Below are 115,343 nucleotides of genomic sequence, written 5' to 3' on the forward strand. Positions count from 1 at the left end.
TGAAGCCTGCACTGAATTTCCTACGTTCTTTTTTCATTTTTACAACTGCTAAGTTAAACATTTAAGCAGCTGTCCAATATTTGGGGAGTACTATAATGTTTGACTACAGACCGTGTTGATATGGTGTGTGGTACATCAACAGGGGGATTAATAGCATTAGCTATAAGCCTCGGGATACCTGCGACAAAAATTTGTGATTTTTACATCGAAAAAGGAAAAGAAATCTTTCCTCCCCACAGATTAAAAATTCCATTACTTGGGTATATAGATTTGTTTTCTCTAAAGCAAGCTTTATTTTGGGGGAAATATTCCGGACGAGGCCTAAGGAAATCTTTGAGTGATATATTTGAAGATAAACGAATTGGAGATTCGAGAAATCTTTTATGTATCCCAAGCTATTCTGTGACTAAAGCGCGTCCCCGAGTCTTTAAGTACGACCATAGAGAGGGTAGGCTGAGTACGGACAATTCTTTGCTAATGAGAGATGTCGCCTTGGCAACATCTGCGGCACCAACCTATTTACCGTTGGCCGAGATAGCTGATCTATCAAAGGAACAGTTTGTAGATGGCGGTGTTTGGGCCAATAACCCAACGTTAGTTGGTTTGCTCGAAGCACTAACGTGCTTTGTTGGAAAGGGTAAAGAATACGGTTCGGTTCAGATGTTATCCATTAGTAGCCTTTCTATGACCGAAGGTCGAGAAACAGGGTTGAGGAAGAGAAGGTCTTTTATGGGGTGGAAGTCTGCTTTGTTTAATACAACGTTAAGTGGTCAAGCTTTTTTCACTGAGTTTTTCATGAACAAAATAGGAGAAATAGGAGATGTAAATATTGATTACTTAAGAATACCTAGTGATAGTCTGTCGAGAGAACACGAAAGCCTAATTGATCTAGATGTTGCGAATGAAAAGGCGTATAACCTTATGCAAATTAAGGCAGCATATCAAGCTGCCATCTTTGAGAAACAGGAAAAAGTTATAGATTTTTTTACTACACCAAAAACTTATATTATTTAATTATGGCAGATTTACATTCAACATTTTTGGAGTTTGATGATATTATCAAACTTAGTTCAGACAAGAAAAAATCACTAAGAACTTCTCGAAATTCTATTCGGGAGGATATTCGAGATTATTTTGATGAAAATCGAGATAAACACACGGTTAGCTTTAAGGGGCAAGGCTCTTTTCTAATGAACACTACAATTGAACCACTGTCAGGCGAATACGATGTGGATGATGGCGTGTACATATTTGGTAAAGAGGAAGACAAGCCGACCGTGCAAACTGCTCACAATTGGATTTACAATGCGGTGAAAGATAGGACAAGCTCTGAGCCATTAGATAAAAACACCTGTGTTCGGGTCATCTATAAAAAAGATTACCACGTCGACCTACCTATTTATTACAAGACGGATAAATCCGATGACCAGTTTATCTTAGATGATGAGGTTCCATTATTGGCTCACAAAAGTAAAGGGTGGGTAGAGAGTGATCCTTACGCTTTCAAAAAGTGGTTTGATGATCAAGCCAAAAGCAGGCCCCAATTAAAACGTATTGTGAGGTATTTAAAGGCGTGGTCGAATAAAAAGCAAGAAGATAATAGTTTATTGCGGTTTCCTAGCGGTATGGTATTTACAATCCTTGCCTCGGAAAACTACGTTTCAAACGGACGGGATGATAAGGCGCTGCTTGGAACTTTAAAAGCTATACAGCAGAGTATTGATGATATAAAGTTTTTATCTGCGAACTATTCATGCTATCGTCCGACGGTCGATATGTATGAAAATTTGCTAGACAAATATTCTTCCCAAGGTACTAAATCAAGTTTTCTAAATGCACTTGATAGCTTTATAAAGTCGGGAGAGCAGGCCGTTGAATTGGAATCAAAAAAAGATGCTTGTGCCAAATGGCAAAAGCATTTGGGAGATAGATTTCCGTGTTCTAATGTCAAGGATAACAATGCTGAATCGTCGGCAAAAGTTTTTGCATCACCTGACATCATAAAACGCGATAATAAATCTGCTTAATGGTAGACAAGATATTTGAGGTAATAGCGAAGACTGAAAATTGCGAAGTTGTAGACGATGTTAACTCCTTGAGGAATAAATGCCTTAAGGAGTTTGATCATGTGATTATTGTTGATACTGAGGTAACTCTTGGTGGTAAGCTTAGAGAAATAAAACTATATATTGCTTTACCATTTAATCTGCAAGTAAATTTACCAAAGATTTTTATTGACGAAGAATCATATGCGCCTATCAAATATATCCCGCATGTAAATAGTGATCTTAGTATCTGCATACAGGATGAGTCCGAAAACTATTACTATTCCCTTTCTGATCTTCCTACTATTGTATTGGACTTTGTTAGGCGAGCAAAGGAAATAATCAGAATTAAGGATGATGCCGAGGAAATGCGAGTTGAGTTTGAAAGAGAGTTTCAGGCTTATTGGTCCGTCAAATATTCAACGAAGGACGAGATCCTTTTGACGGGATTCTCTTTGATAGATGAAGATTCTAACGAAGAAGTTAAAGCTATTAGGCTGAAATCAAAAATTGGTGTTTATGAGTACGTAATATTCGATAATGATAAACGGTTTGAACCTTTTAAGCGTTATCTGGAAAATCATCAAATTCGTTACACAGATATACCAGTTTTTGAAGTCAATTATGAACAGATTGAACCTCCTTTTGATTTAAGCTATTTCAATTCGGCAAGATACTTAGCAGAAATTGATGCAGTTAAATTGCTTAAAAGTTCTTTGAATCAATCCAAGGGAAACGATTGTCTGTTCATTTTTCGAAATGCTCACAATGAATTTTTTGGGTGGATGTATCCGAAATTTAATATCCTTCCTGCCGGATATAGAAAAAAGAGCAATTGGGAAAGGCTAAATTTAAATCCTGCTAAGAACTTTTCTGTGAAAAGGATTGCATTCTCAAATTTAACTCAGGAGAGACTATATAGGAGAACTGCTGGAGAACTACCAGAAATAGTTCGTTCCGTTAACGTGATTGGTTTGGGGAGCGTTGGTTCAAACTTGTTACATTTCCTGTCAAAAGCCCAAATAGGAGAATATCATTTGGTAGATAATGATGTTTTTAAGGTCGAAAATGTTTTAAGACACAATTTTAGCTTTAGTTGTATTTCACACTATAAGACCGCCGTGGCAAAGAGATATTTACTCGACGCTAATCCCTTTATTGCAGTGTCTACACACGAGAAAGACATCACCAAATTGTTGATCGAAGACCCTGCGTTTTTTGAAAGATCAGACTACTCGTTTGTGATTATTGGTGTGAGAAGGACAGAAGAGTATGTCTTAGATTATTTGATTGAACATAGTTCACAAAAGCCGATTTTTATAATTTGGGTTGAACCGTATTTGGCTAGTGGTCAAATGATGTATATCACACCAGATAAATTTACGGAAGCAAAAGTTTTATTGAACAAATATCCATTCCGTGTAATAGAAAATGGTGATGATTTGTTTTTGAAAGAAGGTTCTTGTCAGTCAGGTTACTATCCTTATTCAGAAACCTACCTGACCATGTTTTTAAGCCGAATCTTTCCTGAAATTTATAATATTATTGTCAAAGGTGAGAATGCTGACTCAAAAATGTTCAGTTGGATAGGAGATATTGATTTTATTTTATCTAAAGGAGTGAATATATCGCATGGATTTTGTGGCGATCCTTATTCTTTAAAAATTACGCCCTTTTAGCATATGCTTCAAGCAATTGAATTAGATTATGTTGGTTGCAAAATAGTTATTACTGAAGAAGTTTTGATGAAAATGATCCGTTATATTCAGATTGGGTTCAAAGATCCGGAATCTGGAGGTGTTTTGACGGGGATCATATATGATGGCGAAATACGAGTTACAGGTTGTTCGGTACCGACAAGATATGATAAGCGAAACAGGTATAATTTTATTAGGTCTGCAAAAAGCGCTCAGACGTTCATTAATACGAGATTTGCTATTAGTGAGGGGATAGAGGTATATTTGGGCGAGTGGCATACGCATCCGGAGGATCACCCTACGCCATCTGGAATTGACATTGCTGATTTTAAGAAGACGATCCAAGTCAGCAGAATTAACTCCGAAACAACTTTAATGATGATAGTAGGGAGGAAGGGATTTTACATCGGAGTTTACAAGTATACAATTCTTATTCAACAGTATTCTCGACCAATTCTGAATATTACGAAATGAAACAGCCAAAAAGTGAAATTATCGTAAATGTTTTTCTCTTGGCTTTGGTCCTATTTATCATTGCCTTTTTTCTTTTTTACGACAAGTACAATTTATTCCGATTCCCCTTCGATGCAAATGTATGGGGTACAGCATCCGATTGGGTAATGATATTTGTGACAGCAATAACAGCTTATTACTTGTATCAGTCGTTGAAATCTCAACGTGAGATCCAGTTAATGCAGCAGAAAGTCACGAAGATTGAAGAATACGACTATTTAATGAAGATTAAGCCCAACTTTAAGATTTCAATTGATAGAAGTACAATAAAACCAAAAAATTTGAGCGGGCCTCAAATTGTTAATTGTTTGGCAATTTTGGAAGCTGAAAATCATACGGCTATCAACGTGAAAGTTCTTATCAGAACATATATAAACAATGAATTGCAAGCGGAATATGACGAATCATTTGACCGTTATGAACCAAAATATGGAAATGTCTTAAAGATTGACCAATTTGAAGTCAAGCGAGACGGTAGTGACAAGTTTCACATAACATACAACATCACATATGATGACATCGAAGGAAACTCCTATAAGAAAAGGATAAAGGTTAAAAATAAAGCTCTTAGTCTATCGCTTGTCGATTATCCCGCGGAACGGTTATAGTCATTTCACACTAAAGAGTTTAGGAGCGTGTTATTTCCATGATTTTTGCTAACTTTGAAGTACATAATAATAGCGTTATGGCCACAGTGATTGAAAATGAAATGCTTAACTACTTCACTCAGCTTGATGAGTCGGAGAAGAAGTCTGTCGTTCCAGATGCTCAAAACGTTCATCAATAATAGGAAACAGGATAAGTCGGTCAGCATCGAAGAATATAGCCAGGAGCTATTGGATGCCGAGGCCGAGTTTGAGCGTGGCGAGTACACATGAACAATTCTGAAATCCATCAAGGCATGGTAGCAGGGCAGTTCCGCATTGTTTGGTCTGGCAAGCTCGTAGTATTAAAAGGGAAAGAAAAAGGTCGAAAAGAATGTTTCGAACGTCCATTAACAAAACAAACATGAAATAGCCATTGCATTAACTTTGTACCAATTAACTAACGATATCAACGCCTAACAAACCCATCTTCTTAATGAGCAAAACCTTTAACTTATACTGTGACGAAAGTTGCCATTTGGAAAACGACGGTATGCCATATATGCTGATTGCATACGTAAGTTCGGCGTACAATCAAGTCAAACTGCACCAAGCCAATATCAGAGCGCTTCGCGAAAAGCATAAGTGCTTTGGCGAGATTAAGTGGACAAAGGTATCTAAGTCGCAGGCGCAATTTTATCTGGAGGTGGTAGAATACTTCTTTTCAAGTGACCTGCAATTCAGAGCCATCGTCGTGGCTAAGGAAAAAGTCAGCACTGATAACTTTGATGACTTCTATTACAAGATGTACTATCAGTTGCTGCATCACAAAATAAACATGGATTATAATTACAATGTATATTTGGACATCAAAGATACATTGAGCGCATGGAAGGTAAAGCGGCTCAAAGAAATTTTAAATCTCAAATACAGCAGTATTTGTACAGTGCAAAATATCCGATCTCATGAGAGTGTACTCATGCAGTTGACGGATTTATTGATGGGAGCTATCGGTTACTATTTACGTGGGGATGATAAGGTCATAGCAAAAAATAATATTATCGAAAAAATCTCCGCGCATGCGAAATTCCCTTTGGATAGGAGTACACCAAAAAGTTCCGATAAGTTCAATCTATTTTTCATCGACCTTCAATAAGCCATGCCTTCAAATCTGCTAAAAATATACAATCAATTATTAGAGCTGCTATATACTTCCCATCGGGATAACATCCAATCTATCCGAAAGGTGTTTGATAGGGATTTTGCCGTTTTCCCTTTCCATTTTCGCCAGTATCCGATTCATCCTACGCCTGCTGATGATGAGGATACGATGGATCGGGTGTTCAGGCATCTCACCACTGTTATTGTAGACCAAGCGATAAAGAAACGTGAATTTGAAACCGCTCGTTCCATCCGGATTCACTGGGTGAGACATCATTTGGAAGAGCGCAGGCAGGATGTAATCCGGGTGTTCACCGTGCTCAATGAAAATAGGGTATATGTATTGGATGTGTCAGAACGATACGTGGTGGTGTTAGAACCATTGCGGAAGTTCCAAGCCTTTTTTCTACTTACCGCATACCATTTGGAAGATAGCCGCTACCGCAGCCTAATGAATAAATGCAAAAAAAGAGGGGAAGAAGGAGTTGTGGTATGGTAAAGCAGAAAACGCCAGTCATCTGGGACAGGCGTTTTCCGAATTCCTTCTTCCGAGTGGAAAGATGAATCTCGCTGCAAAGGTAGGAATAATTTGTTTGTAATACAAACAAATGACCAGCAATAAATTAGAGGAAACTAATCAAAAACAATGTAAGTATCACCGAAACTCAGTGAATAATGGAAATCTTGGAAGAAGACATCGACTTTAAATTAATAGACTGGAAGCAGTTTGAAGAACTATGCTTTGACCTGTTGATGAAATGCCAATTCCATTCATTGGTTTGGAGGCAAGGAGGGGCTGATAGTGGTCGGGATATAGAGTGCGTTCACCCAACGTCAAATCCGCTAATCGGTCCTTATGATGAAAAATGGTTTGTGGAATGTAAGCATCATACTGCAGGCGTATCCGTAAATGACATAGCCGATAAAGTTGCTTGGGCAGAGGCAGAAAAGGGAGTTGAACATTTTATGTTGATCACATCCTCTTATGTTACTGTCCCGGCAAGAGAATGGTTGTATAAGAAGCAGGAGTCAACTTCCAGACTGAAGATTCATTGGATAGAAGGAAAGCAATTGACAAAACAGCTTTTGTCGTTTCCTGATGTTGTTCTTAGGTATTTCGTAGACGACTATACCAAACTTGTAAAAGAGCTGTATAGACAATGGGTTTTTCATGATATTTTGCCAGAACCAAAAGCTTTGTATAAATTATATAAGGACTTTGACGCGAGAAAGCTCAACTATCATGAATTAGCATTTTTATGGCATGCCGTATCAAGTTCGGAAGAGGGAATTGTGGCATATTGCGAAGATGGGCAGCTAGAGGTTTTCTCTTGTGAATTCCTGATATCTGCCATGAAGGAAGCCGTGAACTTTGACTATCCGGTGATTTCAGAAGAAGAACAGATTTCTTCCAGACTATACACCGATTTAGGTAGCTATGTTTCGCACTCGACAAGAAATGATTTTTTAGAAGCATTTTATCACGAGGAAATAGGTGAAGATAGGAAAATTCAGATTTATATAAAGCGTGAGTTTCGAAGTATAGCCGTTAGAATAGGTATAAGTGATTAATATTTGATATGAACATTTCGCTAATAGTTTTTATTTCAGTTTTATTGGTTGTGGCGGTAATATTGTCCATTGGTGTTCTAATTGACAATCGAACCGGCAGAGCCCCAAAAGAAAAAGGTACTCGAAAGTATAGTAGTTTTGATACACAGGTTTTATTGCTGCTTTCGACGGCAGTTGTCTTGCTCATTTTTGCTTTCTTATCACCTTTAATCTTCTCAGAAACTTGGGGCTGGCAACCAATCGATTACGATTCTTCTGGGGTAATTGGAGATACGATTGGAGGATTAATGAATCCATTCATAGCGATTGCTGCGGTAATTGTGACAGGACTTGCGTTTTACATGCAATACCAAGCAAATCAACAAATCCGTGAGCAGTTTAAGATTCAACAATTCGAATCTCAGTTTTATGAGATGCTGAGGCTACATAAACAAAATGTCGATGAGATTGAGTTAATAGTGTATGATGAAGGGGTGAAAAAAACGGAGAAGCCATCAACAGCAAGGACAGGGGGTCCAGAAATAGACAGCCCTTATGTTCGAAGTTTTATAGATCCGCGGATCGTTAAAGGAAGAAAAGTCTTTATCTATTATGTCCAAGAGTTTCATGTCCTACTTGATTGCGTAGGTAAATCAGAACTTCAGCGCATAAACAAGGAAAGCTTTTCAGAGGCTTATCATGTTTTTTTTGGAGGCTTGGATAAATTTCCTCACCAAAATGACTTGTTTTCAGAAACACTAAGGAATTCCGTTGAAAAAGAGGTTCGTATGATTAAAGAAGATGACCTAAAAAATCATAAATACTTGCATACCTATTTTGATTTGTTTAGGGGCCATATTGAATATTTGGGTCATTACTACAGGCATCTATATATGACAGTGAAATATGTGGTAGAAAGTTTTGAAAAAAATGATGTATTGAAATCTCGAAAAGAATGCTTAAAATATCTAAAAATATTAAGGGCTCAATTATCCAATGCGGAGCAGATCATGCTTTTTTACAATTGGGTGGCAGGAGGAGGAAGCGGTTACGGCGCTAAATGGGAAAAGGGAGATAAAAGGAAGTATTTTTCGAAATATTTGATGCTTCATAATCTCCATTTCGGGATGCTATTCGGGGGGCCCAATCATTTCATAAAACAGGAAGTTAATGAAATATATAGAAGAGCTGAGAATAAGGATAAGCTATTCGAATTAGATGTTGATGGGTATTTAGAGGGCTTTGAAGAACAAAATGCGTAAAGCAATTTATCATTTTATGGAATTACAAAAGTTATTAGAGTTAGGATGTGGTATATATTCTAAACCAATTTACCCAAAGCGTCAAAACCTTATTTGCGCTCATAAAACGGCATTTGATAATATTTTGAAGCAAGAAAACACAATCAGTGAGATACGTAGATTGGGTATCAATGAATGTGAGTTGTTTGCATATCTATTTTTAATAGGCTTTGGTAGTCATGAAATACAAAACCCCTTACGTTGTCAAACAAAACCGAACAAATTTATTGAAAACATTATACTACATTTAGATAATTTTTTGTTGAAATGCGAAAGAACGAATTCGGAGGTGCTTTACAGACAAGATGATTATTCAGATGTAGCTCATTACAAGGAAGAACAATTAGTTTCGTTTAATAATTATTTTGTTGCTTCGCTAGATGATTTTGATAATTCTTTAAATATTATTTGGGTGGTCACACCAAGATTGGAAAATACTAAAGGTCGAGTGGGATACAAAATATATGATCATGGTGATGAGAAGCAAATAACATTTGAGAGAGGAGCAAGATTTGTGATAAATCGAATGGAAAAGCCTGATAATATGACTTATATCTACTGCAATGAGATCGAATAGAAGATTTGAATCTTGTCCCAAACCCCAAATTTTCCCATCTTTATCCTATGAATACTAAATTACCCGTATCATTACCAGAACACAAACTCCGAGAAATCGAAGCCATCAAACAGGTCATCGTTGATTTTGTTGACCCCGATAAGATTATTTTATACGGCAGCTATGCAAAGGGTAAGTATGTAGAACATGTATATATCAAGGACGGGATTAGACATTTTTATATAAGTGACTACGATTTAGTAATTATCGCCGAAAACTTTACTGTCAAACCGTACGAGTTAGCTGATGAGTTGGAAAAGCGTATAGGTTCCCGCCCAGACGTCAATTTCTTCATGTATAAGTCTGCTCATTTCAACGAGAAGTTAAAAAATGGGCATCACTTTTACGTGCCTGTTTATAATGAAGGGGTTTTACTGTATGATGCCAAGCAGACAGAATTGGTGACGCCTGGGCCGATTGATATTAATCAAATCAGAGCCAATTCGTTAGAGTATTTCGATTTTTGGATCGATCATGCCGAACGCTTCTATAAACACGCCTTGATTGAATTTGACGATGTTATAGCCAATAAATCAAGGTCAAATTTAGCCGTATGGTTTTCGTTTCAATCTATAGAATCGATTTATAGTGCGTTACTTTTAATATTTATGGGCGAAAAGCCGAAACATCACAACTTAATCAGGTATAGGCGTTCCGTGCAAAGTATATCGACGGATTTGAATAAGATATTCCCTGATGTTAAGGACAGTTACGAGCGAAATCTGTTTGATTTGCTTAATCGGGCTTATATCGGTGCAAAATATAAAATAGACTACGAAGCCCCAGAGAGGGATGTTCAAGAACTCTTAAAACGCGTGGAGAAAATGATCGCTGTGGCTAAACAGGTTTGTATGGAAAGGATAGAAAGTTACAAATAAGATAGCGAATTAAAAATTTTAATCATAATCGAAAGTAACCAGATCAACCAAAGATACCCCCAACGCATCAGCCAGAGCCTTTAACGTTACAATCGACGGTGCAGACTCACCTTTCTCAATCCGGTGGATTTGACTATGGTCAACCTCGGACAATTGATCAAGCCGCCGCAAACTGATCTTTTCACCAGTTCTGACTTTTTTTCCCTCACGAATAGCTTTGAAATGAGCTCCAAAAGCCTTTAAGAATTTATTGTCCCCAATGGCCATTCGCAAAAAGAGTATTAAAATCAAAAAATATTGTAGGATTATTTCCGTGCATTGATAAGTTTTACTATATTTGGCCCATTACAATTATTGCTTGAATACTTACCTCATTCTTGAGCCTGAAAAACACCGAAAATGAGGAAATATGAAAGCAACAGCTTCGATAAGATACATAAGTGCAGGCTCCCTTTTATCATTATGGGACGGTTTTTCAGTGCTCAGAAATGAGAGAAAGGGACCTGCATCTTATTCTTATAACAACGGTGCATCGCGCATTTGCCGTGGCCTCACCGCTTCTGAAATGCTGTACCCCCTAAAGCCTAAAAATCCCATTTAATATGTTGATATTGGTTCTTTTTTTAATTTTTAGATAAATCACCTAATAATATCAACAATTAATGAAGCAAATTTTACGCTTAAGGGATAGCTATGCCCTTATCAACCCAAAACTAAAAAAAATTGGAATACAATACATCAGCCTCTTAGCTGTAATGATTACTATGTGTGCAGAAGCCCGCGCACAGCGCCCGGAGCCCTCCGGGCCTGTGCTGTCGGGCATTGTAGCCGATACCGCTGGCCAACCGATACCAGGGGCCACCATTGCGGTCAAAAATAGCGCTGCAAAAGCCATCAGCGGCCGCGATGGCGGCTTCGCCTTTCGGGCGCCCCAGCAAAGTGGTACACTCATTGTCTCCTACCTCGGCCACCAAACCATCGAAGAAAAATTTGGCGATGGCAACACTGGCCCGTACCGCTTTACGCTCGTTCCGGGCGAAAACCAGTTGGAAGAGGTGGAGGTGAGCACGGGATACCAGACCATCCCGAAAGAACGGGCCACGGGGAGTTTTGTGCAGGTAGACAATAAATTATTGAATAGAAGCGTGGGCGCAAACATCCTGGATAGGCTTGAGGGGGTGAGCAGCGGCGTGCTGTTTGATAGGCGTGCCGGCTTGTCCGACATCAGGGTACGGGGAATCAGCACCATCTTCTCGGAGGCCCAACCACTGGTCGTCCTTGATAATTTCCCTTATGAGGGCGACCTCTCCACCATTAACCCAAACGATGTGGAAAGCATATCCATCCTGCGTGACGCCGCAGCTGCGTCCATCTGGGGTATAAGGGCAGGCAATGGTGTCATCGTGATTACCAGTAAATCTGCCGCGAAGCAAAAGCAGCAAAAGATAGAGGTTTCGGCAAACGCCACGATAGGTGAGAAGCCGGATCTACTGTACACAAAGCAGATTGCGGCTGCCGATTATATCGAAATAGAACGCTTTCTGTATGAACGTGGTTATTACCGCGGCACACTCTCAAACCCTTATGCCAATGTTTCGCCCGTAGTGGAAGCATTGTGGTTGAATGAGGCCGGTACAGTTTCGGATAGTCAATTATCGGCGCTATTGGCCGAGTTCTCCGAATACGACGTAAGAGACGATATGCGCCGATACCTATATAGGCCGAGTATCAATCAGCAGTACAATCTAAACGTATCCGGCGACAACGGGAAAAGCGCCTATATCTGGTCGGCTGGCTTCGACAACAGGCAGCATAGCGTCAATACGTCGTCCGACCGCCGCTTTACCTTGAGGGCGGCCCATGATTTCCATTTCTTTGATCGCAAGCTTACGCTGCGGTCGAACACTTCTTTCGCCAAACTGCTTTCGGAGGGCAACGCCAATGGCTTCATGCCGGTAACACCTTACCAGATGCTGGCGGACGAAACGGGCAATCCGCTCAGTGTGCAGAACAGCTCTACACTCCGGGCATCGTACGTCGATACTGCCGGAAACGGGAGGCTGTTGGACTGGAGGTACTATCCGCTCAAGGAGAACAGACCCCGCGAAGGCAATGATCTCAATTTTACACAACAGGTGACTGCGCTATTCAGGCCGGTGGAAGCATTGCAGGTCCACTTGCATTACCTCTATCAGCAAGGGGTAGGGGAAACGCAGATACTGAATGATACCTCATCATTCTTTACGCGCGATCTGATTAACCGATATACCCAAATTCAGGGTGACGGCACCGTGGTTTATCCAGTTCCGCTCGGTGACATACGCGATAACCAAACAAGTAGGTACAGCGCACACAGCGGTAGGCTACAGGTGTCATACGGCAAGCGATTGGGGCTTAAGCACCGCGTGGATGCGTTGGCGGGTATGGAGGTAAATACCCACGATGCGGAAAATGCCAGCCATCGGCTGTACGGATACAATCCCGAGACGAGAGTCAACGCAAATGCGCTGATGGATTTCGTGACGCAGTTTCCGCAGTATTTCAACCAGGCCTCGACGGTGCGAATCCCTGCATCGGCATCGGGAAGGTCCAACAGCGACCGGGCAAGGTCATACTTTGCCAATGCCTCCTACAACTATGCTGGCCGTTATACATTGAGCGGCAGCGTAAGGCGTGATGAATCCAATATATTCGGTGTGAAAACAAACCTCAAAGGGGTACCGCTCTGGTCCGTTGGCACCGCATGGATGGTACATGAGGAATCATTTTTCCGGATCGGCTGGGTGGATTTGCTGAAATTGCGCGCAACCTATGGATACAACGGTAATGTAAACAAATCGACGACGGCTTTCCTCACGGCCCGCGCAGCGCTCACGCCGTATAATCCGTGGGGGCTGTATAATACCCGCGTCATGAACCCGCCCAACCCGTCACTGTCGTGGGAACGCGTGGGTAATCTGAATTTTGGAATTGACTATGGCCTGTTTGATAACCGGATAACGGGAAGTCTGGAATACTTCGTGAAACGCGCGGCCTCGCTGATAGGCGACAGCCCGATCGCTCCCCAAACGGGCGTGAGCGAATTCAGGGGGAATTCCGCAAACATGGAGACAACAGGATGGGATCTATCGATTACGTCCCTCAACATTAGGGGGGCCTTTTCTTGGACAAGCAATGTGCTGGTGAGCACGGCTCGCGATAAAGTGACCCGTTATCTCGGTAAGCAGTCCTCCAACCGCAATATCGTAGCTTCGAATTACATGAGCCCGCTGGAAGGCTATCCATTGAACGCGGCGTTTAGCTTCCCTTTCTACGGATTGGATGCATCCGGCAATCCCAAGGCAATGCCAGATGGTGAAGACGTGCTCGGCTACAATGCCATGCTGAATGCCAACGATCCCGGATTAATCCGCTACCATGGATCTTTTTCGCCCAGGATGTACGGCGCTTTCCGCAATGATTTGAGTTGGAAACGGTTTGGTTTGTCGTTCAATATCTTGTTCAAGCTGAATTATTTCATGCGTAACACGGCTCTGTTTGACGGTTCTTCCAGTTACCTTTCCATGTCGGCGGTGGATTATCAGAACCGATGGAAGCAACCCGGCGATGAAAACCATACGAATGTGCCTTCGTTGGTCTACCCCTCCAACGGTTCAAGGGCCGTGTTCTATACCAATTCGGATATCCACATCTACCGGGCCGACCATATTCGGCTGCAGGATATCCGTGCTCACTATGAACTGAAATCCTTCACCGTATTCTGCATGGTCAACAACGTCGGCATACTTTGGCGGGCAAACCCGTTAGGTATCGACCCGGATGTGGGCAATGCAACGTATCCGGCCATAAGGAGCGTGGCTTTCGGATTGAATGTCAGACTATAAATTGTGCAGCAATGAAAAGAAAAACGAATATGAACTATGCTTTGGTTGTCCTCTCGGCGTCCATCATGTTAATAGCTGCGTCTTGCGAAAAGGGGTTTCTTGAAAAGAAGCCGGACTCTTCCATCGTGCTGCTGTCGTCTATTGAAGACTTATGGAATCTATTGGACAACTACCAAGTAATGAATTATACGTCTTCGCTTCCGCAGTTATCTGCTGATGAGTACTTTATCATCAACGATGATGTTTTTGATGGGTTGATCCGGGAAACCCAGCGAAACGCCTACATATGGGCGGATAACCCCTATGGTTCTGAAACGACGGTAGCAAGTTGGAATTATCCGTACACGGGAATATTTTATGCCAACAGTGTACTGGATGCGTTGGAAAGTACAAGGTTTTCCTATTTCCCCGTTGCTGAAAAAAATCCGGTAAAGGGCAGTGCACTGTTTATGCGCGCATACCTGTTTTTTGATCTGTTACGTACCTTCGCACCGATCTATGACCCGGCCACAGCCAATACCGATTCCGGCATTCCCATCCGGCTGCAATCGGGCATTGACTATACGGCAAAAAGGTCGTCGGTTGCAGCGTCATATGACCAGATATTCAACGATCTGGAATCAGCTAAAGGGCTTCTTCCAAATGCTACATCACCCAGCTACTTAAACCGGCCATCCGTATGTGCGGTCTACGCGCTAATGGCCAGAATTCATCTGGAGAGGGCAGAGTACGAATTGGCCTCGCGGTATGCGGACAGCGCGTTGACGCTCAAAAATACATTGATTGATTTCAATAGCCTGGATTCCCTAAGCGAACGGCCTTTTGCGAATGCGCCTGATGAAGTGATTTATTATACCCAGCAGATTGGCGAATTCAACACGACCCAGTATTCGATCAACACCCAGGGTTATATCGGTATCGATCCCGAACTACTTCGATTGTACAGTTCGGAAGATTTACGCACAGCTATTTATTTCCAGCGGAACAGCTTGGGAAATTTCAACGTGAAAAGGGGATATGCAACCGGCATATATCCATTTACGGGGCTTGCCGTTGACGAACTATACCTAATCAGAGCGGAAGCCTTGGCGCGGATAGGAAATAGCCAATCGGCAAGCGAGGTGTTGGACGAATTGCTGGTAAAACGCTACTTGCCGGGTGCATATCCCGGAACGGCAGACCTTGCACCGGAAGATTTACTTGACCGGATATTGGAAGAAAGGCGTAAGGAATTGGTTTGGAGGGGAACGCGATGGCATGATTTAAGGCGGCTCAATAAAGAAGGGCGTGAGATTCACCTGTATCGCACTGTCCATGGTCAGCAACATCACCTTTTGCCGAACGATCCGAGGTATACATTCCCGATTCCGCCAGAGGAAATACAGCTAAGCGATATCGAACAAAACAGACATTAAATATTAAGATAATGAATAAATATAGGCAACATGCGTTTTTGGCCATTATTTCAATTTGGTTTATGGCTCCGATGGCTATGGCTACGGAAATATCCGGCTATATTCCCTCCGAATTGCGCCATCGCTATCCAGATGACAGCTTTATTATCAAAGTAAATGATTTTGCAAAAGAAGGAATGGGGTTTTCAAATCGGTTTTTCCATGATAGCAGGCAAGTCAAAATCGATGATCAGGGATATTTTAAGATTGAGCTGCACGTACCATCAACCTATTTCTATATCGCTTTCGAGGGCCTGTATGGAAATGGGTCTGAAAGACAGCTGCTCACAGAGGCATACTTAGTGAAACGTGAAGGCCATCTGCATATGGATTTATCTGCGTCGCCGCTTTCTTTCTCCGGCAACTTAGGGCCATTGATCGAATTGCAAGTAGCTATCAATAGTGAGATCAGGTCAAAAAAAGGAAAGCCTTACGGTGAATGGGAAAGCTATTTCGATTACCTTGTGAAATGGCATGGCAGGGTGTTGAAATCAATCGATAGGTTGGTTAATGAATATATCGAATCCGTCGATGCCATGGGACGTGAAATAGTCGCCGTTAATGCGCTAAGCCGGCTCAGTTCTTCGATATTTGGGCTTGTTCCTGATTGGCTTGACCGTGCCAAGAAGCAAAACTTAGATTCCGTGCCGCTTTATGCGGTTTACGATACAATTAAAAAAGGGTTTCTACATTCGTCACCTAGCAATGAGGTGCTTTTAAATGCCAGCGGGTATGCCGGCGCATGGCTGAATATGAACTACGTAAGCTTGGTTATGAATGGCCACAAAGCGAAAAGTGATACGCTGATGATAACGCTCTTTGAGGCCATTGAGGGTGTTTCGGACCCTTTGCTGAGAGATCAATTATTGATGGTGTATTATTTTCTGCCTAGTTACAAAAATGCCGATTTCTCCAAACTGAATGAGGCGATAGATTTGGCAACCAATACTACCGTTAAAAACCACATGAGTAGGCTAAAAGTCGAACAGTTGGAAATGCCAAAGGTTAAAAATTTTGCTTTTTTAGATGAAGCTGGTCGTGAAGTAAGTATTGCAGACTTCGAGGGCAAGGTTTCAGTCGTGCATTTCTGGTTTAACGGATGTGTAGGTTGTCGGTTTTTAGCGGATTTTATGGATGATGTAATTGCTGTTTATCGCGATTATGACGATGTGCAGTTTATTGATGTAAACGTTGATAAAGAATTTGAAAGATGGAAAGATGGTGTGGCAAGCGGAAAATATACGAATCCTCATGAAATCAACCTATGGACGGGATCAGTGGGGAACCGGCATCCGTTGCTGGAAACGTATAATTTTGTAGGATTTCCGCAGCTGATGGTGGTTAATAAAGAGGGGAGGTTAGTCACCGCAAAAGCCTCATCCTTACGAACCAACAAAGTTGAGTTCAAGGATAAACTTTCCGTATTAATCGAAGAACACCGCTGATGCAGAAAAAAAAGCCGAATAGCCCGGCCGGGTTATTCGGCTTTATGATTTCGACAGGATGACCTAAAGATACGGCCCATTTTCGGTACTGATGTTGTCGAAATCATAGTTGGAAAGTTCCGCTGCAGGAAATTCCTCGGGAATATCCGATTCCGTCAGTTTTTCCGCGTGGCAAGGATTAGGTAACGTCTCCTCGCAATCACCGGCAGGGGGCAGTTCTTCCCGGTACACATAGTTGCCTTCCGAGTTAAGGATCCATACTCCCGGAGGCGTTGTCAACCGTTCTTCCTTTTTCACCACCGGTTCTTCCTCAACCTTGGCATTGTTTACGTAGTAATTTACACCCAGTGCAATCACTACGGCGGCTATAACGCCTGATGTTAATTCAAATACTTTCATCGTAAAAGATGCTTAATGTGTTTGGCTTGTTTTTTTAGATGGCCCACCACGGCCATGTGTCGTTTCCTGCGGTCTTCCCGTCCTTGACGGTCCAGGCCGCGCCGATTGGTCAAGGGCTCACGGCGCGCCTCCTTCCGTTAGGTGTTTCGATGTGTCTATGAATCGGGCTGAACCGGGTTTCAACAGCCATGGGGCCGTAGGCGGTAGCCAGGGCTTCCCACTCTTGCGGGGCCAAGGGCATCAGGATGCCGTCTTTGCCAAGCTTCTTGTCCCGGAAGCGGCGCAGCTCGTAGTCGGGCTGCAGGATGCTGTTGGCGATGCCGGCCAGGTAGCGGAGCGGCTTCGGCTGCCCGGCGGGGAAGGCCATCGCCTCGCGCTTGCCGTACCGCAGGAAATAAAACGTGTTGTCTTTGTCTCCTTCGCAACAGGCAGTGTAGCGGAAGTGCTTCCCGTCTTTATCCAGCCCTTTGGAGATCCAGGAAAGAAATTGTTCCAGTGGTTCCGTGCCGCTGAGGTCATATACCCACAGGTCTATTTCCTCCGTGAGCGTTTCCCCGGAGCGGCCGCCCTCAAACAGGTTGGTGCGTACCCAGCGTACGCGGTCCCACGGGCCGAGCATTTCAAGGGCATCATTCAGCGAAGCGGGGAGGTCTGCCTCCAGGTAAAAGGCCGCAAACAGTCCATCCAGCCATTGCATCAGCACCGGGTCATGTACAATCGGGCAACGCGCATAGCGTATCCATGGGCTTGCGTACCGCCATTCAACGGCTCCGTCGCGCAGGGTGAGGTAGGCCACAGCGCCCGTAGGCCGTAGTGGATTGGAAAACTGGATGATGAACGGGTCGGCATGTGGGTCGGCAGTAAGATGCGGGCCAAGGATGGCAAACCCGGGCATGGCCAGTAGGTCCGTCTCCGCATGATTCAGCCGGAGGTGCCGCCGGTAGTGCGCCATCATCGCTGGCGTAGTAGCCGGTGCCGCGTCGGCCGCCCCGGCCCGTGCGATGTCGGCCGCTGCTACTTCAAGGGACGTGTCTTTTGTTTTCCTCATGGAAACAAAAGTAGGGCGCATTTCATCCTCGGTAAGTCCCGCCTTAGGGAGACTAATTGCGTGAGCGGTCTTATGAAAAATGATTAAAGATTATGAAAAATAATTATCATGTTGTTTGGTTTATGATTTATGATTATGATCGGTCTCGGAGGTAGCGGCTTTTCATCCGGTAGTAGGTGCTCCGGCCCATCCGCAGCAACTGCCATTGGGGTGCATCGGGCAAGTGGGGCGCTTGGCGGCCGAAACGGTCCATGTATGCGCAATACCGGGCATAGTAGTACGGCTCGCTTCCAAGCGTAATCAGCAACTCGAAAAAGTTGATTTTGCGCTGTTTCATCACATGCAGGAGCTCGGCAAATGCGGGGAAGTGCCGTTGGGCCTCGCGCGCTTCCGCTATCGGAACCAATAGCAGCGTGGTATTTTCGATGGCCATGTATTCCGCTTCGCGAAGCCGCGGGGTGAAGGGATGCTGCGTGCCGGTAAAATAGTCCATCGGCTGCATGAGTTCGCACAGCAGGGGGGTGCCAGCACTATTTTTACGGTAGCCGGCCACCAGGCCCGAGAGCACGATGCAAAAGAAGGGGAAGCGCTGGCCTTCCAGCTTGATGACCTGCATGCTGCGATACCGCTTTAATTTCGATCGGCCACGGACGAACGATTGGCTGTCCGCCCCTAAGGCAGGGCAATGCTTGCTCCAATAGGTGAATAGCCGTTCCATCGAAAGGTTCGTTAACGGGTGTAAATTACGGCTTCGTGAACGGCCCGTCAATGGAACAGGTGGAACCAAGCGCACACCTGCGTAAACGCAATGTCCTTAAAAAAGATTGAACCCGATAATTTGATGGAAATCCGGTACTGAAAAAATAAAAAAGACGCCCCGCCCCGGCGGTCGGTGCCGTATCGTTTTTGGTGATGGCGGTCTCGGGGCCGGGACACGGGGGTAATAGCAGGGTTTCATGCAAAAATAGGGCTTGAAATTTAACCGGCACGCCAAGCGGACTGCGCCCGTGGCCAACCCCGGAACTCGATGGAACCACTTGGCTAATTGCCGGGGCGCACAGCCCGCCAATCAGGGGTTTGATGGAACCCGAAGGGCCACCGCCGGATTTTCATTCCCGGATTTGGGGGTTTCATTCCGCTATATCCCATTTGGTTCTTTTGTCTTTGACGGGTGGAACCGGTATTGCATGTTTGCAGGGTGATCACCATAGTGAATGCCCTGAATCAAGCTTGTAAGGGGCAATCTGTTGAACTTAAAAAATCAAGAAAATGGAAATTACAGATTTATTAGAAATGGTCAATAATACGGATGTATTGCAGGCACTGGTGGGAAAGCTATCCAGCGCGATACCGGTAAATGACTTGATGGTGGGCGGTAGCAATCCGTTTATACCGGATTACTCCAGTTGCGAAACGCCGATTATCGGGATATTCAGTTAGCTTATCAGGGGCATGCCTCGCATGCGCATGCCCCTTTTTCAGGATAGACCATGGAAAAAAGATACAACGCACATTGCGAATCGATTTTTAGGGAAATCGATCAGCTGGATATGACGGCTTCAGCGCCACTGCATAACCAGTTTACCTTCTTCAGTGCCAATATGGAGCACTTTATGCCGATGGTGCCGCCCAGTGAACACGAAGTATACTTTCGCGGAACGATGTACCACAGACGGTTGAGCCGGCTGGATCTGTCGTATGCCGCAGCGGGCTACCTGCCCACAATCGTCGGGTGGGATGCCGCATGGGTGGATAGCCTGAGGCAAGAGCCCGCCATCATCGCGTGCGCCCATATGGGGGCGCACATGCTCATCGGCATGTTGCTGGCCAAAGCGGGGGCGCCGCTGGCGGTGTTGGTGGCGGAGCACCTGGTGCCCGCGCTGACCGAAATCTGGAAAACCGCCGCCAGGACAGACCCATCCCTGCGGCTACCCCTTATCGTAGACACGGGCCCCAAAACCTCCTTGCGCCGGCTGATGAACCTGGCGAAGTCTGGCGTAAGCTTGCTCGTCTATTGGGATGGTGAGGAACATGGCGGCAAGGACGATCGGCAGCAGGCCGTCTGTGTACCACTGCTGGGGCAACATATCGTCCTCCGGCGCGGCATACCGTTTTTGGCAAGGGCAACCGGATTGCCCATCTATCCGCTGACGGCGTTTCGCCAGCAGGATGGATCGGTAGGGGTACACCATGGTCGCTGCATCCGGGTGGAAGACTACCGCGGTCCGGATTTCTTCCGCTACACCATGCAAGCCGTGGTGGATGGCTTCTCATCGTCGCTAATCCATTTTCCGGCCCAGTGGAACAAATGGACCCACCTGCACCGCATGGTATTCCCCGAGCACTTCTTTGTCGAATCCGGGAAGAAACTGAGCAATCGCTATGGGATCTTACAGGGAGACGACGCCTACTTTTTATTTGCACGACGGGATTACCAGGCTGTTGCGCTACCCCAAAAAGAGGTGGATAGGCTTTGCGATGATGCTAAAAAAAGGACAGGCAATTGCATGTTGTGACAACATTTTGTACTTTCCGCTGTCTAAACACACTATCTATGCTCAAACATTATCTTCCGAAACCGTGGAATCATTGGCTACCTATGCACCGGTTTGCGTATTACCAAATCGTGTATTGGATTTGCTACGTAGGGCTCACCTTTGCAAACAACAGTTTGATGCCCAATCCGTTTCGCTGGTGGGAGGTGCTGATTACCATTGCCTTTATCATGGCGATCGTATATTCCATCGTCTACGTGTTCCTGCGGGGCCTCAAGCCAGCGGCAAAGACCGCAGCGGTATTGATCGGGATGTTCATCGGCTATGCCTTGCTGTATTACCTCGTTGCTTTCGTTTGGGGCAGATCTTTTGGAGAACGGATCGTCAAGGTGGGGGATCGGCTTACCATCGGGGGCTACCTGTTTACGATGCTTATCCATTGGTATCATTCCATGTTGGATGCCGGATTGCTGGCGGCGATATACCGTGTGCGGAAGGTGGAAGGGCAGAAGCGCGAGCTCTTGGAAAAAAACCACCAAACGCACGTGCAATTTCTGACCGCACAGATTGATCCGCACGAGCAGGCCAACCTGCTGAATATCCCGTATCAATTGGCCGTTTCGACCGGCAATATGGATATGGCGGAGGTGTTGTTGCATGTGAAACAACGGTTGCTCTACGTGCCGGAAAAAGCGAAGGATATCAGCAGTGAAGTGCCTTTGGGCGCAGAAATGGAGCAATGCGACCGGATTATCTGGTTGAACAGCAAGCGTTTCCCGAAGTGCTTTGTGACCATTGATGTGCCTGAAGTACTGCATCATTGGGTCGTGCCCGTATTTTCGGTATCGGCATTCCTGCAGAATGCATTTAAATACGGCGTATCGTGGGATGAGCACGTGCCCATCAGTTTGCGGGCCCGGCAGGAGGACAACCGCTTGACCATCCGTTTACGGAATAAAATCAATCCCCATAAAGCCGATGAAACATCCTCAGGCATAGGCAACGACAACATCCGCCAACGGCTGGCATTATTGTATGATGGCAGGGCAGGGCTGGAGACCTGCCACACACCGGATGGATGGTACGAAGCCATACTAACATTTACCAAATCATAACTCATGGAAAAACGGAAAGTGCTCATTGTTGACGATGAATTGCCGGCGCTGAATGTGCTGGTAACGATGCTGGCCAAACGGCCCGACCTCGAAATCGTGCTGGCCACCACGGAGTACCAGGTGGCGTATGACTACCTGGACGAAAACGATGTGGATTTGCTGATCGTTGATCTCGATCTGCGGGTAGACAGCGGATACAACCTCATGGCAGCCGTGGAACCACCGACACAGATTATCGTGTGTACGGCCTCGGAGCGTGAAGGCTCAGAGGCTATCTACCATGGCGCTATTGATTTCGTGGTGAAAATGGTGCAGGAAGACCGGCTGATTTTTGCGGTAGACCGGGCGTTGCGGCAGTTGGAATTGCTGGAGCATGAACAGGCGAACCGGGTTTATCCTTCAACGGTTGCCGTACAGTTGGAGACTTCGGACGCTTTTGTGAATGTGCGCGTGGGTGAATTGGTCTATGCCCGCTCCGAGGGTAAGTCTACCTACCTGTGTCTCGCAAACGGGCACGAGCTGCTGGCCAAGAAGCTGTTGCGCAACTTGCAGCTGCTATTGAATCCGGCGGAGTTTATCCGCATTCAAAAGGGGTTTATTGTGAGCCGGGAGGCGATCGATCATTACCTGCCAGGGGCGCTATTCAAAACGAAGAATTGGTGGGTGGAGCTGCGCGACGAGGTGGCCTCCAGGGAGGAAAATAGTCGGGAACCACGGCGATTGCCGGTAGGGGAACGGTATCGGCACAGGGTGGAAAAAGCATTGGGAATCCGGTAAATCGCGGCTTATGGTGAGCAAACACTTGGATCGGATCAACCGCGAGGTGGAACGGATATGGAAGTCGAACGGTGGGGCTGAATGCTGGGATGTTCATGCGCTGGACAGCTTGAACGCCGGCTTTCATGGCCTCATTGCGGAGACAGCCGGTCAGTTGGAGGAATGGAACGTGGAATTGGGTGCCCGTGAGGAATTGCAGCAGCGTATCCTATCGGCACTACCCGAGTCAGACCGTATAAAGGAGCTGTGGTGGAACGAGCAACGGGCATTCTATACGGACCTGCTGGAGCGGATGGATACGTACTTCAACTACGACGACACCGCGGTGGTGACGTTTTCCATCAACGCCCTGGAAATACTTTTCCTGGTGCGCCTGCTGATCGAAGAAGGTGTGCTCCAAACCGAAACCCTCCAACCCGTTTTTCGCTACTTGAGCCGTTATGGGCATACCGAACGGTATAGTAAACTGTCTTTCGATAGTCTCAAAAAACGTTACAGCTTGCGCCATGACGGATCACGCAAAAAAGTAAAACAAATCCTGACGAACATGATCAAACGTATTGATCAGGGGCCTCCCCGCGGCTGAAAGCTTGCTGCCTACCTGCTGGTAGACCCGCGCACCGTGACCCGCTACCGCTACTTTTTCGAATACTCCAGTTCCTTCAGCGAATTGCTGTGTTTTAACACGTATCGCATGCGCTCCCGCTGGTCATAGGTGAAATTCATTGCTGCTTGCCCGGTTTCATTCGAATACCCCATAAAATTATCCAAGATGGTCCATCCCAGGTTGTCGTCACAAGGTTCAATAGGATCGCTTTCGTAAACGTAGGAGTACGTATCAGGGCAATAGTCGTTCGTCAGGCAATCGTCTTCAGAAAATGTATGCAGTAAACCGAGATAGTGGCCCATCTCATGTCCCAAGGTGGTACCCATGTGATTAGCGACATCCACATATCTCAATATGATTCGGTTTGTTGCATTAGTACCTGTACTTAGTCCTGATAGTTCGTTTGAGCGACCGGTCAATGGCAAATCCGCCCAACTGGCATTCCGTATCCCGCGCCAATTGGTATTGCCGACCACATGGATGTTTATGTATTCGCTAAGGTCCCAATTAACCGCGGCAGCCATGTTATCAGCTTCGCTTGTGCCGATCACCCCGTCATTGGCCCTGTCAAACGTCCCTCCGTCGTCAAACTGGCTTCCGTCCAGTCGATGGATGCCAGCTTCTGCCAATGGCTTGTTACCCGGCCCAACTGTAGCCAAACGAAAACGGATGCGTGTATCTACCGCATTCGGATTGGCCGTAGACCGCTGTCCGAAATAGGCGTTGAGCGTATCTACCCATTGTTTAAAAAATTCGGGCGACAGATCGTATGGTCTGGTATTGCCCGACCATTGTTTGGCAACCAAATCTTCATACACATGAAACACCACCGGAATCGTAATGACCGAATAGTTTTTTGGCTCACGGGCATTGATCAACAGCACTTCACTACTTACCGTGCCGATCTTAACCTGTACGTTGTATTGGCCGGGACTAACGGTTGAAAAACTGGCTGTTTCCAAGACCTGCTCCTGTTCGTTGATGTATACGTCGTAGCGAATATCCAGCTCTTTGTCTTGTTTATCATATATAGCTACTGCCAGACGTGCCCGTGACTTTCCATCGGCGATTATTGCCCGTGTATCACTCACGAGTCCGATTCGCCCGATTGCTTCACGGGCTTCCACCGCACGGATGGTCACTGGGTCGCTTACCACGTCCATCACCCTTGCCGTGATGGTATAATTGCCGGGCTGATCTGCCTCGAAAATCGTTGAATCAAGCAGGGTGTCTCCGGCGTACAGGTTGATGGGAATATCCTCGGTTAGTTCACGGCCAGCACTGTCCAATAGCGTGACGTTAAACACCGCGTGGTTATATCCCCCCGCGATGACTACCGCAACGTCTGTGGCGACGCTGATATGGGCCACTTTATGGCTAATGTCCAGGGCATTCAGCTCCACGGCGTCGCTGGTCATATTGCCCGATTTGGCCGTAAACGTATATCGGCCAGCTTGCGCAGTGCTGAAATTGCGCCCATTGAAAACGGTTCCATCAATAAAGACAGTCACGGAAGCCCCGCGCACAGGTTCGTCGGCACGATTGAATGCCTCGACATTGATGGTGGTGGTATCCTTTCCATCGGCAAATAACGTGGTTTTACTCAGCTGTAGCACCACCTTTGTGACCGTAGTATCTTGACCAGGCAATCCCGTATCTTTTTTACAGGAGATTGCTAGTAGTAGGAATATATAAACAAGTCTTGAAAAACCCGATAGAAAGTGGCCATGCATTGGAGATAACGTGTTGATATTATTCAATTGTCCTTTAGATATTATCGAATCATAAAAACATAAGCTAAGACGTATTCATCTTCTGAGGTTCCGGGAATCCCTACAACCAAGCTTGTGGGCAAAGCGGTAAATACATAGAGCGGTACACTGCTGACCGTTATTTCGGGATTAGAAAAACCATACAATGTAATGGTTGACGGATCCGTTAACATCCACAATCCGCTTGTTTCCAACAAAGCCCAATTACCCACGAAGCGGGAATCTGAAGTGACGGAAAAAAATTCACCGGGAAGCGATTGTTGGATATATTGCCCCGACCGCATCTGAAAGGTGGTACTGGTGATGCGCCAGGATCCATAAATGTTTTCGATGGTTATTGGATCATTGGTCATGCCCTCCTCAACTTCATCCTCCTTTTCCTCCGGCACATAGGTCAACCGGATATCAGTGGAAATTGTATTATCCAACGCTTCCTGGTCATATTCAATTGTGACATTCAGCGTGGTGACCTGATCGATATTTCCCGATGGATTGCTGGCCGAAAACACCAAACCTGCCGCCGTGTTTTCTAGCTTGATTTGGATATTGGGATTATCCACATTGGTGATTTTCAGCGTTTCCGTGCCCTCGAATACTGTTTCCTTGACGGATGGCGCTTTGTTGTACGTAGAGACATAAGGGGTGTAAATACCCTTTAAGTCGAATATCCCGTCAAAAACCGAAACAAGTTTATCCAGGCTTCCTTTTAGCTTAAGGCTTAGACGCTCCAACGTGCCATCACCGGCCACCACATTTCGGATTGCTACGGGAAATTCCGAAACATTTTCCCTTGCAACCGTCACCTGATTACGGATGAATTGCCGGATCGATGGTTTGTTCTCATATACATAAAACGGATCGTCGCCGTATTGTTCGATTTCTTTTGCCCGTAGGGGGTATTCAGCGATATAGTGATTATAGATGGCTGCCTTACGCTCACATTCCTTTTCAATGACTAAACCACCCACGATTATCGCGGCAGCCGTGCCACCGGTCATCCCAAGGGCTACCCAACCTGTCGATGCTGCTACGATGGCTGCAAACTTCGCGGTAGCAGCAGCTTCATTGTAGGTAGTGGCTTTCCAGATGTATTCCACCAAATCATTTGGAAGCCCATCCGTTCCTGTGACGTTTGCGGCAAATGGGATAGCAGACCTGTCGGGCGATACGTGGTTGGCTGCCGAACGTACTTGCATCGAAAGCGGCACCGCTTGCTTGTAGTCGACAAGGGGATGCACAGATGCCATCGACGCATACCTGTCCGTTTGTCTTTGCAAAAAACGGAAATGATAGGCTACCAGTTGCAGTTCTTCATCAGCAAGCCTATCCACCAATAGCGACAAGCTGTTTATCAATGCCAGATCGTTTGCATACCTGCTTTCCGGAATGATCTGCTCGAAATCCTCGGCTTCGACTTCAGCAAGTGCCCGGGTGCAGTTGGTCAGGTACTCATCCACGACCATTGCGGGATTTTGGATCGGTTGATAATCACCCACTGTAAGTTCAGGTGATGTTTCCGCACCCCATTCACGGAGGCTCAACCGATAGCTGCCCGGTTCCATGATAGGCATCAAAAAGGCATAAAGAGACGTGTCCACGTTAATCAGCTGAACAGCTGTGCCATTGATGTTGGTTTGAATAGCATCGTGCTTTGCCTCCCCGCTCACCGATACAAAAACGATTTCGCCCGGCGTTACTACATGCTGATAAACGGAGAAAACCAAAGGAGGCTTCGTGATGTCATCTTTGCACGCAGCCGGTGCAAAGACCACGATCAAAATCAAGGCAAAAGCTTTCGTAAATTTAAACATATTGGTCTCTTACTTCTTCAAAAACTAAGACTCAGCATGACGGCCGTGGAACGTATGGGAAACCCGTCCATGCCATTTCCTTCATCCGATTCATAGCGCATCCGGATTTTACCGGGCAGGTGGCTGAATGCCAATCCCCATCCCTTCCTACGGAACGTAAGGCCAAAACTGGGCACGATACCTCTCCCTAAATAGTTCATGAAATGAGAAAAACGGGAGTCATCACCTTCCTCGTCATAGACCGGTGAATAGTTTAAATAGCGGTATGCCGCCGTACCTTCACCTTCTACGTAGTCCAGATCGTATAAACTGATCATCCCCATTACCCGGACGTGAATATCCACGATGAACAATTCCCATGGGTTTATGGATAGGACTGGCCCCACACCCATCCCAGTCAGCATGATCAATCCGTCGTACTCGGGATCTGTCGAACCATCGGGATTACGTGTCCGGTAATATCCATTCCAGTCGTATTTGTTTAGCCCTTCGAAAAAATTCCACTCCAATCCCACTTTCATAGGCACAAAGCTGGTCAGACTTTCTTGATGCAGGTAAAACTGTCTCCCTGCTTCAAGGGTAAAACCCAAACCAGCGCCGAAGTTTCCATTCCGGGCATTTTCGAGTGGCGTCAGGTCGGGCGAAAGCGTCCTGCCGATCCAGCCAATACCCAAACGGCCATAACCATATTTTTTGATATTATCGATATCCTGGGCATGGATGACTGCCGATGACAATACCCATACTATAATTACGAAATATGCTGCCTTATTTTTCATCTTTATATCGGGCAATCTTCTCAAATGGCGCCTGCAACCAATATATCCATGGCACGATTTGGTAATATCCGGATGCCTGTTGCAAAAAAAGACGAATAGCACGATTCACGCTATAGCAATTTCTTGTCATTTTTTTTGCAGTGCTGGTTGGAAACATCTATTTTTATGGAAATAAATACCAGAACGTCAGTTGTCATGGCAAAAAAACGGAAACAGCCAACTTGGTTGGAATATACCGGATCCATCGGCAAACGGAATTATCACTTATCCGGTGATACCCTGGCTGAGGCCACACGCATCCTCAAGCCTATCGGCGCATTCGCATCCCATTTCATGCCGGCAATTTACCTGCTGGACTATACCACTGGCACTTACCTGAGCGTTACCCAAAACAGTGAAGTCATCTTTGGTATTCATCCAGACGAATTTTTGGAAGGCGGTTTAGCATGCACCATTCCCCGGTACCGGCCGGATCACCTGATGCTGTTGAATGAGGAGATTTTCCCGGACCGTGTGTCTTTTATCAGGAATATTCCCCCGGCGCAACACGCCAACTACATTTTTACTTACAGCCTCCAGTTTAAAACCAGCGAAGGTTTCACACCGTTGGTACAACGGAGTTGTTTCCTCCAATCCGATGAAAACGGTACGCCGTTGTTGAGCTTGGGTATGATCATCCGAATGTCTGGGATAAACAATGACGAGCGGGTGGTTCAGACTGTCGAATACGTAGACCCATCAATTCTTAAGGCACCGGAATTGATCAGCACCAAGAACTACTATACCCGTCCGTTGCCTGAGCTTTTCTCCAGAAGGGAAAGGGAGGTATTGCTTTGGATGGCCGAAGGGTTGACCAGTAAGGAAATCGCAGACAAGCTGTTCGTAAGCGAGCACACGATCATCAACCATCGCCGTCATATGCAGGAAAAATGCAATGTCAGTAATTCCACCGCCTTGGTCAGTTTCGCACTGCGCAAGGGGATTATCACCTAATTGGTTGGTTATATATCAAAAACTTCAGCCGAAAATTCTACAATCCGTGCGTTTAACAGGTCAGGTTGATCGACGTTTATCAAGTGGCCGGCATCGGGCAACAGGATGATCTCATTTCGCCATAGCCGGGAAATTTTGCCATCAAGATAATTCGTATTGACCACACGCTCTTCCTTACCCATGCATATCAATATTGGTATGCCTACTGCATTGACAAAACCGATCTCATCGTTATATCGCTGTTCGGCCACCGACTGGCCTATTATCGAGCGAAAAGGAGCTATCACTTGGTTATAGGACTGCAGGTAGGTTTCCAGATCTTCCGGGCGTTCCGTGTAGTGCATTTCCCGGATGTACTGGCGGAGGTCGTTTTCGTCTGGCGTATCCGTGAAGATCACATGCGCATGACTGTCAGGCTGCAAAATGTCAGATACAGGAACCTCCGGCCCTATTAGGCAAGGCCCAAGAAAAATCAGCCCTTTGGGCCGCAATCCATCGATCAACGCCTCGGCAACAAAATTGGTTCCCAGTGAAATACTCACGATCAGGTATGGATACCCGTTTGCCAGTTTTTGTATAAAGCGGTCTACATATTTTCCCAATCCAATGGCATTGTAATCTGTGGCAGGGTGTGGCGAAGGTGACGAATGGCCATGGGCAGGTAAATCTAAGGCCACGAGCCGATAAGTATTTAAACGCGGATCATCAAACTGCTTTTTCCAGGTCTGTGCATTCGCCGAATTGCCATGCACAAAGAAAATGGTCTGGTCAGCATCGTCATTTTTAGTATAATAGGCCAGCTTGATGTTAGCTATCGTGATAAATTTGGGATTCATACGTTAAAGGTAGGAAAAATCCCACAGCAGCTTATAAACTGCCGCCAACTTTTGCGTCCCATTTTTTCCTTGCGTCCCTAAGCCTGTGCACCCGCTGCCTGACCGCTCCAAGACTGCTGCGCGTGGTTAGCTTTTTTACTGTAAATCCAAAACCGCTTCACGGCCATTGACTGGGCTAATGGAGATCGATAACGGCGAATCCATAAGCGGTCGGTTGAGTTAAACAAGCAAATTGTGTATGTTTGCTGAAACAAACCATTATTAAAAAAATATAACGCCAAACGCTACCTTGACAACTCATCTTAAATTTATCGCTGTAGGCCTATTGTTTTTCTTAGCAAACAATTTAGCGGCAAACAGTCCAATGGATGGTAATGTTGGCTTTTTTTCGCTGAGCGATACAAGTGCAATAAATCAATTAAACCGCACTGCTGCAACGCTTGCCGATAGGCAGCAGTTTGATAGTGCCCATCGCTTGATTCAGCAGGCAATTGTGTTGTCCCAAGATGCAAATTATGCCTTGGGACGTACACAGGCGGAGAGCAATCTTGCACGAATCTATTACATGAAGGGCGACTATGTCCGGTCGCTGAAATTTGGGCTCAGTAGCCTGCATCTTGCCGAACAGCTGAATGATAAGGCCGAGATTGCCCATTGCAAGAACCTGGTGGGATTGGTGCATCTCGTCAGGGGAGCGCAGCAACTCGCCCTGCAAGAGTTCCTGTATGCAGCGGAATTGAACAAGACCGTAGGAAATGACCGGAGGCTGGCAGCAAATTATTTCAATGCGGGTTTGGCCTATTCCGAACTGGGACAGACCGAACGGGCGAAGGAAGAATTTGTAAAGTCAAAGGACTTCTGTGAAGCAAGGGGCATATTGCATATCGCAGCCATGTCTACCAACAGGCTGGCTGAGGTCTACTTCAAGCAGGAGCAACTGGATTCGGCACTATTCTTCTACCGGTCCGTGCTGGAAAACAGGCGCTACCAGAGTGATTGGGAAAACAGCTTTGCCCATACCGGTATTGCGGCATGCTTATATGGCAAAGGTCAGTACGGCGAATCCCTGCAACATGCGGAAAAAGGACTTGAACTGGCCGAAAAATTGCACACCAAATGGGATGCCAGGCAGGCGTTGACCATAGGCTATCGTTCGTCAGAAGCATTGGGCGACTATAAACGGGCATTTTCCTATCTGCTCAGGCAGAAAGCGTATAGTGACAGCCTGCTGAATGAAGACAAGAACTTGGCCCTGGACTCCCTGCACCTGGCCTACGAGCGTACCGTAAACGAATCCCTGAAAAAGGAAAACGAAATAGCTTTGCAGGAATTGAAGATCAGCAAATTGCTGGCAGGGATAGCCGGACTCTTCCTGCTTTTCTTCGTATCCGTTTCCATCCTTATCTACCGGAACGCGCGTCGCACAAAAACGCTGAATACGGAACTTGCGGTGCAATCGGCATCCCTTGCTCACCAAAAACAACAGCTCAAGGAGCAGAACCAGGTCATCATGGAGCAAAACCAACGGCTGAACGAACTGAACGAGACCAAGGACTACCTGCTGTCCATTATCAGCCATGACGTAAGGGCCCCCTTCGCTTCCATCATCGGGATACTGGACATCTTGAGCAATTTGGAACTTCCGGTTTCGGAAATCCGGAGGCTCCAGGAGGAGCTTTATGGACAGAGCTTTACCGCCTTGGCGATGGTAAACAACCTCCTTTATTGGGCACAGAGCCAGCAGAAGGGATTTTCCACCGATCTGGTTGAAATCAATCTTTCCCAAAAAGTTGAGGAGATCCTCGGCGTATTGGGCCGCCTTGCTGAAGACAAGCAAATCGCCATCCTGCATGCCTCCCGTAAGAACGCTTTCATCCTGGCCGACGGTGACCAGGTGAATATCATCCTACAGAATATCCTCGGGAATGCCATCAAGTTTACGCGGCCGGGCGGAACCATAAGGATTGGCTACCAGACGGACGAGCAGTCCGTATCCATCCGGATAATGGACGATGGTATCGGTATGTCCGAGGAAACGGTGCAGCAACTGCTTTCCGATGAGGAATCGCAGGTATCCACGGCGGGTACCGCCAATGAAAGCGGGGTAGGATTAGGCATGATGCTCGTCAAGCGTTTCATCGACAAAAACGGCGCAACCCTGCATATCGAGAGCGGAAAAGAGCAGGGGTCAACCTTTACCGTCACCTTCAAGCGGGCATCAAATACCTATTTTTAGGTATTGCATGTCAACGGATATCTATGCATATTTACGTCGTAAGACCTACAACCATGGGCTGGAAAGCTAAACGCTATACCACCTAAGGGCTGTTTCCGGACGAAAATATCATCTACGATTTATGAAAGTATCAATCTACAACGGAACCAAAAGGAAGCAACTATCGGATGCAAAGGGTGTCTACGACGGCAAATCCTATGAGATACGCACCCCGTTGCTGCATGTCAAAATAGACTGGTCTGATGACTATGAAAACTTTATCGCAGGCATACGGATCATCATCGAAAACCTGGATTCGAACAACTATAAATTTGTACCAGCGGACGGATCAGGGGAATTCCACTATGCCGATCAGTCGATTACGACGGAATGTGTAAAAAGCGAGAAGATAAAATTTGTGCCCTTCATCTTGGAAAAGCTGGCCAACACTCCAGCTGAGACCGGCGCCACGATTCGAATACGGGTGCATGAGGTAGGTGGAGACATGCTGTCGCCGGAGAAGCTGAGGCTTTTGTGATGTCGGGCACAAGCTTAAATCCTTTCCATCAGAAGTGTATTTGGAACGCTTCGCCTATCCTCCATTTCTTGGGCAGCCCAAAGGGAGCCGTTCAGGCGTTTGTCGGCCCGTAATAGTTCTTTCGTCTTCAGCCGGATAAAATATTCGTAGATGGCCTGCAGCGTAGCATAGGTGAGGCCCGCCCTGCCATCCAAAATTGCCAGCCGGAAAAACACGATATACAACCACTTGATTAAGGGCCTGGCAGGGAGCTTGTAAAACAGCCCCTTTTGATGATACCGTTTTTCGGAGAAATCTTTGCTGAACAAGGCTTTTTTGATGGAAAACTTAATATTGCCATCGTGCTCTTCTATCCACCGCATCGCCTCCATGGTGGAATACCGATTGTGCTTTTTAAGCCAATGCCGCATCCCTTTCGAGAAGGGATAATGGTTAAAATAGGCCGGTAGCTCCCCCACTTCCCCGGCGATCTGGAGCACCTCATTCACCTCCCGGTAGTAGTGCGCTTTATCTTTCCTCACCAGCCGGATGTAGTACGGTGTAATCTGCGCATGTTTCAGCCACCTTCTATTGTAAAAATCCCGCCGCCTAAGCCGGAATCCCGCAATGCGGTCATCAGCAGCTAAAACCGCTTCCCGCAAAATGGGGAACAGGCATTGGGGAGCCCTTTCATCCGCATCCAAGATAAAAACCCATTCGTGTTTAAAAGGTAGTGCCAAACCTGCATTCCGCTGCGAAGCATAGCCATCGAATGCCCGTTGGGATACCCGGGCACCAGCTGCTCTGGCGATGTCGACGGTGTCGTCCGAACTGAATGAATCCAATACATGCACATCATCGCACCAGCTTACAGAAGATAGACAACCAGCGATGTCTTGCTCCTCGTTTTTCGTAAGTATCAATACTGATATCATGGTTGAGGTCTATTGAATTCGAGGTTCCGGGTTTTTTAAACGTACTTCATGCAGCTGATTTTGGACATTCGTCCAACCTGTTGGTTTGTAAAATTTTTTCATGTCTTTGGTAGATGTGGTAGAAAAATAAATAATAAAAATCACTGCGCTTAAACCATAAAATATATAGTTGTTTAAACACCTTAATATAAGGTGCATACGTTTCGCAAATACCTTCAATCGGCAGTTGCTATGATCTTCGATACCGTTGATTTAAACGGCTTAGTTATGTTTTTCTGGTAGCAGAAATGTTAATTCTTGGGTAAATGTAAGGTCTTTTTGGAAAAAAAGAAATGATGGGGGAGAAAAAATGGAAATAAATAAAATACCTAAAAATAATATAATACCCCAAAAATTGGACAGCTCCTTAAATCACAAACTGTTTTGAATATTACTTTGTCGATAGCGATACCTAGAAGCTGGATTACCCTTACGATCTTTGTAAGTGCTCACCATATCAAACCCAATATTTTGTAGGCCAAGTTTTTCAAGAATTTTTTGGCTTGGGATGTTCGCTATCGCCACAGTAGTATAAACAGATTCAACCTTTAGCTCATAAACCCCATAATTGTACATGGCCAGGGCTGCTTCCGTAGCGTAACCCTTGCGCTGATGCAGAATATCGATAAAATATCCGACTTCTATCTGTCGGCCGTGTACTGGATGTAGTTCCAAGTCAACTAATACGACAGCACCAATGTAACTGTACGTTAGGCTTTCTCGGATAGACATAAACCAACTACGCCGCGGCTGCTCGGTGCGGCTTTCTTCGGCCCAACCTGCATAACGTTTGGCAGCTGCCTCAAGAGCGATATTGTCTTGTAAGGCTGCTGCATAGAAAAAGTCTGGGTGCGAAAATATTCCGAGCAAAGCAGTTTCATCTGCTGCCGTCATTTCGTCCAGTATTAAACGTTGCGTTTCAATTATCATCTTTGGTACATGTTTTTTTCGGCTGCGTCATTTAATGCCGTTTCACTTAATTCCCATAAACAGGCAATATCCTCGCCACTGTAAGTATTGGGCTTACAGCCCAATAGGGTGACTAATTGCTGGTGGAGTAAGTTGGACGGAGCGATTACAACATCCACAAAATTTAGTTGCTGTTTTGCTTCAAGTTCACAGAACTTTCGGACGAGTTGACACTTAGCAGCAATTGGATCAGTAAAATCCAAATCATCCACTTGTGCACCTTGCCATGATTCTGTAGGATCGATATCCCCACCAGAATTATGGAAAGACATTGCCCTAAAAACTGAAAAACGTTGTGAAATCCGAAAGGTTACGCGGCTTTTATTCGCTAACGCGAGATCCGCTTTCATTATTTCTACGAGCATCTCGCGATTAAGCCTGTAGGGAAAGATATCTTCTCTCATTTTCGCGTTATATTCCAGGTATAATTTTTTCGCTGGGTTGTTTCGCTCACACTCCCAAGCTACGAATGACAACCCTCGATTGACGGCTAGCGTAGCAGCTTGGCATAATAGATAACCGCCCAGTCCGTGCCCGCGAAGGTCTTCAAGTACGATTATGTCCTCAATTTGTAGGCCTTCTTTGCCATTGCGTCGAATGGTCGATAGAAAAATTGCTCCACTGCCTTCTGGCAGTGTTAAGGCATGGATTTCAACATCTTTTTTTTCTAAGGCATTTTTAAAATTCGTTGCAGCCTGTTTTTTCGCTTCGGCGGTGGCAGGTAGCTTTACATTATGCGCCGAACCTTGGGCAATTGCTAATTGTGGAATTTCGTTTTTAAGATAGGCATGTCCAGGTGTTATTAGCCGGATAGAAACCTCCTCAGGTCGGAATTTTCGTTTGATCATAGGATGAATTCGTTCAGGTGACTTAGGTTTGTTTCTGCGGTATAGCCAGAGGCGATACATTCGCAGCCCCCATTTTGGTCGGTACCAGCCGGTGACTATTAGCGTAGACAATAAAGGAAGGCGCCGCTCGCTTCGGTATAAACAGCTGTCGCGGATGGTCGTGTGTAAAAGTACACTCAACCCGGCCATTCCCCCTGCGATTAAATGACACCATTTCTCGCCAAAATGAATGCCTGTTTCAATATAGAGAAATGCATTGCAAAGCCAAAAGGAATTGATAATGGACTGAATGAAATTTACCCAAAAATCTGCGCTAAATGGCGAGGTTAATGCTCCGTTGATTTGTAGGGATTGATGACGCTTGGTGAAGGCGGCGTCAAACGCCTCGATGAGTTGTACGAACTCATTTAGCTCATCGCCCAATGTAATATTGTTGATTCGCTGGCGGATATATAGGCTATAGAAGCAGACACCAATTGCAAAAAGCATTGCACATAGATAACCTATAAGCTGTTCGCTAAGACTATGTTCGGAACGCCCAACTACTGCTGCAAATGCAACAATAGGCGTTGTGATCAACAATAAGTAATAATTGAAATACCGATCTGTGGTTTCGCGTTGCAACTTGATTTTGTCCCAGATGAATCGAATGTAATTCAGATAGAATTCATTAATTTTTACACGATCAGCACCATCATTAACCGGTGGGAGTGGGGGTGGAACTGCCGAAGAAAAATTTTTGAACGAGCGCATAAATTAATAGACAATGAAAAACTGACCCAGAACATAGCAATCTTTACATTTATTTATACTTACTGACTTATTCAAGTATCGACTTTCGATACTCAATATTCTGAGGCATTTTTATTGCCACCAAATTATCGGAAGATAAACTTAGTTTTCGTCGGTAAAGATTCAAGATCTGTAAAAGTGAAGATACTAATTGAGCGGGGATTCTAACAACGCAATTAAACTATTTAAGTGCAACAATTATGTTATTCTACGTAAGTGCTTCGTCATGAGGTCTTATAATGCCGTGGTGCAGCAGTAACAAGTCCCAAGCTCTCATTATCATCCCACGACTTCCGCTGTTCTTTTCCGTCTAAGAAGACTAAACACCAGTTTGTTCACTTTAGGATAGATTACTCGCTCGACCACCCACGAAAAGGCCAAGCAGATAGCGAAATACAAGACATATTCCACGAAAACACTATCGATGAAGGATAAATAACTGGCGTCCCTTATCATAAACCAATGACTAATGTACAAGACATATGAAATCTTGGCCAAAGGAATAAACGGTGCAAGCGTATACCTAAAACCCAACCACTTCAACTTGTACCATAGGATGCCAACGATAACAGCGACAAGTGCAAAGGCAAAATGACGTAATTCCAATAACGGGCTGACGCCTATTCCCGTTCCAGAGAAATTAATAGCTTGATGAACCACGTCCTTATTAATCATGTAATTTATTAGGAGCAAGCCAATACCTACAGTCAACGCGGAGATTGGTAGAGCCATATTTTTAAATGTAATGGCTCTATTATTTATGTATAGTCTGGCTAAATCAGCGCCGACGTTCCAAATAATTAAATAGAGCAGAATACGATTACCTACGAAAGGGAAGAAAAAGTAAGTAATTCCCGACGCGATACCAATCAGGTAAATCGCTTTTGATGTACGTTTTCCGAATGTAACATATATTACAAAGAAGGTCATGTAGAACCACCATTCATAGGATAGCGACCAAAGCGGAGAATTCCCCAAAAGCGGGCCACAGACTACATTGGGCTTCAATGAGCCAATGTCCTGTAGCATAAATAGGTTTCCCAAAAATGTATTCAAATCAATTGAAACCACTATTCCGCTGAATTTAAACAACAAGTAGTTCGTGATGAATACAATAAAAAGCGGAATGTATATCCGATTGAACCGCTTAAAGAAATAAGTCGTAAAAGTCTTATCTTTTGACAATGAAAATGAATACTCGATAACAAAACCGGAGAGTAAGAAGAACAAAATCACAGCTTCCTGCCCAAATCGGAATAGAAATGACAGTCCGGAGGATTTAAAAAAATCCATATCCAGCAGTGTGTGATGAAAGACTACATAAAGAGCAGCAAATCCTCGAATTGCTTCTAATTGGTAAATTTCTTTTTTCATTTTATTGGCAAGCTGATTTGATAAGGTCGATAAGTTGTTGGTTGTTGCCCCACAATTCATTCGAAGAATAGGGGAATGCGGTATATACGATGACTAAGTTTTTTGAAGGAACGATATGGACCGTCTGCCCCCCGTTTCCACGCATGGAATAGGAACCATCATTTTCATTGATATAGAAGAAATATCCGTAAGCAGCCGAAATGGATTGTTTTGAAGTTGCAGTGACCAACCAGTTCTGGCTGATCACCGTTTGCCCATTCCATTGCCCATTCTGCAAACATAATTGGCCAATTTTCGCAAGACTGCGCGGGGAAAGGGACAGCGAAAATCCACCAATGTTTAGCCCGTCATTAGAAGTCTCCCAATAGTAATCCTGAATACCCAACTCACTAAATACTCTTTCCTCCGCATATTGTGCCAGTTTCTCGCCTGTAAGCTGACTAATTAAACCACTAATGAGGTGTGGCGGGTATTCCGAGTATTTGAATGCAGGTGTTGTTGTCGTCCGAGGTGTTTCCAAGATGTGCTCTATGCTGTTTTTCTTGGTATATACCAGTGCTCTGGCGTCATCAAGGCCATTGTAAGAAATGCCGTCTTGCATCGTCAGGCAATCTTTTATGGTTAGGGAAGCTTTATCGGCGTACCGGGTTTGATAATCCGGAGGAAAGAATTGGAGTAGCGGCACATCGGTATTTAGATCACCAGACTCATTCAGTGCAATTCCCAATAAAATAGACGTAATACTTTTTGTGCATGATTGTACATTGGCTATTGTTTGTGCAGCTTCATGCCTATTTTGGTCTTTATAAGCCTCTGCCACAATTTTCCCATTCCTTATGACAAGTAGTGATTTAGCCAACGGGAGGGTAGTTCCGTCAAAGAAAAGCTTGAACGCGTTACGAATAGTTGTCTCGTCTATATGTTCATTTATTAACGTTGAAGATTCCCATCCGTCATTTAGTTGAAGCGGTTGAAGATCGTTGTCGATAGACAATTGAGTTTCTTTTAGGCAGGACGTGCTTAAAGCCGTCAACATAATCCCGATTATCCACTTCAATATTTTCATAAATTTATGGTTATTGCCAGTGAATGTGTTAAATCTCGATACCTATTAGCCTTTGGATGGTCATATTGAAGATAATCGAATTGATATGAAATGTTATGTAGAAAACCCTTTTCATTCGAACGCAGACCTATGACGAAAGCAGGATTGATATAGTTGTTGATCGCCGAAAAGCGGGCGTTTGTATGGTTTGATTTTAGAATACCCGACACAGAGGTGTCGTCAAACGAATAAAGTCGATTGGCACTCGGTCTGAAGCCCACGCCGATAAGGGGTAATTTTAGTGATCCTTGAATAGACCAGATAGCATTTAATGGTATTTCCATTTTGGATTTGATACCTATGCCAGCAAAGTTAGCCCAATAAATATGTGTATTGTCAAAGTTGCGATATGTCGCATTGCGGTAGTCTATCATCGCAAATGGGCCTATGGCAACACTTGGGCTGGACAATTTTAAATCTTTTAAATAAGCGTACTCCAAATTAATTTGTGCGATATATGAGCGGTAGCTTTGCTCAATTGCTGTTTTTGCAAGGTTTAGATTGGCGTAAAGACCAAATTGTTGTGTAAAATATTCAGATTTCAGCTGTTTCGTTAGGCTGAAACCAACCCCGTAGGCGTCAAAAATGCGCGAGCTGATATTTGCTTCTGAGATTTGTTTGCTTGTAGCGGATAGACCCAATGTCCACGCGTTGTTATTTTGCCCTGATACCCAATATGGGAAGGATATAAGCAAATAAACGAGAGGCTGTTTAAGGTATTTATGGTACATTAGGTTGGAATTAGGCTTTGACAAATTTATAACATATTATTGAGGCGTAAGCTTAAGCCGAATATTGATTTTTGTTGAATTTATTTTGTGTAATTAGAAATGTTAACAATAAATTATTTTATTTTTCCCAATTGTCAAATATAATTCAAAATTTTGGTAACGAGTTATTTTCTGATAATTTATACTGAAGACACTCGGTAGCCTGCATTTACTTTCAACAAAAGCTGGTTATTTTTGACTATTTATTTCATACCGAATACCGAACAATCCACCCACATTCTCATAAAATCCACCTGTATCAAAAGCAACACCTGCCGAAACCCGTAATCCGGGAACACCTTTTAAATCAGCAGCAACCTCATGCAAGGTATATACCTGATTTTTTGGGGACGCTGTGATAAAATTGCCATGCGTTCGGAAGTTACGCGTATAGGTCAGCATGGTTCGGCCCGTGATGCCTGATGTGTAACGATGTAACATACCGATGTGACCGCCAGCAATACGGTTATTAATAAAGTTTTGATTCCCCCATATATAGTCATCATCATGTCGCCAATACACGGGCGAGATGGGCAAGAAATTCGCTCCACGATAGCGATTTAAGAATAGCGGTGTGCCGACACTACGGAAATCGTATTCCCAACCATTAGCGTACACACCGTTGTTATAATAACTTTGTAATTCAGCATCTTGGAAACTTTCCATCTGCTTGGTGTAAATAAATTCAAATAACAGACGATCTATCCAACGATGGCTTTTTAAAGTCACATTTAGGCCACCCAATCGGTCTATATTACGGATATCGATACCCATGCCACTCTCAAAAGGGACTTGAAAATACATGTGGAATACTGCATTGTTGGTTTCCAAATCACCTCCAAATTCGATTAAACCCCGGTGGTCTCCAGCACGATTGGGTAAAATTCCATCTGGGACACTGCCATCATTGGCCTCTTTTACGAAAAGCACGTCAAAGAAACCGCCCAATGAACGATCTAGCTTGAAATGTGCACGTTGTCCTCCCCATACGGCAAAGTGCTGTACCCCACCATACACCTTAAAAGGCCCTTTACCCAACCGCAAGTATAACGTCTTTTCATGCAACCATGCCTGTTTCATGGATTGGTTGTTGCCCATCCATCCATGGCTGATAAGTCCTTTTGCGTATAACCAACCATTTGTGAAAGGTACTGGCGTGTATTCAGGAAGCGCAAAACCCACTTTGGGTATAGGCAAGGCATTGCCACTAATTCCTAATGAACCGGTAGATAGCAAAGGGTCTACTTCACCCAATATTTCCTCATATCGGCCACCCCGGAATTCCAATGCCCCATATCGGGCTTTTATGTAGCCCTGTTGAATGACCAAGTGATCAAAATGGTGATTATTGACTAAATTCGCACCGTATTCCAGCCGGAAGATATGCTTGCCACCGGAAAATGTGTGGGTATTCCATGCGCCGATATAAGTGGCAATATCTTGACCTTTTTCGCTGAGCAGCCCGAAACGATTGGATTCAATCCAAAGCGGTTGAAAACCTTCAGAAGCAATGGAAGCTGTGGTACCCACCCGAAATTTCAAGGAGTCAGTTTGTTGCGATAACGCAACTGCCGGTAGGAGTAGGAGGAAGAGACTAAGTTTGTTTTTCATGGGAGGTCAACCTAACTAAGTTTCGTTCGAATTCTTGTAACACCTGTTCCTTACTCAAAAAGCGTTCCGCATATTGCCGAGCTCGTTCGCGATATGGCGATAAGTCGGTATCCAACGCTTGCTGTAAGCCATTGGTTAATGCTTCGACAGACTCGGGCTCGATGAGAATGCCCAAATGATGGATATCTACTATTTCATACAGCGAAGTACCCGGTAGCGCCGAAACGATGGAACAGCCGCCAGCGGCAAGTATTCCCGTGAGTTTGCTGGGCATCACCAAGTCGGATGCCGACTTTTTTTGTAACACCAAGTGTACATCTGCTGTGGCCAAAAGAGCGGACAGTTTCTCGTAAGGTTGTAAGGGATAAAATCGTATTTGCTTTAACCCGGCCTGCTCAGCCATGGCTTTCAGTCGGCCACGCGCACCACCGGAGCCACAGATGATGAAATGCACGTCAGGCCTATCGCTAAATTGCTTGGCCGCGTCGATAATGATCTCGAGTCCCTGTTTCTCGCCCAGATTGCCTGAGTAAAGAACTACCGTATCTGTCAACGGTATTCCCCATTCGTCCCTAAGCGATTGCATTTTGGTTAAAGGTTTGATAGTTTGTTCATCCACCCAATTGGGAAACATTATATACTTTTGGTCTAGTACCCCTTTCGCCAAAATCTTTTTCTTCATGCCCAAACTGATGGATGACACCACATCACTACTGGTTAGTAGGTGTTTTTCAGCTTTAAACATAAGGTTGAGTAATCGCTCGTTGCTAATCATGCCTAGTTCCTTGGCGGCATCAACTTGCAAGTCCTGGATGTGTGTAACCAGCTTGGCATCCTTCATTTTCGCGTAAAGCCATGCGTAAAAACCTAAGTGGAAGGGAGGCGTAATGTTAATGACTACATCGTATTTTTTTTTCAACAGCAGGCCGAACCATTTTGGAAGTATCCCACCTAAGAAGGAAAATTCGTGTAGGATACGCTTCTTCGAAGTGACTTCTTTTGGTACGTACAAGGGTACCCGGTGTACCGTTACCCCATCGATGCGCTCGGTCATCCACCCGGTTCCTTTATAAGCAAGGTGTACGTCCCATTCCGGATAGTAGGGTTTGGCAGTGACTACAGCTACATCATGCCCTCGTGCTGCCAGCCATGCACCCATCTCGCCGGTATACTTGCCGATACCGGTAAGTTCCGGAGAATAATTAATGCCGAAGATGAGAATACGCATACGTTCGAAAGACCTTATTATTTAATAATGCTTGCAATAAATTGGCACCGATAAAACCGCCCAAAGTATTCAATATCAAATCGTCAATGTCGGTCACACCAATACCCCAGTAGTATTGGTTGATTTCAATAAATAGACTTGTTATTATTGTAAGAACCAACTGTGTTCTAAACGACAATACCTGAAAGATGAAAAATAGAAAAAATGGAAATGGAATAAACAGGACAATATTACCCACAAGGTCTAAGTAAAACTCAGTGGAATGCTTAGAAAATGGATCCCAGGGCGGCCAGACCTCTATCTTATTGTAAAGAGGAACCACATTCAACACTTTGCGTATTTCTATGATGTCGTACTTCCATCGCCATTCTGCGCCAAGTACAATGTACGTAAGCAAAGCGATGTAGAGTAAGCTTAGTCCCTTAAATATGCTATTTGGATATTTTTTCAAAACGTTTTTGTAATATTTCCCTCATTTTTATCTGTATCAGAAACTCATAATATGCCATATTTGTACAGTAGATAAAACCTGGTTTCCCCTCAAGAAAACCAAACTTTAAAACATAAGCGTGAAAAAACCGTAAAAAAGGCCAACCCGGTATCCGGCTAAGCCATGATTTTAATGCAGGATTTCGTGCACTTTGATTGCCGGAAAAAATATGCTTAAATGGTGGCTGATCTTGAATTCTCGCTACAGCCTCCTGTGAAGAATATCGGTTATGTCTATCTATCCATTGAGACCATCCTTTGGAAAAGCCGTAGTGCAAGTATGGTTCTTTAATGTATGCTATTTTGCCATCTACATCCCCTTCTTTTTGCCCATGTCCAAAGTCGGTAAATCGAGCCCTGTCTTTTCGAAGGACTCTAAACTGCCATTTCGGGAAATTATCGCAGCGTTTTAACCAAACACCATCTAATATCATTTTCCAACAACAATAGAATCCGGCAACTTCTTGGGGCGCGTGACTAATGGCATTAAACAGCGCTTCTTTGAATGACGGGGTAACTACTTCGTCAGCATCCAAAAAAATTACCCATTCATATTTGATAGGAAGATTGTCTAATGCATAATTCCGCTGCTTCCCAAAGGATTCAAAGGGATGGATATGTGCTTGAGCGTCGAATGCCTCTGCGATAGCGACAGTTTTATCAGTACTTCCGGAATCCAATACATGGACGTCATCACACCAAGTCAGTGATTCAAGGCATTTAGGCAGGTCCGCTTCTTCGTTTTTGGTCAGAATGATTGCCGAAAGCATGCTATATGATTTTTAATCAACAATGATACGTTCTTTAATGGGCTTACAAGGGAAGCCAGCGCAGACCATCCAAGGCTCGGTATCCTTGGTTACCACCGAGCGTGCTCCCACCACCGATCCTTCGCCGATGGCCACGCCAGGGTGGACAAATACTTCAGTAGCTATCCAAGCGTAATCCTCAATGATAATAGGCAATGCACGTAACGGGAATCCCCGCTTCATGTAATCATGAGTGCCCGTACAGATATACGAACCTTGTGAAATCACGACTCGTTTTCCGATGGTGATCGGAGCTTGACTATACAGATTGACGTCGTCGCTAATGCCACTTTCATCACCAATTTTTATTGTCCATGGCGCCCAGATTTTAGCTCGCGGATATACATGTACACCCTTACCGATTTCGGCACCAAACAAGCGTAATAAAAACGCACGCCAAGCATGTAGAGGTCGTGGCGAATACCGGAAAAACAATAAGTAAACGATGCCCCACGTTACTCTACCTATCCTGTTGCGTAGGGAAAACGAGGGGCCAATGTAAGTGTCGATGTTATAAGACATAGTTATACCGATTTTAACGCTTCAATCATTTGGATAGCGGCTTTTTCCATGGTGAAGAAAGCTTCGTATGTGCGTTTTGCGGAGGCTGCCATTGTTTTTTTCTCTGCTTGGGTTAAATGAAACCAATGAGTAAGCATTGCATATACGCCCCCTTCTGTGTCGGTGTCAACCAATCCACCTCCACCCGTTTTAATTTCCCGCCAGATGTTTACTTTATCGCTGATGAGCACAGGTTTCTCGCAAGCCATTGCTTCTGCAATGGCAATGCCAAAGTTTTCCTGATGGCTGGGTAATATAAATGCTTCGCACCCATAAATGCCGCCCCATTTTGCGTCACCGGTGAGCATACCGGTAAATAAAATTTGGTTAGTTGATTGGGCAAGTGCTACGATTTCCTTTCCATAAGTCGTATCCAATCCCGGGCCGGCAATTACCAAGGCGGGTAAATTACTCGTTTCCTTAGACAGTTTAAGGTAAGCTTTGATGAGCAGGTCTACACCTTTTTTTTCGTGGATACGGCTTAGAAACAACCAGTATGGCTGGTTAAACAGCAGGGTACAAATTTCATGAAATGCGTGCGTCAGTTTGACGGAATAGCGTGGCGCGGACTGAATACCATAGCTTATGTTTAGTTCCCTTTTTGGATGGTAGGAGTCGAAGGTTTCACGCGCTAAAAGTAGTTCCTGCTCACAAGTAAATAATAAACCATCTGCGTAATTTACTACATGACGTTCGATGAGTTTCCAGAATAGCCAATTCCGGATAGCTTTCAATCTTCGGCCCGCCGCTTTCTGAAAATAGGGGTCAAGCATCCCATGTGGCATAACAAATAGTTTTGGCACCGTTCCGTTTTGTATTTTATAGCTTTTCAAAGCGAGGTATGTACCGTAGCTGTTGTATAGCCATAGGCCGTGAATAATGATCGCGTCAAAGCGATGCAAATTGTGCTGTAACCAAACTTTTAGGTTCTTGCAATATGCATAGGGACCTTTGGCTGGACCTATCGTGTGAATGGCAAACCCATCATCTTTAACGAACGAAGCATCAGGTGCATCAAAGCACAGCACTTCGTTGTGCACACCGAGCTGCTCTAAAGCCGGAATGCTATTCCGTATGCCTTGGGCTGGTCCCCCATGAGCAGGATTCATACTGGCTATGACACGAAGGATATTCATGAATTTAGAATATGTAACCTGTTTGTCGCGTGAAATACTTAGCGTCTTTATTTAGCGGTTTAACGAAGGCGGCAGGAACCCCAGCGTATAACGCGAATTGCTGCTCAAAAGCTTTGTTAAGTAATGATTTTGCGCCGAGCACAGAATAGGACGGTAATTTGGCTCCTCCAAGAACAACCGAGTTAGTTCCTACAAAACAGTAATCTCCAATATGAATCGGATAACTGTCTTGTCTGCCTTCCTCGATATTAATTGAATGTGTGAGGAATTGTGACCGATAGCCAGCTATCGTTACAAACTTGCCTAGTATAATACTATTCGTACAGTCGATATGGTGATTTTTGGTGATGGCTGAATGGTCGCCTATTATCAACTCCGATTTTCGTTTCCCTTGTTGATGCGTAAAGTGTCGTGACGCACTTGAGGTTGGAAAACCGGTTATCCAATTACTTCTTCCGATAGACGCATAAGTTCCCAGTTTGACATGGTCCAAATGAATGGCTATTGAAAAATGTGCAATTTTTGATCGCTCTTGCATAACCAGTTTTTTGGGAAATATCCAAGCAAAGCCGATTCTGGCACTCGGATGAATTTCGTATCCGAACCAAGTATTGAGTATTCTCCGTTTAAGTGCCCACGGCATAAAAAAGGCGAACAGTTTTTTAATCATTTGTTTCCAAGTCGTAAAGTGCCAAAAATTGATTGATGAGTAAGCTTTGTTCGAATCGTCTGCAATTCTGAAATCCCTTTCGAATATACTCCTTCTTTGCTTGCGGATCTTGTAAGAACATGAGCAGTGCTGCCGTGAACTCCGCAGGATTTTCCGGGTCAACGTGGAGAGCTGCTCCTCCAGCAACCTCTGGCATGGGTTCGATAACACTGGCTACTACTGGCGCACCACAGGCTTGGGCTTCGATGACAGGCCATCCGAATCCTTCGCTGAATGATGGGAAAATGAAAGCTGTACAACCACTGTACAAGGCCACTAAAACCTCGTGAGATGGTTTTACCACAGGAACCACGCGATCAGCTATTCCAAGTTTGTCAATATGGATCTGTAAGGCTATGTCGATAGGTTGGCCGGCATAGCAGATTTTCCCTTTCCATTTTTCACCCAGATGTACTATCATATCGGCAAGTATCTTTCTGTTTTTGCGAGGCAATGATGAACCAACATGCAAAATGTAGTTGGAATCTTCTAAGCCGTACTGCTGAAATATGGATGTTCGTTGCGCGGCAGTCATTGGATGAAAGTGGGCATTGAAAGAATTGTATACAACCTTCCATTTTTTATAAGAATCAATGCCGTCATCTGCTAGTTCAGTTAACTGGTTTAAGGTAAGTTGTGACACACAGGCTATTCTCTTAGCTTTAATGAGGTTGTTTAGAATCCATTTTTGTAAATAGATACCGGTTTTACTGGCTGGGCAATAAGCGTCTTCATAGCCTAAAGCTCCTCGAATAGCTAATACATCATGGCAGGTAATTCCGCTCCTTTTTTGAGGCAAAACGGCAAGATATGGTGAGTTTGAATGGTCACAAACATGGAAGTAAGTATGTTTCCTATATTTGCTTTTTAGTAATCTTAACCTTAAAATCAATGGGAACAGTATCCACTTGTCTATATAGCCTAACCATTTGCCCAATCCATGATTGGTGGTATGTTGTCCTTTAGCAAAAAATATAATAGGTTTCCATAATGTTACCTTGAAACCTTTTCTCAAAAGCCCGTCCTTTAAACTTAGGAAGTACCTATTCATACTTTCCTGACGGTCTAATGAATAATTTCCAATTAGTATAAAGTGCGTTAATTTCACTGCTTGTCAAATATTCTTTTCTCTGATTCGGTTTCTAGTTTATTTGTTCTAAAGGAAGCAATGATTAGTCCGCCACCAAATACAACAAAGCCAAGGCTTGTAGGTTGCGACCATTGACCTTGTAAAACAAGTAATAGTGCGAAGCTAAAGAGTAACCATGGTAATATGTCATTGTTTGCTAAACGTTGGTAGCTTTTTGAACCTAGCTTGATGACCAATAAAATACGTGCAATTATGATAATCATTCCTAAAAAAAAACCCATTTCGCCGATTAGGCGTCCCCATTCTCCCTCAGAAATTACAAAAGTTAAGCCTCCGGTCGATATTTGCGAGCCTACGTTCGTACCTAAGCCCAATCCGTATCCAAACAAGGGGGTTTGATTTTCTCCCAAAATAGCGCCAAACATACCGCCCAAAAAACGATCAACAAATACCCCTTCCACTCCTCCTTCAGCTCTATTTGCGCTTTCAAAGCGTACTGTAAAGGCTTCAAGGGAGGTTTGGAAAAGAGGAAGGTTACGTAATAACACTACAAGCGCCATTAAACAAATGAATGCAATGAAGATTGATTTTGCTGCTTGAGGCCTCTTAATTAAAATAAACAAACTAAATGACAAAGACAACATAAATTGAAATAATAAAGTGCGGCTAATGGATAACGGAATGGCAGCAAGTAAACAGGCACTTACTATAAGTAAAAGCCACAATGAAATCTTTTGTTTCTGTTGCAACCAAAAAAATAGCACAAATGGGGTTAACATTCCATAAAATAGCGAGTTCCCATTAGTAAACGAAAATGTACCTGGTGGACGAAAATACCCAAGAGCACCACTAAATCCAGCACCTCCAACGTCTCCTCCTACACCGCGATTTACCCAAGCAGATTGTGGGCTGTAGAATTGAAGAGTGATTAAAACAGTCATTGGAATCGCAATCCATAACATAATATCACCAATTTTTATGACGTCAGATTGGTCGAATATTTTCCCTATTAAAAACATAAAAGGCAGGTGGATAATAAAGATCCGTAACCCATAAATCGCAATAAGTAAATTGCCATGTCCAAGAATAATTGCAGTAAAGAAGGAAATGAAACCAACTAACATAAAAACTGAGAGATAAGCATTTCGAGGGAAATAACCTTTATGGTAAGCAAACGCTAGCGCTAACACAGCTATTGGATCACGAACGATTAATAGGGGCGTAGATAAGGAAGGGAAAAACCATTTTCGTAGAGCACCCTCAAAAATCAATAAAAAGAAATAGAGCCAGATTACTTTTTTCAAGATTTTTCTATCCCTTATGGACAAAGACGTGTTCAGCTTCATTAGCTTATTTGTGAGCTTAACTCATTTGAAATCGCATTTATAATAATGTTGGAGTAGTTTTCCCACGTGTATTTGGACGCATGCTCATGAGCAAGATGACTCATTTCGCCAATTATTTGCCTATTTGATAAAAACCAGTCAATTTTTTCGGCAATTTTTTCGGGAGATCTAATAGGAACTAGAAATCCAGTTTTATTTTCAACTATCAAATCCTCAGCACCGGTATTTGGTGTAATGATAATAGGTAGACCTCTGCTCATAGCTTCTTGAATTACCAATGCCCTGCCTTCCACAACTGATGGTAGGCAAAAAATATCGCATGAGGCCATTAACCTTAAAACTTCATCATGTGATCCTGGAGGAATATATATGAAATCTTTTAATTCAGATTTATAGAATGATATCTCATCTGCCAGACTACCCATTACAACCAATTCCACATTTTTTGTCTTAAGCATTTTAACAGCTTCAAATAGATCGCTTAATCCTTTACGTTGAGTCAATGAACCAACAAAAAGAATTTTCAGTGGTTTATTGGACTTTTTTTCCCCCTTTGTTAAGGGATCGGACAATGTTGGGCTTCCAAATGGTGAAAGTACTATTTTCTTTTCAGATAAGTTCGTGGGGAGCGAATCATAAACGAATTTACTGGGGACGATTACTATATCCGCTAGTTCAAGCTCATTCGTCTTTCTTTGCAATTTGCTTTCACTATCTTTAATGCCTCCTTTAAGGGTATGTGCCCATTTGGGATTTCTATAAGCTTCGTCTTCCATTATTTTGCGCCCTGTCTTCCAATATGCGATAGGAAGATCATAAACACATTTTAGCCCCAGTTTTTTAGCAGTTTTAAATGTTTGTAAAGCACCGTCTTCATATGCATAAGCGGCTCTCAATCCGTATTTTAATTCGTGAGATAAATGTGAGGAAACGTAGTTATCCAGCGAATGATATACCTTATCAATACTAAATATACCCTTTTCGTGCTTTGTTAGATGCTTCGTGTTAAAATGTTGGGCAAGCAAACGACCCACCTCCCGATAGGGATGTGTACGTGTTAGTGATTCAAGTTCATTATCAAAACTACGTTTTTTCAAAGCAGAAAATCCTGGTAGACGGCTAAGTTGATGCCAAATATCTCCTTTATAAACCGCAATAGAGGTATAAAATTTATGCAAAAAATCTTCAGCAGCGAGAGCAATTGCTAATGCTCGGACATTTGCATTACCGGTTGGATGTGCGAGAAGTATTTTCGGATTCGTTTTCATTTTTTTGCATAAAGCTATTGTGACATCCAATCTGTTAAATTTTCACCGATTGCCTTCCAGGTTCTTCTCTTATGATACCATTCCAACATTTTTTTTGTTCGGTCATTACTTTTCTTCATTACGATATCATAGCCATTTAAAAGTTCTTTAGGTCTGAATAAACCGTCCGACGGCGGATCTTGGAGCGCTTTATCGACGTCACAAATAACGGGTACACCATGGGCAACGATCGATAAGAATGTGCCAGATTTTGTAATGCTATCATAAGTTTGACCAACAAATGCACCCTCAACTTTCAAAAGTTCATAAGAAATATGTGAGTCTGATAACACTCCAAGTTGAATATAAGTTTCCTTACCCAAGTTTTCATTTGCAAATTTAATCTCTTCATTGCTATATTGACCGCTCTTTGGTCCGATCGCTTTTATTTGGATGATGTTTCCCCTTCCAACTAGCTCCCTTATTAATGTAATGTTTTTTTTCAATGTCCATAGCCGAGTATGTGGAAGGCCAAATATCACCCAAACACCATGTTGCCTATTTGTTTTTAATACATTGATATCCGGAGGTGCGCTGATATTTGCTCCGATTGGTTGAATTGAAATGGTAATGTTTCTCCTCTCGTTCTTAAGTTTTTCCTTTTGATGGTAGGTGACGGTAGCCACACCGTTAGCAATATCTACCAAGCGAAGACATGACTTTTTTGATAATCTATCAATCATTTTTAGATGAAGTCTCAATTTGGGATTACCGTTCCATATTTCATGAAACATGATGAAGAACTTAGCGCTGTAGAATTTGTTTTTTGTTTTTTGCAGTTCATTTAAAAACTTACTTGGATAACCAAATCTAGAAAAACCCAATGGGGTGTAGTTTATAAAAATACAAGTATCTGCCTCGATTTCTTTTAACGCTGCTTTCCAATGTTTGACGACGAAAGATAGTTTGGCTTTACGTTTTGGAACCCTGTCTACGCCAAATGCAATTTTTGTGAAAACTCCAGTTTGGAACAACTGCTCTCCGACTCTATAAGCATAATCGCTTACACCACATATAGCTGGGGTAATTGTAGGCGATATTATTATTAAATGGTTCAATTTCATTGCATTCATAACAAATATATGGTTATTTTGACCAACGATTGCGAAGATATCTTTGAATCGGTTTTTCGTAATAATGAAAAGAATGATAATGCGATCAGAACAATATAAAATGTTATTAATGTTCTGGGTAGATAAAAAATTTTTTGATTAAGGCTGAATGATTCAATAACCAACACGAAAATTAATTGCAAGGGGAAATGAATCAAGTAACTAGAATAACTTATATCTCCTATAAAAGCAAATTTTCTTCCGAGTCCTGATCCTAAGAGTGACTCTATCAATGAAATACAAATCACAATAACAGGAAACATATATAATTCAAAAAAATAAAATGGCAATTGTTGTTTAGCCAAATACCTGATATAGATAATGTATACTAACGAAATAGTTAGCATACATACGATAAGTATCCAATTCGTTCGGAAGCTGTATCTTTTATATAGAAAACTGTAAATGAAAAAAGCTATACCGCCAGCAAAAAACGACAGCATCCCAGTGCCAATAGAGTAAAATTGGGTAAATCGTAAACAATAACCTAAAAACATTAATCCAATGCAGATCATCCAATGGTTTAGCTTCAAGGTACAGATTCCAAAGAACAAGATATATAAAAACATTTCAACAGAAACCGACCAAGAGGGTCCATTGAACGAAAAGTATGAAACGAACCAGTTGAAGGTTAGTGTCAAATATCCTATAAATGTTAAAGTTCGATAGTCATGGTAGACAAAATAGAAACCATGGTTGTTAAAATAAAGCATTTGTAGCAATATAACCCCTACAAGTGTTAATAGATGGAGGGGGTAAAGCCTTGATATCCTCAATTTCATATAACTGAGAAAAGAAATTTCCCGTTGCGAGATTTTTTTCGAATAAAGCCAGAAGAAAATAAAGCCAGATAATGTGAAAAAAAATTCTACTGCTCTCCAGCCCTGTCCATAAAATGGACGTAATAAGTTATAGAAAGGAAATAATGTTTTGTCTATGTTTTGTCCAAATTCGCTCTTTATTTGATTATCAAAGAAGAAATGTTGCCAGTGCCATAACACAATACTTAGTGCCGCAAGTCCCCGAAGAATATCTAACCAATAAAATCGAATCGGTGCTTTTGTGTTCATAATATATGGTTTATAATAGTCTTTTGTTGGCTTTTAGAAACTTCTCTCTATAGAATTTTATCGGCTTCAAAAAAGATTTGAGTGATTCCCTGGCAAGCTGAGCATGATGCTTGTATGTCTCTTCATGCATGTTTATCGCCGATTCCATTTTTCTACATAGGTCATCGACATCACCGGGATTTACGATCATTGCTGCTGGTCCGCCGGCTTCCGGTAAACCACCGTCATTAGAGACAATTGCCGGCACCCCAACGCTTCTTGCCTCAATAGGAGTTAGGCCGAGATCTTCCTTGGTGTTTGCCGGAGCCAAAAGCCATTTAGAAGAAGCGAGCAGTATATTTTTATCATCTTCATTCATAAATCCGGGTAGATTTATTTTGTTTAAAAGATTGTGTTTTTTGATTAATGTAATTATTTTTTGCCTGATGGGGCCGTCACCGACTATTGTTAATGGCCATGTGTTATCATTAGTATTCAGTCGAGCATATGCTTCAACAATTTCTTCTATACCTTTATTTTTAATCCATCTTCCTATAAATACAAATCCCTTTCGTTTTTCTGGGATAACATATTGAATTGGCAACTTACAAACCGTTGGTACGCATTGGCTATTTTTTCTTTTTCTTTTTGATTCCCAGGTGTTCCACACATAGTTTGAATTATACCATCGTTCATTGGCCAAACGTATCGTCATATTCCAAATGATCTGACGCAGGCTAAATTTACTCTTGAATCTTCGATTGTGTATCGTTAAATAAATACGTTTTTTTAATGCATAAGCTGGCAAGATAATATCTGGTGACGCATTTTGACCATGTATTACATCTGCCCATTTTATTAAGGGCAAAAGATTTTTAGAACCTTTGTTGATAAAATGTAACTCGCGACACGCTTGATCGGCCATTGATATTAACTGTTCACTTGGTTCTACGTTTGATACTAGTTTGTAGCATAATTTTACATTAAATTCATTCCATGTGGAAGCTGCATCAGCAATCGCAATCATAAATGCCTCGATCCCGCCGTAAACGCCTTGAGATGAGCCTATTATTAGTAAATTTATTTTTTTACTTACTTTCATTTAAAATTGTTAATTTATCGACATAGAATTTAGCAACATAGGGCAACCTGCTTTCAGGCTCTCTAGATCTCCGCGATTCCATGGCTCTCTCTATATCATCTTGTGATAGTACTTGAAATAGCCCCTTTTTCTCTAATTCATTCGATTTGTAACTGGTGTCGCTACTAGATATAAGGATGGGTATAGAACGTTCTAACCAAGCGGCTGCGGAACCACTTTTATCAATGCCTTCTGCAGGTGTAGTAGAAACAGCAATTTTGATATGAGTAAATAATCTATTCAAGATATCTTCATCCTGCTCTCCTATTTCAATCAGGTTTGCTTTAATAGTTTTGGAAGCTCTTTTTAGAATATCTATGTTTTTTGAAACACCTGCTTGGATGATATTTATATTTAGTCCTTTTTTTCTTGCAAAACCAGAAATGTGTAGAAAAAGATCTTCTAATTCACAGTTGGAATAAATGGAACCAAAAAAACCAATATTGATTGTGTCGGATGATTTTAACATATATGTAGCTTGTTGATCTATTTTAGCTTTCCATTTTTCATCGGAGGCGAGAGCGTTATGCGATATGTTGCCAAAAATTGGGATAACGTTTATGTTTTTTATTTTTATAGATTCTAATCTTTCTTTATAAGACACTGTGCTTGTGAAAATTTTCTTGGGTTTTAATACCGTAACAGTATTTTTTAGCACAATTTTTTGACCAAATCCTAATACTTTTTCTTTTAATGTCGACTTCTTCGCCATTCCACACCATAATTCGTGAAACATTATTTGCCATTGGACATCTTTTATCGATGATTTTAATCGATAGCTCAAGCCAAAACAGAGGCCTTTAGTATGGAAAGAAAAAGGGACGTATTGGAGACTAACCCAATCTGGGCGTTGATATCGTACGAATTTGACAATTTCTTCTTTTTTCTGAGACCATGAAAGGTCTTTTGGCAGTCTTAATGTTGGTACAGCAATGTGTTTTTGCAGTGTCTCATTGATAATGTCGTTGATGTGTTTATCATTTATCGCTATGATGGAGACCGAATTGCCAAATTGAATCAGCTGTTTCGCAAGATGTCGAGTGTAGTCACCTACACCATCTTTACCAAGCTCAAGTGAACCACAAATGAAAAGAATATTAGTATACATTGACAGTTTGATGGTGAATTTTTTTCATTCTCTGGATCTGGAAAATAATAATAACAGAAGCCTTCTAATTCCTCCAAGAGTGAGAATTTTTCCTTTGTGCCACTGCTCAAAATATATTTTAAAAGCATCTCGTCTTTTTCCTATTCTTATAGCTTGTACAATTGCGATGGGTGCTTTTATTTTTAATACATGATTTCGGTAGTCGAAATCTTTGGCTGGTAAATCAAGCGCTTTAATGAGTTTGTAAGATTGATATGCTGAATCAGTACCATTCCTGGCAACTGAATTTTTACTGATTCGATATTTAGCAATGTAGTGATCAATATAATAGAATTTATAATTGCTTAAACCCAATTGAAGACCAAAGTTGAAATCACCGGCATTACCTACTTTCTCTTTACTACTATACTTGGTTTTTTTTGCTATATATGTGTCTATCAAATAGCCATTATTGGGGAATTGTTGTACTATTGCTGCTTCAATAGGGGATAGAACAGTTCCTTCATAATCTTTGGTGCGGAAAAAGCGCTCGTTAAAACCATCAATGTTTAGGTCTTCACCTGCGTCATTTATGAGCATTTGTTTTCCGTAACTAACTTGTATTGAAGGATCGGATTCATTTAAATTAACCAATGTTTCTAATGCATCTGGAAACAACAAATCATCGTCATGTAATAACATGAATTTATTGCCTTCTGTCTTTTCAATCAGCGAGTTAACATTAGCTAGCTGACCTAATGATGGTTGATTTTGAAAATATCTGATTATTACATTTTGTGATTTATTACGATTAATATTTTCGACAATTAATTTGGATTTGTTGCCTTGTGAATCATCACCTATGATTATTTCGTAAGGCAAAAACGTTTGATTAAGACATGATTCTATTGCCTCTTTTAAAAAATGTGGCCTGTTGTATGTCGGGATGCATATCGATATTTTCATACTTATTGAAATAGTCGTCTATAGGACGCGTTGTAAGTAAGCCCTTTGATTCTAGTTCCAATTGGCCTTGCAGGATTTCCAGCGACAACTGTATAAGGCGAAACGTCTTTTGTGACGATTGACCCTGCTCCGACTACTCCGCCCTCATTGATGATAACCCCAGGTAAAATAATAGCCCTTGTACCTATAAATACATAGTCCATTATTTTTACGGGATTTTTCTTTCCTTTAAAGATCTTTGTGTTATTTAAATCGTGACTTGCCGTAAGAATAAGAACATCCTGCGAGATTGATACATTTGAACCTATATATATATGACCTCTGTTGTCGAGCCGACATTTAGGGTTTATTACGGAATGGTCTCCCATTGTAAAGTTATTGGAACAATCGAAAATGCAACTCATATGAATACTTGCGTCTTTACCAATCTTAAACCTCATTAGCTTTCGATAGTACCATAATCTATATGTATGGCTGGGTATCTTGTTAGTAATATTATTGCAGATATACATTTTTAATTCAGACGCAAACATTTTGAGTTTCATGAATTCATCAATTAATTCCAGAATTTATCCAAAATTTCATTCATATTAAATTGGTCACGTGCAAGCTCTTTTGCATTAGATGAATGTTGATTAATGTCTCTTAGACATAGCAGTAAATCATCCTTTACTTCGGTCACATTCAATGATTCACATATGGTAGCAGCATCCCACTTATGCAATAGATTAGCGGCGGCACTATTTTCCGGACCATGATAGAAGATTGATCCTTTTGCAGTTAAGTAACTGATCATCTTGGTGGACATGCTATATAGGTAAAATTCGGGGACTGTGAACTTCATTGGCAGATATAAAATAGTCGCAGCATCAATTTCCTTTTTGATTTCTTCATCGCTCACAAAGTCACTATTATAAACGACGCGAAATTTAACATCATTTAAGAAGTTAAGTTTTTGTGTCCCACGCAAAATTAATTTAATAGAAACGCCTTCTTCCGCTATCATATTAAGCGCTTTGGCCAACGCCTTAAAATTTGGGTAGTAATCGATATGCAGTAACCCTGCGAAATAAACTACAAACTGTTTATCATCTATGTGTCTTAATGGTTGTGAACGTTCCATCATGTAGATTCCATCTGTTATAACTTCAAATGGTAATGACCCAAATAATCGCTGATATTCATTTCCCAATTCTTGAGATATACAAAATCTTTTCTTTGCGCTATTCCAAAGAAATTTGGTGTCTTCAAACGTACTACATAATGAATAATGATCGTGGAAAGAAACCCAAATTGATTTGTTATGAAGTAGATCTCCTCGTGACTTGCTTAAAAACGCGCAAAATTTCCCATGGTTAATAATGTGTATGACGTCAAATTCTAAATCTTTAATGATGGCCAAAAGACGCTTTTCAACCAGTCTTTTGCCAAGTGTCATTCTTAAATAAGAGAAGATATTTCGAAATTTCCACCTAACCCATTTTCTGTGTAATGGGTGCCAATTAATTCTTATTTCTGTTATCAAACCCTCTTTGGGTTTCGATATAGAAGGAGAAACATATATAGCTGTAATTTTTTTTTCTTTTCCATGAAAGAGCCTTCTTAACACGCGGCCAGATCCACCATTCTCATATATAGAACTCGGCTGTATGGATAATAATTTCATAAGCAAGACTTTGTATCTATTGTTTTGTTCTACAAACTCATTAAAAAATTTGCTGCGTATCGCTCAATAGTAAATTTGTCTACTACAAGTTTCTGAGCGGTTGAACTAATCGACTGATAACGGATAGAGTCTTTCATTAAGAGTAATATGCCATGAACTAAATTTTCAGCACCCCCAGTATAAAGATAACCGGTTTTTAAATGTTGTATTAGCTCACTAGTGCCACCACTATCATATGCTAAAACAGGTACTTTGAATGCCATACTCTCTATTGTCACTCGTCCCATTCCTTCATTTTTTGAGCATACTAATGTTAAATCCGCATTTGCATATAAATCTTTTAAGTTGTTCTTAAAACCGATAAAACGGACAACTTTTTCAAGATTGTTTTGTTCTATATATTTAGTTAAATTCTCGTAATACTCCCCCTTTGTATCCCCTGCAATGGTTAAATTGCAAGAATAACCTCTATTAATAAGTATATTTATAGCATCGATTGCATCTAATTGATTTTTTGCTTTAGAAATGGTTCCTACGATTAAAAACTGCCATCGATTTTTATTGAACGATTTGAGGCCCTCAATTGGTATTGCTGTACTGGAAATTACGCCGTTATAAACAATAACAGAAGGACAAGTTATCCCTCTTTTGATTACACAATAGTCATTGATTGCGTTGGATATGGATATAATTTTCCATGCTTTGTCTGCCCAAAATTTCAGGTATTTAAAACCTAATGAGTAATATAAGTCATAGTCCTTATCTATGAATTCTCTAAAATGCCAGATATGTTTGATTCTAGTTATCGCTGAAACATAGGCACCAAAACAAAAAACAGATGAATTTGAATGGATATAATTTATTTTGTTTTTTTTACAGAGACGTGCGACAACTAATGTATACCACATATTAACGGTAAATTCCTTTAATGTATAAAAGAAAGTTGCCTTGTAACCTTTTTGGCCTATCGATCGGATGTCTTGGGCAAATGGTATGCAGTAGTATTTTACTCCGATTTCTTCTAATACTAATGAAATGGGGCTTGTGTGGTTTTTTTTGTCAGTACGCAATATAACCGTCCAGTTGATACTTCTTTTTGTACCTTCTATAAGATTAAGTAAAGAGCGATTGGCTCCGTATAGCGCAGTATAGTGCGTTATTGACAACATGTTTATTTTGACTGCAGCCACAATTAATTGTTCTTTATGACTTCAAATACTTGTTCCCACATCTCTTCCGACAGTTGTTTTTGCCTCTTACTAGCCAAGGCCAATTTTTCGGATACCTTATTGGCTGTTTTATCCTCTATGACCATTTTCAGTTTTTTGTTTAACTCTTCAGAGTGGAAATCGCTGTTTGTAATCAAACCTTCTTCGAAATCATAATCTGCCATGAGGGCTTGATATTTATGGCTCCAGCCAATACATAAACTAGGTATATTTTGAGAAAGTGCACTGACTAATCCATGGAATCTAGATGTAATGACTGCTTTGGACTTTCCAATAATGCCCTTTATAATCAGTGGATTATTATTCTGAACGATCGAGATTCTTAAATGGTAATATTCATTGACATCATGAGCCAATTGTAAATCTTTTACTCCTTCATGTATTAGGAAAAAAGGTTTTTTGTCAGCATTTTGAATATATCTCACAATTTTGTTTAATATTTCAAGGTAAGCTTGTCTTTCATGAAAGACATTGGATTCCAGTAATTTATAATTTGGAATTACTGCTACCTCATGTTCAGTCGAGTCAAAACTAGTAGGGACAACTCCTTTTACGAGATTAGTAAAATCCGGCTTTAAGAAAATGTTTTCTTTGAAAGATTTTAGTGGTTCCAAATACTTAAAAGAAAACGGATCTCTGGCAAAAACTAGGTCAGCTTCACGGAGTATGATTCCCATCTTGGACACCAGATTAGGATCTGAAAAGGGCCCAAAAGCTTGTGGAAGCAAGATGATTTTTTTTCCTTCTTGCTTCCAAGCTTGGATATGGTCGGCTAGTCTGCTTCCTGCGGCAGACGCACCCCAAAAATCACCAAATGCAAACCCAGATCCGTCTAGAACTACATTAACTTCCGAAGGTAAGACAATTTTGAAAGATCGTCTTATTGATTTTGGAATTAACTTACTCCATTTTTGACTGAAAATCCCATGCCGGATCGGGCCCACTTTTGTATAAATTCCTAACGCACGTTGCTTTGAAACAGGTGCATTGCCTGACTTTTCCATAGCAAAAATCGCCTGGGGCCATTTCTGCCTAATCTTTTGAATAATGGCGTGTAACATTAGTTCGGCACCTTTGTTATAAAATTCTACGCCTCTTAGTTCAATAATCATAATATTGTTTGACTAGCTGTTATATTTGCGAAGATCATTAAGGGTTCTTTTTTCAGAAAACGCAACCATACCTTCTGGATCTGCATACCCCACTCCCATGCACATTATGGGTCTTTGATGACTATTAAGATTCAGAAATTTTGCCATTTTTATTTCCAAAACTTCGATATCAGGCCAATTAATCGCACAACTTCCCAATCCTAAAGTTTCTAAGGCGAGCATAAATGACATAGCAGCAAGTGAAGCATCAATGTATATGATATGCCTATCGCGCTCATCGAAATACGCATCTAAGTTGCCTACTAATACAGCGAAAATAGGAATATTTTGAGCATATCCGATTGTTCCGTTAGGCAGAGAGGCCCCTTCGTTTACCAGCTCTTTTTGGTCAAATATTCTAAATTCAAAAGGTTGTCTATTGCACGCACTTGGCGATTGATTAGCTGCTAATATTGCCCGATCAATTAATTCTCTATGTACAGGTTTGTCTAAGAACCATCTTACCGATCTTCGCTGCTTGCATAGTTTATAGAATTCATCGTAGGAAATGTTGCTGTTATTCTCTTTAAGTCGGAAATAAGGAATGAATTTGTCCGTTGACGCATATTTTAATATAGATGAGGGCTTTGATTGAATAATATTAACAAATCGCTCACTCAATTTTATTAATAGAGCGTCGTGAGTGGCATCTGTGACTAGAAAGTATTCGCTTAAAACATCATGAAACCATTTAAGTTGCTGATTATCAATTTTATTTGTTAAAGCGGTTTTCCAAATTTCTTCAAAACTGTCGACAGTTTCTTCTATATAGTCTTTTCCAAAGATAGGCCTCCGTGGACGCATTAACAATCCTTTTTCAATCCTATGTGTATTGCGAACCAATAAAAAATAGTTTGCCTTAATTACTTCTGTTTCATGTAGGTGTTTTAATTTTCCATTTAAGACTGAATGCAGTTCTCTATGAAATGCTTTATTAAAAAGCAGGTAATATAACGCCGCTCTTTTTGGTGACTTAGCACAATAAATGGCGGCTTTCTTATTTATGAAAGCTTTCGCCTTGTTTTTGATTCTTCTGATGGATTGCCTGAGCATAATAAACGCTAACTATAGTTTTTGAAGCTGAACGAATCGACTGAACTCGGAAGAAGATTCAGCAAGCGAGTCATAGTCACCGATATCAACGACTTTTCCTCTACTCATTAAGACAATTTTATCGGCATGTTTGACAGTGGCGAGTCTATGCGCGACTATTAAAATCGTGTACTTTCCTTTTAGTTGTTCAATGTTTTGTTGGATAACTTTTTCAGTGTACGAGTCTAGTGCGGATGTGGCTTCATCTAGTACCAAAACATCCACTTCCTTGAATAATTCTCGAGCAATCGAAATACGCTGCTTTTGCCCTCCACTTAGATTGACCCCATTATTGCCCAACATTGTCTCTCCTTTGAGTGATAACTCTTCAACGAAATCCAGTATCGATGCCATTTTTAAGGCAGTTTCGTATTTAGCCATCACCTCATCGCTTTTTTCGGACCAGAAAGTTACATTATTGAAAATGGTATCATTAAAAATAACAGGCTCTTGTGTTATGTATCCGATTTTTTTTTGATAAGAAGTAATGTCGATTTGATTGCGATTTATCCCATTGATAAACATACTTCCGCTTTCAGGGGCTAATAAGCCAGTCAATAAGTTGATTATTGTCGATTTGCCACCACCACTTTCGCCTACGAAAGCAACGGTTTCATTCTTATTAATGCCAAGACTAACATTATCAATTACCGGATTTTCTTTGTAACTAAAAGATACTGAATCCAATTCAATGGAATCAATGCAATCATGGAGCTTTTCTGGGCCAATTGTTTGCTTGTGATTCGATAATTCCTTTATGAAACCTGTTATATTTTCCATAGACCCGGATACTGCCAAAAAGTTATTGTGAGCTGCCTGCATACTCATCAATGCAGTCAATGCCCTGTAGAAGAAAAGTAAACTAACAAGAATCGTAGCCAACGTTCCTCCCAAGAATTGAACTTGGGTCAGAATGACTGCGGATACGACAATTATCAAAATGGGCTCCCGGCCTCCTAATATAATAGCGCCGTATGTGCCCAATTGTTTGTTATGCCGTTCGATAAACTCAATGGTGTTTAACATCATTTTGTTGAAAACTTCTATGTTGCCGGATACCTTTAGGTATTTAAAGTGAGCAACATACTGAATTATCAAACCTTGATAAATATTGGTGCCTTTGGTGAGTTTAATTGAGGCTTTTTTGGTTTTACCAAAAAGTACTTTGAACAATATATTCGTCAATAAACCGCCGATTGTAATGAGAATGGCGAATTTTGAATCTAAGAGAAACGCAAAAGACATATAAACGATAACCAATACGAGGTGCTGGATGATAGCAAAATATTGTTCATAGGCTTGCGTTATTTTTACAACCTCTCCAGACAAGACATTTTGTATTCGGCCAGCGTCCATTTGGATAAAGGACTTATACGGGATTGCACTCAGATTGAAAGTAAGTTTCTTACGGATACTTTTAATAAAAAACTGTTTCAAAGACACGTCATACCGACTATTTACGTATAAAGCAAATCCCTTAAGAATGAAAAATAAGCAAATTAACAATAGCACAGCACCAAGTGTGAGTTCGATACCAAGATGGTTCATTCCCCGCAATATAAAATCGAGATTCCCTAACGCGTTTGGATCTGCTTTCGTGCTATCATCAACCATTTGCAGAAGTGGAAGAAACATCGCTAAGCCAAAGCCATCAAGTAGTCCTACTGTAATGCTTAAGGCTACTTTATAAAAAATCCGATTTCTTAAGTAGGAATAAAAGAAATGAAAATTTTGAAAGTATTTTTTTATGAGATTCTTTAACATATTCTAAAAGTTAGAATAGTGGAGTTAATTATCCTGCCAAATGCTCCCATTGTGTTTTGTCGTCTTTCCGGAAGATTTCTAAATCGGAGGCGACCATCTCCTTACATAAGGAAGGTAAGTTATATTCCGGTTCCCAACCTAGTTTTGTCTTGGCTTTAGTTGGGTCACCGATTAATAACTCCACTTCTGTTGGACGGAAATAAGCTGGGTCCACAAGGACGACCTCTTGACCAACCTTTAAAGAAAAGCCGGAATTGGTAATAGACTTAATAAAACCTTTTTCATCCACACCTTCGCCTGTAAACTCGATTTCTGCTCCCACCTCAGCAAATGCCATCTTAACAAATTCTCGTACAGGTGTGGTTATGCCCGTGGCGATAACATAGTCTTCTGGTGTCTCCTGCTGCAAAATGAGCCACATCGCTTTAACGTAGTCTTTGGCATGTCCCCAATCTCGGCGTGCATCCAAGTTGCCCAAATACATCTTTTGCTGCAGCCCCAAGGCAATAGCCGCGACGGCACGCGTGATCTTGCGGGTTACGAACGTCTCTCCCCGAAGTGGGCTTTCGTGATTAAAGAGAATGCCGTTGCATGCATATAAGTTGTATGCTTCACGATAATTAACCGTAATCCAATAGGCATATAGCTTGGCGACAGCATACGGACTGCGAGGATAAAAGGGAGTTTTTTCACTTTGTGGCACTTCCTGTACCAAACCATAAAGTTCAGATGTCGAAGCTTGATAGATGCGCGTTTTCTTTTCCAAACCCAATATCCGAATTGCTTCTAACAACCTGAGCGTACCAATGCCATCGGCATTGGCGGTGTATTCAGGGGTGTCGAAGCTGACCTTTACATGGCTCATCGCCGCGAGGTTGTAAATTTCGTCTGGTTGCGTCTCCTGAATAATGCGAATGAGATTTGTGCTATCCGTCATGTCGCCATAATGCAACTTGAAACGTACGTTTGCATCATGAGGGTCTTGGTACAAGTGATCAATGCGATCGGTATTAATGAGTGAAGATCGGCGTTTGACACCGTGTACCATGTAGCCTTTTTCAAGTAACAACTCTGCCAAGTAGGCACCGTCTTGTCCATTGATTCCTGTGATAAGAGCTATTTTCATTTGTAAACGATTATTATAATGTTATTGTATCTGTACTTGAATATCTTTCTTTCTTGGAAATGTAATTTTGCGAGCAAGCTTATGGGAAGGCTTTTCAACAAATAAATAATACAACCAAGAAACTAATAATGATAATACAATTGCTAGTAGACATAAAAACGGGCTGTTTGTTAAGTCCAATCCGCTATGAAAGTTTAATTCAACAACGGTTAAGCAATAGGCATGCATAAGGTACAATGAGTAACTCATTTGGCCACCGTAAGCCAGAAGTTTGTTTTCATTGCGATTCGTATAATAAAAAATCTCCGTTTTAAGCCAATAGAAAACCAAGATGGAAAATATTGGAAGTGTGTAGACGTAAGCAATTCCTACATGGAATCTGAGTATTGAGCAAATTGATGCTGCACACCAAGATATCAATCTGTACGCCCATACCTTTTGGTATGAGGGTAAGTAGGTGTAGTTTTTCTTCGTAAAGACATCTGCCAAAGCTACACCGATTAGCCACGTTGGAAGACCTACTATCCAGGTTATCGTGAATCCGTTTCTATGGAAATCTCCGTTGTATTCAATTGAGTTTGAGGAGTAGTTTATCGATACAATATAGCTTAGTATGAATGATGCGATTAGAATCTGATTGAAATAATTTTTTTTGTATTTTAAGAAAATAGGATAGAGGAAATAGTAAATGAGTTCACAAATTAGACTCCAGACTACGCCCATAAACAGATTTAATGTGTAATGATAAATAGCCATGGCTATTATAGCTGGTATTGCTATTCGGGTAACTCGTTTAGCATAAAATTCTATGATATTAATGCGTTTGCCGGTCGCGTAAGGGTAATGAATAACAAACCCTGAAATAACAAAAAAGGCAATCACTGCTGCGATACCGACGAACGCGTTGCCAATTATTGCATTCACGTACGCTAATTGGGGATATTTTTCAATGTAAGTTTGGTCAATAAGTGGAAACGCACCGTGTCCTAAAAGAACGATGCCTGCTAAAATAAATCGCAATGAATCTAATCCAATTACTCTTTTCATTATACCTACAGTTTTGTTTTTAAACACAACTTTTGACGCGATACAACACCTTAATTATCGGATTGCGAATTTCTTTTTCAGAAAATCCCGATAAGCTAATTCAATACCATCATTTAGGTCGGTTTTATGTCTCCAACCAATGTTGTGTAATTTGCTTACATCCATGAGTTTGCGGGGAGTGCCGTCAGGTTTGGTGGTGTCAAATTCCAATGCGCCTTGGTATCCGACTGTTTTTTTGATGAGTAGAGCCAAATCTTTAATGGACAGATCTTCGCCTGTACCGATATTGACCAGTTCCCGCTCACTGTAATGATTCATTAGGTAGACGCATGCTTCGGCTAAATCCTCAGAGTACAAAAACTCCCGCATGGGTGTACCGGTACCCCAAATCGTTACAATGGGTTTATTTTTTTCTTTGGCCTCATGAAAGCGGCGAATGAGTGCAGGTAATACATGGGAATTGTTCGGATGGTAGTTGTCACCGATACCATAGAGGTTGGTGGGCATTGCGCTAATGAAATCGCAACCGTATTGGTCACGGTAGGTTTCACATAATTTGATGCCCGCAATCTTTGCAATGGCATATGGCTCGTTGGTCTGCTCTAATGGGCCTGTAAGCAAATATTCCTCTTTTAGCGGTTGAGGAGCAAACTTAGGATATATACAACTGCTGCCGAGAAATAAAAGCTTTGTGACCTCATATTTGTAAGCCGCATGGATGACATTGGTCTCCATAATAAGGTTTTCGTACAGAAAGTCTGCCCGATAAGTATTGTTAGCCATGATACCACCGACTTTGGCCGCAGCAAAGAAGACGTATTCAGGTTTTTCAGTGGCGAAGAAATCTTCTACCGCTTGCTGATTGCGGAGGTCAAGCTCATCGGAAGTTCGGCAAATCAAGTTTGTATACCCCTGTTGTTCCAAATGACGCTTGATGGCGCCACCCACCATGCCCCGATGACCTGCGATGTAGATGCTGCTGGTTGTTTCCATATGTTATGATAGCAATTGCTATTCTTCTTGCTTTGCGATAGTGTGCCTATCGTTAATTCAAGTTTTGACATACCGCCCAGCCTGTTGGTTTAGGCGACTTTTGGGTATGATCAAAACCGATAAGTGAAGCCTACTTCGACGAGATGCAGGCTTTTATTGTCCCGCTGAAGTGCCAAAACACCCTGATAACCCAATGTAAACTCCAGCCCAAACTCTGCTGAAAAACCAACAACGGGATTGATAGCTGGACCGACGGACATGTCATACCCGATATACGATACGCCGGCATTGCCCTCAACGAAAAATTGATCACCACCAGTGACCGGGCCGATATACTGATAGGTATCGTAGAAATAATACCGATAACCACCCATAAGATGGGCTACGGTAATATTGGCGTATTTGCCTTGATCAAATACCGTGAAAAAGCCGCCTGTGGAATCCGGCGTGTGTGTGATTTTGCCTGTGATGAGGAACCGCCCAGATGTCCTATATCTGGGAGGAAATAGCCACTTCGCATGTCCACTAATGCCGAAACGTGCTTCGCCAGTGTTGTAGTTTGCCGCCAAGCCGATGGCCAGCCGATCTTCCAATACACCGCCTTGCCGCCACGATTGGGCTGTCACTTTTCCTTGGTATAGTAAACTACTCAACAACACGAGATAAATCACTTTTTTCATATCCGATACGATTTGGAAACTAATGTTTCCAAATGTACGGCATATTTTGCTTTGTTATTTAATTTTTTACCCAAAATTTCCACCATGGTTTGTCTTTTTTTCCATTGTCGTAATAACCATAACCATATCCATACCCGTATCCATATCCATAACCATAACCACCACCTCGTGGTTTAATGTCATTGATTAAAATCGCCAATTGCTTGATTTTGCCACTCCGGTATAAGTCTTCCGCGATTTGCAATTGACTTTTGTACGTGCGTCGCTGGCGAACCACATAGATGGAAAGGTCGGCATGCTGGCTAAGCAGCTGCGCATCGGTAACGAGCCCAACTGGTGGCGTGTCAATGATGATATAATCAAACGACGCGCGTAAATTTGTCATCAATTCATTAAGCCGGTTACTAAGTAATGTTTCTGCCGGATTTGGTGGGATGGGACCGGAACCAATTAGAAATAAGTTGTCGTGCACACCGGAAGGAGCAATGACGTCCGACGGAGCAAGTGACGGGTCGATGACAAAGTTCGTGAAGCCGACTTTGTTTGCAAAGTCTAGTTTAACGGAAAGGTTCGGCTTGCGCAAATCCATTTCCATGACAACCACGCGTTTGCCCGATAGGGCAAAGACCATAGCCATATTGAGCGCCACGAAAGATTTGCCCTCGCCGCTCATGCTGGAGGTAAGCAGCATCACTTTGGCCTGGGGATCCTTGAGGTAGAAGGTGAGGTTGGTACGCAAAGCACGGAATTGCTCCGCGATAGCGGTACGCGATCCGGGTGTAACCACTAGAGTCTCCCGGATACCGCTGTGTGCAATTTCACCAACAATGGATACCTGCGTACGCTTGGTAATATCTTCTCGGCTTTCAATACGGGTGTTCGTGAGGTCGCGTAGGTAAATGATCGAGAATGGAATGGCCAAGCCAACCAACAAACCGGTGAGTAAAATACTACTACGCTTAGGACTTAGCGGTGCACTGGCGGACTTGGGTGGATCAATCACCCGGCTATTGGAAATGGTCGCCGTTTTGCTGATGGCTGTTTCCTCGCGGCGCTGCAAAAGGAAGAGATACAATTCTTGTTTAATTTGCTGTTGTCGCGCAAGATCGAGGTACGTCCGTTCGACGGCAGGTACGTCCCTCACCTTGCGATCCAATTGTCCAGTTTTTTGACGTAAACTGTTGCGGGTAATCGTGAGCCTTCGGCGAGTATTATCCAAGTTGGCGAGCATATCCTGTCGCAACGTATTGAGTTGCTGATTAAGCGTTTTAATGGCAGGGTTGTCCAGAGTGGCGCTTAAAAGCCGTCTATCCCGTTCCAATACCAATGCATTGTATTGAGTCACCTGCCCATTGAATACGGCATCCTCCGGGATGACGGCATTGGGTAGGACCCGCTCGTTGGCCTGACCGGATAAAAGCGTAGTAACGGTGTCCAGAATGTCCAATTGCAATTCCACTTCAGCTAATTGCTTGACGTACTCGTTGGAACTTTGCAGTAGCATTTGCGATTGTGCGGACATGTCAGCGAGTTGCCTATCTTGCCGGAATTCTTGGATATCGCCCTCCACGTCGCCCAGCTCCCGACCGACATAAAGTAGACGATTTTCAATGAATGCAATCGTGCTGTCGGCAATGGCATTCCGGTCGCGCAGGTTGTTTTCCATGTATTGCTGAATGACAGCATGGAGAATTTCCTCGCCTTTGCGTTGTAAGGGATAGCTAAACCCGAGATTAAGGATGGATACCTGCTTATTAATGGTTATCGATAACCGCCCCATATACTCACCTACTCGACCATCCAATGATGCAATGCTGAGCTTGTAAGGCCCTTCAATACTTCCAAATTGCGGCTGGGGAGAGATAAACACTTCACCGACACCCGGCAATCTTACCGAATTTCCGTACGTAACATCGATGGAAAAACCACCTTCTTGACGAATCTTTGCATGCTGAGCATCAAGAGCTTCAAGAACAAATGTGCCGCCACGTACAGAATCAGGATCTAACAGCATAATCTCGAACGGTGGGCGATGGATTTCAATATCCCGAACCCGGCCGGGGTGGTAATACTTGATCTGGGCATTGAGTTTACTAACCACTTGCTTCATTAAGTAACGCGTCTTGAACACTTCCGCTTCATTATCCACTGAATTGCTACCACCAAAATAGCTGGTGAGATTACCGCCACCAAAAGCTCCTTGCCCCATAGCATTAGCATTGCTTTGTTGATCCGTGACTAACACCCGTGCGTTGATTCGATAGATGGGTGTAGTGTAGCGAAGATGCGTGTAGGCTGCTATAAAGCCAATACCGCCACATAATACAAACCAATACCAGTGAGCAAGCAACTTTCTTACCAAATCAAAAATTCCTTGCCGGTTGTCGGTGCCTTGAGATTCAAATACATCGTCTTGCCAATCCTTCATGGACGATAGAAATAGTTATTTAAAGAAATCTAAAAAGTATAACCGATACTAATGATACGATTGATGCTGTAATGGCAACAATTTGTCTTGGCGTGTTATTAAGCGCTGCAAGCCGTCCTTTCCCAGGTTCGACATAAATGACATCATTCTGTTTAAGGTAAAAGTAAGGAGAACTAAACGTTTCATAAGTGGTAAGATTGAGCCGTACAAACTCTTTCTGTCCATTATTATCACGGATGAGTAGTACATTTTCCCGTTTACCAAAGAGCGTAAGATCACCCGCCATGCCGATGGCGTCCAATAACGTCACTTTTTCACTGGGTACCGTGTAGGTGGCTGGTTGGGCCACCTCACCGATGACCGTAATCTTAAAATTGGCAAACCGTACCTGTACAGTCGGGTCTTTGAAGTATTTGGATGCCGCTTCAGTAACCTGCTCGCGGACTTCCGATGTGGTGAGGCCCGCTACGTTGAACCTGCCTAACATGGGAATGGTAATTTGGCCATCCGTATCCACCAAGTAGCCGGCAGGCACGGAACTGGTAGTAGACGAGGTGCTTGAGGTAGCACCGACGATACCGCCGGATGGCTGATTGGTCGCCATGGCCAACCCACCATCGATGGTCTGGACGGTGACGTGGAGGATATCATCTACCTGTATAAGGGGTTCTTGATAGTCTGGAAGTTTAACACGTGGATCATCTATCGGAATGTTGCCAAAATAAACAATTTCCTTTCTGGACACGCAGGAACTCAATCCCGCCAATACACATAAATACAACAGACCGATCGTTATCCGGCGATTCACCATATTGCAAATAAGTCTAAATTTTTAATGTCATTCTTTTTAAACAGTCCATGCGCTTCACCGCTCAATACAAACTTCTCAATAGCCGCGAGGTGTTTGCGGTGGTGCAAGTCGGTGCCCACCAAATCCACCATCCCGCGCTTGAGCAAATACTGTGCAGCTTTCTGTACCTGCGCATTGTAATAACCAGTGGGTGAGAGTAGGTTCATCTGAAACAAACAGCCCAGCTCTTTGAGCCGCTGGTAACGCTCCGGTCGCTGGTGATAAAACAGGTACCGCTCCGGGTGGGCTAAGATAACTTTATAGCCCTTGACCTGCAAGTCAAAAATGTACCGATCGATCTGGGGATGCTCTACCATATAGGACATCTCAATGAGCAGGTGGTCATCGGGTAGCGTAAGCAGGTAACTCCGCTGCCAAGTGGCACCGAACGTATCGTCTACCATGTATTCGGCAGCGGCCTCCACGGTGACGCCCTCGGGCAATGGGGGCGTGAGTTGATCCAGTGCGATGCGGATAGTCGACGAGGTATTGGGATAGACATCACTGAAGATGTGGGGCGTGGCATAAAAATGCGACAAACCCAACGCTTGCAGGCGCTCAATGTAACCCACCGACGTGGCAACATCTGGACTGCCATCATCAAGGCCGGGCAAGAGGTGCGAATGGATATCCACGCCCATCCAACCGAGGCTGGTGTCATTTTTTGCCTTATTTAAGAATGTAAATACCCCCATTGCACAGAATACGATGTTGATTGAATGGTGACTGACATGACTGGCTAAAGATAAGCAAAAAACTATCAAGCCAGTTAAATTAATGTGCGTTTTCCTCGCCAACCAGCAGGTTGATGACGGTAAGAAAGACAATCCGTACATCCAGCATGGTGGTCCAATTTTCGAGATACCAAATATCGTGTGCCACACGCCGCTCCATCAGTTGCGGATTAGTGGTTTCGCCCCGGTAGCCATTGACCTGGGCCCAGCCGGTAATGCCGGGTTTGAGAAACTGTCGGAGCATATACTTATCAATAAGTGCGCTGTATTCTTCGGTATGCCGGAGCATGTGGGGCCGTGGGCCTACCACGCTCATGTGGCCAAGCCATACGTTGAAAAATTGCGGCAGTTCATCCAGGCTCGTGCGACGTAAAAACGCCCCGATACGGGTGATGCGATTGTCGCCGGGTGTGGCTTGTTTGCTGTCGCTCTCCGCATTGACGCGCATGCTCCGGAATTTGTAACACCAGAAGGGCTTATTGTCGCGTCCGCTGCGCTGCTGCTTAAACAATACTGGCCCAGGGCTCTCCAGCTTGATGAGCAGTCCGATAAGGGTATACAGCCAGCTGAGGATAAATAGGATGACCAGCGTGCTAAACAGCAAGTCAAAAATACGTTTCTTAGACCGCCCTTCGATCTCGTAAGCGGGCTCGTGGCGGATGCTCACTACCGGTACCGGGCCTAATAGACTTATTTCATAGGGCAGGCTATCCTGCCGCTTCAAATCCGGGACGAGCTTGACCCGCAGGCACAGCCGCTCGGCTTCTTCCAAAAGTGTAGCGGCCTGGGCAATGCGATGGGGTGGGAGTGAGACATACACTTCCTGGATACCCATGGCGACCGCGCGGGCGAATTGTTTCCGGGCGGCGGGCATCACTTCGCCGCGATCATTAACGAGCTGGGCATCGCTCTCGGCGAGGTAACCCTCGAAATGGAACAGCTTTTCATGGGCGCGGAAGTACCGCGCCAGCTGGCGCCCACCGTCGTTTTTGCCCATGATGGCCACTGTCTTGCGGATGTGGAAATGCTGGATGAGCATGCCTTGAAAAAAGGTGCCGACTAAGCGGCTGATCACCAGCAGCAATAGGAAGCTTAAATGAAAGACGGTAAGGAAAAATGCGGTATGGGTGGCGCCGGTATCGGCGATGATCAGGTAAAGTGTAAAGAGCGAGGCATGAATCCCGATGCTGCGCCACGTAGCCCGGTAGATCTTATCCAGGCTCACCACCGTGCCGTTGCCATACAGACTGAACAATCCGCTGGAAAATAACCAAAGCAGGTTGGCAATGGGCAGGTAAAACCGGAAAACCACCGATTCATTGAGAAAATAATGTTGCTCCGCGAGCATACTGGCCACCACAAAGGCACCATTGAGTAACAGAAAGTCGGAAAAGGCCAATACAAACTTCAAGAGATAAATGTAGCGCGTTTGCATGTCTTTCAAAATAATTTGTAGGGTACAGAACGAAAACCTGCAGCTGATTGCATTGCGAATTTACAAATAATAGTTAAATTTTGCTAACAATGCCAAAAATAATATCATCAACCATTGAAAATATATCAAATGTTGTGCCTAATTGGTAAATGGTGGTTAAAAATTAGTAAACGGGATATTATTTTTATATCAAATCCCGCTGGCAATTACCAGCGGGAGCAAAAATTAAGATTTTTATAAACAATTATAATTATTGCGTGGGCAACAATTCGTCGCATTTTTCAGAGAGGATGGCCAGGTTGGTGGCACCGGCATGCTCGCCGATAATGTCGCCGGGGGCGGTGCCGACGGTACCGCTATTATCTTCCTGTACGACATGGTCGCCCACGATCTTGACTTGATCACCCCAGATGGCCTTGAAGTCATACCGGACGGTCTCTGGGATGAGTAGCGTGGTGGAAATGAAACCATTGACCACGACACCAAGGAATTTAAATTCCGGAGAGCCACTGGCCCGATCGCGGTAGTATAAGTAAAACGTGGGCAATACATCCACCACTTCGGCCTGGCTGGGGCAGCGTACGTAAAGTTGCAGCGTCACCCGCGGGTCATTCACCGTGGATGGGTCGGCCAGCGTCATGCTCATACTGCCGCCGCAACTGGCGGTAAGGGCTTCTTCGCCGAGGACGGCTCCGCGATCGTCCTTCACACGGATAGTCACACCCGAGGTGGGCAGGTAGCTGAGCTGTATGGCATTGTACGTGGCGTTTATGGAGGCGGTGAAGCGATCAATCACCTTGCCGGCCATGACGGCTTCAACCGTGAGTGGGTAGGTGGTGCCGGTCTCAAACCAGGAGGTATTGAAGGTGATAGTGACTGGTTCAAAGCAACCTTCGGTGAAATTGCCGCTGAAAAACCACGTCAGGTGGTCGGTCTCGTAGCTGGAGAACAGCATATCGTCTGCCTGCGTGATGGTAGCTTGCTGATCATGATTCCACTGTACGTCGGCTACCACGTGGGTATATACGGAAAGAAGGTCGCCGACCTGGATCGGTGCGCCGGTAGCGAGGTTGTGAAACGCTTCGTCCACCTGCTGATCGATGCCAATGGGCTGGCTGAAATATTTGACCGGTGTGCCGTCTACAAAAAATTCGATGCTGGTGATTGCTGCCGGATTAAATGCGCCGGGGACCGGGGCAGTGGCTCCTTCGGGATAGACGTTGTTGGAGGTGAGCTTGCCACCGGGGAAAAAGGCCAGGGAGCTTTCTTTATCGGTATCCAGATTGACTATCAGCGCGGTGAGCGTGCTGCCATTGATCACATTACCGTTGGCATCCAGAAACTGGGTACCGGCGCGTAGGGTAATGCGCGTGGTTTGATTAACCGTTTCACTCAATGGCGTACTGAGAATGATGGTCTCGCCGATGCGGCCACTGACCAGGCTCACCGTGGGCCGGTAAACGGATACGCCCGGAGGCGCATCGCTCAGCCGGAGTACGCTCACGGCATGGAGGCTGGAGCGCTGCTCGCTGGTAATGATGATGGGGATGACCTGGGTAAGGTAGTCCTGGCCGCTTAATTGCACATAAAACGTGACGGGATTGCCTTCGGTGGGTTCATGCTGGGGGTGAACACCCAGGCCCAGCAGGCCATCACGAATCTGGAACTGCCGGTAGCCTTCCAGGTTGTAAATGGACTCGGCATCGTTGCCAAGGAGGGTCACGGTGAGGTTGTTTGCCGGATTGCCCTGGCCATCGGTAATCTGCAGTAGCGTCGTGTATTCCAGGATGGCGGAGCTGACAACTACGCGGACGTCTTTCAGGGGGTCTTCGCAGCTTTGTATGCACAAAAGTGCCACCAAGCTGAAGCTATACAGGAGGTATTTGGTAAATTTCATAACGAATGGTATTAGCTATAAAATGGGATGATAGACTACAGGGTGAAAAAATTGTAATTGATGCCGATCTGGATGTTGGGCAAGTAACGATAGTCGCGTACGTTGCGCTCGATGATGGGCTCGTTGGCCTCATTGCCCTGCAATAAGTTGGTGGCTACAATATTGACGCGTGGGCTGGAAAGCCGGTAGGCACCTGCAGACAGGTTGAAGGAAAACCGGTCGTCAATACGGATGTTGCCGAAGGCGATGCCGGCATAAGGGGCGACCGTCTTGGACCAGCTCACGGTGGTGGTCATCAGGCCCACATCTACCGGGCGCACGGCAATATCGCCATAGTAATAGTTTTCATTAAGCTCAGTATTGATGGTACCCCGGGCCTGGAAGAAGTAGCCGCCGCCAAGCTGGATGATGAGGTGGCTGAATGCGCCGTGCGCGCGGTAAAAGGGTACCCAACCCAGCAGTAAATGGGCATTGTGCAGCCGCGCCTTGGCGATAGACCGGGTCTCGTGCTCGCCGTAGGTGGCGATAAAGTAGGCGTCATATGGCATCAGATTGGCCCCGGCCTGGATGCCCAACGCATTGCCAAGGGGCTGGTAAATTTCAAGCCCCAGGCCGGCAGTGCTCAACAGGGTCCCAAATGACCATTTGTAAGCGGGATTTTCGCGCACGACGTTAAACGGATCCTGGGCATGGGCTGACAGCAGGCATAACACGCCTGCGATGAGCAAAGTTAGCTGTTTTTTCATAAGAAAACGTGAAAGAGGGGTTAATTGAAAAAATAAAGAGTTTATTAAAAACCGCGGTGTTTTTCATAGTTTTTTCTGAATTTTTCAGATTGGCAGTGCTGCCTTGTCGTAGAATCACTACAAAACTAATTATTTTTACTCCTAAGAAAGGAAATTGTTTGGAAAAAAGTAAAAAAAATTATAGGAAAAGGATCAATACGCATTTTCTTCGCCGCGGAACATATTAATAATGGTCATGAAAACAATCTGGATGTCCAGCATGGCGGTCCAGTTTTGCATGTACCAACGGTCATGGGCTACGCGCCGTTCCATGAGCACCGGGTTGTGGGTGGCACCGCGGTAGCCATTGACCTGTGCCCAGCCGGTAATGCCGGGTTTGACAAAATGCCGGGCCATGTATTTGTTGATGAGCTCCCGATAAGCCGCTGTATGGGCCAGCATATGGGGGCGGGGGCCTACCACACTCATCTCGCCCTTGAATACATTGATAAACTGGGGCAGCTCGTCCAGGTTGGTGCGGCGGAGAAAGCGCCCAATGGGGGTGATGCGCTGGTCATGCGGGGTGGCTTGCTGCTGGTCGCTATCGGCATTGACCTGCATGCTGCGGAACTTGTAGCACCAGAAGGGCTTGTTGTTGCGGCCGCTGCGCTGTTGCGTGAACAGCACCGGTCCTTTGCTTTGCAGCTTGATGAGGATGGCCAGCACGGGATAGAGCCAGCTTAATACGAGCACAATCACTGCCGTGCTGAACAGCAAATCGAACAGGCGCTTTTTGAACCGGTTGTGGATCTCGCTCATCGGCTCCGGTGGCTTGCTCAATACGGGAACGCTATCGAGGTAGCGAAGCTTATAATCGATGGCTTGATCGGGTACTACATAAGGAACCAGGTGAAGCCGTACGCAATGGTGCTCGGCAACCTCGGTAAGTGCCTCGGCCTGGAGGAAATGCTCTGGCTTGAGTGGAAGGTATACTTCGCGGATGCCGCTCACGGCTGCAGCCTGGAAATGCTGTCCAAAAAGCCCGACACGCAACTGGCCCTGTGCATCGATCACCAAACTATCATCAACGAGCAGGTTTTCCAACTCGTAATCTTGGCGGAATGCTTTGAAATAGGCACTCAACTGCTGCGCCATGGGATTGTCCCGGCCAATGACGGCGATGCGCTCGCGCATACCAAAGCGCCTGTCCAGCCTGAGGGTAAAATAGGTGCCGACCAAACGATTGACGGCCAACCAAACGGCAAGCAAGAGGTAAAAAAACAACAGAATCTGCTTGTACCCATGAAACTGGTCGGAAAAGAACAGCACACCATTAAAAAATAAAAAATGCCCAGCGTAATTACGGAACGTAGATCGGTAAATGGTAGGCAACGTGGACAGTGTATGCGCGCTGTAGGCATGGAACAGCAAGACCATCAGGAGCCATGCTAAATTGAGCAGGAGTAAATTTTGGTAATAAAACGGAAACGTATCGGCCGACCATACAGAACGGTGGCCTAAAAAGAGATTGGCTAAGGCCACGGCGGCGAAGAAGGAACCATTGAGGGTAATCACATCGGACACGATCGTGCCATACTTGATAAAAAAAGTGTAGCGAGTCTGCGGATGATAATAGTAAGGCTCCATAAGTTGATAAATCGTACCGGTTTATGGCAAAAACCAATTAACTGGTCGTTTAGTCAATCAAAATTACACGCAAATTTAGTTGTTCAACTAAAAAGTGTCACTGTAATGATCTTGCATCGGCGCAAATATACGATTAAATGTTTTCTGATACGCAAATTTTTTTCGTTTCTTTTTCAAAAGAGTCCCATTTGGCCATTGTCATCCATTTGGATGTCATCGGGATTGGTGATTTCCAAATCTATCTTATTGGTTTTTGGCGCGTCGGTAGCCGGGGGATCGGGAAGGTCGGTAACTGCCGGTGCTTCTGATGAGGGCGCTGGTGCATCGGGTACGGCATCTTCGGTGAGGAGCGTCACCTGCTGTACGTCGTGCACTGAAAGGCGGTTGCCCTGGGCTTTCATGCCCTTGACATCGATGATGGTAGTGAGGTCTTGCTCGATGGTATCGGGGGTCTGTGATTTGCCCTTGAGCACTTCTACGCGCACCACGGGGGTAGCGGCGGCGGTGATGAGCAGGAGCTTGGAGCCCGGCTCGTCATTGATGATGGCGGTACGCTTGCCGATAGGGGTGTCTTCAAAGGTGAAGCGCTTGACGTAGCATACGCCCGACTTGCCATCGCGGTGTACCACGCTGTATACATGCTGGGGCTGGTATTTTTCGATGCGGATGAGCTTGTCGTCAAAATGGTTGCTCAGGTCAAAACTGCTCAGTTCATAGGTGCCGTCTGCCATGACGGTGAGGATCTTGTCATCACCATCGAACTCACCGAGGTAGGTGCCCCGGCCATCGGCATTGAGCCGCTTGAGCACATCGTCAAACCAGATTTTGCGGCCAGCCAGTGTGGATACGCCCTTGCTCTTGAGGATGATTTTTTTGATGGGGTATTTCGTCACGATGTTGCCCTGGGAGCTGCGCCCCTTGATAGCGACTTCGGCAAAGTCCAGGTCAAACTGGAGCTTGCGCAGCTTGGAATGGGGCTTGAGCTGGATATTGACCACCTCGGCCTCGCCGTTGGGATTGGCCGTGAAGTACAGGGCCTTGGATCCTTTTTCGCCCTTGGTGAGATCGTACGCCTTGTCGCGGGTGACACCCACCACGGAGAAGCGCTTGACGTAGGATACGCCCGACTTGCCGTCGCGGTAGATGAGGTTGTATACGGTGCGGTCATCGCCTTTTTTGAATACAGCCACGTGGATGATGTCCTTACCAACGAACACTTTGTCCTGTATTCTGGTCACTAGGCATTTGCCATCGGCCCTGAATACGATAATGTCGTCTAAATCAGAGCAATCCGTCACGTACTCGTCTTTGCGCATGCTGGTGCCGATGAAGCCTTCTTCACGGTTGACATACAGCTTGGCATTGGCCAGGGCGACCTGTGCGGCTTCTACGCGGTCGAATGCCCGGAGCTCGGTACGGCGCTCACGGCCCTTGCCGTACGTAGCCTTAAGTCGCTCGAACCACGCGATGGCATAGTCGGTCAGGTGGCGCAGGTGGTGGCGCACTTTCTTGATTTCTTCTTCGAGCGCGGCCATCTGCTCATCGGCCTTTTTCACGTCAAACCGGGTGATGCTGCTCATCGGCTTTTCGATGAGTTTCTTATAATCTTCGGGCAGTATCGTGCGGTAAAACTGGGCGAAAAATGGGGTGAAGAGCCGGGTAAGCACCTGTACGACGGTGTTGAAATCGCCGGAGTTTTCATAGTCGGGATGCTTATACATGCCCTCCTGGATGAAAATTTTGAGCAGGCTGCTGAAGAAGATTTTTTCCTGCAATTCGTTGAGGCGGATCTCGAGCTCCTGCTTGAGCAGATCTTTGGTCTGCCACGTGTTTTCAATGAGCACGTCATTGACGCTCATGAAGTGGGGCTTGTCATCGCGGATGACGCAGGTATTCGGCGAAATGGATACCTCGCAGGCGGTGAAGGCATACAGGGCATCGATGGTGACATCGGGCGAAATGCCGGGTGCCAGGTGGATGATGATTTCGACGTTTCTAGCGGTATTGTCTTCGATTTTCTTGATTTTGATCTTGCCTTTGTCGTTGGCGGCGACCACGCTTTCGATAAGGCCGCCGGTGGTGGTGCCGTAGGGGATCTCGGTGATGGCGAGCGTTTTTTTATCGCGCTCCTCGATTTTGGCGCGTACGCGTATTTTGCCGCCGCGCTGCCCTTCGTTGTAAGCCGAGCAGTCGGCCTGTCCGCCGGTAGGAAAATCGGGCAGCAGGTTGGGGCGGCCACCCCGCAAGACCTCGATGGAGCCATCAATGAGCTCAATGAAGTTGTGGGGCATGATCTTGGTGGCCAGGCCCACGGCAATGCCTTCGGCGCCCTGGGCCAAAAGGAGCGGGAATTTGACGGGCAGCGTCACCGGCTCACGGTTGCGGCCATCGTAGCTGAGCTGCCACTCGGTGGTGTCGGGATTGAAGACCACCTCATTGGCAAACTTGGACAAGCGGCCCTCGATGTAGCGGGGTGCGGCGGCGGAGTCGCCCGTGACGGGATCGCCCCAGTTGCCCTGGCAGTCGATAAGCAGGTTTTTCTGACCGATCTGCACCATGGCATCACCGATGGAAGCATCGCCATGGGGATGGTATTTCATCGTATTACCAATCACATTGGCGGCCTTATTGAACCGGCCGTCATCCATCTCTTTCAACGAGTGCAAAATGCGTCGCTGTACGGGCTTGAGGCCATCGTGGATATGCGGGACGGCGCGATCAAGAATGACATAGGAGGCATAGTCCAGAAACCAGCTTTCGTACAAACCGGACAACGGGATGGTCTGGCTGCCGCCCGGTTGGTTTGGGTTATCTTCAGAAGTAGTGCCTTGGTTTTCTTGGGGTGTCAGATTCGTTTCGTCGCTCATTTAAACCTTTTTTTCACGGTGTAAAAATAGGAAAATTTTGGGAACCGCTTTTGGGGAAGAGGAGGATTAGCCGCTTTGTTCTTTGAAAAACTAAATCTGATGCTTATCTTTAGAATAGTTAACAATGTATTGTTATGAATAAAGTAACTTAGGAAAATACCTGGGTTTTTCCGTTTCAGAACCAATCGCCAGGAGAAGATCTCAAAACAACGCAACGGATAGAAGATTTACCTTTTCCTAAAACTTTCTTTTTAGGTCATTGTTTTTCCTACGAGTGCTTGCCGGCTTCGGGAGGCTATCCTATGGAATAATTAAAAATGAACTTAAATGAGAGCAAAAAAACAACGCATGCTGGCCTGTCTGTTCGCGTGTTGGGTGACGTTGGGATTTGCACAGCAAACGACCATCACGGGTAGCGTCTATGACGCAGAAGGGAATAGGCTACCGGGGGTGAGCGTGGCTGTGCGGGGAACCAATGTGAGTGCCTTGACCAATGCCGAGGGGCAATATGCCATTACAGCCCAAGCGGGACAGACCCTGGTCTTTACGTATATCGGCTTGCAGACCGAGGAGCGGGAGGTGGGGCAAAGTGCTACGATTGACGTAAACATGGTCACCTCGACCTCCAGCTTGGATGAGGTGGTGATCGTGGGCTACGGCACGCAAAGTAAGCGCCTGCTCACGGACAATGTAGCGAAACTAACGTCATCGGACATCGCTGAAATCCCGTCGCCGGGATTCCAGAATGCGCTATCGGGCAAGGCGGCAGGTGTACAGGTGATGCAGACCAATGGCAAGGTGGAAGGGGGCATCAACATCCGCGTACGGGGCGTGGCGAGCGTGGGTGCGGGCTCGGATCCGCTGTATGTATTGGATGGGATGCCGCTGATCAACCGTGACGAATCCAGCGATGCACCACAGAACCCATTGCTCACACTGAGCCCGAATGAAATTGAATCCATCGACATCCTGAAGGATGCCTCCGCCTCGGCCATCTACGGCTCAAGGGGCGCCAATGGCGTGGTGATCATCACCACCAAGCGGGGCAAACAGGGCCGGGCCAGCATCTCAGCCAACGTGTCGCACGGCATCAGCGAACCCACCCGCCTGCGCGACTGGCTGAATGCGGCGGAATACATGGAACTGCTCACGGAGGCGGCCATCAACAGCTACGGCGAGGAAGATGGCTTGGCAGAGGCGGAGTGGCTGTTTGACTACCTCTCGGATGGGGCGGATTGGCGGAATGGGCAATACCACAATACCGATTGGCAAAGCCTGGCCTTGGGGCAGGGCCATGTGAGCGATGCCGATCTATCGATATCAGGTGGAAATGAAAACACGACTTATTTCTTTTCCGGGGCGTACAACAATACGGGGGGTATCGTGAAGGGAAATGCCATGGATCGGATCAACTCCCGGGTGAATGTGACCCACCGGTTCAACGACCGTTTTTCGGCGGGAGCAAACCTGAGCTTTTCCAGGACCAACATCGACCGCATTGCCAATGACAATGCGTTTGTAACGCCCTTGCAGGCGATTGCGCAGCCGGCACTGAATGCGGCTTACCTGGATGATGGCGAGCCCAACCCGAATACGCTGTATGCCAATTTCTTGCTGCAGGATAGGCATGCGTTTTTTAATACCATCGTGCGGCGGGTAAATGGCAAGGCGTTTGCCGAATACCGCTTCTTGCCAAACCTGAAATTCAATACCGACTTTGGCTACGACTTGTATAACCAGACGGAAGACAGCTATACGGGCAGGTTGGCCCCTTTCCAATCGACCAACGGGGAGGGATTTGCCTCCAGCGTGGGCACGGAATCGTACATCACGAGCAACTACTTTACGTATGAGCAGACGTTTAATGACGTGCATGACGTAGATGTGGTGGCAGGTATGGAATACAACCATGCCCGGCGGCGGTTTCAAAGTGTCACGGGCATCGAATTTCCGTCGGATGATTTCCAGTCGATAGGCGGCGCGGCGCAGATTACGGCGGGCAGCAGCACGTTTACCTCGTATGCGTTTCTTTCGTACTTCGCACGGGCGAATTATTCGCTGATGGATAGGTACCTCTTCAAGGCGAGTATCCGGCGCGACGGCTCGTCGCGCTTCGGCAGGGACAACCGTTATGGTACGTTTGCCGCGGTATCGGCAGGCTGGGTGCTCTCGGAAGAGGATTTCCTGAGCGACTCGGACGTGCTGTCGTTCTTGAAAATACGGGGTAGCTGGGGCCAATCGGGCAATGCGGAGATCGGCGACTTCGCCTCGCTCGGCCTATTCGGCCCGGTAAGCTACCGACAGCGGGCGGGCATCTTCCCCACGCAGGCGGCCAATCCGTTCTTGACATGGGAGAGTGTGGAGCAGACGGACGTCGGCATCGACTATGGTTTTCTTGACAACCGGATTTCGGGGGAACTGGATTATTACATGAAACGCTCGGATGGGCTGCTGTTTGATGTGCCGCTGCCAGCGACCTCGGGATTCCCGACAGTGCTGCGTAATGTGGGGCTGTTGGAGAATAAGGGGGTGGAGTTTGTGCTCAACACCCGGAATATCCAAAAGGAGCGATTCACATGGAATACATCCCTGAACATTGCCTATAATAAGAATACGGTGAAGGAACTGCCCGATGGACAGGACGTCATCACCGGCCAGAACATTCTTCGTGAAGGGGAGCCCATTAATGCTTTTTACCTGCTGGAATATGCGGGGGTGGACGTGGATAACGGTGATGCGCTCTACTATGTAAACAGCTCGGATGCGGGAGGTGGGCAGAGCCGGGAAACTACCAATGATCCCAACGCGGCAAGCCGTGTGGTGATGGGTGCGCCGCTGCCCAACTGGATTGGCGGGTTGACCAGCAACTTGGTGTACCGCGATGTTGATTTCAGCTTTACCTTCCAGGGGGAATGGGGAGCAAGCATCTACAACGCGGGTGGGACGTACCAGTCTGCCAACGGCGACTACTACGACAACCAGACGCGCGACCAACTGCGGCGGTGGCAGCAGGCGGGTGACGTCACGGATGTGCCCCAGGCGCGCCTGTATGGGGCCAATGGTACGGCGCAATCTTCGCGCTACTTGGATGGTGCAAGTTTCATCAGACTGCGCAACCTGAACGTGGGCTATACGCTGCCCAACCGGATCACCCAACCAATGGGAATCAATCGGCTACGGGTATACTTCTCGGCATTCAACCTGCTGACCATTACGGATTATAAAGGATACGACCCCGAAGCGCGGAGTGATGCCAGCGCCACGGAAGCCAGTCGGGGGATAGATTTTTATTCGGCACCGGCGGCTGTGACCTATGCATTGGGCTTCAACTTTAATTTTTGACACATGAACAGGATGATCTATCGCTATAGCCTATTGGCCCTCTTGGTGGGGCTGTCGGCCTGTGAACGGAAACTGGATATCGACCCTGAGCAGTCCATTCCGTCGGAGCAGGCCCTATCTACCTCCCAGAATATCCAAAGCTTGCTGATTGGAACGTATAACCAGGCGGGATTGGACAACTTGTATGGTGGGTTTCTGCAGATGCTGGCGGATTTATACGGTTTCTCGGGCGAAGCTTCTTGGGTGGGAACCTTTACCCAGCCCCGGGAGGTGTACAACAAGCGGATACGGGTGGACAATTCGTTTGTAAGTGGCCACTGGATTGATGCCTATCAGGCAATCAATGCGACGAACTTGATTATCGACCACCTGGAGGTGGTGGATGAAGCGGAACGGGATAGGGTGGAAGGGGAAGCGAAATTTTTGCGGGCGCTGATGTATTTCGACTTGGTGCGGACTTTCGGGGCACCGTATGTAGCGGGCCAGTCCAACAACCAATTGGGGGTGCCGCTCAGTCTGGTGGGCATACTGGACTACGACGGCGACCTGGCCGTGCCACGCAATACCGTGGCCGAAGGGTATGCTCAAGTGCTGGCCGACTTGGACGATGCGTATAACTTGCTGCCGGAATCGAATGAATACTATGCCGACCGGTATTCGGCACGGGCGCTGGCGGCGCGGGTATACCTCCAGCAAGGGAATTACGAAGCGGCGCGGGATGCGGCAAACGACGTGATCCAAGGCAGCGGCCGGGTGCTTGCTCCGACGTATGGCGAAGCGTTCAACAACGATGCGAATTCGGTGGAAGACTTGTTTGCCTTCCAGGTGACCAACCAGAGCGGTACCAATGAATTGGTGGTGCACTATGCCAGCCAGGATTTAGGGGGGAGAGGGGGAGACATCGTGGTTGAACCGGCGTACCTGGATTTGTTCGATTCGGAGATGGACGATAGAAGCGACTTTTTTTATGAAAGCAGCCGTGGCTTGCTCTCGTCAAAGTACACCAACCAATTTGGGAACATCGCGCTCATCAGGCTGGCTGAAATGTACCTCATCCGTGCGGAGGGCAATGCGCGGCTGGGTACTGCTGTAGGGGCGACCCCCGTGGACGATATCAACGCGCTGCGCGGCCGTGCAAATGCCACCCTGAAAGCCTCGGTAACGTTAGATGACGTCTTGTTGGAACGGCAATTGGAGCTGGCCTTCGAGGGATTCTGGATACACGATATCAAGCGTACGCAGGGAACGATCGTCATCGTCGAAAGTGTGGGTGGCGAACCAACCGAGGTGCCCATTCCGTACAACGATAACCGCCTGACCTATCCGATACCGCAACGGGAAATCGATGCAAATCCATTGTTGGAACAAAATCCGGGATATGGAACGTAAATAATAGGATTTATTGATGATTTATGTAATTTATTGGTGTAAATCCAGCAGAAATGCTGGATTTTTTGTTTATAGTGGTTTATTTTCTGTGATTTTTGATGATTATGTTTGATATGTTGATATTATATTGTAGAATTAACATAAATATGATTAAATAAATTGTTTTTTATTTGAAAAAATTATATTTGTTTGCGATTTTTAATAAAAATTTCAAAAAAACACATGTATGATGGTAAAACTACGTAGTATGTTAGCGATTTTGCTGGTGTTTATGGGTTATGTTGGCCATGCTCAGCAAAAAACAATTACCGGGACAGTTTATGATGCCGAGAACCAGCCCCTTTCCGGGGCAAGTGTGGCAGTAAGGGGAACGAATGTGAATACACTGACCAATGAAGCTGGTCAGTACTCCATTGTGGCCGCGACGGGCCAGGTGCTGGTATTTTCTTATGTCGGGTTTCAGTCTGAGGAACGGACGGTGGATCAGTCGAATACCGTCAACGTGACGATGGCTGCTGCATTCTCCGATTTGGACGAAGTGGTGGTGGTCGGGTACGGTACGACAAGCCGGGCCTACCTCACTGGAAACGTGGCGTCGGTAAAAAGCGAGGACATTGCAAATGTGCCGGTGCCCAACTTTACCCAAGCATTGCAGGGCAGGATGTCTGGGGTATTCGTGGAATCGTCCAGTGGTAAGGTGGGAGAGGGGGTGAAGGTGCGTATCCGCGGTACGACTTCGGTGTCGGGTGGCAACTCACCGCTATATGTCATCGACGGTATCCCGATGACGACCTCAGGCACATTGGGATACAGCAACCCGCTGACTGATATTAATCCGAATGATATCGAAACCTTTGAGGTACTGAAGGACGCTTCGGCTGCGGCTATCTATGGTGCGCGGGGTGCAAATGGTGTGGTGCTGATCACGACAAAATCGGGCGCGGCAGGCCGGACGAAAATCAATGCAAGCTTTCAGCGTGGTTACAGTGATCCAACACGGCTGAAGGAATGGCTGAATGCGGAAGAATATGTAGAACTGTTTTTGGAAGCCGGAGAGAACGTGGATGACCGGGAATTTGTGGAAAATCGGCTGAATCAATATTCGGGACATAGCGACTGGCGAACGGGAGAAACGGACACCGATTGGCAAGATCAGGCGTTTAACTCCGATGCGGGGATGCATATCGTGAACTTATCGGCCACAGGCGGCAATGAAAAGACCCAATTTTATTTTGGGGGTACGCTGGACAAAACAAAGGGCATCCTCATCCGCAATGACCTCGAGAAAATATCGGGGCGGCTCAACCTGACGCATCATGCCTCTGATTACTTCACGCTGGGCGCCAATTTTGCCCTCACCCGCATCGAGACCAACCGGCTGCCGGGGGATAATGCATTCAGCAACCCCATCCAGTTGGTAGCGCTGGCGCCCATCACGCCGGTACGTGATCTGAATGGCGAACTGTATGACCGCCCCACGACAACGTATTACAACAATTTGGTAGACTCGGAAAATGCGCAGTGGGGCATCACCTCGTTCCGCAATATTTCCAATGCATTTGGGGAACTGAAATTGAGCAAAAATTTCAAGCTGCGCAGCGAGTTCGGGATTGACCTCCTGACACAAAACCAGGAACAATTTTTTGGTTCGCGCACCCAGTCGGGTGAATCCACGGATGGCTATGCAGCGTCTGCTTGGACAAGGATCTTCAACTATACAACCAATAATTACCTAACGTATAACACCGTAGTGAATGATGTGCACTACATTGAAGCGGTTGGCGGGATGTCTTTCCAAAAATCTGCCATCAATTACACCAATGTGACCGGTGAGCAGTTCCCAACGGATGATCTCCGTACCATCGCTTCTGCGGCAGACATTACAGGTGGATCGTCGACGTTGAATGACTTCTCGTTTTTGTCTTATTTTGCACGTGCCAACTACCGCTTTGCGGATAAATATTTGTTTACGCTGAGCGGCCGTTTCGATGGTTCGTCGCGTTTTGGGCAAAACAATAAATACGGCTTCTTCCCGGCAGCTTCTGCGGGCTGGATTGTTTCCGGGGAGGACTTTTTTGAAAATAACGTGATGAATTTCCTGAAGCTGAAAGCCAGCTATGGCCTCACCGGGAATGCAGAAATTGGCAATTACGATTCCTTTGGTCTATATGGGGCGACATCGTATGGCCAGGAGGCTGGATTGAGCCCTTCGCAAATACCTAACCCGGACTTGGAATGGGAAAAGACGGCGCAGTTTGACGCGGGGATTGAGTTTGGCTTTTTCAATAACCGCTTGAGCGGTGAAGTGGATTACTACCATAAAGCCACCACGGACTTGCTGCTCAATGTGCCGGTACCGTCTACCTCTGGCTACCTGGAGCAGACACAGAATATCGGTGAAATGAGCAATAAGGGGGTGGAAGTGACACTCAATGGGGCCATCGTCCAAACGGATGGTTTCCAGTGGAACAGCTCCATCAATTTTGCCCGCAACGTCAATAGGGTAGAGGCGCTGGGCGGCGGCGATATCCTCACGCCAAACTCACGATTTCTTAATTCTGTCATCGTAGGCCAGCCAATTGGTGTGTTTTACGGTGCAGCTTATGTAGGCGCGGATCCAGCGAATGGCGATGCACTCTGGTATGCCGACGAGGCACGGACCACCACAACCAACGACCATAACGCGGCGGCGCGCGTGGTGCTGGGCAACCCCAATCCGGATTGGATAGCGGGCTTCAACAATTCATTTGCTTATAAAGGTATTGATCTGAGCTTTTTGTTTCAATCGGTGTATGGCAACCAGATCTATGAGGGCGGTGGCGGATATTATGCTGCGGCGGGTGACTGGTTCGACAACCAGAGCCGTGACCAGCTGCGGCGCTGGCAAAATCCGAATGACATCACAGATGTACCCCAAGCGCGGCTGGGCGAAGGGAACGGAACGCAGGCTTCCAGCCGCTACATGTCTGATGGAAGCTACCTCCGCTTGAAAACGCTGACAATTGGCTATAACTTCCCCACGGCATGGCTGCAACGACTGAAAGTGAGCTCGGCACGGGTATTCCTCGTAGGCCAAAACTTGCTCACGTTTACGGATTATAAAGGCTGGGATCCGGAGGTGAATACCGACTATTTGGGTGCTGACAACCAAAGCACCAACTTGTATCAGGGAAATGACTTCTATTCTGCCCCGCAGGCGCGGACGTTTTCATTTGGTGTAAATATTGGCTTTTAAGGACTTATCAGTTATGAAGAAGATTTGTATATTCCTATATAGTATCGCGGGCTTGGTGGTTTCATCGTGCAACGACCAGCTAGAATTGCGACCGTATCAAAGTATCGACAATGAACTGGCGCTTACCAGCGATGCGAATATCAAAAAGGTGTTGTCTGGCGCGTATGACGAACTGAGTTCCTACCAACTCTATGGGGGCAACATCATGCTGCTCTCGGAAATGCTCTCCGCAAACCGGGAAATTCGTTGGCAGGGTACGTATAATCAACCGGATGAGGTGTACAGCAAGACCATCTTTGTCAATAATACGTATACTACGGGCATCTGGACACAGGCGTATAAGGTGATCAATAGTTGCAACAACATCTTAAGTGCCATTGACGTGGTGGACGAGGGTGATAGGGACAGGGTGCAGGGCGAGGCGCTGTTTCTCCGTGGTGCGCTCTATTTTGAATTGGTGAAGTTTTACGGCTTGCCGTATGCGGCTGGCAGCACGACGACCAATCTCGGTGTACCCATTGTGCTGACACCCACGACGGAAATTACTGAAGAACATAACCTGACGCGGGCTACCGTGGAGGCGGTATACCAACAGGCGCTGGCTGACTTGACTGCTGCCGAGGGCCTGTTGCCTACGAGCAACGGCTTCTACGCAACGCGTATTGCGGCGTCTGCAATGCTGTCCCGTGTTTATCTCCAAATGGAAGACTTTGCCAATGCGCGTGATGCCGCCAATCGGGCCATACAGGTTGCCGAGGAGGAGGGCATGCAACTGGTGGGCAACTATGCGAATGCCTTCAATAATACGGAGAATACATCCGAAGATATTTTTGCCATGCAGGTAAGTGCACAGGATGGCGACAATTACATGCACATGTTTTATTCGGTGCCCGACTACGGGGGCCGTGATGGGGATATCGTGGTCTTGCCGGCTCATTTGGCACTTTATGAGGCAGGTGATGCCCGGCGCGGCTTGTTTTATCTGTATGGTGATGAAAGCCGCGTAGGGAAATGGCGCGACCAATACCGCAACGTGAAAGTCATCCGGCTGGCGGAACTGTACCTGACCCGTGCGGAGGCGAACTTCCGGCTGGGTACCGCCGTGGGCGATACACCGCTGGGCGACCTGACCCGTATCCGCAGTCGTGTGAATCTGGAAACCGAGGCGGGGGATGTGACGCTGGCATTCATCCTGCGTGAACGTAAATTGGAACTGGCGCACGAAGGCCATACCATCCACGATGTGAAACGGACGAGGGGCTCTATTTTGGACAGCCCGGCGGGCAGTACCACCGTATTCGAATTTGATTCGCCGCGGATGGTCTTCCCCATACCGCAACGCGAAATGGATGCTAATGAGAATCTAGTGCAGAATCCCGGCTACGGGCAGTAGTAGGTTGCTCAGGTAATATGCGAAAGTAAGGCCTCCTTTCGATACTTAGTTTACGGAAGGTGGCCTTATCTTTTTAGAAGAAATGTGGCGAATTTATTGAAAATCACGTCTTAGTCGTACATTCTGAGATTAACCCGCTCGAAAAATGAAAAAATTAGCCCTATTATTGTTCATCGGATTGAGCCTTTTTATCGGTTCATGTAAAAAACGTGAGATCATTGTTGATAGACATATCATTGGCAAATGGAGGCTGGTAAGCATTGAACGCAAATCGTATGTCGATGGGAAGGCAACTGACGGTGGATACAGGGGTAGCTCGGTAGTTTATCGCTTTGAAGACAGTTTGCTAACTATCAGTGGCAACGAGGAAACGTATATCGGTATACCTAATGGGCAATACCCGTATGCTATTTGGCCGACGTCATCGCCCGAGGAATACGGGTACATGCTGGAAGTGAATGGCAATCAATATAAGTTTACCATTTCAAGAAGGGATCTTTTTCTTGATTATTATCCACCCAGCGGGCCGACCGGCCCTTTTCCTGCGCATACTTTTGCCTTGTATTTTGAGCGGGAATAAGTTTAAGCATAGTTAATTTTTGATTAATTACGGTGTTTTTGGTTTTTGATTGATTTTCATATTAAGAAATAAAAATGGGTGGTTGAAAACGCTCCGAAGTCGTTTTGGCAACTCTCCGAAGCGTTTTGGCGAAGCGACTTCGGTGAAAATTATTTTCACCCCCGGTGAGTTTCAAGTTTCGGCCCGTTATTTTTGCTCCATAAGCGAACGGATCTGAACGGCATCGTTTTCTGGGGCTGAAAGAGGCGCTGTGGGCGCTTTAAATTTTCCATGGTAAAAACTTCCAACGGAAAAAAGAAAGCAATAGAAGCGATATGTTTATTTTATTTCTTTATATGAAATTCATGTTTCTCATCACAAACTTCATTAACCTAAATTTTCCAATCTCAATCCAACAATTTGCGCCTTCGGCTGTCATTCTGAAAGAAATGCATGTAACGAAAGCAATACACGTATGGAACGTAGAAAGTTTGTAAGCCAGCTATCGCTGATGGGTATCGGTGGAATGGCGTTTGCTGGACTATCCAGCATTGGCGGCTGCGGATCGCCAAGCAACCAACAAGCGGAAGAACACACGGATGAGCAACAGGCTGAACGGAAGCTGGGTATCGCCCTTGTGGGACTGGGTGGATATGCTGGCGGGCAGCTCGCGCCGGCCTTGCAGGAAACTGACCATTGCTACCTGGCGGGTATTGTGACCGGCACGCCCAGCAAAATTGATAAGTGGCGGCGCGACTATGACATTCCCGAAGGGAACGTGTACAACTATGAAAATTTTGACACGATAGCCGATAATCCGGATATCGACATTGTATATGTGGTATTGCCAAATGCGATGCATACGGAATATACCATACGTGCGCTGCAAGCGGGTAAACACGTCATCTGCGAAAAACCCATGGCAGTGACCGTGGAAGATTGCGACCGGATGATTGCCGCGGCAAAGGAGGCGGGTAAGCTGCTCTCCATCGGCTATCGGCTGCATTTTGAGCCGCATAATATCGAGATGATGCGCTTTGGCCAAGAAAAGCGGATGGGAGCGATCAAGCACATCATCGCCGATAACGGCATGGGCAGCACCGAGGGCTGGCGACTGGATAAGGCCCTCGCTGGTGGCGGCCCCTTGATGGACGTGGGTATCTACTGCGTGCAGGCGGCGCGGTATACACTGGGAACCGAGCCGGTTGCCGTGACGGCTAAGGAAGGCCCGAAAACGGATCCGGAAATGTTTAAGGAGGTGGAGGAATCGCTGACCTGGGAAATGGAATTCCCGGATGGCGTGACGGCGGTATGTAAATCCAGCTATTCGGAAAACATGAACCTGCTGCGGGCAGAAGCTGAACATGGCTGGGCGAAGCTGGAACCGGCATTCCCGTATTCGGGGATACAGGGTGAAACCTCCGACGGTGAAATGGACTGTGAGGGCGTAAACCAGCAGGCGATCCAAATGGATGATTTTGCGAAAGCCATCAAAGAAAACCGGCCAACGCCCGTACCCGGTGAAATGGGGCGGCAGGATGTGAAAATACTGCAGGCGATCTACCAAGCCATGGAAAGTGGTGAACGGGTGGTCGTGTAAAAGTACCGCTCCTGTTGCGGCGCGCAACAAAAATTCCTATGTTTGCCTACTGTTTGTAATTAATCTAAATAATGCAAGCAGGTTGGCTATGTACAGTACATTATATTTATTGGTTGTCATCGCGTTTTACCTGCGCTATAACCGTTCGCAGCGGAGCCGGCTCAGTGGCAAGCCTGCGTATTTAAAGACCTTGGAGCAACGCAGGGGCGTTTCTGATGGATTGAGCATGGTATTGATGGCTGCGGCATTGACCGGTTTGATGGGATTGCTGGGTGTGGGCTCCGGAGCCTTCAGCTTTGTGGTGGTCTTGATGAGCGTGGGCTGCCTTGTCGTGGTGCTGGCCCCCTTCCGCTATTTAAGGCTCACGCACTTGTGCTTGCTATACATCACGGCTGCGGCTTTTGAACTCTTGCTTTTCTAAATCATGCCTGCTAATAAGAAATATTTGACAAAATCGCCCTTGCAGCGCTGGCTAAAGATAACCGCTGGCTTTTTCGGCGGCTACGCGGTGGTGATTTCCTTGTCGTTGTTTTTCGCTTCGTTTGTGGAGCGGCAGTACGTGCTCGTGACAGGCACGGTGCTGGGCTATGTCCTTTGGGCGGTATTGCTGCTACTGGCATTCTTGGCTAAATCGGGATGGAAAATCTGGCTGATATATCTATCGTTGGCAGTGCTTTTTGCCTTGCCTTATTTGCTTACTGCATGATTTTTCCGACGGCATGAACAACAGGAATTATAATACCTACTTTCATACACATACCATCTCCGGCATCATCATCTGCATGGTGCTGTATGTGATTTTTTTCGCGGGATCGTTTTCGTTTTTTAAGGCGGAAATCGCGGCTTGGCAGCAGGGGGAATCCTTCGACACACATGGGCAGGCGGGGTTTCCTTATGCTTATGTATTGGATTCGCTTGATAAGCAGCACGACCTGCGGGGCAGGGAACTGTACCTGTATTTCTACCCCAATTCGCTGAATACCTATGTATACATGGGGCCATCGCTGGACACGCTGCGTAATAAGCAGGCTGGCGAAAGTACTTATTTTTATTACAATCTTGCCGATAAACAGGGCCGAAGCTACGAGGATGCGTATGACTTGGGGGAGTTTCTCTACCGGCTACACTTCTTGGCGCAGCTCAACTATGTGCCCATACCGGTGGGCTACCCATTTGGTTATGTATTGGCCGGGCTGGTGTCTTTCTTATTTCTGTTTGCATTGATTACGGGCTTGCTGCTGCACTGGGACAAAATTGTGTCTAATTTTTTCCTTTTCAGACCATGGACGAAGTTGAAAACCTTGTGGACGGATCTGCATACCGTGCTGGGTGTCATCGGCTTCCCCTACCAGCTTGTCTATGCCATTACGGGGATTATCCTGATTGTAAATACGGTATACACGGCTCCCATTGCCCACCTGCTATATGGGGGTGATGAAGAGAAGGTATACCAGGACTTGGGCTTTGAAGTGGCCGTGGATGCTGAATTTGCGAATAAGCCGGCAGCGGCGCTACCGGATATCCAGCGCCTCATCGAGCAAACGCAACGGGAATGGACGGGGGCTGCGCTGAGGCGCATGACCATCAAACACTATGGCGATGAACATATGCAGCTTGTGCTCCAGGTGGAGGCTGATCCGAGTCGTAGTTTTTCGGGTGCGGGCTATGTGGTGTATGATGTGCATGGGAAAGTGGTCAAACAGCAATCGCCCATCGGTGAAACAACCTATGCAGATGTGATGAGAAGCGTGGTCTATCGGCTGCATTATGGCGACTATGGGGGGCTGTTCCTGAAAATCGCCTATTTTATCCTCGGCATCATGGGGTGCCTCATCATCGTCTCCGGAATCGTCATTTGGCTGGTCGCCCGTGACAAAAATAATATCCCCCTCCATAAGCGGCGCTTCAACTTTTGGCTGGCAAATATCTTCCTTGCGGTATGCCTCTCCATGTTTCCGGTGACGGCATTCACGTTTGTGGTGGTGAAGGCCAGTGCGGTGGTAAACGAAATGCTCATCTACCAAACGTACTTTTACAGCTGGCTTGTGCTATCGGTATATTACGTCATCCGCCACGACCTTGGCCGGACGAACCGCGAGACACTACTGCTGGGTGCTGTATTGTCCGTGCTAGTACCACTGGCCAACGGTTTGTACGCTGGCAATTGGCCTTGGCTCACCTGGGCCGCCGGGGAGGTGGATATCTTCTTCTTAGACATGTTTTGGATGGTGCTGGCTATCGTGACGTTTGTAGGGTATGGGAAGGTGAAGGGGCGTGGTGTTTGAAACGAAGGTTTTGTTTATGCATAAGCCTATGCGGGGCATTCTTTCGCGAGTTGCGCAATGCTTTCTTTGCGTTTGCCCGCGGGGCTTTCCGTCGCTGCCGCGACAGGGCTTGGTACTTTTGACCGCAAAAGTACCCAAAACTCGCCGCTATGCCCAGCTGCTACAGCGGATAGTGCCTCAACGTGCAAACCGCAGCTGACCAAGGCGGCATTTTAGGTATACGGAGGGTTGCTGCTGAAAGCCGTGCGGGAATAAATTCGTGGCCGGTGCGGCCAGCCGAAGCGCTTTGGTTACTTTGGCGCGACAAAGTAACATGCCCGCACGATCTCCACGTGCATAAACAAAATGCGGGCTCTTTTGTTTTCTACCAAAAAACGACGAACGATGAGAGCAATCTGGACAGGTGCCATCGGATTTGGATTGGTGAATATTCCCGTGAAATTATTCAGCGCGACTACGGATAGCCGACCGGATTTTGATATGCTGGATCGGAAGGATCTTGCACGTATACGGTACAAACGGGTAAACGAGCGGACGGGCAAAGAGGTAGACTGGGATAACATCGTGCGTGGCTACCTGCTGAAAGACAACTACATCGTGCTGGATGAAGCCGACTTTGAGGAGGCCAGCCCGGAAAAGACAAAAATGATAAACCTACAGGTGTTCGTGAAAGAGGCTGATATTGAAAGTGTTTACTTTGAAGCGCCCTATTACCTCCAACCGCAAAAGGGCGGTGAAAAGGCCTATATACTGTTGCTGAAGGCGCTGGAAAAAACCCGAATGGCGGGCTTGTCTACGTTTGTCTTGCGCAATACCGAAAACCTGGCCATCGTCCGGCCCTATGAAAACCTATTGATGCTCAATAAACTCCGGTTTCAGGAGGAAGTGCGGGATGCGGGCGAGCTCAACGTCCCGTCAGGCACCAAAATTGCCAAGCCGGAAATGGACATGGCGGTGCAGCTGATCAAAAGGCACTCCGGGGAATTTAATATCGACGACTATAAGGATGAATACAGCAAGGAATTGATGAAAATTATCCGCGCAAAGGCAAAGGGCAAACGACCGGCTATGCGGAAGATCAAAGTGAAACGCGCTCAATCGGATGATTTGCTGGAACAGCTGCGGGCAAGCTTGGGATAGCTATAGCATGGCGTGGGCCTTGAACCAGTGGATGGCATCGTCGATACCTGCATCAATGGGCCGGAAAACAACCCCTAATTCCTGCTGGGCCTTGCTATTGGAATAATAGTTGCAGATACAGAGGATTTTCATGTTGACGGATGAAAGGGCCGTCCGAATGCCCAGGGTACGCAGGGCATCGCCGAGGTAGCCTGCAGCCCGTAAAACCGGCCGGGGTACAGCCACCAGCAATGGCTGGCTGGGGGAATGGCTGGCCAGCTTCTTGAAAAAATCGCGGTAGCTCAGGTTTTCTCCGGCAAGGAGGTAGGCTGCGCCGTTTTCGCCGCGTTCGAGCGCCCGGATCACACCTTCGGCAGCGTCTGCGACATGGACGAAGTTTTTGCCGCCGGGGGGATGAAAGACCACCTTCTTGCCATAGCCCATCTGGATAATGGCACCTGAACTGGGCTTGCCGTCATAAGCACCTATCATGAAGGTGGGATTGACGACGGTGACCGCTATGCGGTCTTTGGCGGCAAGTATGAGCCGTTCGCCTTCGGCTTTGCTCCGGGCATACCACGCCTCGCTGAACGGGGCCTTCATGGGCCGGGTTTCGTCGCCTAATTGCTGCAAGCTGCCATAGCCAAACGTATTGGCCGTGCTGACGTAAACGATTTTCTTCACACCGTGCGCAAGTGCAGCTTGTATGACCTGCTCGGTACCCATGACATTGATGCGATGGTAGTCTTCATAGTGCAACAGGCCCATGTCTGTGGTGGCTGCGCTATGGATGATGTAATCGCAACCGCCTACGGCCCGTGCGAGGGACGCCGCATCGGTAATGTCGCCAATGGCCAGCGCTAAACCGTCTTGAGGTGGCAGCAAAAATTTTTTGGTATCGCGGATAAGGCCTCTCACGCGGTAGCCACGTGCCAAAAGCGCTAAGATCGTATTGGTAGCCAGCAGGCCGTTTGCTCCGGTGACCAGTACGTTCATGCGCGGTTGATTTCTTTCCTGATGGCGTTGGTGAGCAAAGGAAGCCGGATGTAGACGGGCAGGAATTTCATCACCATCCAAGTAAGCCGATTTACCCAATTGAGCATGATCAGCGAATCGCGCTTGAACAGCTGCCGGATAGATATACCGGCTACTTCCTCGGGCGAAAGCAGCCCCATGGTGGCGAAAAAGCCCTGCTGCTGGAGCCGTGCAGAAGAATCGGCATTGGTCATCATCGGGCCGGGATTGACCAAGCTGAAAAACACGTTGCTATCGGCAAACTCTTGGTATAGCCCGCGGGTGAGGCTATAGACAAAGGCCTTGGAAGCGGGATAGACGGTCTTGTAGCCAATGGGGCTATACGCAGCCACGCTGCCCACGTTGAGCACGTAGGCCTTGTCGCGCTTCATCAGGTTGGGCAAGAGCTGGTGGGTGAGCAGTGCTGTAGCTTTGACATTGAGCTGGATAATCCGATCGAGGTAATCGATGCTGACATCCTGAAAGCGCTGTGTGCCGCCGCAACCGGCGTTGTTGATGATGATGCTTAAGAGAAACTTTTCATTCACCCAGGCGGCCAGGGCGATGATGTTTTCCTTTTGTGTGAGATCGGTCTCATAACAATGGGCTTCTTGTCCCAACGCTTCTACTTGTGACGCCACGAAATCGAGGCCTTCACCCGGTAGGCTGACCAGTATGGTGCTGATCTGCCTGCGGGCCAATTCCAATGCGAAGGCTTTCCCTAAGCCCTGGCTAGCTCCAGTGATTAATGCATAGGTTTTACTCATCGCCTGTAAAATTACAACAGGATTTGATTGGTCGTGCGGGATAGCCGAAATAATTTCGTTAAATTTTGTTAATCGTATCGCTTACCGTACAGGCGGCTCCCTGAAGAAGGGATCAAATAGGCTATCAATCTGGAAAATCCGGACGCCCGCGGCCTTTAATGCGCCGGCTGCGGCCTTGCCCGCGCTCAGCGGGTCATGCTGCCGTGGCGATGCGTTGATAACGCCAATCACCCGAATGCCATGTTGCGTGGCCCACTCAACATCAGCTGCACGGATGGTGCCTGAAAAGAGGTAATAATGTGCCGGGGAGTAGCCAGGACGTTTCCTATTGGCCTCCAATTGCTGCCGTGTGCAGCTCAGCGCTATTTTGCCACGGTAATAGTCGGTGGATTCGTCCGTGCCGATCAGGAGGGCGTCGGAAAGCTGATCGTAGCGGGAAAGCAGCTGAATGAGCCTGCCGTGCAGCAGCGTGTCATTGCCGGGAACCTTGAGGTCTATCATCACTTTTATCCGGTTTTGGGCAGCAGCCAACACTTCTTCCAGGGTGTGCACGCGATTGCCCAGCGAACCTTCCAATGCCTTCATCGCTGGCCACGCCAGTTCGGAAACAGGCGTATCGATACCGTAATAGCGGAGAAAATTGCGGTCGTGATGAATGATGAAAACGCTGTCTTTACTCATCCGTACGTCGATTTCTATGCGGTCATAACCCCGAGCGATGGCTTTTTCCAGTGCTTGAAGGCTGTTTTCTGCCGTAGCACTGTCTACCACGCCGCCGCGGTGGGCAATGAGCTGGAAATTGGCTGCGATTTTGTCGCTTTGGGCATGCAATTGGAGCCCGGTGATCAGGGATACTATGCCGCATAAACATGCGTAAATTGGTTTTGTCATGGTGGATGGGTTTTAAAAACGGAGCACCTGCCCTAATCAGGACAGCTGCTCCGCTTGTCTTACTGGATTTTAATTTTGGTATCCGGGATTTTGGAGGATAGTTCCATTGCTCACATCGATTTCGTTTTGTGGATAAGGCAGCAAGTTGTGCATGGCCGGATTGAACGTCCGTGCAGGCTTATAGCTTCCTTCTGCGGGTGTGTTGTTATACACTTCGGCAGCCAGTCCCCACCGTACGAGATCAAAATGCCGGTCGCCGCCTTCGAAAGCGAGCTCCATTTTGCGTTCGTACATCAGATCGTTGAATGTGGGGGCGTCAATAGGCGTTAAATTTGCCCGGGTGCGCACTTTGTTGAATGACGTTGCGGCTTCGGCAACGCCAACCGTGCGATTGGTGGGGCCACCGCCATTGAGGTTGATGATGGCTTCGGCATGGAGGAGCAGGACATCGGCCAGCCGTACGGCGGGTACGTCCAGACCGGGATTCCAGTTTTCATACCGGGTGGCGTAGGGCTGCATAAACTTAATACATACGACATCCGATTGGTTGTTTGGCGCACGGAGCACATCCGTAGTGCCGTTGTAGGTGACGACGTCGACATTGCGCTTTGCCACGGTGGCCTGCCGCCGGATGTCACCGGCTTGGTAGCTGTCATAAAATGCGTTGGTGGCACTCACCAACCGCCAGCCAGCACCCAATTGCTCGTCGTGGTCGCCGCCCCATACGTCGTTGGGCAGGTAAAGGATGGGCGTGATGGGATAGGAGCCAAACCGTGCGCCGAGCGACCAGAGGTGTTCGCTTGCGGTCTCATGCTCAATGGTAAACAGCTCGGCATAGGAGCTGTGCAAGGTATGGAACCCGTCGTTGATGACCTGCTCGGCAGCGGCCCGGCATTCGGACCATTTCCCTTGGTAGGCGTAGGCCTTGGCCAATAACCCCCAGGCGGCGCCAAGGCCGGGCCGTCCTTGTTCGTGCTGCATCGAGAGCTGGCCCGTTGCAGCCGTGAGGCTGCTTTCTATCACTGCCCATACATCAGCCGCCGAACCCCTCACCGTCGCTGCATCGCTGTTTTCCGGATCGTAGATGGGTACGCCGCCATACCGCTGGATCATGGTAAAATACGCATAAGAAAGTAAGAAATTGGCTTCGCCTAATATCCGTCGTTTCTGGGTTTCGTCCATTTGAATGCTGGGCACGTTGTATAAGACATCGTTAGCCCGTTTGATAACCTGGAAATACGAACGGTAGCTATTTAAGCTGAGGTCGTTTTCCGTGTTTTGGAGGGCGCGGAATTCGCTCATGGCAATGAAATCCGAATAATTGTCATTCATGTAGCCGATATCACTGAAGGCTTCCATACCGCACCACTCTTCGCCGCCGAGGGCTTCTTCATCCTGCAAGGGGGTATAGACGCCCGCCAATGCACTTTCGGCTTGGGCGGCAGTCTGCCAAAATACGGCATCGGTGAGTTCGTGCGGCTCGTTTTCCAGAAAACTGTCGGAACAAGATGAACCGAATGCGAGCATCAGGAGTGAGAATATATGAAGGTATATTTTCATGACTGTAACGTTAAAAGTTAAGGTTTACACCAAAAATGAACGATTTTGCTTGTGGGTAGGTGCCGCGGTCTACGCCGTACATATTGCCGCTGGTTCCGGAATCGGCACCAACTTCGGGGTCGAAACCTGAATAGTCCGTGATCGTAATGAGGTTTTGCGCGGTAAAAAACAGTCGCAACCGGGAGATGCGATCGCCGAGGAACCGCCCGTTTTGGAAGGTATAGCCCAGGGAGGCATACTTCATCCGTAGAAAGCTGCCATCTTCGATAAAGAACGTGCTATAGGCGCGGTTGTTATTTAAATCCCGTACGGATACGCGTGGGACGTCGGTACCTGTGTTGCTTGGCGTCCACCGGTTGAGGATATCCGTGCCGTTGTTGTAGCTGGTACCCTGCATGAGCTTGCCGCCCAGTGTCAGCCCGTTGAAAATCTCGTTGCCGCTGCTGCCAATCCACATCATATCGAAATCAAACCCCTTATACGAGGCGGCGAAATTTGCCGAATACGTGAGCGATGGGAAGCTGTCCCCGGCGATTGTCCGGTCGTCGGCGCTGATGACACCATCGCCGTTGATGTCTTCAAATTTGATGTCGCCGGGCTGCGCGTTGGGCTGTATGGGATTGCCAGCGGCGTTGGTGTAGGCGGCTACCTCCGCTTCGCTTTGGAACAAGCCGAGCGCATGTAGCACATAGAAATGGCCAAGGGGTTCGCCTTCGGCCATCCGGCCTACATTGGTATTTTTGTAATTGGACAGGAACAGCGCATTGGAGCCGGAAACGCCCATGGATACCAGTTCATTCTTGACGTGGCCGACGTTGCCGGTGATGCGGTACGTGAAGTCTTTATTATTGGCACTCGAATAGCTCGCCGACACTTCAAAGCCCTTGTTGGATACTTCGCCAGCATTGACAAAAGGCGCGGTGGAAACCCCGTAGGAGGCCAGCAGGGGCACGCGCACCAGGATATCCTCCGTAAGCTTGTCGTAATAGTCGAACGCCAGCGATAGCCTATTGTCCAGCAGGCCAATATCTACGCCGACGTCGGTTTGCGAGGTCACCTCCCATTTGATGGATTGGTTGGACAACCGGTTTTGGGCAACTGCGGTGAAGATGTTGCCATTCAAGGTAGGCGATCCCACGCTGCTGATGGTGCTGTAATACTGGTAGTTGGAAATCTTGTCGTTGCCAAGCTGGCCCCAGCTGCCGCGAATCTTGAACTCATTGATGATGGGGCGGAGCGACTCGAAAAAGGTTTCATTCGAAAGGCGCCAGCCTGCGGAAACGGAGGGGAAGGTGCCCCAGCGGTTATTGGGACCGAACTTAGAGGAACCGTCGCGGCGGATATTGGCCGTAAACAGGTACCTATCGCCATATGCATAAGACAGCCGGCCGAAATAGGACATCAACGAATAGTCGTCGGCGCTTCCACCCACGTTGTTCGGAAAAGATCCGGCATTGTCGAAGTAACGCAAGTTGGGATCCTGGATGCTAAATTGCTGCGCTGTTCCACTGGATGTCCATTCGTTTTTGCCGCGTTCCAACGACATGCCTGCGATGCCGGAAAGGTGGTGGCCGCCCAGTTGTTTATCCCAGCTCACGGTATTGTTCCAGATCCAGGTGTCGTTGTTGCTGAAATATTCTGACAAGCTATTTTGATTCAGTCCGCGGCCGCCATTTTGTGCGATGGCCACAAAACTCTTGTTTTTCGATTGGCCGAAGCTATACGCGAAGTCCGACTTGAGCGTGATAAAATCGAGCAGCTTGTACTCGCCGTAGAAGTTGCCCCGGATATCGGTGCCCCGGTTGCGGTTGTCGCGGCTGTCGAGGGAAGCAACGGGATTGGGGAAATCGCCGGACGGCGCACCGTAAATCTCGTTTGCCTCATCCTGCCATACGGGGATATTCCGCATATTGAAGTAAGCTGAACTGAGCACGCCATCATATGCGCCGCGGAATTCGGCTACTTTCGACGTGGTGACGGCCAACATGATGTTTTCACCCACGGAAAAGTTTTTGAATAGCTCATGCTGGCTGTTGATCCGCACGTTGAACCGCTTGTAATAGGTGCCGTTGACCACGCCATTGTTGTTGGTATTGCCTAAGCTAAATAAGAAGTTGGAACGGTCGGTACCGCCGGCAAAAGACAAATCCTGGGTGGAATTGTAAGCGGTCCTGAAGACCTCATCGAACCAATTGGTACGGGTGACGCTGTTTTGTGGATTGTTGTAATAGTCCCATATGGATTCTGAAGCAGGGGTACCATCGTTGGTGAGTGCTTCCGTGTGAATAAGCACCATTTGCTCAGCGGAGAGCGACTCGGGTTTTTTCCAGACTTGCTGTATCCCTTGGTTGGTATTCAGGCTGATGGTCGTCTTTTGGTTGCGGGTACCTTTTTTGGTGGTGACAATAACGACCCCATTGGCACCGCGCGCGCCGTAGATAGCGGCGGATGCAGCGTCTTTGAGCACGGAAATGCTTTCGACATCGGCGGGATTGAGGTTGCCGATGCTGCCGATAATGCCATCGACCACGTAAAGTGGGCTGTTGTCATTGATGGATCCGGCACCACGGATTCGGATTTCGACGCCGGCCCCGGGTTCGCCGGAATTTTGCACAACGGTGACACCGGGCGCTTGCCCTTGCAAGGCGTGCGAAACGGTCTGGTTGATGCCTCGATTGACTTCCGAGGCATCAATGGTGGCGATGGCGCCGGTGAGGTCGGAGCGCTTTTGCGTGCCGTAGCCGACGACGACTACTTCATCCAGCGCAGTTTGCCGCTCGCTGAGCGTGATGGTCATAAAGGTAGCGCTGGCCGGTACTTCGAGGGGTTCATAGCCAATGTAATTGACTACTAAAACAGCATTTGGGCTAGCTGCGGTGATGGAAAACCGACCGTCTCCATCGGTACGCACCTGTGTGCTGGTGTTTTTGATGCTTACGGTGGCACTCGGTAGCGGGGTGCCTGAAGCATCAATAACGCGCCCGGCGATTGTTTGCTGGGCGGGTGCAGTGGTAACCGGGCGGACGGCAATCTCCGGTGCCGAAGCCGGGCGGGCGTAGCTGACAGGGAAGATGGCCGAAGCCATGACCCACGCCGTTGCAACGCCCAAGCGTGAACATTGAAGGGGTGAAAAGGTTCTTTTCATATGCATGAGATTAAAAAATAGTCGACTGATGCCTGACAACGATGCACGACCCATTTGATGCTATCAATAAATTGTGGTAACGCGGGCTGTTAAGGTGATTATCCGTTCACTTACTGTGTGTTAATTGCTGCCAAAAGTAAATGTGGCATGTGAAGTGGACATGCTATCAACATAAAATAATTGTGAAGTTGAATGAGAAAATTACTCGTCCCGCAGGCTGTCGACCGGATTGGCCAGGGCTGCCCGGATGGCTTGTCCGCTCACGGTAAGTAATGCGACGATGATTGCGGCGAGCCCCGCCACCGCAAATACCCACCACGAGAGGGTAATGCGGTAGGCAAAATCGGCCAGCCATTGCTCCATCGCCCAATAGGCAATGGGCGAAGCGATGGCGATGGCGACCAGCACCGACTTGACAAAATCTTTGGAGAGCAGGCCTGCAATACCCGATACCGTGGCCCCGAGCACCTTGCGGATACCGATTTCTTTGTGCCGCCGCTCGGCGCTGAAAGCAGCCAATCCGTACAGACCCAGGCACGACACCAATAGGGCGAGTACGGAAAATCCGGCAATCAAGGTAGCGGCCTGGTAATCCTCACGGTATACCTGCTCAAATTCTTCGCTCACAAACTGGTAATCGAACGGCTCATCGGGCAGGTGCGTATTGAACACCTGCGCAGCTGCGGTAAGGGCTTCGGCTTGCCGCCCGGGAACGCTCTTTACCGAAAAGGAGTTGGCGTACCACGGGTTGTTGCCAAATATCACGGCACCGATTTTTTCACGGACACTCAAATAATGGAAATCAGCGACTACGCCGATAATCCGGCCCACTACGGTGTCTGAACCCAGCGAAAGGCGCTGGCCGATGACGGGCTCGCGGATGCCCAGTTGATGGACGGCGGTCTCGTTGAGCACGTAATTGTGCTCGTCTTCGCGGCTATCCGGCAGAAACCACCGCCCGGCCGTTACCTCAAGCTGGTAAAATCCGTCCAACGTGGATCCGATGGGGAAGAAAGTGAGCGGATAGACCTTGTTTTCGTCGCGGCCATCCCAGTCAAAACCACTCCATTCATTGCGCATATCCACTACGTCAACGCCGGAATTGACGGCGGCATCTGCGATACTGCTGTGGGAGAGCAACTCTTGCCTGACGTTTTCGAAATAGGCACGCTTTGCCTCCATGCTGAGGTCCCGACTGGGGCGAAATAGGAAACTAAATACCTGTGATTTGTCGTACTGGTCGTATTGCCTATCGATGAATCGCATCTGCTGGTAAATGACCAGGGTGCCTGCTATGAGGGCTACCGAGATGGAAAACTGAACGACCACCAGGGCCTTGCGCAACAAACTGTCTTTAACAGGGCCAAAGCTGTGCCCGCGCAAGGCGGCGATGGGCCGGAAGGCCGATAATAACAGGGCAGGGTAGATGCTGGCCATCACGAGCGTGGCCAATAAGGTGCCGCCGTACAGTGTCCACAGCGATGGGTCGGCCAGCGACAGGACGAAGGAAAGACTGGTGAGCTGATTGAAAAACGGCAGGAACGCCCAGGTAAGCAACAACGCGATGAGCAAGGCGATGGTGGCCAAGAGCACGGTTTCCATGACGAACTGCGCGAACAGGTGCCGCCGCTCGGCGCCAACGATTTTCTTGATGCTGATTTCCTTGACGCGTACGGTGGCCTTGGCCGTGGTGAGGTTGACATAGTTGATGCAGGCCACGACGAGAAGGAGGACGCCGAGCAACAGCAGTACGCCGGTCATCGGCCGGTTGCCATGCCGGAGGTCTGTAAAATCGAGGTCATTTTCGAAATGCAGGTCGCTCAGCGCCCGCAGGCTCAACGTGTCGCTTTCGCGCCAATGCTCGGGTGCCGTGGCCACGACCCGTTGGACGACCCCATCGGGCGACGCACCGGGGGCGAGCTTGATATACGTGCTATAGGTATTGAAGTCGTCTTGGAAGTCTCTTGTGCGCCAGAGGGGATCGGTATGCCGCGCGGCTACGGGTAAGTAGACGCTGTAGTGGAAGCTGGAATTCGTTGGCGGATCTGTGATGATGCCCTGTACGGTATACGCCGTGCCGTCTACGAGCAGTGTCTTGCCCACGGCACCTTCGATTTTGCCCATATACTTGATGGCTGCGGATGCCGTGAGGATGAGGCTATGCGGATGGTTACGGAAGGGCTGGGGCCTCCCGGCGAGAAAATCGTAATGGAAAACAGCGAACCAATGGGCATCTACATAGGCGGCGGCCTTTTCTTTGAGAAGCTGATCGGCATTGCCGATACTGGGTAGCACGCCGGTAATGGGGCGCATGCGGGTGAAAGCTTGCACATCGGATAGCTGACCGAGGATTCCTTCGCCCCACGTGTAGGGTGTGCTGGCACTGGTGGTGCCTGCCCGTTTAGCATGCGATGTCAGCCGGTAAATCCGATCGGCATCGGGATGGTAGCGATCAAAGCTGTATTCGTTTTTGACCCATAGGAAGATGAAAAATGCAGCCGTCATCCCCACAGCCAGGCCACTCAAATGGATGACGCTGTTCGTTCGTTGGCGCAAGATGGTGCGCCAGGCCGTTTTTAAGTGGTTTTTGATCATTTTTTTACGCTAAAATCATTCATCTCGCTATGAATCGATCCCGATATACATCGGTATATCCCCATTACTCGTCCCGCAGGCTGTCGACCGGATTGGCCAGGGCTGCCCGGATGGCTTGTCCGCTCACCGTGAGCAATGCGATGATAATCGCAAGGAGTCCAGCTCCGGCAAATATCCACCACGCTATGTCAATGCGGTAAGCGAAATTTTGCAACCACGTGCTTACCGCCCACCAGGCAAGCGGGACGGCGATGAGGATGGCCACCAGGACAAGCTTGACGAAACCCGTAGACAGCAGCCGGACAATGCTGCCCACCGAAGCGCCCAGCACTTTGCGGATACCGATCTCTTTGACGCGTTGCTCAGCGGTAAACGAGGCCAACCCAAATAATCCCAAACAGGAAATAAAGATGGATAGCGCAGTAAGTATACCGACGATTTCGCTTACGGTGCTGTCTGAGCGGTAAAGCTCGGCAAAATGGTCGTCGAGAAACTGGTATTCGAAATCCCGTTCCGGTACGAGTTTATTCCACGTCGATTGGATGTGGGCGATGGCGTCGGATGCCCGCGCGCCATTGATTTTGACGGATAGCTCTGAAAACCCCCAGTCGCGTTGGTTGAACAAACACAGGGTTTCGATTTTGTGGTGGAGTGAATTGAAGTTGAAGTCTTTGGCAATGCCTACGATTTGGGCGGTGGAATCTACGCCACCGAAGCCAAAATGCCTGCCCAGCAACGATTCGACGGGTTTGCCGGGGTAGTCTTTCAAGAGCTCCTTGGCCAATGTCTCGTTGATGATAAATGCCTTGCCGTTGTCCGAAGCGTAGTCTTGATGAAAATCACGCCCGGCTATGAGTTGAATCTGGTAGACGTTCAGGAAATCGGGGTCGACGATGATTTGGGAAGATGCCAGCTCCCGCACGGGACCCTCACCATGGAATCTTACCCCAGTCTGGTGCAGGTTGTTGCCCAGGCGTTGCTGCGAGGCGGTGACTTGCGTAATCAACGCGTTGCTGAGCAATTGCTGCTTGAGCGCCTCGTATTTGGGGTATGACTTGTCGTCCAATGGCACCGTCACAATCTGTTCGCGGGTAAACCCGGGATCGCTGCGCTGCATGTAGCGTAGCTGCTGGGTAGCAAATAAGGTGGCGATGATGAGAAAGATGGCGCTGGAAAATTGCACCACCACCAGCACATTCCGGAATCCGAATTTTTTCCGTCCGGTTTCTGGGGATCCCTTGAGCACCTTGGTCGGCTGGAAGCTGGATAGGTAGGCTGCCGGATAGAGGCCGGATAATATCCCCACGACAACGGTTCCTGCCGCCACCAACAGCAGAAAACCCGGACGGCTCCATAGCGGCATACCAATTTGCCGCTGGCTAAGCTGATTGACATAAGGGAGGAGCAACGCCACGAAAGCGAGGGATAATAGCAGTGCAAGGAAGCTCAATAAGACCGACTCGCCGATAAATTGCAGGTACAATTGCGGCCGCTTTGCGCCTGCGGCTTTGCGCACGCCGATTTCTTTGGCGCGGGACGCAGCCTTGGCCGAAGAAAGGTTGACGAAATTGATGGCCGCGATGACCAGTACAATGATGGCAATGAACGAAAATATGGAGGTATAATTGCCATCGAACTTGGCGTGGTTGAGGTAATCGTGCGTGATATCCGCGGAGCGGGCGTGCACGTCTTGCAGTGGCTGTAAAAAGAGTTCGTAGGCCTTGGCCTGTTCTTCATTCATGTGGGCCTGCAGGTAGGCAGGGAATTTTTTTTCCAGCGCAGCGATGTCGGTGCCTGCGGCAAGCTCCAGGTACGTCGTCAGCCAATTGCCGCCCCAGTTGCCCATGAGTCTTGGATCAGCAAAGGTATTGAACGAAATGAGCCCGTCAAATTGCAGGTGGGAATTGGCAGGCATATTTTCCAGGATGCCGGTGACGGTAAGGAGCAGGGTGTCCTGTCCGTAGTGGGCAATGGTCTTGCCAAGGGCATCGTCAGCTCCAAAAAGCAACTGCGCGCTGCGTTCGGTAAGGACGAGGCTATTCGGCTCATGCAAAGCCGTGGTCCGGTCCCCGCTGACGAGCTGGAAATCAAAAAGCTCAAAAAATGTCGAATCGGCCCATGCCGAATGGGCCAGCGTGACGCGCTTTTCCCCGAATTGAAGGGGTAGCTTGCCATTGGGCCTGACCCGCGTGAAATTGATGACTTCGGGAAATTCCTGCTGCAGCGTGGGTCCCATCGGGAACATCGACAAGGCCACGTTTTGCGGGGCAACCATGCCCTCGAATTTCTGCACCTCATTCAGCCGGTAAATATTTTTGGTATGAAACCCATCAAAGCTTCGTTCGTACGATACGAATAGCATGATGACGATACAAACGGCCATGCCGGTGGCCAGTCCGGTCATGTTGATCAGCGAATAAAGTTTGTTTTTCTTTAGGTTTCGCCAAGCGATTTTGAGGTAGTTTCGCAGCATAACTTTATTTTTTAATGGTCTGCCAGACTTTATTTGAAATGCTAAAGCACTTATAAGGCCAAAATTTCAATCTATTGATAATAAGTGTGGTAATAAGATTTTAATAACGTAAATGTCCGATATCGGACACCTATTTGTTCAGTATCGGACAGTGGGGCCAGGCTGCCGCATTTGCTGCTCCATTGGTCTATTATTTTGGTCGTTGGTCTACTATTTTTCGGTGTTGCTTCGCATAGGCGTAATATTGCTAAGGATTAATTAATTCGTATTGTTTTATGTAAAAAGTCATGTGATGAACAACAAGACATTCAGGCAAACGTTTTTGAAGCTATTGGCGCTTGTCACGGTATGTTTCGCCGGATTTGGTTTCACGGCAAAGATGGGATTGGACAGTTATGAGATATACCTCAATAACACGCTCATCTTAAAACAATTTGTAAACCAGCCGCTGAACCTGCGGAAGCTCCAGCTGGATAAAGCCAAGGAATCGGACCAACTGCGTATCTATTACACACATTGCACCAACAAGGGTGTAGGCACGGGCAGGCGCATCGTCATCAACGATCAGCAGGGCCATGCATTGAAAACATGGGAGTTTGCGGACGTCAATCATGCAGATGGCGGCATGGTGATAACCGTGAAGGCGCTACGCGAACTGGAAAAACGCTATGCAAACCGCCAATTGAGCCTTCATTACCTGACTGACGAGCATCCCCAAGGCGAACTGCTCGCCCGCGTTGCACTTGAATAAACGGGTTTTTTATTCGTAAATTGCAACATATGGTTGGATCGGCTTTAGCGAATGGTTTCAAAGGTCAGGGGCGCTGGATTTACCTGGGTTACTGGGTAATGGTGACCCTGATCTTTCTGTATGACCGTACCTACCTGATCGAAAAAGCCGGACTCCCGAATTTTTTTGCCTGCGTGGTGGTGAGGGTGGCGTTGCTGATTGCGCTGGCATGGGCCAATATCCACTGGCTGATACCGCGTTACCTCTTGCATGGTAAGTACGGGCAATACTTTGCATTGGTGGTTGCATTGATTGTTGCTTATTTGGTGATACAGAGCCTCTATGACCATTACCTCTTTGGCTACGTGCTGGGGCCCAACCGGAATGTGCGCCTTTCCACCTCGTTGATTTATAATTTTACCCACACTTCGCTTTACTTGCTTTTGACGGTGGCCTTGAAATTCAGTATGGACTGGTACGAGCAGAAAAAAGTACTGCAGGAGATACGCGTGGAAAAATTGCAGGCCGAGGTAAACTATCTCCGTGCGCAGGTAAACCCGCATTTTCTCTTCAATGCACTGAACAATTTATATGCATTGACCATCAAGAAATCGGATGAGGCACCGGATGTGGTACTGAAACTTTCGGAGTTGATGGAATATATGCTGTATGAAAGCGATGAAGCCTATGTGCCGCTGGAAAAGGAAATCAACTACCTGAATAATTATCTTGACTTGGAAAAGATCAGGCAAGGAAACCAAGCGGATATTCGTTTGGTGGTAAGCGGCAATGTGGATAAGTGCCAGATACCACCTTTTTTGATACTCCCATTGGTAGAAAATGCCTTTAAACATGGCATCAGTAGGGCTGTACGCAATGCATATTTGCATATCCACATTGCTATCGGTGAGCAGCTCGAAGTGCGGATAGCCAATAATAAAGTCGGCGTCCGGCCGCACCACAGCAACGGTGGTGTCGGCCTGGCTAATTTACGGAAAAGGCTGGAACTGCTGTATGCTGGCAATTATGACTTGCACATCGTGGACGGCGCGGATCGGTACGAAGTAACCTTAAAAATCGTACAGCCATGCTAAATTGCGCCATTGTTGATGACGAACCCCTGGCTCAGGAAATCCTTGCGGGCTACATGGCTTCGCTGGATCGGGTGCAGCTCGTCGGTCGTTTTAGCAATGCCTTTGATGCGCGGGCATTTTTGGAGGATCATACCGTAGACGTATTGTTTTTGGATATTGAGATGCCGGAAATGAGTGGAATTGATTTTTTGAAATCGCTGCCCCATCCACCCATCACGGTATTCACTACGGCTTTCCGTGACTACGCGTTCGAAGGATTTGAATTGGGAGTGATTGATTTTTTGCTGAAACCGATAGCTAAACCCCGTTTTCTGCTGGCGCTTGAAAAAATCAGGGACTTCTTGTCGCTGAAAACCGAAGATGCCGATTTTGAGCTCAGCCGGGATACGCCGGAATTTATTTTTGTGAAAAGCGGCGTTCGGCAGATTAAGCTATTTTTTGCGGACGTGACCCACATTCAAGGACTGAAGGACTATGCCATCATCTATGCGGCAAGTGGTAAAATTGTTGTAAAAGGTTCAATCAAATTTATGCAAAAGCTTTTTCCCAGCCCACGGTTTATACGGGTGCACAAATCATTCCTTGTGGCAATGGACAAGATCAAACGCATCGAAAAAAATCGCATCATCATCGGCGACCATCAGATACCCATCGGGCGGAACTATAAAGATGAGATGGGAAAAAAGTGTCAGGCCCGCTCATAAGCCGTCTTCAGCCAATGGAGCGTCTCTTGATCGATGTCTTCCGCCGAGTGGAGGTTGATCTTATGCGAACACATGGCGTTGGCAGTTGCAATGGCCTCCAACTTTCCCTGGGCTGGTTCTCCCTTGAGATTCAGGCCGATTTCAAACCGGGTCTTGGTGGCTGGTTGGAGGATGGCAAATTGTTTCTTGCGCCGCAGGCTTACGTAGGCGTTCTTTGGAGCGATTTCCACGTCGTTGCCAAATCCGTTGATTTCACTGATTAACCGGTCATACAAAGGGCGGAGGTGTTCTTTTCCCTGGTATTGTTTTTGGATCAGTTCATCTTTATCATCCACGGAGGCTGCATCTGTCGCCCGTGCCTTCAGTGCCACAAAATTGGCAAACCCGTGGGTGAAGCCATGTTGTTCTTTCAGGAATTTGACGATTTGCCCATGTTTCTCGAAATTTTCTTGCTTTACGAGCGCTATCCAGTACTCGAAAGCCTTTCCTGTATGCTTGTACAGGTTTTCCATCATTGTTTTTTCGGCCTGTTCCATTACGTCCAATTTTTCGAATCTTTCAATGTGGTGATGTGTGCCAAATGGTGTTCGCAATGCCAGGCATACAAGGCGGTGGCTTCGTCCAAGGCCAGTTGCTTACCTTGTTCGGGATGGATGAATACACGTTTTAAAGCCGTTGGCTCCAGCGATCTGAGCAATGCTGCCCACCGGGCATGCAGGCCGTCCAGCAAGATCAACGAGTACGTGATGTCCAAGGCTTTGGTATCGGCAAGCTCTGCCCAACGGTCTTCATAGTAGGGCTTGATGATGGGTGCATCTTCTGTAAGTGCCAACTTAAAACGGATAAAACTGTTCATGTGGCTATCGGCGCAATGGTGGACGACCTGCCGAACTGTCCAGCCCTCGGGACGGTAAGGGGTATCGAGCTGTTCGCTTGTAAGCGTTGCTACGGCTAAGCGTAGTTTGGTAGGGAATGAGGCAATGGTATCAATGGCCGAGGCGACAACACGGCCGTCCAAGGGCTCGGGTTTGGTAAATGGGCCTATCGGATATTTTAACTGATAGATGGCGACAGACATGGCAATTGATTATGTCCAATAAAACTAAAGAAAAAAGTTGGGACTATTGGGGCATCTGCGCAAAAAATCGTATAATTGATGAATGCGAATACTTATCGTGACAGATGAAACCGGTCTTGGCTGGTTCGTCAAACAACAGTTGACCGAAAACTTTACTTGCAAGGTACGTATAGCCGAGAATAATAGCGAAGCCCGGGCAATCATGCCTGAATTTTTGCCGCAGCTCTTGCTTTGCGATGTGGATTTAAACGGCGTGGGGGATGGAATGGAATGGATAAGGGAATTGCAATATTCCTATCGTTTTGAAGTGATTTTGGTGACGCCATATTGCTTGAACACGGGCATTCTGCGTGCAACCGAAATACAACCGGCGAATTATTTATTCAAACCGCTAAACCCGTGCAACATTTTTGCCGCAATCAAGCTCGTCGAACCCCGTATTGCCGCTGATCAGCTGGGGCAGGCACATGATGGTGCTGTATCACGCCCCCCTACGCCACTGAACGCAACGGATCTCAAAGTAATCCGGCTGATTCTTGAACGAAAAACAACAAACGAAATTTCCGAGGCCCTTTTCCTGAGCCCATATACCGTTAAAAACCACCGGCATAACATTTGCCGTAAGCTGGGCCTGAAAGCAGAGAACAACGCGTTACTAAAATGGGCGCTGAAAAACGAAGCCAGGATAGCGGATTACCACCAGCCTCCCGCTTGGTCGCCGCCTGTGGCGGAATGCTGATCGGGGGCTGTAGGCGGTTTTGTCGCGCCCGTACTTTTCAGTGCCTGATTGTTGACGTTGTTTTTACCCGGTGTCTTGCTGTGATTAGTTTTACCCGGTGTTTTGCGCACCTCATTCAAGGCTGAAGGTGACATTGCAGCCGGCACCTCTATCGGTTCAATGGCAGGCGTGTAGCCATTGCCCAACAACTTTTCGGCTAAGCGTATTTTCTCAGCCAGCAAGCTTGCCGGGGCTTCATCGATCACCGACATGGTGCCATTGATGATGGCACCGGATTCGATAGTCGTGGATTTTGCAGCAACGGCACCTTCGATGATGGCCGTTGAAGCAATCAATAGGTTTCCTGTACAGGTAATATTGCCCGTTACCCGTCCTCTAATTACACCTTCGGAAGAAACGATCGCACCTGAAATATACGCATTTGTCGCTACGGTAGCCACTTCGCGGACGTAAAAATTGCCTTGCCTTTTATTGACAAGGATCATTGACGTCAGGGAAATAGTGTCTTGTTCGGTGACAATTATTTCATTTTGCTGGGGCTCTTGCGCTTCCGACGTACTTTTTTTAAATGCTTTTTTCTTAAAGAAATCAATCAATCTAATAGGTTTTTGTTTCCTCGTCATCAAAATTAGTCACAATCGTGGTAGCATTCCCGATGTCAATTCCAACGGCTGACTTACGTTTTCCATGGGCGACACGCAGCGAATTGAGTGCATAGCCCGTACTGGCGAGGGTTTCGGGATTATCCAATACTTCCAATTGGGCAATGCCTTCAAACTCATTGCGGAAACAATCAATCAAGTCTTGGTAATACATTGCGCCGCCACAGAGGTAAATCCGGTTGGTCTTCATCAGGTTGGCATCGGTAATGACATTCCTTAAGTTGGGTGAAATCACCTCGTTGTAATAGGTCTGTATCGCATTTCTGCGTATTTCCCGTAAATCGATGTTTTGGCGGTTTAGGTATACGTACCCGCGTTGGAAGGCGTCGTCAAATAAGTGTGCATTCCTGAATTCCAGGTAATATTTGCTTCTTAACTCATTGATGAGGATATTGACCGCGTAGCGGATACCGTGTGTACTGACCATGGTTTGCTCAATGATGCCGGAATCCGTGCTTAAGATGGATTCGAAGGTACCAAAGCCGCAGCTCAGTACGAAAAAACTGCCTGTCGCTTGTGTTTCGCCTTTTCGTATGCCGATAGTACAACCTACGATTTCCGGGATGACATCCACGTTCTGCACTTCCAATACTGCTTTTTTCTTGCCGCCATTATTGAAGGTAGACGCATCAAAATCGAGCAGGTGTGTTTGCTTGAAAAAAGCGGCGGCTTTTTCTTTGTAAATATGGTATGTAGAATAGGGAAAGCCTGTAGTGACGGTAATGGGCTGTTCCACCGCGCTTTGCACCAAAATAAGCGCCGCCTTGCCGAGTAATTGATAATCGGTATCGTCGGGAGAAGAATTTATGATCTTATGGGGTGATTGCCCCTCATTCAACGCTAAATCACCACAAATGTACCATTTGTCATTGTGCAAAATCTTGAGTCCATGCAACAGGTCTTTTGAAGTATTCGTAAGGACAGTGTTGTTGTTTTCTACTAAACTGGAAAATGATTGTATTGAATACATAGTGAATGAATTTGAATGTTTCTATTTCATGTTTATACTTGGCATTGGCCAACGGGCTTACTCCGAATCCATGGAGACGTGGCCCATAACGATTTTCCCATCATAAACAGCTCCCCGTTCAACTGCTAGGATTTGTGTGCTGAGCTTACCGCTTACTTTGCCGGAATTCTTGATTTCTATGGAGTCCGTAGCGGAAACGTCGCCATTGATATGGCCAAAAATAATGACCGTTTTGGCTTTTACATTTCCATTAATTACGCCGGACTCACCAATAATTAAACTTCCGGCTTCGACGACATCACCCATGAGCGTGCCTTCGACCCGGATGGCATATGCGTGATTGATGTTTCCATGAATCACACAATCTTTGCCAATAAGTGTCGGTATTGTTTGCTCGGCGCTACTTTTGTTGCGCTTATTTGCCAATTTTGCAGCCATCAACTCATTACTCATCGTGCGCTAATCTAAACGTAGAAAATTAATGGGATTGATGGGCTTTCCGTTTTTTCTTACTTCGTAATGGAGATGGCTACCCGTTGAGCGTCCGGTTGATCCGACTTGGCCAATCACCTGACCCGCTACTATTTTTTCGCCTTCTTTTACCAGGCACTTCGATAGGTGTCCGTATAGGGTTTCGTACCCGTTTTTATGCTTGAGCTGGATACAAATACCGTAACCGCCATTCCGGCCGGCATAGGTGACTTCGCCACTGGCGGTACTCCGTACCAAGTCTCCTTTTCTTCCCCTGAAATCAATGCCGGCATGAAATTCACCCCCACCCCCGTGGAACGGATTGGATCGGTATCCGTAAGCAGATGTCAGCTCCGGTTTTGCGGGAAAGCCGGTGGGTGTATAGGTGAGTCCTTCGAATACCTGCTCTAAGTACTGATCATAGAGGCTATAATATTCAAGGGGAGCAAGCCTCAATTCCTTATGCTCATCGCCACCCACCGCATCCTGGGTGAAGCCTTTTACCCCTCTTTTTTTCAGGTATTCGTTTATTTTATAAAGTTTGGCCTCAATGCGTTGTACATAGTCTTTGGCATCCAGCGTGTCGGTAGGCTTGGGCAGTTGCTGTTGCAGATCGCGCACCGTTGAAACTAATGAAATACGCTCCTGCTCGCGCAGCTTGGCGGAAGTATAAAGCGTAGCGCAAACGGTAATCAATACGACCAGGACAAATGCTAACAGCCCAATATAATATTTGAGATTATAAATATGCGGGGAAGAAATGTTGATGGATCGGCTTTGTCCTTTTTTGGGATCGACGATAATGACAGTACATTTAGTTTTGGTTGATGCCATATACGAATATGTTGTTTGAAATGAACGGATCTAATGCTATCGACATGGTCTTTAAAAATTGATACAAATAAAATCGATCAAATCCATTTTACCCCTACCCAAAAGGGTAGTTTTTTCCATTCTGTCGTAGCTTTCCTACAAAATACTAAAAAAAAGCAAAAAAAATGATTTTTGGTTAAACTTGTTAAGTTTTGTGTTAATTACAGGACAAAATTAGTGGGCTAATCGATCAGTTTCAATAGACCCCAGGGTCTATTTTCCCTGATTTGCCACGGCCGAGCAGAAAAGCGCGGCGGAAATGGCCACATTAAGCGACTCGGCTTTGCCTATGCGTGGGATGGTGACACGGTGGCGGAGGTAGGGTAATACGGACGGACCGATGCCGTTGCCTTCATTACCCAGTACAATCAATCCTTCAGGGCCAAAATCGGTCTCATAGAGCGATGTGCCATCCAGCACAGCGCCAAATACGGGTACGGAGGCTTGCTCGACAAGCGCCTTAATGTCGGTATAAATAAGTTGCATACGGGCAAGCGATCCCATGCTGGCCTGTACGACTTTGGGATTGTAGGCATCCACGGAACCCGTTGAGCAGATGATGCGTTTAAAGCCAAACCATTCTGCTGTGCGGATAATGGTGCCGAGATTGCCCGGATCCTGGATGTCATCCAAGACCAAATGAAAAGTATGGCGCAGCATCTCTCGGGTAAGGGCGGGATAAGCAGGGATACGTACCAACGCCAGCACACCTTGGGGTGTCTTCAAGGAGCTGATCCGCTGTAAATCCGCATCATTGATTGCTTCTGATTTTATATTCTGCGGGATTTTAATCAACTTTGTGGCCGCTTGGGAGGTGTAAAAAACATGTTGCACGATATAATCTGAATGGAGGAATTCCGTTACGGATTTGATGCCTTCTACAACAAACAACCCATGTTCCCTACGGAATTTTTTATGTTGGAGTGAAGCAATGGTACGGATTTGCAGTTTTGAGAGCATAATCAATGGATAAACGGTATCGCCTTTTTGTGTATGCAAGTATACTGCTTTTGCTGCTATTTACGGCATCGTGCCGCTCTACCCGCCTGCTGGAAGATGGGCAAGCATTGGTGACCAAGGCAGAAATCGAAGGGGTAGACCCCCGGCTGGAGGAACAGGCAAAAGCCTATATCCCGCCGGATATACGCCCCAATTCCCGCATTGATTTGTTTATCTATAACCTGGCCAATGGCAAAAAGGGCCGCTACCGAACGGAAAAAATCCGCAATGTGGGCGAGCCTCCGCATCTCCTGGACAGCCCCATGGTCGATTTTTCCACGCAGCAGATCAACCGTTTTTTGGCATCCAAGGGATATTTCAATGCAACGGTAACGAATGAAATTGTATCGAAAGGAAAACGGGCACATGTTTATTTTTATGCGAAACCGGGTGTGCCCTATACGCTTCGCCGTGTGGATGTGGATATTGCGGATCCACAGTTGGCACGAATCTATGCCGACCGTGGGCCTGACTACTGGAAAATTGCGTCCGCGATGCGCTATGATGCCGATTCGTTGGTCGCGGAGCGGGAGCGCCTATACCACCTGATGCGCCAACAGGGCTATTACGAATATTTAAGGCAATACATGCGGGTGGATGTGGATACGAGCCTTCGCAGTAACCAAGCTGACCTTAAGATCATCGTCGATAACCCGGAAGGGCAAGCCGCACACACGAAGTTTACGATTGACAGCAGTTTTGTAGTCATCCGGCACAATCGTGCCGAACTGAACCGCACGACGCCCGAAGAGACGGTCTTGAATGATCAGGTATATTTCGAAGATTATACCGGCCGGTTTCGTCCTGTGCCTATTGCACGGTACCTCTTCCATCGGCAAGGAGATAGCTACAATGTCGATATGGAAAACCTCACCTATGATCGCCTTTATGAATTAAATGGGTTCCATAGCGTGAAAATTACGTATAGTAAGCCGGACTCCAACAAACTTAATGCCTATTATGAACTCACGCCCAGGCCCTATATGGCCAATCAAATTGAGGGTGAGTACACGTTCAATTCGGGGATGAACGGTTTCAACATCGGGAATACATTTACACACCGTAACTTATTTGGTGGCTTGGAACAATTGGAGGTAAAGCTGCGCTACGGGGTATTGTTTGACTCACGATTGCCGGGCAACTTATTTGACAGGGTATTCAACAATGACTTTCAAGTAGGGGTAAACATTACGGTGCCGCGCCTGATTACGCCTTTTGCACTCCCACTTGGGGGAAGAAGCGGACTGCCACGAACCGTTTTTTCGGCCAACCTCCAGGCTTTTGACCAATTCCAAACGTATTCCAACCGGTATTTCAGCGGAACTTTGTCCTATAATTGGTCTGATACCCGGTACAAGC

At 46.3% G+C, this 115,343-nt stretch carries 101 protein-coding genes (1 of these 101 running past the window's edge); 40 read left to right on the forward strand and 61 right to left on the reverse strand.

The features are described from left to right. Positions 1 to 99 precede the first annotated feature (99 nt). The 13 genes from BMW65_RS11280 (at position 100) to BMW65_RS11330 (ending at position 10,346) form a co-directional block, all read left to right on the forward strand. Entirely contained in the window at positions 100 to 1,014 is a 915-nt protein-coding gene (locus BMW65_RS11280) for a CBASS cGAMP-activated phospholipase (protein ID WP_143053866.1), read from the forward strand. 2 nt (positions 1,015 to 1,016) lie between these two features. After that, on the forward strand, positions 1,017 to 2,027 hold the full coding sequence (locus tag BMW65_RS11285) for a CBASS cGAMP synthase (protein ID WP_090605468.1): 1,011 nt from the start codon (positions 1,017 to 1,019) through the stop codon (positions 2,025 to 2,027). Continuing rightward, positions 2,027 to 3,724: a ThiF family adenylyltransferase gene (locus tag BMW65_RS11290; RefSeq protein ID WP_090605470.1), complete on the forward strand. Its 1,698-nt coding sequence runs from the start codon at positions 2,027 to 2,029 to the stop codon at positions 3,722 to 3,724. The genes BMW65_RS11285 and BMW65_RS11290 overlap by 1 nt, the downstream gene beginning before the upstream one ends. 3 nt (positions 3,725 to 3,727) lie before the next feature. Beyond that, positions 3,728 to 4,216 carry a Mov34/MPN/PAD-1 family protein gene (locus tag BMW65_RS11295; protein WP_090605471.1) on the forward strand — a complete coding sequence of 163 codons (489 nt, stop codon included), beginning with the start codon at positions 3,728 to 3,730 and terminating at the stop codon, positions 4,214 to 4,216. Beyond that, positions 4,213 to 4,863 carry a hypothetical protein gene (locus tag BMW65_RS11300; RefSeq protein ID WP_090605473.1) on the forward strand — a complete coding sequence of 217 codons (651 nt, stop codon included), beginning with the start codon at positions 4,213 to 4,215 and terminating at the stop codon, positions 4,861 to 4,863. Before BMW65_RS11295 ends, BMW65_RS11300 begins: the two co-directional genes overlap by 4 nt. Before the next feature lie 126 nt (positions 4,864 to 4,989). Beyond that, positions 4,990 to 5,133: a hypothetical protein gene (locus tag BMW65_RS24155; RefSeq protein WP_177181094.1), complete on the forward strand. Its 144-nt coding sequence runs from the start codon at positions 4,990 to 4,992 to the stop codon at positions 5,131 to 5,133. Beyond that, on the forward strand, positions 5,130 to 5,267 hold the full coding sequence (locus tag BMW65_RS24160; RefSeq protein ID WP_177181095.1) for a hypothetical protein: 138 nt from the start codon (positions 5,130 to 5,132) through the stop codon (positions 5,265 to 5,267). The genes BMW65_RS24155 and BMW65_RS24160 overlap by 4 nt, the downstream gene beginning before the upstream one ends. Before the next feature lie 68 nt (positions 5,268 to 5,335). Beyond that, entirely contained in the window at positions 5,336 to 5,995 is a 660-nt protein-coding gene (locus BMW65_RS11305) for a DUF3800 domain-containing protein (protein ID WP_090605475.1), read from the forward strand. A gap of 3 nt (positions 5,996 to 5,998) precedes the next feature. Beyond that, a complete protein-coding gene (locus BMW65_RS11310) occupies positions 5,999 to 6,499 on the forward strand; it encodes a hypothetical protein (protein ID WP_090605477.1) in 501 nt (166 codons plus the stop codon). A 176-nt stretch (positions 6,500 to 6,675) separates the two neighbouring features. Then, a complete protein-coding gene (locus BMW65_RS11315; protein ID WP_090605478.1) occupies positions 6,676 to 7,572 on the forward strand; it encodes a restriction endonuclease in 897 nt (298 codons plus the stop codon). A gap of 8 nt (positions 7,573 to 7,580) precedes the next feature. Beyond that, positions 7,581 to 8,813 (forward strand): putative phage abortive infection protein, encoded by a 1,233-nt coding sequence (locus BMW65_RS11320; protein WP_177181096.1) that lies wholly within the window; start codon positions 7,581 to 7,583, stop codon positions 8,811 to 8,813. Next, positions 8,806 to 9,429, forward strand: coding sequence for a hypothetical protein (locus BMW65_RS11325; protein ID WP_090605480.1), 624 nt, complete (start codon positions 8,806 to 8,808; stop codon positions 9,427 to 9,429). Before BMW65_RS11320 ends, BMW65_RS11325 begins: the two co-directional genes overlap by 8 nt. A 47-nt stretch (positions 9,430 to 9,476) precedes the next feature. Next, positions 9,477 to 10,346: a HEPN domain-containing protein gene (locus tag BMW65_RS11330; RefSeq protein ID WP_090605483.1), complete on the forward strand. Its 870-nt coding sequence runs from the start codon at positions 9,477 to 9,479 to the stop codon at positions 10,344 to 10,346. Positions 10,347 to 10,364: 18 nt separating this feature from the next. Here the strand turns inward: BMW65_RS11330 and BMW65_RS11335 are convergent, their stop codons facing one another. Next, complete coding sequence (locus tag BMW65_RS11335; protein ID WP_090605485.1) at positions 10,365 to 10,613, reverse strand: helix-turn-helix domain-containing protein; 249 nt, start codon at positions 10,611 to 10,613, stop codon at positions 10,365 to 10,367. A gap of 395 nt (positions 10,614 to 11,008) precedes the next feature. Here BMW65_RS11335 and BMW65_RS11340 point away from each other — a divergent pair, with 395 nt between their 5' ends. From BMW65_RS11340 to BMW65_RS11350, 3 genes are read left to right on the forward strand one after another with little or no spacing between them, the layout of a single operon-like run. Next, a complete protein-coding gene (locus BMW65_RS11340; protein WP_090605486.1) occupies positions 11,009 to 14,230 on the forward strand; it encodes a SusC/RagA family TonB-linked outer membrane protein in 3,222 nt (1,073 codons plus the stop codon). 11 nt (positions 14,231 to 14,241) lie between these two features. Then, positions 14,242 to 15,645 (forward strand): RagB/SusD family nutrient uptake outer membrane protein, encoded by a 1,404-nt coding sequence (locus tag BMW65_RS11345; RefSeq protein WP_090605488.1) that lies wholly within the window; start codon positions 14,242 to 14,244, stop codon positions 15,643 to 15,645. An 11-nt stretch (positions 15,646 to 15,656) separates the two neighbouring features. Further along, positions 15,657 to 17,129 (forward strand): TlpA family protein disulfide reductase, encoded by a 1,473-nt coding sequence (locus tag BMW65_RS11350; RefSeq protein WP_090605489.1) that lies wholly within the window; start codon positions 15,657 to 15,659, stop codon positions 17,127 to 17,129. 63 nt (positions 17,130 to 17,192) lie between these two features. Here BMW65_RS11350 and BMW65_RS11355 read toward each other — a convergent pair whose 3' ends face one another. The 3 genes from BMW65_RS11355 to BMW65_RS11365 all read right to left on the reverse strand — a co-directional run bounded on the left by BMW65_RS11355 (position 17,193) and on the right by BMW65_RS11365 (position 19,294). Further along, positions 17,193 to 17,528: a hypothetical protein gene (locus BMW65_RS11355; protein ID WP_090605490.1), complete on the reverse strand. Its 336-nt coding sequence runs from the start codon at positions 17,526 to 17,528 to the stop codon at positions 17,193 to 17,195. Positions 17,529 to 17,637: 109 nt separating this feature from the next. Continuing rightward, positions 17,638 to 18,576 (reverse strand): hypothetical protein, encoded by a 939-nt coding sequence (locus tag BMW65_RS11360; protein WP_090605492.1) that lies wholly within the window; start codon positions 18,574 to 18,576, stop codon positions 17,638 to 17,640. A gap of 133 nt (positions 18,577 to 18,709) precedes the next feature. Next, a complete protein-coding gene (locus BMW65_RS11365) occupies positions 18,710 to 19,294 on the reverse strand; it encodes a cyclic nucleotide-binding domain-containing protein (protein ID WP_090605493.1) in 585 nt (194 codons plus the stop codon). Between the two features lie 253 nt (positions 19,295 to 19,547). Here BMW65_RS11365 and BMW65_RS11370 point away from each other — a divergent pair, with 253 nt between their 5' ends. From BMW65_RS11370 to BMW65_RS11390, 6 genes are all read left to right on the forward strand, one after another. Beyond that, entirely contained in the window at positions 19,548 to 19,778 is a 231-nt protein-coding gene (locus BMW65_RS11370; RefSeq protein ID WP_090605495.1) for a hypothetical protein, read from the forward strand. A gap of 67 nt (positions 19,779 to 19,845) precedes the next feature. Continuing rightward, entirely contained in the window at positions 19,846 to 20,016 is a 171-nt protein-coding gene (locus BMW65_RS24165) for a hypothetical protein (protein ID WP_177181097.1), read from the forward strand. 50 nt (positions 20,017 to 20,066) lie between these two features. Beyond that, entirely contained in the window at positions 20,067 to 21,092 is a 1,026-nt protein-coding gene (locus BMW65_RS11375) for a lysophospholipid acyltransferase family protein (protein ID WP_090605497.1), read from the forward strand. 38 nt (positions 21,093 to 21,130) lie between these two features. Continuing rightward, complete coding sequence (locus BMW65_RS11380) at positions 21,131 to 22,186, forward strand: sensor histidine kinase (protein WP_090605498.1); 1,056 nt, start codon at positions 21,131 to 21,133, stop codon at positions 22,184 to 22,186. A 3-nt stretch (positions 22,187 to 22,189) separates the two neighbouring features. After that, on the forward strand, positions 22,190 to 22,963 hold the full coding sequence (locus BMW65_RS11385; RefSeq protein WP_090605500.1) for a LytR/AlgR family response regulator transcription factor: 774 nt from the start codon (positions 22,190 to 22,192) through the stop codon (positions 22,961 to 22,963). 10 nt (positions 22,964 to 22,973) lie between these two features. Further along, the gene (locus BMW65_RS11390; protein ID WP_090605502.1) at positions 22,974 to 23,549 is read left to right on the forward strand and encodes a hypothetical protein; all 576 of its coding nucleotides are present in this window, start codon (positions 22,974 to 22,976) and stop codon (positions 23,547 to 23,549) included. A 50-nt stretch (positions 23,550 to 23,599) separates the two neighbouring features. Here BMW65_RS11390 and BMW65_RS11395 read toward each other — a convergent pair whose 3' ends face one another. The 3 genes from BMW65_RS11395 to BMW65_RS11405 all read right to left on the reverse strand — a co-directional run bounded on the left by BMW65_RS11395 (position 23,600) and on the right by BMW65_RS11405 (position 27,932). Beyond that, positions 23,600 to 25,219 carry a M43 family zinc metalloprotease gene (locus BMW65_RS11395; protein WP_177181098.1) on the reverse strand — a complete coding sequence of 540 codons (1,620 nt, stop codon included), beginning with the start codon at positions 25,217 to 25,219 and terminating at the stop codon, positions 23,600 to 23,602. Between the two features lie 125 nt (positions 25,220 to 25,344). Beyond that, entirely contained in the window at positions 25,345 to 27,153 is a 1,809-nt protein-coding gene (locus BMW65_RS11400) for a hypothetical protein (RefSeq protein ID WP_090605505.1), read from the reverse strand. A 17-nt stretch (positions 27,154 to 27,170) separates the two neighbouring features. Beyond that, on the reverse strand, positions 27,171 to 27,932 hold the full coding sequence (locus BMW65_RS11405; RefSeq protein WP_090605507.1) for a hypothetical protein: 762 nt from the start codon (positions 27,930 to 27,932) through the stop codon (positions 27,171 to 27,173). A 195-nt stretch (positions 27,933 to 28,127) separates the two neighbouring features. Between BMW65_RS11405 and BMW65_RS11410 the strand changes: the two genes are divergently transcribed. Continuing rightward, on the forward strand, positions 28,128 to 28,925 hold the full coding sequence (locus tag BMW65_RS11410) for a response regulator transcription factor (protein WP_090605508.1): 798 nt from the start codon (positions 28,128 to 28,130) through the stop codon (positions 28,923 to 28,925). 8 nt (positions 28,926 to 28,933) lie between these two features. On the opposite strand, the gene BMW65_RS11415 is transcribed toward BMW65_RS11410, so the two are convergent. Next, positions 28,934 to 29,761 carry an alpha/beta fold hydrolase gene (locus BMW65_RS11415; protein WP_090605509.1) on the reverse strand — a complete coding sequence of 276 codons (828 nt, stop codon included), beginning with the start codon at positions 29,759 to 29,761 and terminating at the stop codon, positions 28,934 to 28,936. A 364-nt stretch (positions 29,762 to 30,125) separates the two neighbouring features. On the opposite strand from BMW65_RS11415, the gene BMW65_RS11420 reads away from it, so the two are divergent. Beyond that, positions 30,126 to 31,997: an ATP-binding protein gene (locus BMW65_RS11420; RefSeq protein ID WP_090605510.1), complete on the forward strand. Its 1,872-nt coding sequence runs from the start codon at positions 30,126 to 30,128 to the stop codon at positions 31,995 to 31,997. 121 nt (positions 31,998 to 32,118) lie between these two features. Beyond that, positions 32,119 to 32,514 (forward strand): hypothetical protein, encoded by a 396-nt coding sequence (locus tag BMW65_RS11425; RefSeq protein ID WP_090605511.1) that lies wholly within the window; start codon positions 32,119 to 32,121, stop codon positions 32,512 to 32,514. Positions 32,515 to 32,528: 14 nt separating this feature from the next. Here BMW65_RS11425 and BMW65_RS11430 read toward each other — a convergent pair whose 3' ends face one another. The 39 genes from BMW65_RS11430 to BMW65_RS11620 all read right to left on the reverse strand — a co-directional run bounded on the left by BMW65_RS11430 (position 32,529) and on the right by BMW65_RS11620 (position 78,297). Continuing rightward, a complete protein-coding gene (locus BMW65_RS11430; protein WP_090605512.1) occupies positions 32,529 to 33,428 on the reverse strand; it encodes a glycosyltransferase family 2 protein in 900 nt (299 codons plus the stop codon). 411 nt (positions 33,429 to 33,839) lie between these two features. Continuing rightward, positions 33,840 to 34,397, reverse strand: a complete 558-nt coding sequence (locus tag BMW65_RS11435; protein WP_090605514.1) for a GNAT family N-acetyltransferase — start codon at positions 34,395 to 34,397, stop codon at positions 33,840 to 33,842. Further along, positions 34,394 to 36,037: a GNAT family N-acetyltransferase gene (locus BMW65_RS11440; protein ID WP_090605516.1), complete on the reverse strand. Its 1,644-nt coding sequence runs from the start codon at positions 36,035 to 36,037 to the stop codon at positions 34,394 to 34,396. The genes BMW65_RS11435 and BMW65_RS11440 overlap by 4 nt, the downstream gene beginning before the upstream one ends. Positions 36,038 to 36,355: 318 nt before the next feature. Beyond that, a complete protein-coding gene (locus BMW65_RS11445; RefSeq protein WP_177181099.1) occupies positions 36,356 to 37,450 on the reverse strand; it encodes an acyltransferase family protein in 1,095 nt (364 codons plus the stop codon). 1 nt (position 37,451) lies between these two features. Next, positions 37,452 to 38,516, reverse strand: coding sequence for a serine hydrolase domain-containing protein (locus tag BMW65_RS11450; RefSeq protein WP_090605519.1), 1,065 nt, complete (start codon positions 38,514 to 38,516; stop codon positions 37,452 to 37,454). Continuing rightward, positions 38,513 to 39,286 (reverse strand): hypothetical protein, encoded by a 774-nt coding sequence (locus BMW65_RS11455; protein ID WP_090605521.1) that lies wholly within the window; start codon positions 39,284 to 39,286, stop codon positions 38,513 to 38,515. The genes BMW65_RS11450 and BMW65_RS11455 overlap by 4 nt, the downstream gene beginning before the upstream one ends. A gap of 228 nt (positions 39,287 to 39,514) precedes the next feature. After that, positions 39,515 to 40,936, reverse strand: coding sequence for a capsule assembly Wzi family protein (locus tag BMW65_RS11460; RefSeq protein ID WP_090605523.1), 1,422 nt, complete (start codon positions 40,934 to 40,936; stop codon positions 39,515 to 39,517). Further along, positions 40,920 to 42,164, reverse strand: coding sequence for a WcaI family glycosyltransferase (locus tag BMW65_RS11465; RefSeq protein ID WP_090605524.1), 1,245 nt, complete (start codon positions 42,162 to 42,164; stop codon positions 40,920 to 40,922). Before BMW65_RS11465 ends, BMW65_RS11460 begins: the two co-directional genes overlap by 17 nt. After that, the gene (locus BMW65_RS24855; protein ID WP_090605526.1) at positions 42,139 to 42,615 is read right to left on the reverse strand and encodes a VanZ family protein; all 477 of its coding nucleotides are present in this window, start codon (positions 42,613 to 42,615) and stop codon (positions 42,139 to 42,141) included. Before BMW65_RS24855 ends, BMW65_RS11465 begins: the two co-directional genes overlap by 26 nt. After that, positions 42,596 to 43,423 (reverse strand): glycosyltransferase family 2 protein, encoded by an 828-nt coding sequence (locus tag BMW65_RS11475; RefSeq protein WP_090605527.1) that lies wholly within the window; start codon positions 43,421 to 43,423, stop codon positions 42,596 to 42,598. The genes BMW65_RS24855 and BMW65_RS11475 overlap by 20 nt, the downstream gene beginning before the upstream one ends. 12 nt (positions 43,424 to 43,435) lie before the next feature. Then, positions 43,436 to 43,984 (reverse strand): WcaF family extracellular polysaccharide biosynthesis acetyltransferase, encoded by a 549-nt coding sequence (locus BMW65_RS11480; protein WP_090605529.1) that lies wholly within the window; start codon positions 43,982 to 43,984, stop codon positions 43,436 to 43,438. A 2-nt stretch (positions 43,985 to 43,986) separates the two neighbouring features. Then, the gene (locus BMW65_RS11485; RefSeq protein ID WP_090605531.1) at positions 43,987 to 45,159 is read right to left on the reverse strand and encodes a glycosyltransferase; all 1,173 of its coding nucleotides are present in this window, start codon (positions 45,157 to 45,159) and stop codon (positions 43,987 to 43,989) included. A gap of 4 nt (positions 45,160 to 45,163) precedes the next feature. Beyond that, complete coding sequence (locus tag BMW65_RS11490) at positions 45,164 to 45,829, reverse strand: acyltransferase (protein ID WP_090605532.1); 666 nt, start codon at positions 45,827 to 45,829, stop codon at positions 45,164 to 45,166. Next, positions 45,822 to 46,883 carry a glycosyltransferase family 4 protein gene (locus BMW65_RS11495; RefSeq protein ID WP_218145392.1) on the reverse strand — a complete coding sequence of 354 codons (1,062 nt, stop codon included), beginning with the start codon at positions 46,881 to 46,883 and terminating at the stop codon, positions 45,822 to 45,824. The genes BMW65_RS11490 and BMW65_RS11495 overlap by 8 nt, the downstream gene beginning before the upstream one ends. Before the next feature lie 89 nt (positions 46,884 to 46,972). Beyond that, positions 46,973 to 48,262, reverse strand: a complete 1,290-nt coding sequence (locus BMW65_RS11500; RefSeq protein WP_218145393.1) for a hypothetical protein — start codon at positions 48,260 to 48,262, stop codon at positions 46,973 to 46,975. A gap of 41 nt (positions 48,263 to 48,303) precedes the next feature. After that, entirely contained in the window at positions 48,304 to 49,572 is a 1,269-nt protein-coding gene (locus BMW65_RS11505; protein ID WP_090605537.1) for a glycosyltransferase family 4 protein, read from the reverse strand. A 14-nt stretch (positions 49,573 to 49,586) separates the two neighbouring features. Next, positions 49,587 to 50,684 (reverse strand): hypothetical protein, encoded by a 1,098-nt coding sequence (locus BMW65_RS11510; protein ID WP_090605539.1) that lies wholly within the window; start codon positions 50,682 to 50,684, stop codon positions 49,587 to 49,589. Continuing rightward, a complete protein-coding gene (locus tag BMW65_RS24860) occupies positions 50,681 to 51,793 on the reverse strand; it encodes an acyltransferase family protein (protein WP_090605540.1) in 1,113 nt (370 codons plus the stop codon). The genes BMW65_RS11510 and BMW65_RS24860 overlap by 4 nt, the downstream gene beginning before the upstream one ends. Positions 51,794 to 51,803: 10 nt before the next feature. Then, positions 51,804 to 52,874, reverse strand: coding sequence for a glycosyltransferase (locus BMW65_RS11520; RefSeq protein WP_090605541.1), 1,071 nt, complete (start codon positions 52,872 to 52,874; stop codon positions 51,804 to 51,806). Beyond that, entirely contained in the window at positions 52,861 to 54,021 is a 1,161-nt protein-coding gene (locus BMW65_RS11525) for a glycosyltransferase family protein (RefSeq protein WP_090605543.1), read from the reverse strand. Before BMW65_RS11525 ends, BMW65_RS11520 begins: the two co-directional genes overlap by 14 nt. A gap of 24 nt (positions 54,022 to 54,045) precedes the next feature. Next, positions 54,046 to 54,966: a glycosyltransferase family 2 protein gene (locus BMW65_RS11530; protein WP_090605545.1), complete on the reverse strand. Its 921-nt coding sequence runs from the start codon at positions 54,964 to 54,966 to the stop codon at positions 54,046 to 54,048. A gap of 2 nt (positions 54,967 to 54,968) precedes the next feature. After that, positions 54,969 to 55,334 (reverse strand): acyltransferase, encoded by a 366-nt coding sequence (locus BMW65_RS11535; RefSeq protein ID WP_218145394.1) that lies wholly within the window; start codon positions 55,332 to 55,334, stop codon positions 54,969 to 54,971. Between the two features lie 188 nt (positions 55,335 to 55,522). Further along, positions 55,523 to 56,632 (reverse strand): glycosyltransferase family protein, encoded by a 1,110-nt coding sequence (locus BMW65_RS11540; protein WP_090605548.1) that lies wholly within the window; start codon positions 56,630 to 56,632, stop codon positions 55,523 to 55,525. 29 nt (positions 56,633 to 56,661) lie between these two features. Then, a complete protein-coding gene (locus tag BMW65_RS11545; protein WP_143053868.1) occupies positions 56,662 to 57,822 on the reverse strand; it encodes a glycosyltransferase in 1,161 nt (386 codons plus the stop codon). A 2-nt stretch (positions 57,823 to 57,824) separates the two neighbouring features. Then, positions 57,825 to 58,973: a polysaccharide pyruvyl transferase family protein gene (locus BMW65_RS11550; protein WP_090605551.1), complete on the reverse strand. Its 1,149-nt coding sequence runs from the start codon at positions 58,971 to 58,973 to the stop codon at positions 57,825 to 57,827. Between the two features lie 12 nt (positions 58,974 to 58,985). Beyond that, the gene (locus BMW65_RS11555; RefSeq protein WP_090605553.1) at positions 58,986 to 60,065 is read right to left on the reverse strand and encodes a nitroreductase family protein; all 1,080 of its coding nucleotides are present in this window, start codon (positions 60,063 to 60,065) and stop codon (positions 58,986 to 58,988) included. Positions 60,066 to 60,077: 12 nt separating this feature from the next. Next, positions 60,078 to 61,868 carry an ABC transporter ATP-binding protein gene (locus tag BMW65_RS11560; RefSeq protein ID WP_090605554.1) on the reverse strand — a complete coding sequence of 597 codons (1,791 nt, stop codon included), beginning with the start codon at positions 61,866 to 61,868 and terminating at the stop codon, positions 60,078 to 60,080. Positions 61,869 to 61,896: 28 nt separating this feature from the next. Then, positions 61,897 to 62,994, reverse strand: a complete 1,098-nt coding sequence (gene gmd, locus BMW65_RS11565) for a GDP-mannose 4,6-dehydratase (protein ID WP_090605556.1) — start codon at positions 62,992 to 62,994, stop codon at positions 61,897 to 61,899. 21 nt (positions 62,995 to 63,015) lie between these two features. Beyond that, entirely contained in the window at positions 63,016 to 64,041 is a 1,026-nt protein-coding gene (locus tag BMW65_RS11570; protein WP_090605558.1) for an acyltransferase family protein, read from the reverse strand. Positions 64,042 to 64,095: 54 nt separating this feature from the next. Further along, positions 64,096 to 65,034 carry a GDP-L-fucose synthase gene (gene fcl / locus BMW65_RS11575; RefSeq protein WP_090605559.1) on the reverse strand — a complete coding sequence of 313 codons (939 nt, stop codon included), beginning with the start codon at positions 65,032 to 65,034 and terminating at the stop codon, positions 64,096 to 64,098. Between the two features lie 110 nt (positions 65,035 to 65,144). Next, complete coding sequence (locus BMW65_RS11580; RefSeq protein WP_090605561.1) at positions 65,145 to 65,714, reverse strand: hypothetical protein; 570 nt, start codon at positions 65,712 to 65,714, stop codon at positions 65,145 to 65,147. A gap of 58 nt (positions 65,715 to 65,772) precedes the next feature. Then, positions 65,773 to 68,142 (reverse strand): GumC family protein, encoded by a 2,370-nt coding sequence (locus BMW65_RS11585; protein WP_090605562.1) that lies wholly within the window; start codon positions 68,140 to 68,142, stop codon positions 65,773 to 65,775. 19 nt (positions 68,143 to 68,161) lie between these two features. Continuing rightward, positions 68,162 to 68,953, reverse strand: a complete 792-nt coding sequence (locus BMW65_RS11590) for a polysaccharide biosynthesis/export family protein (RefSeq protein WP_090605564.1) — start codon at positions 68,951 to 68,953, stop codon at positions 68,162 to 68,164. After that, positions 68,947 to 69,687: a tyrosine-protein phosphatase gene (locus tag BMW65_RS11595; RefSeq protein ID WP_090605565.1), complete on the reverse strand. Its 741-nt coding sequence runs from the start codon at positions 69,685 to 69,687 to the stop codon at positions 68,947 to 68,949. Before BMW65_RS11595 ends, BMW65_RS11590 begins: the two co-directional genes overlap by 7 nt. A gap of 79 nt (positions 69,688 to 69,766) precedes the next feature. Further along, positions 69,767 to 71,161, reverse strand: a complete 1,395-nt coding sequence (locus tag BMW65_RS11600; protein ID WP_090605567.1) for an undecaprenyl-phosphate glucose phosphotransferase — start codon at positions 71,159 to 71,161, stop codon at positions 69,767 to 69,769. Positions 71,162 to 71,411: 250 nt separating this feature from the next. After that, positions 71,412 to 73,058, reverse strand: a complete 1,647-nt coding sequence (locus BMW65_RS11605; protein WP_090605568.1) for a hypothetical protein — start codon at positions 73,056 to 73,058, stop codon at positions 71,412 to 71,414. A gap of 35 nt (positions 73,059 to 73,093) precedes the next feature. Further along, on the reverse strand, positions 73,094 to 73,804 hold the full coding sequence (locus tag BMW65_RS11610; protein WP_090605570.1) for a hypothetical protein: 711 nt from the start codon (positions 73,802 to 73,804) through the stop codon (positions 73,094 to 73,096). 192 nt (positions 73,805 to 73,996) lie between these two features. Then, positions 73,997 to 75,430 (reverse strand): exopolysaccharide biosynthesis polyprenyl glycosylphosphotransferase, encoded by a 1,434-nt coding sequence (locus BMW65_RS11615; RefSeq protein ID WP_090605572.1) that lies wholly within the window; start codon positions 75,428 to 75,430, stop codon positions 73,997 to 73,999. A 173-nt stretch (positions 75,431 to 75,603) separates the two neighbouring features. Next, positions 75,604 to 78,297, reverse strand: coding sequence for a DNA gyrase/topoisomerase IV subunit A (locus BMW65_RS11620; RefSeq protein WP_090605574.1), 2,694 nt, complete (start codon positions 78,295 to 78,297; stop codon positions 75,604 to 75,606). Between the two features lie 327 nt (positions 78,298 to 78,624). Here BMW65_RS11620 and BMW65_RS11625 point away from each other — a divergent pair, with 327 nt between their 5' ends. The 10 genes from BMW65_RS11625 (at position 78,625) to ku (ending at position 93,240) form a co-directional block, all read left to right on the forward strand. Next, positions 78,625 to 81,639 (forward strand): SusC/RagA family TonB-linked outer membrane protein, encoded by a 3,015-nt coding sequence (locus BMW65_RS11625; RefSeq protein WP_090605575.1) that lies wholly within the window; start codon positions 78,625 to 78,627, stop codon positions 81,637 to 81,639. 3 nt (positions 81,640 to 81,642) lie between these two features. Further along, positions 81,643 to 83,028, forward strand: a complete 1,386-nt coding sequence (locus tag BMW65_RS11630; RefSeq protein WP_218145395.1) for a RagB/SusD family nutrient uptake outer membrane protein — start codon at positions 81,643 to 81,645, stop codon at positions 83,026 to 83,028. Positions 83,029 to 83,275: 247 nt separating this feature from the next. Next, complete coding sequence (locus tag BMW65_RS11635; protein WP_218145396.1) at positions 83,276 to 86,263, forward strand: SusC/RagA family TonB-linked outer membrane protein; 2,988 nt, start codon at positions 83,276 to 83,278, stop codon at positions 86,261 to 86,263. Between the two features lie 13 nt (positions 86,264 to 86,276). Further along, a complete protein-coding gene (locus BMW65_RS11640) occupies positions 86,277 to 87,656 on the forward strand; it encodes a RagB/SusD family nutrient uptake outer membrane protein (RefSeq protein WP_090605580.1) in 1,380 nt (459 codons plus the stop codon). A 145-nt stretch (positions 87,657 to 87,801) separates the two neighbouring features. Then, positions 87,802 to 88,236: a hypothetical protein gene (locus tag BMW65_RS11645; protein WP_090605582.1), complete on the forward strand. Its 435-nt coding sequence runs from the start codon at positions 87,802 to 87,804 to the stop codon at positions 88,234 to 88,236. Positions 88,237 to 88,690: 454 nt separating this feature from the next. After that, positions 88,691 to 89,815: a Gfo/Idh/MocA family protein gene (locus BMW65_RS11650; RefSeq protein WP_090605584.1), complete on the forward strand. Its 1,125-nt coding sequence runs from the start codon at positions 88,691 to 88,693 to the stop codon at positions 89,813 to 89,815. 88 nt (positions 89,816 to 89,903) lie between these two features. Beyond that, on the forward strand, positions 89,904 to 90,236 hold the full coding sequence (locus BMW65_RS11655; RefSeq protein ID WP_090605586.1) for a hypothetical protein: 333 nt from the start codon (positions 89,904 to 89,906) through the stop codon (positions 90,234 to 90,236). Between the two features lie 3 nt (positions 90,237 to 90,239). Further along, positions 90,240 to 90,521, forward strand: a complete 282-nt coding sequence (locus BMW65_RS11660; protein WP_090605588.1) for a hypothetical protein — start codon at positions 90,240 to 90,242, stop codon at positions 90,519 to 90,521. 13 nt (positions 90,522 to 90,534) lie between these two features. Beyond that, positions 90,535 to 92,100, forward strand: a complete 1,566-nt coding sequence (locus BMW65_RS11665; RefSeq protein ID WP_090605590.1) for a PepSY-associated TM helix domain-containing protein — start codon at positions 90,535 to 90,537, stop codon at positions 92,098 to 92,100. 384 nt (positions 92,101 to 92,484) lie between these two features. Then, positions 92,485 to 93,240, forward strand: coding sequence for a non-homologous end joining protein Ku (gene ku, locus BMW65_RS11670; RefSeq protein WP_090605592.1), 756 nt, complete (start codon positions 92,485 to 92,487; stop codon positions 93,238 to 93,240). Here ku and BMW65_RS11675 read toward each other — a convergent pair whose 3' ends face one another. From BMW65_RS11675 to BMW65_RS11705, 7 genes are all read right to left on the reverse strand, one after another. Beyond that, complete coding sequence (locus BMW65_RS11675) at positions 93,241 to 94,215, reverse strand: NAD-dependent epimerase/dehydratase family protein (protein ID WP_090605593.1); 975 nt, start codon at positions 94,213 to 94,215, stop codon at positions 93,241 to 93,243. It lies immediately after the preceding gene. Continuing rightward, a complete protein-coding gene (locus BMW65_RS11680; RefSeq protein ID WP_090605594.1) occupies positions 94,212 to 95,000 on the reverse strand; it encodes an SDR family NAD(P)-dependent oxidoreductase in 789 nt (262 codons plus the stop codon). The genes BMW65_RS11675 and BMW65_RS11680 overlap by 4 nt, the downstream gene beginning before the upstream one ends. Before the next feature lie 81 nt (positions 95,001 to 95,081). Continuing rightward, entirely contained in the window at positions 95,082 to 95,891 is an 810-nt protein-coding gene (locus BMW65_RS11685) for a glycerophosphodiester phosphodiesterase (protein WP_090605596.1), read from the reverse strand. A gap of 69 nt (positions 95,892 to 95,960) precedes the next feature. Continuing rightward, entirely contained in the window at positions 95,961 to 97,451 is a 1,491-nt protein-coding gene (locus tag BMW65_RS11690) for a RagB/SusD family nutrient uptake outer membrane protein (RefSeq protein ID WP_090605598.1), read from the reverse strand. Positions 97,452 to 97,461: 10 nt separating this feature from the next. After that, a complete protein-coding gene (locus BMW65_RS11695) occupies positions 97,462 to 100,596 on the reverse strand; it encodes a SusC/RagA family TonB-linked outer membrane protein (RefSeq protein ID WP_177181100.1) in 3,135 nt (1,044 codons plus the stop codon). Between the two features lie 201 nt (positions 100,597 to 100,797). Further along, complete coding sequence (locus BMW65_RS11700) at positions 100,798 to 103,191, reverse strand: ABC transporter permease (RefSeq protein ID WP_090605601.1); 2,394 nt, start codon at positions 103,189 to 103,191, stop codon at positions 100,798 to 100,800. Positions 103,192 to 103,255: 64 nt separating this feature from the next. Further along, positions 103,256 to 105,664, reverse strand: coding sequence for an ABC transporter permease (locus tag BMW65_RS11705; RefSeq protein WP_090605602.1), 2,409 nt, complete (start codon positions 105,662 to 105,664; stop codon positions 103,256 to 103,258). 292 nt (positions 105,665 to 105,956) lie between these two features. Here BMW65_RS11705 and BMW65_RS11710 point away from each other — a divergent pair, with 292 nt between their 5' ends. Genes BMW65_RS11710 through BMW65_RS11720 form a run of 3 tightly spaced genes read left to right on the forward strand, consistent with a single transcriptional unit; the run spans position 105,957 to position 108,192 of the window. After that, the gene (locus BMW65_RS11710; protein WP_090605604.1) at positions 105,957 to 106,415 is read left to right on the forward strand and encodes a hypothetical protein; all 459 of its coding nucleotides are present in this window, start codon (positions 105,957 to 105,959) and stop codon (positions 106,413 to 106,415) included. A gap of 29 nt (positions 106,416 to 106,444) precedes the next feature. Next, entirely contained in the window at positions 106,445 to 107,488 is a 1,044-nt protein-coding gene (locus BMW65_RS11715; RefSeq protein ID WP_090605605.1) for a sensor histidine kinase, read from the forward strand. Continuing rightward, a complete protein-coding gene (locus tag BMW65_RS11720) occupies positions 107,482 to 108,192 on the forward strand; it encodes a LytR/AlgR family response regulator transcription factor (protein WP_090605607.1) in 711 nt (236 codons plus the stop codon). The genes BMW65_RS11715 and BMW65_RS11720 overlap by 7 nt, the downstream gene beginning before the upstream one ends. Here the strand turns inward: BMW65_RS11720 and BMW65_RS11725 are convergent. Continuing rightward, complete coding sequence (locus BMW65_RS11725) at positions 108,177 to 108,728, reverse strand: DUF5655 domain-containing protein (RefSeq protein ID WP_090605609.1); 552 nt, start codon at positions 108,726 to 108,728, stop codon at positions 108,177 to 108,179. The two genes, BMW65_RS11720 and BMW65_RS11725, sit on opposite strands and share 16 nt — an antisense overlap. Next, positions 108,728 to 109,270: a YfiT family bacillithiol transferase gene (locus BMW65_RS11730; RefSeq protein ID WP_090605610.1), complete on the reverse strand. Its 543-nt coding sequence runs from the start codon at positions 109,268 to 109,270 to the stop codon at positions 108,728 to 108,730. The genes BMW65_RS11725 and BMW65_RS11730 overlap by 1 nt, the downstream gene beginning before the upstream one ends. Before the next feature lie 82 nt (positions 109,271 to 109,352). Between BMW65_RS11730 and BMW65_RS11735 the strand changes: the two genes are divergently transcribed. Then, positions 109,353 to 110,009, forward strand: a complete 657-nt coding sequence (locus BMW65_RS11735; protein ID WP_090605612.1) for a response regulator transcription factor — start codon at positions 109,353 to 109,355, stop codon at positions 110,007 to 110,009. On the opposite strand, the gene BMW65_RS11740 is transcribed toward BMW65_RS11735, so the two are convergent. The 5 genes from BMW65_RS11740 to BMW65_RS11760 all read right to left on the reverse strand — a co-directional run bounded on the left by BMW65_RS11740 (position 109,964) and on the right by BMW65_RS11760 (position 113,945). Continuing rightward, positions 109,964 to 110,632, reverse strand: a complete 669-nt coding sequence (locus tag BMW65_RS11740) for a polymer-forming cytoskeletal protein (protein ID WP_090605614.1) — start codon at positions 110,630 to 110,632, stop codon at positions 109,964 to 109,966. The two genes, BMW65_RS11735 and BMW65_RS11740, sit on opposite strands and share 46 nt — an antisense overlap. Continuing rightward, on the reverse strand, positions 110,607 to 111,641 hold the full coding sequence (locus BMW65_RS11745) for a ParM/StbA family protein (RefSeq protein ID WP_090605615.1): 1,035 nt from the start codon (positions 111,639 to 111,641) through the stop codon (positions 110,607 to 110,609). The genes BMW65_RS11740 and BMW65_RS11745 overlap by 26 nt, the downstream gene beginning before the upstream one ends. A 57-nt stretch (positions 111,642 to 111,698) precedes the next feature. Beyond that, positions 111,699 to 112,094 (reverse strand): bactofilin family protein, encoded by a 396-nt coding sequence (locus BMW65_RS11750; protein ID WP_090605617.1) that lies wholly within the window; start codon positions 112,092 to 112,094, stop codon positions 111,699 to 111,701. Positions 112,095 to 112,100: 6 nt separating this feature from the next. After that, positions 112,101 to 112,946: a M23 family metallopeptidase gene (locus BMW65_RS11755; protein ID WP_090605618.1), complete on the reverse strand. Its 846-nt coding sequence runs from the start codon at positions 112,944 to 112,946 to the stop codon at positions 112,101 to 112,103. Positions 112,947 to 113,198: 252 nt separating this feature from the next. Next, positions 113,199 to 113,945, reverse strand: coding sequence for a TrmH family RNA methyltransferase (locus BMW65_RS11760; protein WP_090606003.1), 747 nt, complete (start codon positions 113,943 to 113,945; stop codon positions 113,199 to 113,201). 5 nt (positions 113,946 to 113,950) lie between these two features. Here BMW65_RS11760 and tamL point away from each other — a divergent pair, with 5 nt between their 5' ends. Then, positions 113,951 to 115,343: the 5' portion of a translocation and assembly module lipoprotein TamL gene (gene tamL, locus BMW65_RS11765; RefSeq protein WP_090605620.1), read on the forward strand. Its footprint extends 956 nt past the window's final position; 1,393 of the gene's 2,349 nt are visible here — the first part of the coding sequence; its start codon is at positions 113,951 to 113,953; the stop codon falls past the right edge of the window.

Source organism: Parapedobacter koreensis (assembly GCF_900109365.1).
GTDB lineage: Bacteria > Bacteroidota > Bacteroidia > Sphingobacteriales > Sphingobacteriaceae > Parapedobacter > Parapedobacter koreensis.

What these genes read in the sequence shown, in the direction of transcription:
- BMW65_RS11285 (WP_090605468.1), top strand. Translation starts at nt 1,017, where the DNA reads ATGGCAGATTTACATTCAACATTTTTGGAGTTTGATGATATTATCAAA.
- BMW65_RS11290 (WP_090605470.1), top strand. Translation starts at nt 2,027, where the DNA reads ATGGTAGACAAGATATTTGAGGTAATAGCGAAGACTGAAAATTGCGAA.
- BMW65_RS11295 (WP_090605471.1), top strand. Translation starts at nt 3,728, where the DNA reads ATGCTTCAAGCAATTGAATTAGATTATGTTGGTTGCAAAATAGTTATT.
- BMW65_RS11300 (WP_090605473.1), top strand. Translation starts at nt 4,213, where the DNA reads ATGAAACAGCCAAAAAGTGAAATTATCGTAAATGTTTTTCTCTTGGCT.
- BMW65_RS24155 (WP_177181094.1), top strand. Translation starts at nt 4,990, where the DNA reads ATGAGTCGGAGAAGAAGTCTGTCGTTCCAGATGCTCAAAACGTTCATC.
- BMW65_RS24160 (WP_177181095.1), top strand. Translation starts at nt 5,130, where the DNA reads ATGAACAATTCTGAAATCCATCAAGGCATGGTAGCAGGGCAGTTCCGC.
- BMW65_RS11305 (WP_090605475.1), top strand. Translation starts at nt 5,336, where the DNA reads ATGAGCAAAACCTTTAACTTATACTGTGACGAAAGTTGCCATTTGGAA.
- BMW65_RS11310 (WP_090605477.1), top strand. Translation starts at nt 5,999, where the DNA reads ATGCCTTCAAATCTGCTAAAAATATACAATCAATTATTAGAGCTGCTA.
- BMW65_RS11315 (WP_090605478.1), top strand. Translation starts at nt 6,676, where the DNA reads ATGGAAATCTTGGAAGAAGACATCGACTTTAAATTAATAGACTGGAAG.
- BMW65_RS11320 (WP_177181096.1), top strand. Translation starts at nt 7,581, where the DNA reads ATGAACATTTCGCTAATAGTTTTTATTTCAGTTTTATTGGTTGTGGCG.
- BMW65_RS11325 (WP_090605480.1), top strand. Translation starts at nt 8,806, where the DNA reads ATGCGTAAAGCAATTTATCATTTTATGGAATTACAAAAGTTATTAGAG.
- BMW65_RS11330 (WP_090605483.1), top strand. Translation starts at nt 9,477, where the DNA reads ATGAATACTAAATTACCCGTATCATTACCAGAACACAAACTCCGAGAA.
- BMW65_RS11335 (WP_090605485.1), bottom strand. Translation starts at nt 10,613, where the DNA reads ATGGCCATTGGGGACAATAAATTCTTAAAGGCTTTTGGAGCTCATTTC.
- BMW65_RS11340 (WP_090605486.1), top strand. Translation starts at nt 11,009, where the DNA reads ATGAAGCAAATTTTACGCTTAAGGGATAGCTATGCCCTTATCAACCCA.
- BMW65_RS11345 (WP_090605488.1), top strand. Translation starts at nt 14,242, where the DNA reads ATGAAAAGAAAAACGAATATGAACTATGCTTTGGTTGTCCTCTCGGCG.
- BMW65_RS11350 (WP_090605489.1), top strand. Translation starts at nt 15,657, where the DNA reads ATGAATAAATATAGGCAACATGCGTTTTTGGCCATTATTTCAATTTGG.
- BMW65_RS11355 (WP_090605490.1), bottom strand. Translation starts at nt 17,528, where the DNA reads ATGAAAGTATTTGAATTAACATCAGGCGTTATAGCCGCCGTAGTGATT.
- BMW65_RS11360 (WP_090605492.1), bottom strand. Translation starts at nt 18,576, where the DNA reads ATGAGGAAAACAAAAGACACGTCCCTTGAAGTAGCAGCGGCCGACATC.
- BMW65_RS11365 (WP_090605493.1), bottom strand. Translation starts at nt 19,294, where the DNA reads ATGGAACGGCTATTCACCTATTGGAGCAAGCATTGCCCTGCCTTAGGG.
- BMW65_RS24165 (WP_177181097.1), top strand. Translation starts at nt 19,846, where the DNA reads ATGGAAATTACAGATTTATTAGAAATGGTCAATAATACGGATGTATTG.
- BMW65_RS11375 (WP_090605497.1), top strand. Translation starts at nt 20,067, where the DNA reads ATGGAAAAAAGATACAACGCACATTGCGAATCGATTTTTAGGGAAATC.
- BMW65_RS11380 (WP_090605498.1), top strand. Translation starts at nt 21,131, where the DNA reads ATGCTCAAACATTATCTTCCGAAACCGTGGAATCATTGGCTACCTATG.
- BMW65_RS11385 (WP_090605500.1), top strand. Translation starts at nt 22,190, where the DNA reads ATGGAAAAACGGAAAGTGCTCATTGTTGACGATGAATTGCCGGCGCTG.
- BMW65_RS11390 (WP_090605502.1), top strand. Translation starts at nt 22,974, where the DNA reads ATGGTGAGCAAACACTTGGATCGGATCAACCGCGAGGTGGAACGGATA.
- BMW65_RS11400 (WP_090605505.1), bottom strand. Translation starts at nt 27,153, where the DNA reads ATGTTTAAATTTACGAAAGCTTTTGCCTTGATTTTGATCGTGGTCTTT.
- BMW65_RS11405 (WP_090605507.1), bottom strand. Translation starts at nt 27,932, where the DNA reads ATGAAAAATAAGGCAGCATATTTCGTAATTATAGTATGGGTATTGTCA.
- BMW65_RS11410 (WP_090605508.1), top strand. Translation starts at nt 28,128, where the DNA reads ATGGCAAAAAAACGGAAACAGCCAACTTGGTTGGAATATACCGGATCC.
- BMW65_RS11415 (WP_090605509.1), bottom strand. Translation starts at nt 29,761, where the DNA reads ATGAATCCCAAATTTATCACGATAGCTAACATCAAGCTGGCCTATTAT.
- BMW65_RS11420 (WP_090605510.1), top strand. Translation starts at nt 30,126, where the DNA reads ATGGATGGTAATGTTGGCTTTTTTTCGCTGAGCGATACAAGTGCAATA.
- BMW65_RS11425 (WP_090605511.1), top strand. Translation starts at nt 32,119, where the DNA reads ATGAAAGTATCAATCTACAACGGAACCAAAAGGAAGCAACTATCGGAT.
- BMW65_RS11430 (WP_090605512.1), bottom strand. Translation starts at nt 33,428, where the DNA reads ATGATATCAGTATTGATACTTACGAAAAACGAGGAGCAAGACATCGCT.
- BMW65_RS11435 (WP_090605514.1), bottom strand. Translation starts at nt 34,397, where the DNA reads ATGATAATTGAAACGCAACGTTTAATACTGGACGAAATGACGGCAGCA.
- BMW65_RS11440 (WP_090605516.1), bottom strand. Translation starts at nt 36,037, where the DNA reads ATGCGCTCGTTCAAAAATTTTTCTTCGGCAGTTCCACCCCCACTCCCA.
- BMW65_RS11445 (WP_177181099.1), bottom strand. Translation starts at nt 37,450, where the DNA reads ATGAAAAAAGAAATTTACCAATTAGAAGCAATTCGAGGATTTGCTGCT.
- BMW65_RS11450 (WP_090605519.1), bottom strand. Translation starts at nt 38,516, where the DNA reads ATGAAAATATTGAAGTGGATAATCGGGATTATGTTGACGGCTTTAAGC.
- BMW65_RS11455 (WP_090605521.1), bottom strand. Translation starts at nt 39,286, where the DNA reads ATGTACCATAAATACCTTAAACAGCCTCTCGTTTATTTGCTTATATCC.
- BMW65_RS11460 (WP_090605523.1), bottom strand. Translation starts at nt 40,936, where the DNA reads ATGAAAAACAAACTTAGTCTCTTCCTCCTACTCCTACCGGCAGTTGCG.
- BMW65_RS11465 (WP_090605524.1), bottom strand. Translation starts at nt 42,164, where the DNA reads ATGCGTATTCTCATCTTCGGCATTAATTATTCTCCGGAACTTACCGGT.
- BMW65_RS11475 (WP_090605527.1), bottom strand. Translation starts at nt 43,423, where the DNA reads ATGCTTTCGGCAATCATTCTGACCAAAAACGAAGAAGCGGACCTGCCT.
- BMW65_RS11480 (WP_090605529.1), bottom strand. Translation starts at nt 43,984, where the DNA reads ATGTCTTATAACATCGACACTTACATTGGCCCCTCGTTTTCCCTACGC.
- BMW65_RS11485 (WP_090605531.1), bottom strand. Translation starts at nt 45,159, where the DNA reads ATGAATATCCTTCGTGTCATAGCCAGTATGAATCCTGCTCATGGGGGA.
- BMW65_RS11490 (WP_090605532.1), bottom strand. Translation starts at nt 45,829, where the DNA reads ATGATTAAAAAACTGTTCGCCTTTTTTATGCCGTGGGCACTTAAACGG.
- BMW65_RS11505 (WP_090605537.1), bottom strand. Translation starts at nt 49,572, where the DNA reads ATGAAAACGAATCCGAAAATACTTCTCGCACATCCAACCGGTAATGCA.
- BMW65_RS11510 (WP_090605539.1), bottom strand. Translation starts at nt 50,684, where the DNA reads ATGAATGCAATGAAATTGAACCATTTAATAATAATATCGCCTACAATT.
- BMW65_RS24860 (WP_090605540.1), bottom strand. Translation starts at nt 51,793, where the DNA reads ATGAACACAAAAGCACCGATTCGATTTTATTGGTTAGATATTCTTCGG.
- BMW65_RS11520 (WP_090605541.1), bottom strand. Translation starts at nt 52,874, where the DNA reads ATGAAAGTAAGTAAAAAAATAAATTTACTAATAATAGGCTCATCTCAA.
- BMW65_RS11525 (WP_090605543.1), bottom strand. Translation starts at nt 54,021, where the DNA reads ATGTATACTAATATTCTTTTCATTTGTGGTTCACTTGAGCTTGGTAAA.
- BMW65_RS11530 (WP_090605545.1), bottom strand. Translation starts at nt 54,966, where the DNA reads ATGAAAATATCGATATGCATCCCGACATACAACAGGCCACATTTTTTA.
- BMW65_RS11535 (WP_218145394.1), bottom strand. Translation starts at nt 55,334, where the DNA reads ATGGGAGACCATTCCGTAATAAACCCTAAATGTCGGCTCGACAACAGA.
- BMW65_RS11540 (WP_090605548.1), bottom strand. Translation starts at nt 56,632, where the DNA reads ATGAAATTATTATCCATACAGCCGAGTTCTATATATGAGAATGGTGGA.
- BMW65_RS11550 (WP_090605551.1), bottom strand. Translation starts at nt 58,973, where the DNA reads ATGATTATTGAACTAAGAGGCGTAGAATTTTATAACAAAGGTGCCGAA.
- BMW65_RS11555 (WP_090605553.1), bottom strand. Translation starts at nt 60,065, where the DNA reads ATGCTCAGGCAATCCATCAGAAGAATCAAAAACAAGGCGAAAGCTTTC.
- BMW65_RS11560 (WP_090605554.1), bottom strand. Translation starts at nt 61,868, where the DNA reads ATGTTAAAGAATCTCATAAAAAAATACTTTCAAAATTTTCATTTCTTT.
- gmd (WP_090605556.1), bottom strand. Translation starts at nt 62,994, where the DNA reads ATGAAAATAGCTCTTATCACAGGAATCAATGGACAAGACGGTGCCTAC.
- BMW65_RS11570 (WP_090605558.1), bottom strand. Translation starts at nt 64,041, where the DNA reads ATGAAAAGAGTAATTGGATTAGATTCATTGCGATTTATTTTAGCAGGC.
- fcl (WP_090605559.1), bottom strand. Translation starts at nt 65,034, where the DNA reads ATGGAAACAACCAGCAGCATCTACATCGCAGGTCATCGGGGCATGGTG.
- BMW65_RS11580 (WP_090605561.1), bottom strand. Translation starts at nt 65,714, where the DNA reads ATGAAAAAAGTGATTTATCTCGTGTTGTTGAGTAGTTTACTATACCAA.
- BMW65_RS11585 (WP_090605562.1), bottom strand. Translation starts at nt 68,142, where the DNA reads ATGAAGGATTGGCAAGACGATGTATTTGAATCTCAAGGCACCGACAAC.
- BMW65_RS11590 (WP_090605564.1), bottom strand. Translation starts at nt 68,953, where the DNA reads ATGGTGAATCGCCGGATAACGATCGGTCTGTTGTATTTATGTGTATTG.
- BMW65_RS11595 (WP_090605565.1), bottom strand. Translation starts at nt 69,687, where the DNA reads ATGGGGGTATTTACATTCTTAAATAAGGCAAAAAATGACACCAGCCTC.
- BMW65_RS11600 (WP_090605567.1), bottom strand. Translation starts at nt 71,161, where the DNA reads ATGCAAACGCGCTACATTTATCTCTTGAAGTTTGTATTGGCCTTTTCC.
- BMW65_RS11605 (WP_090605568.1), bottom strand. Translation starts at nt 73,058, where the DNA reads ATGAAATTTACCAAATACCTCCTGTATAGCTTCAGCTTGGTGGCACTT.
- BMW65_RS11610 (WP_090605570.1), bottom strand. Translation starts at nt 73,804, where the DNA reads ATGAAAAAACAGCTAACTTTGCTCATCGCAGGCGTGTTATGCCTGCTG.
- BMW65_RS11615 (WP_090605572.1), bottom strand. Translation starts at nt 75,430, where the DNA reads ATGGAGCCTTACTATTATCATCCGCAGACTCGCTACACTTTTTTTATC.
- BMW65_RS11620 (WP_090605574.1), bottom strand. Translation starts at nt 78,297, where the DNA reads ATGAGCGACGAAACGAATCTGACACCCCAAGAAAACCAAGGCACTACT.
- BMW65_RS11625 (WP_090605575.1), top strand. Translation starts at nt 78,625, where the DNA reads ATGAGAGCAAAAAAACAACGCATGCTGGCCTGTCTGTTCGCGTGTTGG.
- BMW65_RS11630 (WP_218145395.1), top strand. Translation starts at nt 81,643, where the DNA reads ATGAACAGGATGATCTATCGCTATAGCCTATTGGCCCTCTTGGTGGGG.
- BMW65_RS11635 (WP_218145396.1), top strand. Translation starts at nt 83,276, where the DNA reads ATGTTAGCGATTTTGCTGGTGTTTATGGGTTATGTTGGCCATGCTCAG.
- BMW65_RS11640 (WP_090605580.1), top strand. Translation starts at nt 86,277, where the DNA reads ATGAAGAAGATTTGTATATTCCTATATAGTATCGCGGGCTTGGTGGTT.
- BMW65_RS11645 (WP_090605582.1), top strand. Translation starts at nt 87,802, where the DNA reads ATGAAAAAATTAGCCCTATTATTGTTCATCGGATTGAGCCTTTTTATC.
- BMW65_RS11650 (WP_090605584.1), top strand. Translation starts at nt 88,691, where the DNA reads ATGGAACGTAGAAAGTTTGTAAGCCAGCTATCGCTGATGGGTATCGGT.
- BMW65_RS11655 (WP_090605586.1), top strand. Translation starts at nt 89,904, where the DNA reads ATGTACAGTACATTATATTTATTGGTTGTCATCGCGTTTTACCTGCGC.
- BMW65_RS11660 (WP_090605588.1), top strand. Translation starts at nt 90,240, where the DNA reads ATGCCTGCTAATAAGAAATATTTGACAAAATCGCCCTTGCAGCGCTGG.
- BMW65_RS11665 (WP_090605590.1), top strand. Translation starts at nt 90,535, where the DNA reads ATGAACAACAGGAATTATAATACCTACTTTCATACACATACCATCTCC.
- ku (WP_090605592.1), top strand. Translation starts at nt 92,485, where the DNA reads ATGAGAGCAATCTGGACAGGTGCCATCGGATTTGGATTGGTGAATATT.
- BMW65_RS11675 (WP_090605593.1), bottom strand. Translation starts at nt 94,215, where the DNA reads ATGAACGTACTGGTCACCGGAGCAAACGGCCTGCTGGCTACCAATACG.
- BMW65_RS11680 (WP_090605594.1), bottom strand. Translation starts at nt 95,000, where the DNA reads ATGAGTAAAACCTATGCATTAATCACTGGAGCTAGCCAGGGCTTAGGG.
- BMW65_RS11685 (WP_090605596.1), bottom strand. Translation starts at nt 95,891, where the DNA reads ATGACAAAACCAATTTACGCATGTTTATGCGGCATAGTATCCCTGATC.
- BMW65_RS11690 (WP_090605598.1), bottom strand. Translation starts at nt 97,451, where the DNA reads ATGAAAATATACCTTCATATATTCTCACTCCTGATGCTCGCATTCGGT.
- BMW65_RS11695 (WP_177181100.1), bottom strand. Translation starts at nt 100,596, where the DNA reads ATGAAAAGAACCTTTTCACCCCTTCAATGTTCACGCTTGGGCGTTGCA.
- BMW65_RS11700 (WP_090605601.1), bottom strand. Translation starts at nt 103,191, where the DNA reads ATGATCAAAAACCACTTAAAAACGGCCTGGCGCACCATCTTGCGCCAA.
- BMW65_RS11705 (WP_090605602.1), bottom strand. Translation starts at nt 105,664, where the DNA reads ATGCTGCGAAACTACCTCAAAATCGCTTGGCGAAACCTAAAGAAAAAC.
- BMW65_RS11710 (WP_090605604.1), top strand. Translation starts at nt 105,957, where the DNA reads ATGAACAACAAGACATTCAGGCAAACGTTTTTGAAGCTATTGGCGCTT.
- BMW65_RS11715 (WP_090605605.1), top strand. Translation starts at nt 106,445, where the DNA reads ATGGTTGGATCGGCTTTAGCGAATGGTTTCAAAGGTCAGGGGCGCTGG.
- BMW65_RS11720 (WP_090605607.1), top strand. Translation starts at nt 107,482, where the DNA reads ATGCTAAATTGCGCCATTGTTGATGACGAACCCCTGGCTCAGGAAATC.
- BMW65_RS11725 (WP_090605609.1), bottom strand. Translation starts at nt 108,728, where the DNA reads ATGGAACAGGCCGAAAAAACAATGATGGAAAACCTGTACAAGCATACA.
- BMW65_RS11730 (WP_090605610.1), bottom strand. Translation starts at nt 109,270, where the DNA reads ATGTCTGTCGCCATCTATCAGTTAAAATATCCGATAGGCCCATTTACC.
- BMW65_RS11735 (WP_090605612.1), top strand. Translation starts at nt 109,353, where the DNA reads ATGCGAATACTTATCGTGACAGATGAAACCGGTCTTGGCTGGTTCGTC.
- BMW65_RS11740 (WP_090605614.1), bottom strand. Translation starts at nt 110,632, where the DNA reads ATGACGAGGAAACAAAAACCTATTAGATTGATTGATTTCTTTAAGAAA.
- BMW65_RS11745 (WP_090605615.1), bottom strand. Translation starts at nt 111,641, where the DNA reads ATGTATTCAATACAATCATTTTCCAGTTTAGTAGAAAACAACAACACT.
- BMW65_RS11750 (WP_090605617.1), bottom strand. Translation starts at nt 112,094, where the DNA reads ATGAGTAATGAGTTGATGGCTGCAAAATTGGCAAATAAGCGCAACAAA.
- BMW65_RS11755 (WP_090605618.1), bottom strand. Translation starts at nt 112,946, where the DNA reads ATGGCATCAACCAAAACTAAATGTACTGTCATTATCGTCGATCCCAAA.
- BMW65_RS11760 (WP_090606003.1), bottom strand. Translation starts at nt 113,945, where the DNA reads ATGCTCTCAAAACTGCAAATCCGTACCATTGCTTCACTCCAACATAAA.